This window comes from Rhodococcus sp. IEGM 1341, assembly GCF_030056895.1.
GTDB lineage: Bacteria > Actinomycetota > Actinomycetes > Mycobacteriales > Mycobacteriaceae > Rhodococcoides.
Genome location: NZ_JASHKV010000001.1, coordinates 1325688 through 1441030, shown reverse-complemented (window position 1 = coordinate 1441030; position 115343 = coordinate 1325688). Strand labels below are relative to the sequence as shown.

108 protein-coding genes, 2 tRNA genes and 1 pseudogene (2 of these 111 cut by a window edge) are annotated in these 115343 nt (G+C 63.8%); 55 read left to right on the top strand and 56 right to left on the bottom strand.

Features of this window, described 5'->3' with window-relative positions:
* Together pnuC and QM615_RS06430 are read right to left on the bottom strand one after the other, a co-directional pair.
* A protein-coding gene (pnuC, locus tag QM615_RS06435; RefSeq protein ID WP_149405167.1) for a nicotinamide riboside transporter PnuC crosses the window boundary here: on the bottom strand, positions 1 to 101 show its 5' end (the start). The gene continues 553 nt to the left of window position 1, outside the view; the window shows 101 of its 654 coding nt (coding positions 1-101); its start codon is at positions 99 to 101; its stop codon lies off the left edge, out of view.
* A 6-nt stretch (positions 102 to 107) separates the two neighbouring features.
* Positions 108 to 1802 (bottom strand): peptide chain release factor 3, encoded by a 1695-nt coding sequence (locus tag QM615_RS06430; RefSeq protein WP_037192020.1) that lies wholly within the window; start codon positions 1800 to 1802, stop codon positions 108 to 110.
* Positions 1803 to 1948: 146 nt separating this feature from the next.
* Here QM615_RS06430 and QM615_RS06425 point away from each other — a divergent pair, with 146 nt between their 5' ends.
* A complete protein-coding gene (locus tag QM615_RS06425) occupies positions 1949 to 3583 on the top strand; it encodes a fatty acyl-AMP ligase (protein WP_149405168.1) in 1635 nt (544 codons plus the stop codon).
* Between the two features lie 94 nt (positions 3584 to 3677).
* On the opposite strand, the gene pth is transcribed toward QM615_RS06425, so the two are convergent.
* The 3 genes from pth to QM615_RS06410 all read right to left on the bottom strand — a co-directional run bounded on the left by pth (position 3678) and on the right by QM615_RS06410 (position 5869).
* Positions 3678 to 4280 carry an aminoacyl-tRNA hydrolase gene (gene pth, locus QM615_RS06420; RefSeq protein ID WP_262498261.1) on the bottom strand — a complete coding sequence of 201 codons (603 nt, stop codon included), beginning with the start codon at positions 4278 to 4280 and terminating at the stop codon, positions 3678 to 3680.
* A gap of 90 nt (positions 4281 to 4370) precedes the next feature.
* The gene (locus tag QM615_RS06415; RefSeq protein ID WP_149405170.1) at positions 4371 to 5048 is read right to left on the bottom strand and encodes a 50S ribosomal protein L25/general stress protein Ctc; all 678 of its coding nucleotides are present in this window, start codon (positions 5046 to 5048) and stop codon (positions 4371 to 4373) included.
* Between the two features lie 242 nt (positions 5049 to 5290).
* Positions 5291 to 5869, bottom strand: a complete 579-nt coding sequence (locus tag QM615_RS06410) for a TetR/AcrR family transcriptional regulator (protein ID WP_149405171.1) — start codon at positions 5867 to 5869, stop codon at positions 5291 to 5293.
* A gap of 73 nt (positions 5870 to 5942) precedes the next feature.
* Here QM615_RS06410 and QM615_RS06405 point away from each other — a divergent pair, with 73 nt between their 5' ends.
* On the top strand, positions 5943 to 6875 hold the full coding sequence (locus QM615_RS06405; RefSeq protein WP_149405172.1) for a DMT family transporter: 933 nt from the start codon (positions 5943 to 5945) through the stop codon (positions 6873 to 6875).
* Here QM615_RS06405 and QM615_RS06400 read toward each other — a convergent pair.
* Positions 6811 to 8022: an aminotransferase class V-fold PLP-dependent enzyme gene (locus QM615_RS06400; protein WP_149405173.1), complete on the bottom strand. Its 1212-nt coding sequence runs from the start codon at positions 8020 to 8022 to the stop codon at positions 6811 to 6813. The two genes, QM615_RS06405 and QM615_RS06400, sit on opposite strands and share 65 nt — an antisense overlap.
* Before the next feature lie 147 nt (positions 8023 to 8169).
* On the opposite strand from QM615_RS06400, the gene egtA reads away from it, so the two are divergent.
* From egtA to egtD, 4 genes are read left to right on the top strand one after another with little or no spacing between them, the layout of a single operon-like run.
* On the top strand, positions 8170 to 9426 hold the full coding sequence (egtA, locus tag QM615_RS06395) for an ergothioneine biosynthesis glutamate--cysteine ligase EgtA (protein WP_149405174.1): 1257 nt from the start codon (positions 8170 to 8172) through the stop codon (positions 9424 to 9426).
* Positions 9423 to 10727, top strand: a complete 1305-nt coding sequence (gene egtB / locus QM615_RS06390) for an ergothioneine biosynthesis protein EgtB (protein ID WP_283347122.1) — start codon at positions 9423 to 9425, stop codon at positions 10725 to 10727. The genes egtA and egtB overlap by 4 nt, the downstream gene beginning before the upstream one ends.
* Positions 10728 to 11468: an ergothioneine biosynthesis protein EgtC gene (gene egtC, locus QM615_RS06385; RefSeq protein ID WP_094639575.1), complete on the top strand. Its 741-nt coding sequence runs from the start codon at positions 10728 to 10730 to the stop codon at positions 11466 to 11468. It abuts the gene before it with no gap.
* A gap of 9 nt (positions 11469 to 11477) precedes the next feature.
* Entirely contained in the window at positions 11478 to 12446 is a 969-nt protein-coding gene (gene egtD / locus QM615_RS06380; RefSeq protein ID WP_094639576.1) for an L-histidine N(alpha)-methyltransferase, read from the top strand.
* Between the two features lie 104 nt (positions 12447 to 12550).
* Here the strand turns inward: egtD and QM615_RS06375 are convergent, their stop codons facing one another.
* The 9 genes from QM615_RS06375 to QM615_RS06335 form a co-directional block, all read right to left on the bottom strand.
* Positions 12551 to 13408 carry a DUF559 domain-containing protein gene (locus QM615_RS06375; protein ID WP_149405176.1) on the bottom strand — a complete coding sequence of 286 codons (858 nt, stop codon included), beginning with the start codon at positions 13406 to 13408 and terminating at the stop codon, positions 12551 to 12553.
* A gap of 204 nt (positions 13409 to 13612) precedes the next feature.
* A complete protein-coding gene (locus QM615_RS06370) occupies positions 13613 to 14992 on the bottom strand; it encodes an ABC transporter permease (protein ID WP_149405177.1) in 1380 nt (459 codons plus the stop codon).
* Complete coding sequence (locus tag QM615_RS06365) at positions 14989 to 15741, bottom strand: ABC transporter ATP-binding protein (protein ID WP_094670511.1); 753 nt, start codon at positions 15739 to 15741, stop codon at positions 14989 to 14991. The genes QM615_RS06370 and QM615_RS06365 overlap by 4 nt, the downstream gene beginning before the upstream one ends.
* 96 nt (positions 15742 to 15837) lie before the next feature.
* The gene (locus QM615_RS06360; protein WP_149405178.1) at positions 15838 to 16497 is read right to left on the bottom strand and encodes a response regulator; all 660 of its coding nucleotides are present in this window, start codon (positions 16495 to 16497) and stop codon (positions 15838 to 15840) included.
* Entirely contained in the window at positions 16497 to 17693 is a 1197-nt protein-coding gene (locus QM615_RS06355) for a sensor histidine kinase (protein ID WP_149405179.1), read from the bottom strand. Before QM615_RS06355 ends, QM615_RS06360 begins: the two co-directional genes overlap by 1 nt.
* An 18-nt stretch (positions 17694 to 17711) precedes the next feature.
* The gene (locus tag QM615_RS06350) at positions 17712 to 18341 is read right to left on the bottom strand and encodes a hypothetical protein (RefSeq protein WP_231893907.1); all 630 of its coding nucleotides are present in this window, start codon (positions 18339 to 18341) and stop codon (positions 17712 to 17714) included.
* A 172-nt stretch (positions 18342 to 18513) separates the two neighbouring features.
* Positions 18514 to 19497, bottom strand: a complete 984-nt coding sequence (locus QM615_RS06345) for a ribose-phosphate diphosphokinase (protein WP_082898903.1) — start codon at positions 19495 to 19497, stop codon at positions 18514 to 18516.
* Positions 19494 to 20966 (bottom strand): bifunctional UDP-N-acetylglucosamine diphosphorylase/glucosamine-1-phosphate N-acetyltransferase GlmU, encoded by a 1473-nt coding sequence (gene glmU / locus QM615_RS06340; RefSeq protein WP_149405180.1) that lies wholly within the window; start codon positions 20964 to 20966, stop codon positions 19494 to 19496. The genes QM615_RS06345 and glmU overlap by 4 nt, the downstream gene beginning before the upstream one ends.
* 52 nt (positions 20967 to 21018) lie before the next feature.
* A tRNA-Gln gene (locus tag QM615_RS06335) sits at positions 21019 to 21089 on the bottom strand.
* Between the two features lie 287 nt (positions 21090 to 21376).
* Here QM615_RS06335 and QM615_RS06330 point away from each other — a divergent pair.
* Both QM615_RS06330 and QM615_RS06325 read left to right on the top strand, forming a co-directional pair.
* The gene (locus tag QM615_RS06330; protein WP_068049842.1) at positions 21377 to 22015 is read left to right on the top strand and encodes a TetR/AcrR family transcriptional regulator; all 639 of its coding nucleotides are present in this window, start codon (positions 21377 to 21379) and stop codon (positions 22013 to 22015) included.
* Between the two features lie 189 nt (positions 22016 to 22204).
* Positions 22205 to 22849 (top strand): ScbR family autoregulator-binding transcription factor, encoded by a 645-nt coding sequence (locus QM615_RS06325; protein WP_149405181.1) that lies wholly within the window; start codon positions 22205 to 22207, stop codon positions 22847 to 22849.
* A 1-nt stretch (position 22850) separates the two neighbouring features.
* Here QM615_RS06325 and QM615_RS06320 read toward each other — a convergent pair whose 3' ends face one another.
* Positions 22851 to 23015: a hypothetical protein gene (locus QM615_RS06320; protein WP_176460590.1), complete on the bottom strand. Its 165-nt coding sequence runs from the start codon at positions 23013 to 23015 to the stop codon at positions 22851 to 22853.
* Positions 23016 to 23176: 161 nt separating this feature from the next.
* Between QM615_RS06320 and mfd the strand changes: the two genes are divergently transcribed.
* Both mfd and QM615_RS06310 read left to right on the top strand, forming a co-directional pair.
* The gene (mfd, locus tag QM615_RS06315; protein WP_256989505.1) at positions 23177 to 26755 is read left to right on the top strand and encodes a transcription-repair coupling factor; all 3579 of its coding nucleotides are present in this window, start codon (positions 23177 to 23179) and stop codon (positions 26753 to 26755) included.
* A gap of 2 nt (positions 26756 to 26757) precedes the next feature.
* Complete coding sequence (locus QM615_RS06310; protein ID WP_094670507.1) at positions 26758 to 27672, top strand: nucleoside triphosphate pyrophosphohydrolase; 915 nt, start codon at positions 26758 to 26760, stop codon at positions 27670 to 27672.
* A gap of 104 nt (positions 27673 to 27776) precedes the next feature.
* Here the strand turns inward: QM615_RS06310 and QM615_RS06305 are convergent, their stop codons facing one another.
* The 4 genes from QM615_RS06305 to efeU all read right to left on the bottom strand — a co-directional run bounded on the left by QM615_RS06305 (position 27777) and on the right by efeU (position 31895).
* Positions 27777 to 28418 (bottom strand): dihydrofolate reductase family protein, encoded by a 642-nt coding sequence (locus QM615_RS06305; protein ID WP_149405182.1) that lies wholly within the window; start codon positions 28416 to 28418, stop codon positions 27777 to 27779.
* A 210-nt stretch (positions 28419 to 28628) separates the two neighbouring features.
* Positions 28629 to 29879, bottom strand: a complete 1251-nt coding sequence (gene efeB / locus QM615_RS06300; protein WP_149405183.1) for an iron uptake transporter deferrochelatase/peroxidase subunit — start codon at positions 29877 to 29879, stop codon at positions 28629 to 28631.
* Complete coding sequence (efeO, locus tag QM615_RS06295; protein ID WP_149405184.1) at positions 29860 to 30999, bottom strand: iron uptake system protein EfeO; 1140 nt, start codon at positions 30997 to 30999, stop codon at positions 29860 to 29862. The genes efeB and efeO overlap by 20 nt, the downstream gene beginning before the upstream one ends.
* Positions 31000 to 31013: 14 nt before the next feature.
* Positions 31014 to 31895: an iron uptake transporter permease EfeU gene (gene efeU, locus QM615_RS06290; RefSeq protein WP_149405185.1), complete on the bottom strand. Its 882-nt coding sequence runs from the start codon at positions 31893 to 31895 to the stop codon at positions 31014 to 31016.
* A 177-nt stretch (positions 31896 to 32072) separates the two neighbouring features.
* On the opposite strand from efeU, the gene QM615_RS06285 reads away from it, so the two are divergent.
* From QM615_RS06285 to QM615_RS22435, 8 genes and pseudogenes are all read left to right on the top strand, one after another.
* Positions 32073 to 32795 (top strand): lytic transglycosylase domain-containing protein, encoded by a 723-nt coding sequence (locus tag QM615_RS06285; RefSeq protein WP_094639811.1) that lies wholly within the window; start codon positions 32073 to 32075, stop codon positions 32793 to 32795.
* Between the two features lie 88 nt (positions 32796 to 32883).
* The gene (gene eno / locus QM615_RS06280) at positions 32884 to 34170 is read left to right on the top strand and encodes a phosphopyruvate hydratase (RefSeq protein ID WP_149405186.1); all 1287 of its coding nucleotides are present in this window, start codon (positions 32884 to 32886) and stop codon (positions 34168 to 34170) included.
* Between the two features lie 194 nt (positions 34171 to 34364).
* Positions 34365 to 34919 (top strand): FtsB family cell division protein, encoded by a 555-nt coding sequence (locus QM615_RS06275; protein ID WP_262498262.1) that lies wholly within the window; start codon positions 34365 to 34367, stop codon positions 34917 to 34919.
* Complete coding sequence (locus tag QM615_RS06270; RefSeq protein WP_032404265.1) at positions 34916 to 35446, top strand: DUF501 domain-containing protein; 531 nt, start codon at positions 34916 to 34918, stop codon at positions 35444 to 35446. The genes QM615_RS06275 and QM615_RS06270 overlap by 4 nt, the downstream gene beginning before the upstream one ends.
* Positions 35443 to 36387 (top strand): Ppx/GppA phosphatase family protein, encoded by a 945-nt coding sequence (locus QM615_RS06265; RefSeq protein ID WP_149405187.1) that lies wholly within the window; start codon positions 35443 to 35445, stop codon positions 36385 to 36387. Before QM615_RS06270 ends, QM615_RS06265 begins: the two co-directional genes overlap by 4 nt.
* Before the next feature lie 116 nt (positions 36388 to 36503).
* Positions 36504 to 37955: a short-chain fatty acid transporter gene (locus tag QM615_RS06260; RefSeq protein ID WP_149405188.1), complete on the top strand. Its 1452-nt coding sequence runs from the start codon at positions 36504 to 36506 to the stop codon at positions 37953 to 37955.
* A 44-nt stretch (positions 37956 to 37999) separates the two neighbouring features.
* Positions 38000 to 38073 (top strand) — tRNA-Leu (locus QM615_RS06255).
* A 301-nt stretch (positions 38074 to 38374) separates the two neighbouring features.
* Positions 38375 to 39032: pseudogene (locus QM615_RS22435) on the top strand (site-specific integrase); the annotation flags it as partial.
* A 180-nt stretch (positions 39033 to 39212) separates the two neighbouring features.
* On the opposite strand, the gene QM615_RS06245 reads toward QM615_RS22435, so the two are convergent.
* A complete protein-coding gene (locus QM615_RS06245) occupies positions 39213 to 41024 on the bottom strand; it encodes a hypothetical protein (protein WP_262498263.1) in 1812 nt (603 codons plus the stop codon).
* Positions 41025 to 41555: 531 nt separating this feature from the next.
* Here QM615_RS06245 and QM615_RS06240 point away from each other — a divergent pair.
* The 3 genes from QM615_RS06240 (at position 41556) to QM615_RS06230 (ending at position 46470) form a co-directional block, all read left to right on the top strand.
* Complete coding sequence (locus QM615_RS06240) at positions 41556 to 42788, top strand: ApeA N-terminal domain 1-containing protein (RefSeq protein WP_149405189.1); 1233 nt, start codon at positions 41556 to 41558, stop codon at positions 42786 to 42788.
* 854 nt (positions 42789 to 43642) lie between these two features.
* Positions 43643 to 45979, top strand: coding sequence for a hypothetical protein (locus tag QM615_RS06235; protein WP_283347121.1), 2337 nt, complete (start codon positions 43643 to 43645; stop codon positions 45977 to 45979).
* A 239-nt stretch (positions 45980 to 46218) separates the two neighbouring features.
* Positions 46219 to 46470: a GIY-YIG nuclease family protein gene (locus QM615_RS06230; protein ID WP_283347120.1), complete on the top strand. Its 252-nt coding sequence runs from the start codon at positions 46219 to 46221 to the stop codon at positions 46468 to 46470.
* Between the two features lie 493 nt (positions 46471 to 46963).
* Here QM615_RS06230 and QM615_RS06225 read toward each other — a convergent pair whose 3' ends face one another.
* Positions 46964 to 48145, bottom strand: a complete 1182-nt coding sequence (locus tag QM615_RS06225) for a lipase family protein (RefSeq protein ID WP_149405191.1) — start codon at positions 48143 to 48145, stop codon at positions 46964 to 46966.
* Between the two features lie 247 nt (positions 48146 to 48392).
* Positions 48393 to 49250 carry an alpha/beta fold hydrolase gene (locus QM615_RS06220; RefSeq protein ID WP_262498264.1) on the bottom strand — a complete coding sequence of 286 codons (858 nt, stop codon included), beginning with the start codon at positions 49248 to 49250 and terminating at the stop codon, positions 48393 to 48395.
* Between the two features lie 295 nt (positions 49251 to 49545).
* Between QM615_RS06220 and QM615_RS06215 the strand changes: the two genes are divergently transcribed.
* Entirely contained in the window at positions 49546 to 51039 is a 1494-nt protein-coding gene (locus QM615_RS06215) for an MFS transporter (RefSeq protein WP_149405192.1), read from the top strand.
* A gap of 35 nt (positions 51040 to 51074) precedes the next feature.
* Here QM615_RS06215 and QM615_RS06210 read toward each other — a convergent pair whose 3' ends face one another.
* From QM615_RS06210 to QM615_RS06200, 3 genes are all read right to left on the bottom strand, one after another.
* On the bottom strand, positions 51075 to 52259 hold the full coding sequence (locus QM615_RS06210) for a PrsW family intramembrane metalloprotease (RefSeq protein WP_149405193.1): 1185 nt from the start codon (positions 52257 to 52259) through the stop codon (positions 51075 to 51077).
* Positions 52256 to 52882 (bottom strand): hypothetical protein, encoded by a 627-nt coding sequence (locus tag QM615_RS06205; protein ID WP_149405194.1) that lies wholly within the window; start codon positions 52880 to 52882, stop codon positions 52256 to 52258. Before QM615_RS06205 ends, QM615_RS06210 begins: the two co-directional genes overlap by 4 nt.
* A gap of 586 nt (positions 52883 to 53468) precedes the next feature.
* Positions 53469 to 53747: a hypothetical protein gene (locus QM615_RS06200; protein WP_149405195.1), complete on the bottom strand. Its 279-nt coding sequence runs from the start codon at positions 53745 to 53747 to the stop codon at positions 53469 to 53471.
* A 178-nt stretch (positions 53748 to 53925) separates the two neighbouring features.
* Here QM615_RS06200 and QM615_RS06195 point away from each other — a divergent pair, with 178 nt between their 5' ends.
* Entirely contained in the window at positions 53926 to 56379 is a 2454-nt protein-coding gene (locus QM615_RS06195; protein ID WP_149405196.1) for an excinuclease ABC subunit UvrA, read from the top strand.
* A gap of 35 nt (positions 56380 to 56414) precedes the next feature.
* Here the strand turns inward: QM615_RS06195 and QM615_RS06190 are convergent, their stop codons facing one another.
* The gene (locus QM615_RS06190) at positions 56415 to 57728 is read right to left on the bottom strand and encodes a lipase family protein (protein WP_283347119.1); all 1314 of its coding nucleotides are present in this window, start codon (positions 57726 to 57728) and stop codon (positions 56415 to 56417) included.
* A complete protein-coding gene (locus QM615_RS06185; RefSeq protein ID WP_188078545.1) occupies positions 57725 to 58288 on the bottom strand; it encodes a TetR/AcrR family transcriptional regulator in 564 nt (187 codons plus the stop codon). The genes QM615_RS06190 and QM615_RS06185 overlap by 4 nt, the downstream gene beginning before the upstream one ends.
* A 77-nt stretch (positions 58289 to 58365) precedes the next feature.
* Between QM615_RS06185 and QM615_RS06180 the strand changes: the two genes are divergently transcribed.
* From QM615_RS06180 to QM615_RS22430, 3 genes are read left to right on the top strand one after another with little or no spacing between them, the layout of a single operon-like run.
* On the top strand, positions 58366 to 59163 hold the full coding sequence (locus QM615_RS06180) for an SDR family NAD(P)-dependent oxidoreductase (RefSeq protein WP_149405198.1): 798 nt from the start codon (positions 58366 to 58368) through the stop codon (positions 59161 to 59163).
* A gap of 41 nt (positions 59164 to 59204) precedes the next feature.
* Positions 59205 to 60155 (top strand): alpha/beta hydrolase, encoded by a 951-nt coding sequence (locus tag QM615_RS06175; RefSeq protein WP_149405199.1) that lies wholly within the window; start codon positions 59205 to 59207, stop codon positions 60153 to 60155.
* 42 nt (positions 60156 to 60197) lie between these two features.
* Positions 60198 to 60743, top strand: a complete 546-nt coding sequence (locus QM615_RS22430) for a DUF6924 domain-containing protein (RefSeq protein ID WP_394855260.1) — start codon at positions 60198 to 60200, stop codon at positions 60741 to 60743.
* A gap of 235 nt (positions 60744 to 60978) precedes the next feature.
* On the opposite strand, the gene QM615_RS06170 is transcribed toward QM615_RS22430, so the two are convergent.
* The 3 genes from QM615_RS06170 to QM615_RS06160 all read right to left on the bottom strand — a co-directional run bounded on the left by QM615_RS06170 (position 60979) and on the right by QM615_RS06160 (position 64113).
* Positions 60979 to 62295 carry a PQQ-binding-like beta-propeller repeat protein gene (locus QM615_RS06170; protein WP_262498265.1) on the bottom strand — a complete coding sequence of 439 codons (1317 nt, stop codon included), beginning with the start codon at positions 62293 to 62295 and terminating at the stop codon, positions 60979 to 60981.
* Complete coding sequence (locus tag QM615_RS06165; RefSeq protein WP_149405200.1) at positions 62292 to 63671, bottom strand: hypothetical protein; 1380 nt, start codon at positions 63669 to 63671, stop codon at positions 62292 to 62294. The genes QM615_RS06170 and QM615_RS06165 overlap by 4 nt, the downstream gene beginning before the upstream one ends.
* A gap of 103 nt (positions 63672 to 63774) precedes the next feature.
* The gene (locus tag QM615_RS06160) at positions 63775 to 64113 is read right to left on the bottom strand and encodes a hypothetical protein (protein WP_149405201.1); all 339 of its coding nucleotides are present in this window, start codon (positions 64111 to 64113) and stop codon (positions 63775 to 63777) included.
* Positions 64114 to 64182: 69 nt separating this feature from the next.
* Between QM615_RS06160 and QM615_RS06155 the strand changes: the two genes are divergently transcribed.
* Positions 64183 to 65412 (top strand): hypothetical protein, encoded by a 1230-nt coding sequence (locus QM615_RS06155; RefSeq protein WP_149405202.1) that lies wholly within the window; start codon positions 64183 to 64185, stop codon positions 65410 to 65412.
* Positions 65413 to 65500: 88 nt separating this feature from the next.
* On the opposite strand, the gene QM615_RS06150 is transcribed toward QM615_RS06155, so the two are convergent.
* Positions 65501 to 65779, bottom strand: a complete 279-nt coding sequence (locus QM615_RS06150) for a hypothetical protein (protein ID WP_068046628.1) — start codon at positions 65777 to 65779, stop codon at positions 65501 to 65503.
* Positions 65780 to 66157: 378 nt separating this feature from the next.
* Between QM615_RS06150 and QM615_RS22425 the strand changes: the two genes are divergently transcribed.
* The 5 genes from QM615_RS22425 (at position 66158) to QM615_RS06125 (ending at position 71470) form a co-directional block, all read left to right on the top strand.
* Positions 66158 to 66946, top strand: a complete 789-nt coding sequence (locus tag QM615_RS22425; RefSeq protein ID WP_366236172.1) for a GGDEF domain-containing protein — start codon at positions 66158 to 66160, stop codon at positions 66944 to 66946.
* Positions 66947 to 66968: 22 nt separating this feature from the next.
* The gene (locus QM615_RS06140; protein WP_188078547.1) at positions 66969 to 68282 is read left to right on the top strand and encodes a sensor domain-containing phosphodiesterase; all 1314 of its coding nucleotides are present in this window, start codon (positions 66969 to 66971) and stop codon (positions 68280 to 68282) included.
* A 151-nt stretch (positions 68283 to 68433) separates the two neighbouring features.
* The gene (locus tag QM615_RS06135; protein WP_262498267.1) at positions 68434 to 69942 is read left to right on the top strand and encodes a TLP1 C-terminal extension domain-containing protein; all 1509 of its coding nucleotides are present in this window, start codon (positions 68434 to 68436) and stop codon (positions 69940 to 69942) included.
* 40 nt (positions 69943 to 69982) lie between these two features.
* Positions 69983 to 70582: a TetR/AcrR family transcriptional regulator gene (locus tag QM615_RS06130; RefSeq protein WP_149405205.1), complete on the top strand. Its 600-nt coding sequence runs from the start codon at positions 69983 to 69985 to the stop codon at positions 70580 to 70582.
* A gap of 96 nt (positions 70583 to 70678) precedes the next feature.
* On the top strand, positions 70679 to 71470 hold the full coding sequence (locus QM615_RS06125) for an enoyl-CoA hydratase-related protein (RefSeq protein ID WP_149405206.1): 792 nt from the start codon (positions 70679 to 70681) through the stop codon (positions 71468 to 71470).
* Between the two features lie 110 nt (positions 71471 to 71580).
* On the opposite strand, the gene QM615_RS06120 is transcribed toward QM615_RS06125, so the two are convergent.
* Both QM615_RS06120 and QM615_RS06115 read right to left on the bottom strand, forming a co-directional pair.
* Complete coding sequence (locus QM615_RS06120) at positions 71581 to 72399, bottom strand: alpha/beta hydrolase (RefSeq protein ID WP_149405207.1); 819 nt, start codon at positions 72397 to 72399, stop codon at positions 71581 to 71583.
* A gap of 1 nt (position 72400) precedes the next feature.
* Positions 72401 to 72928 carry a phenolic acid decarboxylase gene (locus QM615_RS06115; protein WP_149405208.1) on the bottom strand — a complete coding sequence of 176 codons (528 nt, stop codon included), beginning with the start codon at positions 72926 to 72928 and terminating at the stop codon, positions 72401 to 72403.
* 65 nt (positions 72929 to 72993) lie between these two features.
* Between QM615_RS06115 and QM615_RS06110 the strand changes: the two genes are divergently transcribed.
* From QM615_RS06110 to QM615_RS06090, 5 genes are all read left to right on the top strand, one after another.
* Positions 72994 to 73467 (top strand): MarR family winged helix-turn-helix transcriptional regulator, encoded by a 474-nt coding sequence (locus QM615_RS06110; RefSeq protein ID WP_149405209.1) that lies wholly within the window; start codon positions 72994 to 72996, stop codon positions 73465 to 73467.
* Between the two features lie 263 nt (positions 73468 to 73730).
* On the top strand, positions 73731 to 74552 hold the full coding sequence (locus QM615_RS06105) for a mycofactocin-coupled SDR family oxidoreductase (RefSeq protein WP_149405210.1): 822 nt from the start codon (positions 73731 to 73733) through the stop codon (positions 74550 to 74552).
* A gap of 9 nt (positions 74553 to 74561) precedes the next feature.
* Entirely contained in the window at positions 74562 to 75395 is an 834-nt protein-coding gene (locus QM615_RS06100; protein ID WP_094639745.1) for a mycofactocin-coupled SDR family oxidoreductase, read from the top strand.
* Complete coding sequence (locus QM615_RS06095) at positions 75392 to 76327, top strand: AAA family ATPase (RefSeq protein WP_149405211.1); 936 nt, start codon at positions 75392 to 75394, stop codon at positions 76325 to 76327. Before QM615_RS06100 ends, QM615_RS06095 begins: the two co-directional genes overlap by 4 nt.
* Before the next feature lie 69 nt (positions 76328 to 76396).
* Positions 76397 to 77320 carry a vWA domain-containing protein gene (locus QM615_RS06090; protein ID WP_149405212.1) on the top strand — a complete coding sequence of 308 codons (924 nt, stop codon included), beginning with the start codon at positions 76397 to 76399 and terminating at the stop codon, positions 77318 to 77320.
* 73 nt (positions 77321 to 77393) lie between these two features.
* Here QM615_RS06090 and QM615_RS06085 read toward each other — a convergent pair whose 3' ends face one another.
* A complete protein-coding gene (locus QM615_RS06085; RefSeq protein ID WP_149405213.1) occupies positions 77394 to 77969 on the bottom strand; it encodes a GNAT family N-acetyltransferase in 576 nt (191 codons plus the stop codon).
* 107 nt (positions 77970 to 78076) lie between these two features.
* Between QM615_RS06085 and QM615_RS06080 the strand changes: the two genes are divergently transcribed.
* Both QM615_RS06080 and QM615_RS06075 read left to right on the top strand, forming a co-directional pair.
* Positions 78077 to 78565, top strand: a complete 489-nt coding sequence (locus QM615_RS06080; RefSeq protein ID WP_149405214.1) for a nucleoside deaminase — start codon at positions 78077 to 78079, stop codon at positions 78563 to 78565.
* Between the two features lie 47 nt (positions 78566 to 78612).
* The gene (locus QM615_RS06075) at positions 78613 to 79947 is read left to right on the top strand and encodes an alpha/beta hydrolase (protein ID WP_188078548.1); all 1335 of its coding nucleotides are present in this window, start codon (positions 78613 to 78615) and stop codon (positions 79945 to 79947) included.
* Between the two features lie 11 nt (positions 79948 to 79958).
* Here the strand turns inward: QM615_RS06075 and QM615_RS06070 are convergent, their stop codons facing one another.
* The 6 genes from QM615_RS06070 to QM615_RS06045 form a co-directional block, all read right to left on the bottom strand.
* Positions 79959 to 80711 (bottom strand): ferredoxin reductase, encoded by a 753-nt coding sequence (locus QM615_RS06070; protein ID WP_149405216.1) that lies wholly within the window; start codon positions 80709 to 80711, stop codon positions 79959 to 79961.
* Position 80712: 1 nt separating this feature from the next.
* The gene (locus QM615_RS06065; protein ID WP_149405217.1) at positions 80713 to 81312 is read right to left on the bottom strand and encodes a sulfite oxidase-like oxidoreductase; all 600 of its coding nucleotides are present in this window, start codon (positions 81310 to 81312) and stop codon (positions 80713 to 80715) included.
* Positions 81303 to 81602, bottom strand: coding sequence for a hypothetical protein (locus QM615_RS06060; RefSeq protein ID WP_262498268.1), 300 nt, complete (start codon positions 81600 to 81602; stop codon positions 81303 to 81305). Before QM615_RS06060 ends, QM615_RS06065 begins: the two co-directional genes overlap by 10 nt.
* Before the next feature lie 24 nt (positions 81603 to 81626).
* Positions 81627 to 82049, bottom strand: coding sequence for a YqhA family protein (locus QM615_RS06055; RefSeq protein ID WP_188078549.1), 423 nt, complete (start codon positions 82047 to 82049; stop codon positions 81627 to 81629).
* Between the two features lie 129 nt (positions 82050 to 82178).
* Complete coding sequence (locus tag QM615_RS06050) at positions 82179 to 83462, bottom strand: competence/damage-inducible protein A (protein WP_149405219.1); 1284 nt, start codon at positions 83460 to 83462, stop codon at positions 82179 to 82181.
* Positions 83463 to 83838: 376 nt separating this feature from the next.
* Positions 83839 to 83994, bottom strand: a complete 156-nt coding sequence (locus tag QM615_RS06045; protein ID WP_188078550.1) for a hypothetical protein — start codon at positions 83992 to 83994, stop codon at positions 83839 to 83841.
* Positions 83995 to 84125: 131 nt separating this feature from the next.
* On the opposite strand from QM615_RS06045, the gene QM615_RS06040 reads away from it, so the two are divergent.
* The 5 genes from QM615_RS06040 to QM615_RS06020 all read left to right on the top strand — a co-directional run bounded on the left by QM615_RS06040 (position 84126) and on the right by QM615_RS06020 (position 89420).
* Entirely contained in the window at positions 84126 to 84773 is a 648-nt protein-coding gene (locus QM615_RS06040) for a hypothetical protein (RefSeq protein ID WP_149405220.1), read from the top strand.
* A 132-nt stretch (positions 84774 to 84905) separates the two neighbouring features.
* Positions 84906 to 85565: a response regulator transcription factor gene (locus QM615_RS06035; protein ID WP_149405221.1), complete on the top strand. Its 660-nt coding sequence runs from the start codon at positions 84906 to 84908 to the stop codon at positions 85563 to 85565.
* A 1-nt stretch (position 85566) separates the two neighbouring features.
* On the top strand, positions 85567 to 86967 hold the full coding sequence (locus QM615_RS06030) for a sensor histidine kinase (protein WP_262498269.1): 1401 nt from the start codon (positions 85567 to 85569) through the stop codon (positions 86965 to 86967).
* Positions 86968 to 87091: 124 nt separating this feature from the next.
* A complete protein-coding gene (locus tag QM615_RS06025; protein ID WP_149405222.1) occupies positions 87092 to 88456 on the top strand; it encodes an MFS transporter in 1365 nt (454 codons plus the stop codon).
* A gap of 25 nt (positions 88457 to 88481) precedes the next feature.
* Entirely contained in the window at positions 88482 to 89420 is a 939-nt protein-coding gene (locus QM615_RS06020) for a TAXI family TRAP transporter solute-binding subunit (RefSeq protein WP_149405223.1), read from the top strand.
* Positions 89421 to 89442: 22 nt separating this feature from the next.
* Here the strand turns inward: QM615_RS06020 and araA are convergent, their stop codons facing one another.
* From araA to araB, 3 genes are read right to left on the bottom strand one after another with little or no spacing between them, the layout of a single operon-like run.
* Entirely contained in the window at positions 89443 to 90927 is a 1485-nt protein-coding gene (gene araA, locus QM615_RS06015; RefSeq protein WP_149405224.1) for an L-arabinose isomerase, read from the bottom strand.
* Positions 90928 to 90964: 37 nt separating this feature from the next.
* Positions 90965 to 91642 carry an L-ribulose-5-phosphate 4-epimerase gene (locus tag QM615_RS06010; RefSeq protein ID WP_149405225.1) on the bottom strand — a complete coding sequence of 226 codons (678 nt, stop codon included), beginning with the start codon at positions 91640 to 91642 and terminating at the stop codon, positions 90965 to 90967.
* Complete coding sequence (gene araB / locus QM615_RS06005; RefSeq protein ID WP_149405226.1) at positions 91639 to 93312, bottom strand: ribulokinase; 1674 nt, start codon at positions 93310 to 93312, stop codon at positions 91639 to 91641. Before araB ends, QM615_RS06010 begins: the two co-directional genes overlap by 4 nt.
* Before the next feature lie 255 nt (positions 93313 to 93567).
* On the opposite strand from araB, the gene fdhA reads away from it, so the two are divergent.
* On the top strand, positions 93568 to 94785 hold the full coding sequence (gene fdhA, locus QM615_RS06000) for a formaldehyde dehydrogenase, glutathione-independent (protein ID WP_068046827.1): 1218 nt from the start codon (positions 93568 to 93570) through the stop codon (positions 94783 to 94785).
* 27 nt (positions 94786 to 94812) lie between these two features.
* Positions 94813 to 95016, top strand: coding sequence for a zinc-ribbon domain-containing protein (locus QM615_RS05995; protein ID WP_068046830.1), 204 nt, complete (start codon positions 94813 to 94815; stop codon positions 95014 to 95016).
* 60 nt (positions 95017 to 95076) lie between these two features.
* On the opposite strand, the gene QM615_RS05990 is transcribed toward QM615_RS05995, so the two are convergent.
* Complete coding sequence (locus tag QM615_RS05990) at positions 95077 to 96234, bottom strand: beta-ketoacyl synthase N-terminal-like domain-containing protein (RefSeq protein ID WP_223145632.1); 1158 nt, start codon at positions 96232 to 96234, stop codon at positions 95077 to 95079.
* A gap of 191 nt (positions 96235 to 96425) precedes the next feature.
* On the opposite strand from QM615_RS05990, the gene QM615_RS05985 reads away from it, so the two are divergent.
* Positions 96426 to 98033 (top strand): sensor domain-containing protein, encoded by a 1608-nt coding sequence (locus QM615_RS05985; RefSeq protein WP_188078551.1) that lies wholly within the window; start codon positions 96426 to 96428, stop codon positions 98031 to 98033.
* 113 nt (positions 98034 to 98146) lie between these two features.
* Positions 98147 to 99079 carry a glycoside hydrolase family protein gene (locus QM615_RS05980; RefSeq protein WP_149405609.1) on the top strand — a complete coding sequence of 311 codons (933 nt, stop codon included), beginning with the start codon at positions 98147 to 98149 and terminating at the stop codon, positions 99077 to 99079.
* Positions 99080 to 99094: 15 nt separating this feature from the next.
* Here QM615_RS05980 and QM615_RS05975 read toward each other — a convergent pair whose 3' ends face one another.
* The 3 genes from QM615_RS05975 to QM615_RS05965 all read right to left on the bottom strand — a co-directional run bounded on the left by QM615_RS05975 (position 99095) and on the right by QM615_RS05965 (position 102037).
* Positions 99095 to 100120: a phosphotransferase family protein gene (locus tag QM615_RS05975; protein ID WP_149405228.1), complete on the bottom strand. Its 1026-nt coding sequence runs from the start codon at positions 100118 to 100120 to the stop codon at positions 99095 to 99097.
* The gene (locus QM615_RS05970; RefSeq protein ID WP_149405229.1) at positions 100117 to 101328 is read right to left on the bottom strand and encodes an acyl-CoA dehydrogenase family protein; all 1212 of its coding nucleotides are present in this window, start codon (positions 101326 to 101328) and stop codon (positions 100117 to 100119) included. Before QM615_RS05970 ends, QM615_RS05975 begins: the two co-directional genes overlap by 4 nt.
* Before the next feature lie 91 nt (positions 101329 to 101419).
* Positions 101420 to 102037 carry a TetR/AcrR family transcriptional regulator gene (locus QM615_RS05965; protein WP_149405230.1) on the bottom strand — a complete coding sequence of 206 codons (618 nt, stop codon included), beginning with the start codon at positions 102035 to 102037 and terminating at the stop codon, positions 101420 to 101422.
* 153 nt (positions 102038 to 102190) lie between these two features.
* Here QM615_RS05965 and QM615_RS05960 point away from each other — a divergent pair, with 153 nt between their 5' ends.
* From QM615_RS05960 to QM615_RS05950, 3 genes are read left to right on the top strand one after another with little or no spacing between them, the layout of a single operon-like run.
* Positions 102191 to 103828 (top strand): class I adenylate-forming enzyme family protein, encoded by a 1638-nt coding sequence (locus QM615_RS05960; RefSeq protein ID WP_149405231.1) that lies wholly within the window; start codon positions 102191 to 102193, stop codon positions 103826 to 103828.
* Positions 103825 to 105117: an MFS transporter gene (locus QM615_RS05955; RefSeq protein ID WP_068046850.1), complete on the top strand. Its 1293-nt coding sequence runs from the start codon at positions 103825 to 103827 to the stop codon at positions 105115 to 105117. The genes QM615_RS05960 and QM615_RS05955 overlap by 4 nt, the downstream gene beginning before the upstream one ends.
* 54 nt (positions 105118 to 105171) lie before the next feature.
* Positions 105172 to 105960, top strand: coding sequence for a MerR family transcriptional regulator (locus QM615_RS05950; protein WP_149405232.1), 789 nt, complete (start codon positions 105172 to 105174; stop codon positions 105958 to 105960).
* On the opposite strand, the gene QM615_RS05945 is transcribed toward QM615_RS05950, so the two are convergent.
* Positions 105961 to 106527: a TetR/AcrR family transcriptional regulator gene (locus QM615_RS05945; RefSeq protein WP_149405233.1), complete on the bottom strand. Its 567-nt coding sequence runs from the start codon at positions 106525 to 106527 to the stop codon at positions 105961 to 105963.
* Positions 106528 to 106595: 68 nt separating this feature from the next.
* On the opposite strand from QM615_RS05945, the gene QM615_RS05940 reads away from it, so the two are divergent.
* On the top strand, positions 106596 to 106973 hold the full coding sequence (locus tag QM615_RS05940; protein WP_149405234.1) for a hypothetical protein: 378 nt from the start codon (positions 106596 to 106598) through the stop codon (positions 106971 to 106973).
* Between the two features lie 110 nt (positions 106974 to 107083).
* Positions 107084 to 107908 carry a dienelactone hydrolase family protein gene (locus tag QM615_RS05935; protein WP_149405235.1) on the top strand — a complete coding sequence of 275 codons (825 nt, stop codon included), beginning with the start codon at positions 107084 to 107086 and terminating at the stop codon, positions 107906 to 107908.
* A gap of 41 nt (positions 107909 to 107949) precedes the next feature.
* Here the strand turns inward: QM615_RS05935 and QM615_RS05930 are convergent, their stop codons facing one another.
* Positions 107950 to 108315 (bottom strand): DUF1330 domain-containing protein, encoded by a 366-nt coding sequence (locus QM615_RS05930; protein WP_149405236.1) that lies wholly within the window; start codon positions 108313 to 108315, stop codon positions 107950 to 107952.
* 159 nt (positions 108316 to 108474) lie between these two features.
* On the opposite strand from QM615_RS05930, the gene QM615_RS05925 reads away from it, so the two are divergent.
* Positions 108475 to 109374 (top strand): 3-hydroxyacyl-CoA dehydrogenase, encoded by a 900-nt coding sequence (locus QM615_RS05925; RefSeq protein ID WP_149405237.1) that lies wholly within the window; start codon positions 108475 to 108477, stop codon positions 109372 to 109374.
* Between the two features lie 98 nt (positions 109375 to 109472).
* On the opposite strand, the gene QM615_RS05920 is transcribed toward QM615_RS05925, so the two are convergent.
* Positions 109473 to 110675 (bottom strand): RsbRD N-terminal domain-containing protein, encoded by a 1203-nt coding sequence (locus tag QM615_RS05920; RefSeq protein ID WP_149405238.1) that lies wholly within the window; start codon positions 110673 to 110675, stop codon positions 109473 to 109475.
* A gap of 98 nt (positions 110676 to 110773) precedes the next feature.
* Between QM615_RS05920 and QM615_RS05915 the strand changes: the two genes are divergently transcribed.
* Entirely contained in the window at positions 110774 to 112438 is a 1665-nt protein-coding gene (locus tag QM615_RS05915) for an FAD-binding dehydrogenase (RefSeq protein WP_149405239.1), read from the top strand.
* 79 nt (positions 112439 to 112517) lie between these two features.
* Here the strand turns inward: QM615_RS05915 and QM615_RS05910 are convergent, their stop codons facing one another.
* The 5 genes from QM615_RS05910 to QM615_RS05890 form a co-directional block, all read right to left on the bottom strand.
* Complete coding sequence (locus QM615_RS05910) at positions 112518 to 113777, bottom strand: PP2C family protein-serine/threonine phosphatase (RefSeq protein ID WP_149405240.1); 1260 nt, start codon at positions 113775 to 113777, stop codon at positions 112518 to 112520.
* A 15-nt stretch (positions 113778 to 113792) separates the two neighbouring features.
* Positions 113793 to 114236, bottom strand: coding sequence for an ATP-binding protein (locus QM615_RS05905; protein WP_149405241.1), 444 nt, complete (start codon positions 114234 to 114236; stop codon positions 113793 to 113795).
* Positions 114237 to 114264: 28 nt separating this feature from the next.
* Entirely contained in the window at positions 114265 to 114654 is a 390-nt protein-coding gene (locus QM615_RS05900; RefSeq protein ID WP_149405242.1) for an anti-sigma factor antagonist, read from the bottom strand.
* 31 nt (positions 114655 to 114685) lie between these two features.
* The gene (locus tag QM615_RS05895) at positions 114686 to 115042 is read right to left on the bottom strand and encodes an STAS domain-containing protein (protein ID WP_149405243.1); all 357 of its coding nucleotides are present in this window, start codon (positions 115040 to 115042) and stop codon (positions 114686 to 114688) included.
* A 157-nt stretch (positions 115043 to 115199) separates the two neighbouring features.
* A protein-coding gene (locus QM615_RS05890; protein WP_149405244.1) for a phytoene desaturase family protein crosses the window boundary here: on the bottom strand, positions 115200 to 115343 show its final stretch. 1449 nt of this gene lie beyond the right edge of the window; the window shows 144 of its 1593 coding nt (coding positions 1450-1593); the start codon falls outside the window, past its right edge; the stop codon is at positions 115200 to 115202.

The following is a 115343-nucleotide window of genomic DNA, read 5'->3' as shown; positions in this document are numbered from 1 at the left end:
CCGATCGCCGAGAGCAAGCCGAAACCGTTGCCGACCACCTCACGCCACAGAATCGGGTGCCCCAGAACGGAGAATTCTGCGTCGAGCAGATCGATCAGCACGGGTTGCTACTGATCACCCGCGGCGACGAGAGGTTCGAGGGTGAGCTCGGGCATTTCCTTCTGGATGTACTGCAGACGCCACTTGTCGCTCACCAGTGCCAACAGCGCGCCGTCGGTGCGAGTGAAGACCTCGACACCGCGTTGGCGACCCAGTTCGACGGCCGAGGCTGCATCGGTGCGTCGAGCAAGGGAGTATCCGAGCGGTTCCATTCGAGCGTCGACGCCGAACTCGGTCTTCATGCGTGCGGTGACCACCTCGAACTGCATGGGTCCTACGGCGGCGAGCACGGGGGACGCGTCGCCGCGAATGTCGTTGCGCAGCACCTGAACGACGCCCTCGGAATCGAGTTGCTCGACGGCGCGGCGGAACTTCTTGTACTTGTCGGCGCTGTCGACGCGCAGTGCCGAGAAGTGCTCGGGTGCGAACGACGGAATGGGCGGGAACTCGACCTTCTTGTCGGTGTAGAGCGTGTGCCCCGGGGCGAGCGCGGTCGCGTTGACGAGGCCGACGATGTCTCCCGGGTAGGCGTTCTCGACGGTCGTACGATCGCGACCGAACACCGTCAACGCGTACTTGGTGGTGAACGGCTTCTTGGTTTGCGAGTGGGTGACGACCATGCCGCGCTCGAACACTCCGGACACCACGCGCATGAATGCCAGTCGGTCGCGGTGCGCGGTGTCCATGCCCGCCTGCACCTTGAACACGACGGCGCTGAACGGGTCGGTGACCTCGCGTACGCCGCCGGAGACGTCGTCACGCGGGCCGGGTGACGGCGCGAGGGCCACGAGAGTGTCGAGAATCTGCCGAACGCCGAAGTTGAGCATCGCGGAGCCGAAGATCACCGGCGACGTCTGGCCGGCCAGGAACATCTCCTGATCGTGCTGTTGACCGCTCGAGATCAGCAGATCGCTCTCCTCGACGGCGGTGTCCCAGTCGACGCCCTCACGTTCGGCCGCGGCCTCGGCCGTCATGAATTCCTCGGGAGCGATGGTCGCGCCACCAGCGGTGCGGGTGAATCGGATGTAGCTGCCGTCCTGCACGTCGAGCAGGCCGCGGAAATCACCGGCGATCCCGACTGGCCAGTAGAGAGGCGTCGGCGTCAGGCCGATTCGCGACTCGATCTCGTCGAGCAGCTCGAGCGGCGACTGGCCCGGGCGGTCCCACTTGTTGATGACGGTGATGACCGGGATGCCGAACTGCCGGCACACCTGGAAAAGCTTGAGGGTCTGCGGTTCGAGTCCCTTGGCGGCGTCGATGAGCATCACGGCCGCGTCGACGGCGGTCAGTACGCGGTAGGTGTCCTCGGAGAAGTCGGCGTGGCCGGGAGTGTCGACGAGGTTGATGACGTTGGTGATCTCGGCGTCGGGGGAGGTCTGGTAATTGAACTGCAGCGCAGTCGAACTCACCGAGATCCCGCGGGCCTTCTCCATCTCCATCCAGTCGGAGACGGTGGAGCGGCGGCCGGCCTTGCCGTGGATGGCACCGGCCTCGGAGATGACACGGGCATGCAGGGCCAGGGCCTCGGTGAGCGTCGACTTACCGGCGTCGGGGTGCGAGATCACCGCGAATGTTCGACGCCTCGCGACCTCAGTCTCGAGCTCCTTGGCCTGGCCTCGGGTGGTTCCGGACTCGTCGAGCGCAGCCGGTCCGGACCCTTCGAGCGTTGCGTCGACGTCGGGGGTGCTGGACGGGGTACTCACGAAGACCTCATTCTCGTAGCAAGGGCGGCACCGAAAGAGTGGCCGGGGCAAAATCAAAGGATACGCGGCCCGTTGTTCCCCTCGGTCGGGGCGGGAGTGCCTACTGTGAACGGTAGGCCGGGAGATCCCTCACGAGGAGACGTGCGTTGAGCAAGTTCACCGAAGAGATGTTCGAGACCGCGAGCACCAGCAAGCACGGTCTGGTGACCGGCGAGCCCGACGAGGCGCTTCGGCAGTCCTGGGGTGAGATCCACGAGCAGGCGCGGCGAATGGCCGGGGCTCTGGCCGACGCAGGCGTCGAACACGGGGACGCGATCGGGATTCTGGCCGGTCAGCCGGTGGACATAGCGCCGGCGTGCCAGGCGACGTGGATGCGCGGGGGATCGGTGACGATGCTGCACCAGCCCACTCCGCGGACCGACCTGGCCGTCTGGGGCGAGGACACCGAGACCGTCGTGCGGATGATCGAGGCCAAGGCCGTGATTCTCGGGGCACCGTTCGACATCGCCGCACCCGTGCTCGAAGAGCGCGGCATCACCGTGCTGAAGATCGAGGACATGAAGACCGGTCGCGATATCGATCCGGTGCCGACGGCCGAGTCCGACATCGCGCTGCAGCAACTGACGTCCGGCTCGACCGGTTCGCCGAAGGCCGTGCGGATCACGCACGAGAACTTCTACGTCAATGCCTACGCCATGATCGATCGCATCGAATTCGATGTCGATTCCGATGTGATGGTCAGCTGGTTGCCACTGTTCCACGACATGGGGATGGTGGGCTTTCTGTCGGTGCCGATGCAGGTCGGCGCCGAGGTCGTCAGCATCACTCCACTGGACTTCCTGCGCTCGCCGCTGTTGTGGGCCAAGCTGATTCACAAGTACCGCGGAACCGTCACCGCAGCACCGAACTTCGCGTACTCGCTGCTGGCCCGGCGGCTGCGTCAGGCCGAGGACGATCTGGATCTCGATCTGTCCACTCTGCGCTATGCCTGGAACGGAGCCGAGCCGGTCGACCCGGACACCATGATCGCGCTCGCCGAGGCCGGGGCCCCGTACAAGCTCAACCCACTCGCTCTGGCTCCGGTCTACGGAATGGCGGAAACGACTCTCGCAGTGTCGATTCCGGATCCCGATCAGGGACAGGTGATCGATGTGGTCGACGCGGACCTGCTCGAGACCCTCGGTCGCGCCGTCCCGTCGACCCGCGGCAACACCCGTTCTCTCGCGACGCTCGGCAAGTTCGTTCCCGGATTGGAGGGACGCGTCGTCGACAAAGAGGGACAGGTGCTCACCGCCCGCGGCGTGGGCATCATCGAGGTGCGGGGCAAGGCCGTCACCCCCGGCTACATCACCGTCGAAGGACCGGTGTCGACGCTCGACGCGGACGGCTGGCTCGATACCGGAGACGTCGGCTACATCACCGAGGACGAACTGGTGGTCGTCTGCGGACGTATCAAGGACGTCATCATCATGGGTGGGCGCAACATCTATCCCACCGACATCGAACGGGCTGCGGGCACCGTTGCGGGTGTGCGGCCGGGCAATGCCGTCGCCATCCGGCTCGATGCCGGTGAGAAGCGCGAAAGCTTCGCTGTGGCAGTGGAAACCAACGACATCGACAAGCCGGACGAGGTCAAACGCATCGAACGGGAAGTGATCCACGCGGTGCACTCGGAGGTGGGTGTGCGACCGCGAACCGTTGCGGTGTTGGGGCCGGGCAGTATTCCGAAGACGTCGAGCGGCAAACTGCGACGGGCGAATTCGGCGTCGCTACTGAACTGACACGAACGGCGGGGACCTCACACCCTTTCTGTGGGGTGCGCGCGTGTGCTCGGACGCGAGAACAGGCGCGCGCCTCACAACAGGGGTGTGAGGTTCAGCGCGGGTGCACCCGGTTCTGTGCCGCTTCCAGTCCGGCAGAGAGCAGCAACTCCGCGGCGTCCGCGGCTTCCTCGACGACGACGCCGAGATCCTTGCGCTCGGCTGCCGAGAACGGCTTGAGCACGAACGACGCCGGATCCATTCGGCCCGGTGGTCTCCCGACGCCGACGCGAACCCGCAGGTACTCCTTGGTGCTCAGGTGCTGGGAGATCGAGCGGAGTCCGTTGTGGCCGCCCTCGCCGCCGCCGAGTTTGAGTCGCAGAGCACCGAAGTCGATGTCCAGCTCGTCGTGCACCACCACGATGTTCGCCGGTTCGATCGAGAAGAATCGCGCCAACGCAGCCACCGGCTGGCCCGAGAGATTCATGAACGTCCGCGGCTTGGCGATGATCACCGAGCGAGAACCGAGGCGGGCCTGGACGACGTCGGAGTTGGACTTCTTGTGCGAGGAGAACGCCCCGCCGATGCGTCCGGCGAGGGCGTCGGCGACCATGAAACCGACGTTGTGGCGTGTCTTTTCGTACTGCGGGCCGGGATTGCCGAGGCCGACGATCAGGGCAGGCGCTGTACTTTCGGCACTCACTGGGTCAACACTCACGCTCGTCATTGTCGCATCACGCCTTCGAAACGAACGACGCGCTGTTCCCGGTGTGGGAGCAGCGCGTCGTACGCGGTCGGTGGAGAGAGATCAGCTGTCGCTGTCCTTGCTCTCTTCGTCGTCCGAATCCTCGTGGCTCTCGGCCTCTTCCTGAGTTTCGGCCTCGCCCTCTTCGGTGATCGGCTCGGTGCCTTCGCCGTCTGCCTCGAGCTCTTCCTCGGACGGTGCCTCGACGACGTTGACGAGCAGCTGCTCGGGGTCGGACATCAGGGTGACGCCCTCGGGCAGCTCGACGTCCTTTGCGTAGTACTGGGTGTCGATCTGGTTGTCCTCGACGGAGATGACGAAGTTCTCCGGGATCTCCAGGGCGTCGGCCTCGATCTCGATGTACGTGGAGTCGGTGACGACCAGGGTGCCGGGCGCTGCATCGCCTTCGACGATGACGTTGACCTCGACGGTGACGCGCTCGCCCTTCTTCAGGACGAGGAGGTCGGCGTGCTCGATGCTGCGACGGATCGGGTGCACGACGATCGACTTGGTCAGCGCCAGCTGCGACTTGCCGTCGATGTCGAGGGTCAGCACGGCGTTGGTGCCGTCGTTACGCAGCACGGCTGCGAACGCGCGAGCGTCCAGAGCGAGGTGCTGGGGATCGGTGGCGTGCCCGTACAGAACGGCGGGAACGAGGCCGTCGCGACGGGTGCGGCGGGCAGCGCCCTTGCCGAATTCGGTGCGGACGAGCGCGGTGAGATTGTTTACCTTCGATGCCATGGTGCTGGATGCTCCTGATAAATGTGGTTCGTGCGGCGTACTTCGTCGGGCGGTCAAGCTCGTCGGGGCGGACACGAACGAGCGCGGCCAACGGGGCCGAGCCGCGTCGATAACGGTGGATCCGGAACTATTCGGATCTACCCTCGCCGAGACAACCTGGGAAACAATACACGACCACGTCACGGGCGTGGAAGCTCGACCCCTGCTACGAGCACGGAGTGGAGCCGGCGTAACGACCGCAGTTACTGCCGTGCACCTGCGAGCGCAGCGAGCAGATCCGACGCAATGCCCCGCGCGACCACGATGGCGTCATCGCGAGCCCCTGCCGTCCCCATGACCACCGCGCCCTCGTGCAGCACCGACAGTCGGGTTCCCAGCTGTTCGGCATCGGGGTATCCGGCTTCGGTGGCCAGTCGCGCGAACAACGATCTGGTCCAGGCTTTCTCGGACTCGATGATCGCGAGCACCGGGCTGTCGGTGCCACCGAACTCGGCGAAGGCGTTGACGAATCCGCAGCCGCGATGGTTGTCGCGCATCCAGAGGTCCAGGGCGTCGTACACCCCGAGGATGCGGGCGTCGCCGGGTTCGAGGGCATCGACGAATTCCGTCACGTGATCGCACCACAGAGCGTATCGACGGGTGAGATATCGCTGCACCAGGCCGTCCTTGGAGCCGAATCGGTCGTACAGGGTCTTCTTCGTGGTGCCGGCCTCCTCCGCGATCAGGTCGACTCCGACGGCTCGGATGCCGCGGGCGTAGAACAGCTCGCTGGCGACGGCGAGGATGCGTTCTCCGGCGGGGGTGAGGGGCTTGTCGAGCATGGTTGCCTTCCGAAAGCGCTGGTGAGCAGCAGGTGCACTGTAAGTATACAGACCTGTATGTTTACATCGCAGCATGAAAGCGAATGTCGACGCCGTCGCAGGTACGGCCCTGGTGGTGCTGTGGAGTTCGGGCTTCATCGGAGCCGAACTCGGTACAGCCGAAGCCCCCGCGCACACTCTGCTGGCCTGGCGTTATGTCGCGGCCGCGGTGCTACTGATCGCTTGGTGCCGGTACCGGCGGCTGACCCCCACCTGGCATGCCATCCGAATCCACGCGGTCCTCGGCCTTTTCTGTCAGTTCCTCTACCTCGGTGCCACGATCACCGGGATCGGTATGGGTGTGCCACCGGGAGTCGCCGCATTGATCGCCGCACTTCAGCCGCTGGTCGTCGCGACGGCATCGAGTCGGATCTTCGGCGAACGAGTCGGAGGGCGGCAGAGTCTGGGGCTCGTCGTCGGCATCGCGGGTGTCTCGCTGGTGGTGCTGGGGGATATGTCCGGTGCCGACCTCGCCTGGCCCGTCTACCTACTACCGGCGGCCGGGATGCTGGCTCTGTCGATGGGCACGATCGGTCAGCGAGTGCTGGCACCGAAGGAGCCGATCGCGCTGGCGATGGCCATCCAATGTTCTATCAGCGCAGCCGGTTTCATGACATGGAGCGCGTTGGCCGGTGATGTCGCACCGCCCATGACGACGGGCTTCTGGGCAGCTGTCGCGTGGACGGTCGTGCTCTCGACTTTCGGTGCGTACGGCGCGTACCTGTTCGTGGTGCGTCGCAACGGGCCCACCCGCGCCAGTGTGTTGCTCTACCTGACCCCGCCGACGACGATGCTGTGGGCCTGGATCATGTTCGGCGACGCGATCACCTGGCTCGGACTCGGTGGGCTGGTGATCTCCGCAGTCGGTGTGGCCGCCTATGTGAGCGGAACGTCAACCCCTGCTACGAGCCCGGAATGGAGCCTGCGGAACGACCAAAAACCGGTCGCGCACCTGCGAGCGCAGTGAGCATCGTGTCCAATTCGGCGAATGTGACGAAATAGTGGGGAGATGCACGAACGACCGCGTCGAGCCCCCGGCCGGTCATGTCCAGGCGGGTCGAGCTGCGGTGGCTGACGGTCACGGTCACCCCGCGCTCCCCGAGTCGGTCGCGCACGGCCACGGGATCTTCGCCGTCCACGGTGAACGAGACGATGCCGTTCTTGCGGTCGCCGAGGTCGTGCACGGTCACTCCGGGGATCTTCCGGAGCCCGGCCCGCAGGTATTCGGCACGTTCGACAACGGCCTCCTCGACCTGGTCGACGCCGAGCTCGAGGAGATAGTCGACGGCCGCCCCGAGCGCGAGCCTGGCCGCGATGTCGCATTCCCAGAACTCGAATCGCGTGGCATCGTCGGCCATTCGGTACGTCTGTCGGTCGACCCATTGAGCGCTGTGCAGGTCGAGGGCCGGCGGATGCAGTGTCGACGCCAATCCCGGTCGCAGGTAGAGGAAGCCGGTTCCGCGGGGGCCGCGCAGCCATTTGCGGCCGGTCGCCGAGAGAGCATCGACTCCCAATTCCTCGACGTCGATGCGCATCTGCCCGATGGACTGGCAGGCGTCGAGCAGGACCAGTGCGCCGTGGCGGTGCGCGAGATCGGCGACAGCACGGGCAGGATTGATCAGACCGCCGTTGGTGGGGGCGTGCACCACCGAGACCAGTTTCACCCGGTCGTCGAGCATCGATTCGAGTGCGTGCACGTCGATGCGTCCCGATTCGTCACTCGGGACGATCTCCACCGTTGCGCCGGTGACCTCGGCGCGGTGGAGGGCGGAGATCGCGTTGCTGGCGTACTCGGCCTCGCCCAGCAGTATTCGATCACCGGGGGACAGCGGCACCGAGTAGAAGAAGTCTGTCCAGGCCCGGGTCGCAGAATCGCTCAGTGCGATGCTCGCTGCCGGGGCTCCGATCAAGGTTCCGATCGAGGTCTTGACCGCGGCGAGATCGTCGAGTCGTTCGTTCGCGGCCCGGTACCCACCGATTTCCGCTTCCCGGCGCAGGTGTTCGATCGCGGTATCGAGGACGACGGTCGGAGGTAGAGACGATCCGGCGCTGTCGAGAAAGACCCGGCCCGACGCACCGGGGGTGTCGCGTCGAATGCGGTCGTGATCGAGCATCGGTCGTCCTTTCGGTAGCGAACTCTCGGGCACCAGAGTTCCACAATCGGTAGCCTCGATCAGACGAGGGATCGCGGCGTTTTCGATCCCCGCGGCTGGGTACGTACTCCGAGCGGAGAACGTGTTGAGTGCGGAAAGAAGGAATGAGTGTCGTCCAACGAGAAGTCTCTCGGGCTGAGCTCGCGCCCAGCAGCAGAGGCATATGTATCGAAGGTGTGTTTCAAGCTGGGGCCACCGGCTCTCATCGGTGCCGAACTCGAGTGGCTCACCGCCCTCGACGACGGAACGCGTCCGACCCTCCCAGCTCTGGCCGCTGCGCTCGGTGTTCACTCCCCGCGCAGTATCGATCCCGAGTCACCCGCCCTGTCGTTGCCGGGCGGCAGCATCGTCACCGTCGAACCCGGCGGTCAGGTCGAATTGTCCAGTTCGCCTTATCTATCCGTTTCCCAACTCGCACCGATGCTCGACGCCGATGCGCGGTTGCTACGGGACATTCTCGGTAAGGCCGGCATCGATATCGCGTCCGTTCCGGCCGATACTGCTCGGGCACCCGAACGTCTCCTCGTGCTACCGCGGTACTGCGCGATGGAGAATCGGTTCACCACCATCGGTCCCTTCGGAAAGCTGATGATGTGCAACACCGCAGCGGCTCAAGTGAGCGTCGACGCGGGTCGTGATCGTGCCGAGGTCGCCGCGCGCTGGCACATGCTCCACGTCATCGGTCCTGCCTTCGTGGCTGCGTTCGCTCGATCTCCCGAACTTTCCGGTGCACCCGCGGGACGCTGGGCATCCCAGCGGATGCGGACCTGGCTCGAACTCGATTCCAGCAGAACGGATTCGAGCAGAACGTTGGCGCCCAACACCGGCGACCCGATCACCGACTACGCACGGTGGGCGCTGGACGTTCCGTTGCTCTGCATCCAGGGCGTCACGCAGAACTGGGAAGCGCCGCCCGGCACCACGTTCGCGCAATGGGTGGACGATCCCGGCATCGTCGGACGCCCGCCGACCTACAGCGATCTGGACTATCACCTGACCACCCTGTTCCCTCAGGTGCGCGCCTGCGGGCACTTCGAGATTCGCTATCTCGACGCGCAGCCGGACGGGCAATGGGTGGTTCCGGCGGCGGCGTTCGAGGCGCTGCTGTCCACACCCGAACTGGTGGCCCGAGCCACCGAGATCGGCGGCGGTACGGCGGGACGGTGGCTCGACGCGGCCCGCGTCGGGCTGGCAGATCGCGAGCTCCGCACAGCCGCAACCGAATTGCTCGACCTCGCAGCGGAGGTCGGTGGCGAGTTCTCCGACCATCTGTCGGCGGCGTCTCGCCGGTGCAGTGCCGGCGAGCCGCCCAGCGCACTCGACACGGCGGCACGGGAACTTCGGACTCGAAAGGAATCGGTGTGAGCGCCGAACAACTCAGGAGCAGGATAGAAACGGTCCTCACGCGCAGCCGAGCCCGCAGTGCGGCGCTCACCGATTGCGTGGACGAAACCGAACTGATGTCGCAGCATTCGCCGTTGATGAGCCCGCTGGTCTGGGATCTCGCCCACATCGGTAGCCAGGAAGAGCTCTGGCTCGTTCGCGATGTCGGTGGTCGCGATCCCGTGCGTCCCGACATCGACGAGCTGTACGACGCCTTCAAACACCCGCGTTCCTCGCGTACGTCGCTTCCATTGCTCACTCCGGACGAGGCACGCGTCTACGTCCAGACCGTCCGCGACAAGGCCTGGGATGTGCTCGATCACAGCACTTTCGAGGGTAGGCCGGTCGAGAAACATGGCTTCGCATTCGGCATGATCGCCCAGCACGAGCAGCAACACGACGAGACCATGCTCGCGACCCATCAACTGCGTTCAGGACCTGCGGTTCTGACCGCTCCTGCGCCTCCCACGTCGGCCACACCGGTGTCGGGTGAGGCCGTCATCGCCGGTGGATCGTTCTCGATGGGGACCTCGCTCGATCCGTGGGCTCTCGACAACGAGCGACCGGCCCACACGGTGCACGTGCCGACGTTCGCCATCGACCGAGCCCCGATCACCAACGCGCAGTTCATGGACTTCATTGCCGACGGCGGTTACGAACGCCGCGAGCTGTGGACCGACAAGGGGTGGCAGCATCGCGTCGACGCGAACCTGACCGCGCCGCAGTTCTGGGAGTCCGACTCCGACGGCACCTGGTGGCGTCGGAGTTTCGGAGTGCGCCGTCCGGTGCGCCCGGATCAGCCCGTCGTGCACGTGTGCTGGTTCGAAGCCGACGCCTACGCGCGGTGGGCAGGCAAGCGTCTGCCGACGGAGGCGGAGTGGGAGAAAGCTGCGCGATTCGACGCCGAGACCCGCACCAGCAACGCCTACCCGTGGGGCGACGCCGAACCCACTGCGGTACATGCCAATTTGAATCAACGGCATCTGGAACCGGCAGACGTCGGCGCGTATCCCGACGGTGCCTCTGCAGCAGGCGTGCACCAACTCATCGGTGACGTGTGGGAGTGGACCTCCTCCGATTTCGAGCCGTACCCCGGCTTCGAGGCCTTCCCGTACGCCGAGTACTCCGAGGTGTTTCTCCGTGGCGACTACAAGGTGTTGCGCGGCGGGTCGTTCGGCACCGACGAGGTGGCGTGCCGGGGCACGTTCCGTAACTGGGACCACCCGATCCGCCGCCAGATCTTCAGTGGGTTCCGGTTGGCCCGAGACGTCGAGCCCAGCTGAATGTGCCGTCATCTCGGGTATCTCGGCCCCCGCACGTCCGTCGGGGGAGTGCTCACAGACGGTGAGCACAGTCTGCGTGTGCAGGCGTATGCCCCCAGCGACATGCGCGGCGGCGGCACCATCAATGCCGACGGATTCGGTGTCGCGTGGTGGGACGGCGACGCAGCCGCGCACAGCTACCGCAATCCCATGCCCATCTGGACCGATCCGGCGGTGGACGATGTTCTGCCGCAGATCGATTCGACGTCGGTGATCGCGGCGGTGCGATCGGGGACCGTGGGAATGCCGGTGGAGCGCACCGCCTGCGCCCCCTTCACCGACGGCCGTTGGGCGTTCAGCCACAACGGTGTGGTGTTCGGTTGGCCGCAGTCGATGGCCGACCTGTGGTCGGAGGTGCCGCCCGTCGACGCGCTCGCATTACCTGCGCCGACCGATGCCGCCGCTCTGTGGGTCGTGCTGCAGAACCTGCTGCGCACCCACGATCCCGAGTCGGCACTGCGCATGCTGGTCCGCAGGGTTCTCGCAACCTCGTCCAAGGCGCGCTTGAATTTTCTGCTGTCGGACGGCCAGAGCATGTACGCCACGGCGGTGCATCATTCGCTGTCGGTTCTGCGGACCGAGGATTCGGTGACGATCGCCTCCGAACCCCTCGACGATCGACCCGACTGGATTTTCATCGACGACCGACGCATGGTCGTCGCCACGACAACCGATCTCACCATTTCCAGCCTGGAATCATAAAGGAGCGTCATGAGCACGGTGGACGTACATCTGGCCGACACAGCATTGCTCGACGAGTTGCGTAAGGACGTGCGGGACGGTCTCACTGCCGACCCGAAGTGGCTCTCGCCCAAGTACTTCTACGACGCGCTGGGCAGCGAGCTCTTCGAGCAGATCACGGTGCTGCCGGAGTACTACCCGACGCGTACCGAGCGCGCCCTCCTCGAGGAGCACGCCCTGGACGTCGCCGAAGCAACCGGATCGACGATGTTGATCGAGCTGGGCTCCGGCTCGTCGGAGAAAACGAAAATCCTGCTCTCCGCCGGGGTGAAGCATGGATCGCTCGAAACCTATGTACCGCAGGATGTATCCGTCACGGCCCTCGAGGGTGCCATCGAGCAGATCTCGCACGAGTTCCCGGCGCTCGAGGTGCGCGGCATCGTCAGCGATTTCACCGACACGCTGCACAATCTGCCCAGCGGCCAGGCACGGACGATCGCATTCCTGGGCGGAACGCTCGGCAACCTGATCCCCGAGGAACGCCGGGAGTTTCTCGGAGCCATCGCCGACGCCCTGGATCCGGGCGAGTATCTGTTGCTCGGTGTCGGTCTGGTGATCGATCCGAAGGTTCTCGTTCCGGCCTACGACGACGCCGCTGGAGTGACTGCGAAGTTCAACCGAAACGTGTTGTCGGTGATCAACTCTCGCCTGGGCGGCAACTTCGATCCCGATGCCTTCGAGCATGTCGCGCTGTGGAATGCCGAGCAGGAGTGGATCGAGATGCGGCTACGCGCAAACGCGCCGCAGGAGGTGTACCTCGCCGACCTCGATCTGCAGGTGCACTTCGACGCCGGTGAGGACCTCCGCACCGAGATCTCGGCGAAATTCCGGCCGGAGGGCATCACCGAGGAACTCGCGGCGGCGGGATTCGGCGTCGACCATCTCTGGTCCGACGCCGATTCCCGCTTCGCACTCATTCTTGCGCGGAAGGACGGGTAGCGGATCCACCGGAGTGGGCACCAGTGCACACAACAACCGCCGATCGACGGAATCCCGTCGATCGGCGTCTTTAGTGTGCAACCCTGCCCGCTGCAGCCGCGTATTCACGGGAGTCGACGGTCCGTTGCTGCGATCGACTTCCGGCGACGCCGCACGACGGCGATGATTTCGTCCACGACTCGATCGAGGTCGGCAAGCGCCGTGGCCGCCGAGTAGCGCAGCACCAACCATCCATCGAGCACCAACTCGTTCTGGCGTCGACGATCGTTGTTGAACGTGGCGGGATCCGTGTGGAACTCTCGGCCATCGATTTCGACGATGACTCGTGCGGAAAAGTCGACCAAGTCGCCGTAGAACTTCCCGACGCGCGCATTGATCTCCATCGTGAAGTTGCGGGCTGTCAACGCCCGCGCTACTACGCGCTCCGGCTCTGATCGTGTTCTCGGGCAGCACGTTCGAAGCTGCTTCCGGACGGAAGCCATCCCGTGCATTCCCTTCGACGTGTCACACAGTGCGGCAACCCGTCGCCACGGCAGATGATGGTCGATGGCGTCGTCGAAGAATTTCTCGAGATCGGGCGTCGACAACGAGGTCGCGACGTCGACGAATGTCTGCTCCAGCGACACCACTCGCAGGCCTCGGTGGAGCTGGACCTCGACGAGGCGTCGGCGATGAACTCGAACCCACGGCACCGATCTCGACTGGACGTTCGGGGCCACCGTGACGGAGACGAGTCGCGGTTCGTAGTCGATCAGTCCCCACAACCAGGCCGCACTGTCGTGGCCTAGCACGGCGTCCGGTTTCCACGGAAGCGCACCGGTGCACAGTCCGAGGTAGTCCGGTTTCTCCGTCGCGTAGACCTTCGGCAGTAGGCACACGAGCTCTCCCGACTGCGATCGTCTCGAAATGCCGCTCGTACTGAGTCCTTGCGCCATCAATTGCTGCACTGTGTAAACCCCCATGGCTACACCGTTGCGGCTGAGGAGCCTCTGCAACAGTGGCAATCTCGCAATTGTGGATAACTCGATGACGTTATCCACAGGCAGTGCCCGGCAGAGTGGGCACCAGTGCACACAACGATCGCCGATCGACGGAATCCCGTCGATCGGCGTCGATAGTGCGCAACCCTGCCCGGCCAGCATCACCCAGCACTGTCGAACACGAGGCTAGGCATCCGCCAACGCGACCACCGGCGAGATTCGATTCGCCCGTCGTGCCGGAGTCAGTGATGCCCCGAGTGCGAGGAGGCCACCGCACAACACGGTTCCAGCGATCACAGCCCACGGCAGAGTGGGAGCCGTGAGTCCGCGTGAATCCAGTGAGCCGAGCAGCGATTGTGCTGCGGCCCAGCCGTATCCGATGCCGAGGATCAGCCCGAAGCCCATCGAGGCGACCACCATCTGGCTGCTCTCCGAGACGATCATCGACCGAATCTGCTTGCGGGTGAATCCGAGTGCACGCAACAGACCGATCTCTCGGGTGCGCTGCAGAATGCTCAGCAGCAGGTTGTTCACCATCCCGACTGCCGCGATCACAGCCGAGAAGCCGATGAGTCCGGTCATGATTCCCACTGTCACGGTGAGGACCTGGTCGACGGAGGCTTCGTCGAACTCGTTGACGAGCATCGCCCGGTAGCTGTACATCGCGACCGCGAACGTGGTCACCAGCGTCACCCCGATCAGCAATCCCACCGCGGTGCGGGTGCTGCGATCCGGATAGCGAATTGCGTTGGCCGAGGCCAATTTTGCTGCAGGTCCGCGTCCGAACAGTTTCCCGACCAGCCTCAGCGTCGCGGGCAGAATTCGATAGGCGCCGACCATGATGCCGGTGAACGAGGCGACACCGCCGAGGAACGCGACCAGCACACCCGTCGGGTTCACCATCCCGATCAGGATTCCGAGGCCGAGCAGTGCCACTCCGCCGGCGATCAGCACGATCGACATGCCCGTCCTGATTCGACGCGACCGCGGAGCCTCCACTCCCGTGTCCACGGCACCCCCGGTTGCCTGAACAGGAGTCACGTCCAGCACTTTTCGAGACCCGACGTAGGACGCGAGAGTCGTCGTCAGCACCACGATGACCACCGGCAGGATCACCAGCGGTTGGACGGACGTGTACTCCACGTCCGGCAGCTGACCGGCCGAGACCGCAACGGCTCGCGCGGAATGACTGGCTCCGACACCGAGAACCGAACCGAGTGCACCACCGAACAATCCGACGAGGAAGCCTTCCCTGGCCACCGATCGACGCAGGTCACGCGCCCGGGCACCCAGTAGGCGCAGAAGGGCGATGGTGCGGGTGCGGCCCGCGACGATCGTCGCGAACGTGTTCGAGGTGACCACCGCCGCGACATACAGGGCGAGACCGATGAACACGAGCGCCACGCTGTACAGCGCGGTGATGGCAGCACCCTCCATCTCGCCGAAGATGTCGACCAGAAAGGCCGTCGCCTGAATCAACACCACACCGAAGAACGACGCGAGCGAGGTCACCAGCAGACTGGCACCGTGCTCCTTCGACGCCTGAGCCGACGTCAACCCACTCATCGGACGCTCTCCATTCCCAGCATGTAGCTCGAAACCTGTTCCGCACTCGAACGCCCCAGTTCGTTGACGATGTGACCGTCGGCGAGGAAGACGATGCGATCGGCGTAGCTCGCCGCGATGGGGTCGTGGGTGACCATCACGATCGACTGGCCGTACTCGCGCACCGCCGCAGCGAGAAGGCCGAGAACCTCACGGCCGGTGCGGGAATCGAGATTGCCGGTGGGTTCGTCGGCGAAGATCAGATGTGGACGGGTCCCCAGCGCGCGGGCGATCGCGACGCGCTGCTGCTGCCCACCCGAGAGCTGATGCGGCCGGTGGTTCACCCGCGCCTGCAACCCCAGAGTGTCGATGAGCTGCTCGATCCAGGCCGCCTCCTCGGCGGTGGGTGCGCGGCCGTCGAGCTCGAACGGCAGCAGGATGTTGCCCCGAACATCGAGGGTGGGAACGAGATTGAAGGACTGGAAGATGAAGCCGACCTGCTTGCGCCGCAGCGTGGTCAGTGCGTCGTCGTTGGCCGAGGTGATGTCTGCACCGGCCAGCATCAGATGACCCGAGCTGGCGTTGTCCAATCCCGCCATCACATGCATCAGGGTCGATTTGCCGGAACCGGACGGTCCCATGATGGCGGTGAACTGGCCGCCGTGAATGTCGAGAGAGACGTTGTCGAGGGCGCTCACCGGATTGGTCGAGTCGCCGAAATGTTTGCTGACTTGGAATGCCCGGGCAACAGGGCCTGCTGTGATCGTCATGCCCACAACGCTATGAACTCAGCGGCCCCGAGTAATCAGGCGCGAGTCTCTGCGTCGTACATCTACAGGATGACTTCGGTGTCAGTCCCAAGCAGGTCAAGGCGAGTTGAGTCCGTGCTCGAATGCGTAGACCACCAACTGCACTCTGTCACGCAGGTGCAGCTTGGCGAAGATGCGACTGATGTGCGTTTTCACCGTCGCCTCGCTGAGGAATTCCATCTCGGCGATCTCGGAGTTGCTCAGCCCGCGGGCGGTCAGTCGGAAGAGTTCCTTCTCCCGCGCCGTGAGGGTGGCGAACTCGGCCGGCACCTTCGGCACCAACGGTGTCGGCGTGAAATGCGCCAGCAGACCCGTCGTCGCCGACGCGGCGATCACCGAGTTGCCTGCATGAACCGTCCGGATCGCAGCCAGCAGAAATTCCGGGTCCGCATCCTTGAGTACGAATCCACTTGCGCCCGAACGAATCGCTCGCGCCGCACTCTCGTCGAGGTCGAACGTCGTCAGGACCAGAATCCGCGGGGGAGTATCGGATCCGGCCACGATCTGCTCGGTCGCGGCGATACCGTCGAGCACGGGCATCCGGACGTCCATGAGCATCACGTCGGGACGTGCCGACGCGGCGAGCTCGACGGCTTCCTTCCCGTTGCCCGCCTCACCGACGAACTCCAGATCGGGCTGCGAGGAGATGAGCATGCGAATGCCCGCGCGGAACAACTGCTGATCGTCGACCAGCGCTACCTTGATTCGATCGGACATCAGCTGATTCCCTTCGTGGACGAGCCGGCCGCAGGAAGCCAGGCTGTCACGGTCCACGACGATCCGTCGCCGGACGCGGTGCACATGCCACCGGCGAGGCTGGCGCGTTCTTTCATACCGGCGATTCCGTGGCCGCCCGATTCCGACGCCGAACGCGCCGAGGGCACACTGTTGCGCACCGTCAGTTCGATGCCGGCAGAGTCGGATTCGATGGTGACGGTCACCGGCTTGTCGGGGTCGCCGTGACGTAGGGCATTGGTCAGCGATTCCTGCGCGATCCGATAGAGCGCCAGGTGCGCACCGGCACCCAACGACACCGAATCGGTGTCGATCGACGAGTCGATGGTCAGGCCGGTCGCACGCACTTGGTCGAACAGACGCTCGAGATCGTCGGGGGTGGGGTTCGGGAGATCGCCCTGACTGTGGCGCAGCTGTCCGAGCAACACCCGAACGTCGGACAGTGCTTCGCGCGCGGTGTCGGAGATGGTCGTCAGGGCAGTGTCGACGGCAGCGGGGTCGACGGCGCGGACATAGCGTGCGCCGTCGGCCTGCGCGATCACCACGGCGAGCGAATGCGCCACGATGTCGTGCATGTCGCGGGCAATTCTGTTGCGCTCCTGCTCGATTGCCACTTCGTGTTCGGCGCGGGCCTGATGTACTTCCGCGAGCTCACGCGCGTGTGCGGATTCGATGGCGGTGCGCCGGGCATAGGCCAAGCGACCCAGGGCCCAGGACAACCCGAGCATCGCCCACAGGCCGACGAGGAGGAAGGCGAACTGTAGGAGTCGGGGTTCCTGGTAGCCCTCCTCCGTGGCCGGGCCGAACGGATTGCCGTCCACGAACGCCAGGTACAGAGCCGCTATCACGCCACCGGCGACGGCCGAAGCGAGCCCGAGGCGTCGAAGCACGTTGTCGCCGTACGCGGCCGAGCAGTACAGAATCGCGAAGATTGCGATGTCCGCCGAGAGGGGGAGTACCCCGCTGATCATCTGCACGACGGCCAGCACCCACGCCAGTGCCAACGACAGTCGCGGTGACCGTCGCCGAACCGCCAGCGCGACGCCGAAACCGACCAGGACGCCGAAGCCGGCGGAACCGTAGGGACCGTACAGCGTGGACGACGTCATGAGCAGAACGAAGACGACGGCGTAGGCGACGTCGAGCACCTGCCGTGAGATCGAACGCTTGCGCAGCACTCGATCAGACTACGTGGATCAGTTGGTGCGGCGACGAGCCTTCTCGAGCGCGGCCAGAGTCGACAGGACCGTGGTGCGCTGCCGTTCGAGATCCTTCATGCGCGCACGTGCCGGCAGGCCCTGCACGCCGTCGAGCGCGCTGATCTGCTCGTCGACGGAGGTGAGCTGGCCGAGCAACTTCTGCACACGGGACTGCAGTTCGATCGCATCGATCCCGGTGACGCCGGCCTGCGACTTCTTCGTCGGTGCCTTCGCAGGCGTTCCGGACGTCGTGGAGGCCGGTGCGTTGCCCGCGGCAGCGGCCCTGGGGCGCAAGGCTTTGCGGACGGCGGCCGGATCGGGCAGCTTCTCGAGCCGAATGCGGTTGAGCACCTCACGCGCATCCCGAGCGGTGACGCGGTACTCGCGCTCCTCCTCGTCCTCGGACGCCAGCGTCCCGCCCAGGGGCCGCAGGCCGTACATCCCGATGAAGTGCTTGGCCTCGTCGATGACGGCTTCCTTCTCGCGGCACAGACCACAGCGCGGCTCGTTTCGGAAGTCCTCGACGCTGTCGGTGCTGCCGCACCAGACGCACCCGCCCGGCGTCCACCGGGCAATTCTGACCGTAGTAGTTCCAGCCGGGCCGTGGGGAGAGTCTGCGTCGATCACGACGAGTCATCTTAGGTGACAACGAAACCCGCCCCGCACACCCCCGTCTCGCGAGCTGCAGGTTCCGGTCACGGACGTGACGTAGTTCATGCAGAGCGGACGGAGAGCGGGCGGGGCGGGGTGAAACAGACCTGAAGGTCGGGAGTGGAGCCTGCGGAGTGACCCGAAAAGGCTATGCGCTGCCGTTGAACAAGCTTGTGACGGAGCCGTTTTCGAAGACCTCGCGGATGGTGCGAGCCAGCAGCGGCGCGATCGAGAGCTCGGTCAGCGTTTCGAAGCGCTTCTCGTCACTGATCGGCAGGGTGTTGGTGACGACGACTTCCTTGGCACCGCAGTTCGCGAGCCGCTCGGCGGCCGGGTGGGACAGAACTCCGTGGGTGGCGGCGATGACGACGTCACCGGCTCCGGCTTCTTTGAGCACCTTCACGGCACCGGCGATGGTGCCGCCGGTGTCGATCATGTCGTCGATGAGGATGCAGGTGCGGCCTTCGACGTCGCCGACGACGCGGTTGGACTTGACCTGGTTGGGCACCAACGGGTCACGCGTCTTGTGGATGAACGCCAGCGGCGCACCGTCGAACGAGTCGGCCCACTTCTCGGCGACGCGTACGCGGCCGGAGTCGGGGGAGACCACGGTGATGTGCTCGAGGCTGTAGGTCGCCCGGATGTGATCGGCGAGCTGGCTGTGTGCGTGCATGTGATCGACGGGTCCGTCGAAGAAGCCCTGGATCTGATCGGTGTGCAGGTCGACGGTGATGATGCGGTCGGCACCGGCGGTCTTGAGCAGGTCAGCGACCAGACGAGCGGAGATGGGCTCGCGTCCCCGGTGCTTCTTGTCCTGACGCGCGTACGGGTAGAACGGCAGGATCGCGGTGATGCGCTTGGCCGATCCGCGCTTGAGCGCGTCGATCATGATGAGCTGTTCCATCAGCCACGTGTTGAGCGGGAACGGATGCGACTGCAGCACGAAGGCGTCCGATCCGCGGACCGACTCCTCGAAGCGAACGAAGATCTCGCCGTTGGCGAAGTCACGCGCGGTCTGCGGGGTGACGTCGATCCCGAGTTCCTTGGCGACCTGCTCGGCCAACTCCGGATGTGCTCGACCAGAAAACAACATCAGGTTCTTCTGGTTGTCGATCCAATTAGGGGTGGTCACTGCTCTTCGCCGTCCTTTTGTTCTTGCCGATCACGATCTGCGAGCGCCGCTGCTTTCGCAGCTTCGGTTCCGGGCCTGTTGTCGATGACCCAGCCTTCGATATTGCGTTGCTTGCCACCGGAGACGGCCAGCGCGCCGGGAGGAACATCGTCCCGAACCACTGTTCCTGCACCGGTGTAAGCGCCGTCGCCCACATGAACGGGAGCGACGAACGTCGAGTCGGAACCGGTCCGCACATGGGATCCGATTTCCGTGCGGCTCTTGTTGACGCCGTCGTAGTTGGCGAAGACGTTGGAGCAACCGATGTTGCTGTGGTCGCCGATCGTGGCATCGCCGACGTAGGTCAGGTGCGGGACCTTCGTGTTGCGGCCGATCGTCGCGTTCTTGGTCTCGACGTAGGCACCGAGTTTGCCGCTCTCGCCCAGGACCGTGCCGGGACGCAGGTAGGTGAACGGTCCGACGGTGGCATCCGGTCCGATCACGGCCTGCTCGGCGTGGGTGCGCACGACCGACGCGCGCTCGCCGATCTCGACGTCACGCAGGGTCGAGTCCGGTCCGACGACCGCGTCGTCGGCGATGTGGGTCTTGCCGTGGAGCTGGACGCCGGGTTCGATGCGGACGTCCGCGCCGAGGGTGACGTCGATGTCGATCCAGGTGGTCGATGGATCGACGACGGTGACGCCGGCCCGCATGTGTCGTTCGACGATGTGACGGTTCAACACGGAGGTGACGTGCGCCAGCTGGACGCGGTCGTTGACGCCCACCACCAGATCGGGATCGGCGAGCTGGGTGCCGTAGACGGCTTTGCCGTCGGCCTTGCTGATCTTGACGACGTCGGTCAGATACAGCTCGTGCTGGGCGTTCGCGGTGCTGAGTTTGCCCAGGGCGGTACGCAGCGCCACGGCGTCGAACGCGTAGACGCCGGAGTTGACCTCACCGATCAGCACCTGGGCCGGGGTGGCGTCGGCGTGCTCGACGATCTCGGCCACCTCCCCGTCGTCGGTGCGGACGATACGGCCGTAGCCGTTCGCATCGTCCGGGACGAAGGTCAGCACCGTGGCGGCAGCGGGCCTGGGGGCGCTCAGGTGCTCGTCGAGCAAAGCTTTGAGAGTGTGGCCGTCGAGCAGGGGCACGTCGGCGGCGGTGACGAGGATCGTGCCCTCGAAATCGTCGGGCAATGCGGCCAGGCCGCACTGCACGGCATGTCCGGTGCCGAGCTGGCGATCCTGGACTGCGGTGTGAATCGTGCGCCCGAAGGTGGCCGCGAGGTCCTGGACGGCCTCGGTCACTCGTTCGCGATCATGTCCGACGACGGTCACCAGGTTGTCGGGACCCAGGTCGGCGGCCGCGTGGAGGGCATGCGCGAGCATGGTGCGGCCGGCGAGGGGATGCAGAACCTTTGGAGTCTTCGACCGCATTCGGGTACCTGCACCCGCAGCGAGAACGACCACGGCGGTCTGCACAGGCATTGAGCTCCTCAGGCGGTAACGCGAAGACGGTATGCACGAATGATGTTGCTCGCTCCGCCGCCAGGACTCGAACCTGAACTATCTGAACCAAAATCAGAGGTGCTGCCATTACACCACGGCGGATAAACGGCCAGCGGTTTCGCCAGTGGCCGACGAATCGAACGACTCATTCGTTTGCCGCTGCGCTCCCACTGAGCGCAACGATCCTCGCACGCGAGGTGGTGGTGAGTCGAACCGCGATGAAGATTCCGCCCTCCGGGTCGTTCCTGCAGGCTCCACTCCCGCCCTCCGGGTCGTTCCTGCAGGCTCCACTCCCGCAGGGCCAAACGGATGGATCGGACATCGTTAGTGTGGGGGAGGCGTCGAGTCCGGCGTCGAAAATGCAGGGTCGGTAACGGGAGCGGTTTTCGATGACAGGCGCAGCCTCGGAGCAGGAACGCACACCTCGAGTCCGAATGACAGGAACGCAACGGCGCGAGCAGTTGATCGAGGTGGGGCGCACGCTGTTCGCCGAACGCGGGTACGAGGCCGCGTCGGTCGAGGAGATCGCCGGGCGCGCGAACGTGTCCAAGCCGGTCGTCTACGAGCACTTCGGCGGTAAGGAAGGTCTCTACGCCGTCATCGTCGATCGGGAGATGTCGACGCTTCTCGGCATGATCACCAAATCACTCGACCTCAATCGCTCGCGGATTCGCGTCGAACGTGTCGCACTTGCACTACTCACCTACATCGAGGACCGCACCGACGGTTTCCGCATTCTCGTGCGCGATTCCCCTGCGGCTGCCGAGGACGGCAAGTACTCGTCGTTGCTCAACGAGGCCATCGGTCGCGTCGGGCACATGCTGGCCGGGGATTTCTCACGCCGCGGACTCGATCCCGAGTTCGCGCCGATGTACGCCCAGGCGCTGGTCGGAATGGTGTCGATGACGGCACAGTGGTGGCTCGACGTGCGAACACCGTCGAAAGAAGTGGTTGCGGCGCATGTGGTCAACCTGTGCTGGAACGGGCTGACGAATCTGGAGGCCGACCCTCGATTGACCGAGGAATGAGAACTCGGTTTCGTCTCTTCGCGGTTAAAGAGGGGGTATCGTCCCCTTTGTCGGCCATGAGAGCTGTGTCACAGACGGCGTAAGGCTCGATCGGACCGATGCATGTTGGCACGAGACGTAAAGCAAGTCAGTGGTACCGTTCGGGCGTAATTTGCGCAGTGGCAGTTCAGAATTGCGAAGGCGGATCCCATGGTCAGGCAGGCCCGCGCTGAAATAACCCGCGACACCGTGCTCGCGGGCGCAGCGAACGTATTTCTGCGCCTGGGGTACGCGAACGCGAGTCTCAGCGAAATCATCTCTCAGTCCCAGGTCACCAAAGGCGCTCTGTACTTCCACTTCGGTTCCAAGGAAGAGCTCGCACGTGCGGTCATCGACGAGGGCAACGCTCGGCTGACCACTGCGTGCATGCAGTTCAACGACGGTCGCATCCCCGCACTCGAGGCGGCAATCGGCATCTCCTACATCGTCGTCGACCTTTCGGTCAGCGACCCCATGGTCTCGGCCATGCTCCGGCTGAGCCATCAGATCGGCGATTACCGCGGCACCGAAGGCAACGTCATGGCCGGGTGGAGCGAGTCGTTCGACAAGCTCGCCGCCAAGGCCATCGCGCAGGGCGACATCGACCCCAACTCGGACTCGCGCACCATCGGTTCGCTCGTACTCGAGATCCTGGCCGGCGTGCACATGGTTGCGGTTGCCACCTCCACCACCGAGGAACTGCCGTCGCGCATGGAGCGTCTCTGGTACTACCTCCTGCCGGCTCTGGTTCCCGCCAACAAGTTGGACTACTTCCGCGAATTCGCGGCGCGTCGAGTCATCCGCTTCGGCCCGTAACTCACGAGTTCTTCGCAACGAAAGCCGCTACGTCGTCGCACAGTCGATCCGGGTATTCACCGTTGATCGCATGTGAGGCGTCGGGATAGAGGTAGGGCCTTGCCGTCGACGAGCCCGGCGTCTCCCGCCTGCCGAGCTGTCGGTGTGCTCCCATAGACTCGGTCACGACTGTGCGTATGCAGCCGTCGCCTCGAATCGCTTCTAGGAGCATTGCTGTTGTCTTCCGATTCTCTGCCTGCCATTTCTCCATCCGGGCCGGCCCCGATCGTTCCCGACGCGGCGCTGCAACTCTCGGGTCTGGCCAGCGTCGCGCTGACGGATTCGTCCATGGTGGCCGTCGCCGATGCGATCGGAACCGCCGAGCACACGCTCATCGGACCGCACTCGGTTCGCCCGTTCGTCGCCGCCGCGATCGCTCAGCACACGCAGTTGTTGATCGTCACCGCCACCGGGCGTGAAGCGGACGATCTCACCGACGAACTGCGTCAGATCCTCGGCGGCGGAGTTGTCATGTTCCCGTCGTGGGAGACGCTTCCGCACGAGCGACTCTCACCGAGCGCCGACACGGTCGGCAAGCGACTGGACGTACTCCGCCGGCTGGCCCGCCCCGGCGACACCGATTACGGCGATCCTCTGCGCGTCATCGTCACCACCGTCCGTTCGCTGGTGCAGCCCATGGCACCCGGTCTCGGCGAGATCGAACCCATCACCCTGAAGGTCGGGCTGGACATCGACTTCGACGGCTTGATCCACCGACTCGTCGAGTTCGGCTACCTACGCGTGGACATGGTCGGCAAGCGCGGCGAGTTCGCCGTCCGCGGCGGCATCCTCGACCTCTTCTCGCCGACGGCAGATCACCCGGTGCGCGTGGAATTCTGGGGCGACGAGATCACCGAGCTCCGAGCGTTCGCGGTCTCCGATCAGCGTTCGTTGCCCGATCACGAGGTCGATCTCGTCATCGCTCCGCCGTGCCGCGAACTGCTCCTCACCCAGGAAGTTCGCGACCGTGCCGCGGTTCTCGCAGCCGACAATGCCGGCGACACCGCGTTGGTCGAGATGCTCGACAAGCTGTCCGCCGGCGTCCCGGTCGAGGGCATGGAGGCGTTGCTGCCGCTGCTGCAGCCGGGTGAATTGCAGTTGCTGGCCGATACCCTCCCCGCGGGAACACACGTACTGCTCTGCGACCCCGAGCGAATCCGCACGCGCGCAACCGATCTGGTGCGCACGGGCCAGGAGTTCCTCGAAGCATCCTGGACGGCAGCATCGATCGGTGGAGCCGCGCCGCTCGATACCTCCACCCTCGACACCTCCAGCCTCGAAGGGGCATCACTGGATCTCGGCGCCTCGGCCTACCGTTCGCTTCGACAGGTTCGCGAGTCCGCGCAGGTGCACGGCCGGCCGTGGTGGACCATCAGCCCGCTGGCGTCCGGCAACGGCGAAGAAGTCGAACTCGCCGTCGACTCGGTCCCTGAGGTCCGTGGGTCCGAGGAAGCGCTGACGGCCCTGTTCGCCACCCTGCGAGCGCATATCGCCACGGGTGGTCGTGCGGTCATCTCCGTTGCGGGCGCAGGTACTGCCACCCGCATCATCGAACGCCTCGCCGAGGCCGAAGTGCCTGCAGCGCACCTCGATTCCGGTGCGGTCCCGGTCGCCGACGTCGTGAACGTCCTGTGCGGATCGTTGCACGACGGTCTGGTGTTTCCCGACGCGAAACTCGTGGTCGTCACCGAGAGCGACCTGACCGGCAACCGCGTGGCCGCAGCGGGCGAGGGACGCAAGCTCCCGGCGAAGCGTCGTAATCAGGTCGATCCGCTCGCCCTCGTCGCCGGCGACAGTGTCGTGCACGATCAGCACGGCATCGGCCGATTCGTCGAGATGGTCGAACGCACCATCGGTGGTGCCCGACGCGAATACCTGGTCGTCGAGTACGCACCCAGCAAGCGCGGCCATCCCGGAGACCGACTCTTCGTCCCGATGGACTCGCTCGATCAGCTCTCGCGTTACGTCGGCGGCGAGCTCCCGTCTCTGAGCAAGCTCGGTGGATCCGACTGGGCCAACACCAAACGCAAGGCGCGCAAGGCAGTTCGCGAGATCGCCGGCGAGCTGGTGCAGCTGTACGCGGCTCGTCAGGCCGCTCCCGGGCACGCCTTCGGACCCGACACCCCGTGGCAGCTCGAGATGGAAGATGCGTTCGGATTCACCGAGACGGTCGACCAGATGACGGCCATCACCGACGTCAAGGCCGACATGGAGAAGGCGGTTCCGATGGACCGCGTCATTCTCGGTGACGTCGGCTACGGCAAGACCGAGATCGCGGTTCGCGCCGCATTCAAGGCGGTGCAGGACGGGAAGCAGGTCGCCGTGCTGGTGCCGACAACGCTTCTGGCGCAACAGCATCTGCAGACTTTCACTGCCCGTATGGCGTCGTTCCCGGTGACCGTCAAGGGGCTCTCGCGCTTCACTCACGGTTCCGAATCCAAAGAGGTCATGGCCGGGCTGGCCGACGGTACGGTCGACATCGTCGTCGGTACGCACCGGTTGTTGCAGACCGGTGTCGCTTGGAAGGACCTCGGATTGGTCATCGTCGACGAGGAGCAGCGCTTCGGCGTCGAGCACAAGGAGCACATCAAGTCGCTTCGAACCCACGTCGACGTCCTGACGATGTCTGCGACTCCGATCCCGCGAACGCTCGAGATGAGCCTGGCCGGCATCCGCGAGATGTCGACCATTCTCACTCCGCCCGAGGAGCGGCACCCGGTGCTCACCTACGTGGGTGCGTACAACGACAAGCAGGTCGCCGCGGCCATCAGGCGTGAGCTGCTGCGTGACGGCCAGGTGTTCTTCGTGCACAACCGAGTCAGCTCGATCGACAAGGCCGCCAAGAAGATTCGCGATCTGGTGCCGGAGGCCAGGGTGGCGACGGCGCACGGTCAGATGAACGAGGAAACACTCGAGCGCACCGTGCAAGGGTTCTGGCAGCGCGAGACCGACGTCCTGGTGTGTACCACCATCATCGAGACGGGCCTCGACATCTCCAACGCCAACACCCTGATCGTGGAGCGGTCCGATTCGCTCGGCCTGTCGCAGTTGCACCAGCTGCGTGGCCGAGTGGGCCGTAGCCGCGAGCGTGGTTACGCGTACTTCCTGTACCCGCCCGAGAAGCCGCTCACCGAAACCGCATACGACCGACTTGCGACCATCTCGCAGAACTCCGACCTCGGAGCCGGTATGGCCGTGGCGATGAAGGACCTCGAAATCCGCGGTGCCGGAAACGTTCTGGGAGCCGAGCAGTCCGGCCACGTCGCAGGCGTCGGATTCGACCTGTACGTGCGGCTCGTCGGTGAAGCAGTCGAGGCGTACCGCGCGGCCGCCGACGGAAAGCCCATCACCACCGACGAAGCTCCCAAGGAAGTGCGCATCGACCTGCCCGTCGACGCCAACATTCCACCCGACTACGTCACCAGCGATCGGTTGCGCCTCGAGGGTTACCGAAAGCTCGCTGCGGCAGCCGATTCCGAGGGCATCGACGCGGTCATCGAAGAACTCGTCGACCGGTACGGTCCGCTGCCCGAGGAGGTGGGTCGACTGGTCTCCATCGCCAAGCTGCGGCTGATCGCCAAGGAATACGGCCTGACCGACGTCAATGTTGCCGGAACGCAGGTGAAGCTGGCTCCGATGGACCTACCCGATTCCAAGCAGATCCGCCTCAAGCGGCTCTACCCGAGCGCTGCCTACCGGGCGACGACCGGTGTGGTGCAGTTGCCGCTGCCGCGCGTCGAAGGCGGCGGAGTGGGGGCGGCGCGCGTACGCGACGTCGAATTGGTGCAGTTCATCGCCGATCTCATCCTATCCTTGGACGGTAAGCCATCTCGGTCGGTGTTGTTGGAGCAAACAGTGGGGGTGTAGCGGTGACGGTAGTTCTGCTCGACCCTGTTCGGCCCACGCAAGTGCCGGTTGATGCTGTCGAATTCCTCGGCGGTGCAGTGCAATTCACCGAAGAAGTGCCGGTGCGAGTGCGGTGGCTCTTCTCGGGAACCGCTGCGCCCGACGCCGTCGACGCGGTGCTGGTGAGTACCGATCCCGCCAACCCCGACGTCCAGGAACGGATTGCACGCGGAGAACGGGTCATCGCCGCCGAGAAGCTGCCCGGTGACGACCTCATCGCAGCGGTCCGGCTGATGGATCGGCTCCGCACCCTCGGCGGATGGGAAGCGCAGCAGACCCACGAGTCGTTGCGCGGCTACCTGCTGGAAGAAACCTACGAGCTGCTCGACGCCATCGCCGCGGGCAATTTGGTGGATCTGCGCGAGGAACTCGGAGACCTGTTGCTGCAGGTGCTGTTCCATTCCAGAATTGCTCAGGATGCCGCCGAGAACGCGTTCGATGTCGACGACGTCGCCGCAGGACTGGTCGCCAAGCTCACCCACCGCAGCCCGCATCTCGGTCGAACGGGCAACGGCCCCATCGACATCGCCGAACAAGAGCGAGCCTGGGAAGAGAAGAAGGCGTCGGAGAAGGCACGCGGATCCTGCGTCGACGGAATCGCCCTTTCTCAGCCGTCACTCGCCCTGGCGCAGAAAGTGATCGGACGGGCCACCAAGGCAGGCCTGCCCGACGAGCTGATCCCCGACGGCCTACGCGTCGTGCACATCGGGATCGACCACTCACACGGAGGAGACAGTGCCGAGGACCTGCTGAGGCGTCGGGTACTGGATTTCGCTGCGTTGATCCGTAATGCCGAAGCCTCGGCCCGCAACGCAGGCATCGGGCCGGGGGAGATGTCCGCACTCGACTGGATCGAACACTGGGGTCTGCGAGGCTGACTGCCCCGCCGCCCGCCCTCTCTCGGTACCCTCGTCCCTCGGGTTGGGATCAATGTGGGGTTCAGTCGGTCAGAGTGCAACAAAGTCGCATTGATCCGGACCGGCTACTTGCGCCAGAACAAGTGATGAGTGATGCCGCTGCTACTGGGTACGACCTCGTGCTCGAATCTGTCGTTCAACTCGTCGGGTGAATCCCACAGCTTCAGGCCCGAGCCGAATTCGATGGGCGAGACGACGATGTGCATGGTGTCGACGAGATCGGCGTCGAGGAATTCCCGAATACTGGTGACGCCGCCGCCGAGTCGCACGTCCCTACCGTCGGCCGCCTCCTTTGCTTGCTTCAGTACTTTGGAGGGCTCCCCGTCGACAAAGTGAAACGTTGTGTCGGAGAGCGTGATCGAGGGTCGCTCGTGGTGGGTGAGCACAAAGACTGGAGTGTGGAACGGCGGCTCGTCACCCCACCAGCCCTGCCATTCGTGGTCGGTCCACGGTCCGCGTTGGGGTCCGAACTTGTGCCGGCCCATGATCTCGGCACCGATGTTGTTCGCGAAGTCGCGGGCGAAGTAGTCGTCGAGTCCGCGACTACCACCCGAACCGGCGTTTCCAGGGAAGCTGGCGGTGCCGAAGTACCACCCCATCAGGGCCAGATGGTCGAGTCCGAACGGGCTCTCGAAGCTCTGGTCGACCCCCGCAGCGATTCCGTCGCTCGACACGGTGAAGTTCTGTACCCGAACAAGCTGTCCCATGTGTGCTCCCGAAGTCGATGATAGAACGTACGACGTATGGACCGAGCCGACTGTACAAACTCACCGCTCGACCGCGTCAATGGACCACTGCAGCGCCCAGACGTATGCAGTGTGCCATCCACGTGGACCGGGTTTTCGCGTGAATGAACCCTTGCAGAGGTCAGACGTATGCAAGGGTCCATTGACGCGGACGGGGGTGGCGGGGCCCGCCTACTCGAACAGCGTCGAACCCCAGTACTCGGATTCTTCGACGCCGGGTGGGCAGGCGAATACCGCAGACCCAACGTGTTGGATGTATTCGTTCAGTGCGTCCTTGCGCGAGAGTGCCAGTTGCATCGGGACGAATTGGGTCAGTGGGTCGCGGCAGTAGGCGATGAAGAACAGTCCGGCGTCGAGGTGGCCGAAGCCGTCGGATCCGTCGGTGAAGTTGTATCCCCGACGCAGGAGTTGGACGCCACCGAGGTTTTCCTTCGACGCCAAGCGCACGTGGGCGGTCTTGTCGATGAAGGTGCCCTCGGGACCCTGGGAATCGAAGTCGAGGGCGTCGAATTCGTCCTTCTGTCCCAGCGGCGCGCCGGTGCCCTTGCTGCGTCCGATCACTCGCTCTTGTTCTTTCAGGGTGGTGCGATCCCAGGATTCGATGAGCATGCGGATTCGACGCGCCACGAGGTAGGAGCCGCCGGCCATCCATTCCTGATCGTCGTCGGCAGCAACCCACACGTTGTCGTTCAGCAGTGTCGGGTCCTCGGCCTTGAGGTTGGCCGTTCCGTCTTTGAAGCCGAACAGGTTTCGCGGCGTCGCCTGGGTGGTCGAGGTGGACGACGTGCGACCGAACCCGAGTTGCGACCACTTGACCGACACGGTGCCGAAGCCGACGCGAGCGAGGTTGCGGATGGCGTGGACGGCCACCTGGGGGTCGTCGGCGCAGGCCTGGATGCACAGGTCTCCACCCGAGCGTGCCGGATCGAGGTTGTCGGCGGGGAAGTGCTGTAGATCGGCCAGGGACGCAGGTCTTTTCGACGCCAGGTCGAAGCGATCGAACATGCTCGGACCGAACCCGATGGTCAACGTCAGCGACGACGCCGTCAGACCGAGAGCTTCGCCCGTATCGGTGGGCGGGTTGTACTGCCCGCCGTCGACCGCGCCGCCGTCGAACGTCTCCTCTCCGCGAATGAGACGCTCGGCCATCAGCGTCCACTTCTTCAGCAGCGCAACGAATTCGTCGCGAGAGTCGGTGGTGATGTCGAAGGCGACGAAGTGCATGCGATCCTGCGCCGGGGTGACGATTCCGGCCTGGTGCTCTCCGCGGAATTCGACCACATCCGATGTCGGCACCTCGGCACCCGACGCCGTCGCATGTCCCGCCATTGCCCCGACTCCGACGAGGGCAGCACCGGTCCCGACGGCACCGAAGAGGCGTCGCCGGGAGAACTGGCCGGTCTTATTGTCCTGCAACGACACCCTGCACCTGGCTCACTTCGGCGGACAATGCGTCGATCTTGTTGGACAGTTCTTGGCGCTGCGGCTCGGTCACGGTGTCGTAGAAGACGAAGCCGTCACCGTTGCGGTACTTGGCGAGTTCGGCATCGAGTTCGGCGAAGCGTGTGTCGATCGCGGTGCCCAGCTCGGCGTTGCGCTCGTCGAGGATGGGGCGGACGGCGGCGATGGCGGCCTGCGAGCCGTCGACGTTGGCCTGGAAGTCCCACAGGTCGGTGTGCGAGAAGAAGTCCTCTTCGCCGCTGATCTTGGTCTTGGCGACCTCGTCGAGCAATCCCTGTGCGCCGCCTGCCACCTGGATCGGGTCGATGGTGAAGTCTTCGGCCTTGATCTTGTCTGCCAGTTCGGTGATGTCTGCCTGCAATTGATCGGCCATCGCGTTGGTGTCGGGCTGCAGACCCTGCGTCCACAGGTCCTTCTCGATGCGGTGGAAGCCGGTCCATTCGGCCCCTGGCTCCACGTCGGGCTCACGCAGATCGATGCGGGGGTCGAGGTCGTCGGGGAAGCTCTCGGCGACGGGCTCGATGCGCTCGTAATAGCTACGCGTGATGGGGAATTGAGCCTTGGCCGCGTCGACGTCTCCGCTCTTGACGGCGGTGACGAACGAGGCGGTGGTCTCCTGCAAGGCATCGATCTGGCTGACGACGTACCGCTTGTACCCGGCTGCGGCCTCGGTGAGGAGTCCGTCCTCGCCTGCGGTGCGGACCGAGTCGCCGGTGACGACGTAGTCGGCGCGGATACCGTCGCCCACCATGCCTGCCTTGCAGGCGGTTTGGTACGTGCCGGGATCGGGCAGGGCGACGATGAGCTGACGCGTCAGGCCGGGTCCGATGTTCTCCACCTCGCCCATGACGCGGTCGCCTTCGCCGTAGACGTAGAACTCGGTGACCTTGCTGCCGTTGTTGGTGATCTGGAACGTCGAGTTCCCGGTGGTGCCCTCGGAAGCGCCGACGTCGCAGGAGGAGTCGGTCGCGGTGACGGCGATATCGCCCGACGCGGCCTCGGTGGAGGACTTCTCGGTGCAGCCGGCCAGAGCCATCGGCAGAACCGCGACGGCGGCCAGAGCGTAGGTGGTACGACGCATGGTGGTGGTGCCTTTCAGGAGGATTGCAGAGCAGGCTCGGGTGTCGCGGGAACACGGACCGGGCGGAGGAAGAGGTAGAGGACGATCACGATGTAGAGCACCCACGCGATCGCTTGGAACACAGTGGGTTCGGGCCGGAAGTTGAAGATGCCGGCGAGCACGGTTCCGTACCAGCTCGAGGCGTCGAAGTGTGCGGTGATGTCGAAGGCGACGGCGCTGCCGCCGGGGAGGACTCCACCGATCTGCAGTGCGCGGATGCCGTAGGCGAGGATCCCGGCGGCGACGACGATCAGGAAGATGCCGGTGTACTTGAAGAACACCGCGAAGTTGACGCGCACGGCACCGAAGTAGAGGAATACCGTCAGGACAGCGGCGACGACGATTCCGAGCAGCAGTCCCAGCAGTGGCCACAGGCTGCCGTTGGTGTTCTCGGCGTAGCCGACCATGAGCAACGCAGTTTCGACGCCTTCGCGGCCGACCGCGAAGAAGGCCAGCGTCAGCACTGCGGCGGGCCCGACGGTCAGCGCTTTCTCCATGTTCGCCCGCAGTTCTCCGGAGATGTTCTTCGCGGCGGTGCGCATCCAGAGCACCATCGCCGTCACGATCACCACAGCAACGAGTGACGCCGCTCCGGCGATGATCTCGGCGGTCAACCCGGTGACGGTGGACGTGCCGTAATGGATCACGAAGAAGATGGCGGCGACCATGGCGACGGCAAGGCCTACTCCCAGCCAGACCCACTTGAGCGCGTCGCGGCGATCGGCTTTGACGAGGAACGCGACGAGGATCATCACGACGATGCCGGTCTCGAGCCCTTCACGCAGGCCGATCAAGCCACTGCCGAACATTTGGGTGGCGATCGACGGCGCTGAGCCTGCGGCGGCGAGAACTGGCATGAATCAGGCTCCTGCGGTGCGTCGAACATTGGTACGCCTTCCCTCGCAAAGGGTAGGCGACCCTCATGCGTGAGGGCTGACCAGAACATACACCCTGCAACCCGGCTCGAATACGCGTTGACCAGGGGTTATCTCCGTCTTTAGCTTTCTATTACCTTGCGTGTGCAGGATGGAGTGGTGATCTCCCGTATCTGCGTGCTCGCCACAGCGTCGGTCCTTCTCGCGTTGACGGCGTGCGGCACCGGCGAACCCGAGCGCGAGATTCCCGAGGGCATCCCGCCCGGACCCGGCACCGAAGTGCCGGCCATCGATTTCAACGCGCCCGGGCGGACGGCCGATCTGTTGCTCGCCTGGGCCGAACCACAGACCGAAGCGTTGGGCATTTCGGTGACCGCGTTGGCCTCGTACGGGCACGCGGCCGCGATCATGACCGAGACAGATGCCGATTGCGGAATCGCATGGACGACGCTCGCCGGAATCGGCTACATCGAAAGTCGGCACGGCACCTACCAGGGTTCGTCGGTCGCGCCCGACGGTCTCGTCGCACCGCCGATCCGCGGGATTCCTCTCGACGGCGGACCGGGCGTCGCCGAGATTCCGGACACCGACGGCGGCGTCATGGACGGTGACACCGAGTTCGACCGGGCCATGGGCCCCATGCAGTTCATTCCCGAGACGTGGAAGAAGTGGGGTGTCGACGCCAACGGCGATGGCGTCGCCGATCCCGACAACATCGACGACGCCGCGCTGACCGCTGCTCGATACCTGTGTGCGCGCGGCGGTGATCTGCGAACCGCGCAGGGCTGGGAGACGGCGTTGATGGCCTACAACCTGTCGGGTCAGTATCTGCGGGATGTGCGCGATCGTGCGGCCGCGTACTCGGTGGGCACCAGGCCGTAGGACCTCCATGCATCGCGGACATCACAGGGGAGCGGTTAGTCTTGCACCCGGCACAGTCCGTCGGTACCCGTTTATAGGAGAAGCATTCGTGGCCATCATTGAGCAGGTCGGAGCGCGCGAAATCCTCGATTCTCGTGGCAACCCCACGATCGAGGTCGAGGTCGCATTGGACGACGGGACGCTGAGTCGCGCCGCCGTTCCCTCCGGTGCATCCACCGGTGAGCACGAGGCCGTCGAGCTTCGTGACGGCGGAGACCGCTACGGCGGCAAGGGTGTCGAGAAGGCCGTCAATGCAGTGCTGGACGAGATCGCTCCCGCCGTCATCGGCCTGGACGCCATCGAGCAGCGCACCGTCGACCAGGCTCTGTTGGATCTGGACGGCACGCCCGACAAGTCTCGCCTAGGCGCAAACGCCCTGCTCGGTGTCTCGCTCGCGGTCGCGAAGTCCGCTGCCGAGTCCACCGGACTCGAACTCTTCCGTTACCTCGGTGGCCCCAACGCGCACATCCTCCCCGTTCCGATGATGAACATCATCAACGGTGGCGCGCACGCAGACAGTGGCGTCGACGTGCAGGAATTCATGATCGCCCCCATAGGCGCGCCGACCTTCAAGGAGTCGCTGCGCTGGGGTGCGGAGGTCTACCACGCACTCAAGGCCGTGCTCAAGGCCAAGGGCCTGGGCACCGGCCTCGGCGACGAGGGCGGCTTCGCTCCCGACCTCGCCGGCACCAAGGCTGCCCTCGACCTCATCCTCGAGGCCATCGGCAAGACCGGCCTCAAGCCCGGTCAGGACGTTGCGCTCGCTCTCGACGTGGCGGCCACCGAGTTCTACACCGCAGGCACGGGCTACGCCTTCGAGCGTGAGACCAAGTCAGCCGAGGAGATGTCGGCGTTCTACGGCGAGCTCGTCGACGCCTACCCGCTGGTCTCCATCGAGGATCCGCTCGACGAGAACGACTGGGACGGCTGGGTTGCGCTGACCGAGGCCATCGGCGACAAGGTGCAGATCGTCGGCGACGATCTCTTCGTCACCAACCCCGAGCGTCTCGAAGACGGCATCGTCAAGGGTGCGGCCAACGCACTGCTGGTCAAGGTCAATCAGATCGGCACACTCACCGAGACCCTCGACGCAGTCGATCTCGCGCACCGCAACGGCTACAAGACGATGATGAGCCACCGGTCCGGCGAGACCGAGGACACCACCATCGCTGACCTGGCAGTTGCCGTCGGCAGCGGCCAGATCAAGACCGGTGCTCCGGCTCGAAGCGAGCGCGTCGCCAAGTACAACCAGTTGCTGCGTATCGAAGAAGCTCTGGGCGACGCGGCGCGTTACGCCGGCGAGTTGTCTTTCCCCCGGTTCAATTACGAGGGATAGCGAACAGGCTCGTATGACACGAAGTGGAGAGGTCAATGATGGCACGGCGCGGCAGGTCCGGGACCAGTCCAGGTGGACGTGATCCCCGACCCCGCGGCCGTTCCTCCTCTTCGAGTCGGTCCAAGGCCGGGGGCGTCTCGCGTGACGCGAACGCCTCCGGCCGACAGGCCACCCCACCGGAACCCTCCGAGCAGGTGCGCGACGCGGTGGTCGGCGGCAAGGCTGCGCCTCGACGCGTCGGTGTTCGCCGGCCCAAGATGCCCGAGCGGACGTTCTTCGGACTGTCCACCGGACGAGCCGTCATTCTCGGTGTCGTGGTGTGTGCGCTGGCGTTGACGCTGGCCGTGCCGCTGCGCACCTACTTCTCGCAACGCAGTGAGCTCGAATCCGTGCTGGCCGAACGGCAGGCGCTGCAAGACGACGTGAACCGCCTGCAGGTTCAGAAGTCTCAACTCGACGAGCCGTCCCGCATCGCGGCCGACGCTCGCGAACGTCTGCGGTTCGTCATGCCGGGGGAGACGCCCTATCAGGTCCAGCTGCCCGGCGACTACTCGCCGAGCTCCGAGGACCTCGCAGTGGACAACACTCCGAAGGGACCGTGGTACACCGAATTGTGGAACACCGCGGTCCAGCCACAGGGATCGGACGAGCCCCCGGAGCCGACGTCTGCACCGATGCCTGTCGTACAGCCAGAACCCGCACCGGCCGTGCCGCCGGTGCCAGAACCAGAAGGAGGACCGGTCGGGTGAATTCCTCGGCAGTCTCGCAGGAAGATCTCGATGCGGTCGCATCGCAACTCGGACGTGAACCGCGTGGCGTACTCGAGATCGCGTACAGATCGCCGGACGGCAGGCCGGGTGTGGTCAAAACCGCCCCGAAGCTGCCCGACGGCACGCCTTTTCCCACCCTGTTCTACTTGACGGACCCCCGGCTGACGGCCGAGGCGAGCCGGCAGGAATCGGCCGGCGTGATGCGCGAGATGACCGAACGTCTCGGTACCGACCCGGAATTGGCTGCGGCATACCTGCGCGCCCATCAGTCCTATCTGGCCGAGCGTGACGAGATCGAATCTCTCGGAACCGATTTCACCGGTGGCGGCATGCCCGATCGGGTCAAGTGCCTCCATGTGCTGATCGCGCACTCGTTGGCCAAGGGTCCGGGCGTCAACCCGCTGGGTGATGAGTCGGTTGCGTTGGCCGCCGAGAACTCGTTGCGCGGCAAAGCTATTCCGGCCGACTGGCCGACCATCGAAGAACTACGTGCGGAGAAATCATGACCAGGGTTGCAGCAATAGATTGCGGCACCAACTCGATCCGCCTGCTCGTCGCCGACAACAACGGCAAATCCCTCGCCGACGTCGCTCGTGAGATGCGGATCGTGCGACTCGGCCAGGGAGTCGACGCCACCGGAGCATTCGTACCCGAGGCCATCGAGCGCACCCGGGTGGCGCTGGTCGAATACGCCGAGATCATCCGCAAGACCGGGGCCACCGCAGTGCGCATGGTCGCCACCTCGGCCACACGTGATGCGTCCAATCGCGAGGACTTCTTCTCGATGGTGCGCGAGGTACTCGGCAAAGTCATCCCCGGTGCCGAGGCCGAGGTGATCACCGGCGACGAGGAGGCTCGGTTGTCCTTCGCCGGCGCTGTCGGTGAACTCGACTCTGCTGCAGGACCTTTCCTGGTTGTCGATCTGGGCGGCGGTTCGACCGAGCTCGTGCTGGGCGACGCCAAAGGAGTGAAGGCCGCGTTCTCGGCCAACATCGGGTGTGTGCGCCTGACCGAGCGTTTCCTGCATTCGGATCCTCCCACCGCGGACGAGATCAACGGTGCGCGTGAGTACGCCCGCGAGAAGTTGGCGGAGGCGTTCGAGGAAGTGTCGATCGGCGACGCGTCGAGCTGGGTGGGGGTTGCCGGCACGATGACCACCATCGCCGCCATCGCCAAGGAACTGCCCGAGTACGACGCCGACGCCGTGCACCTCTCGCGAGTGCCGTTCGATCAGCTCTTCGAGGTGTGCGAGCGACTGATCGGCATGACTCATACGCAACGAAGTGCGTTGGGCCCCATGCATCCCGGACGGGTCGACGTCATCGGCGGCGGCGCAATTGTGTGCAGCGTGCTGGCCGAGGAATTCGAGCGGCGGGGTGCTGTGAGCTCGTTGACGGTGAGTGAACACGACATCCTCGACGGCATCGCGATGTCCATCAGGATCTGATCTGCAATTCTGCAGATGCGGTCTGCGGCGATGTAGGTTGCATCACTGCATGATTCGGTGAAGCCTTACAGGTGCTGTGGCCCACGTCACGGCTCCCTTCGAGGTGAGGACCACCGATGACGTCACCCGCCGAGCAGATTCCGGCCGACCAGGCGCCGGCCGAGAAAGGTTTGGCGCGCGTCGCGCAGATGCTCGCCAGGGGAACCGAGAAGTGGTTTCCCGACGCCTACATCTTCGCTCTCGTCGGCGTGGTGGTCGTGGCTGTCGCTGCTTTCGCCAACGGGTCGTCTCCGCAGAATGTGGTCGACGCCTTCGGAAACGGCTTCTGGGACCTGACCGCCTTCACCCTGCAGATGGCGATGGTCGTTCTCACCGGTTACGTCGTGGCCACCTCTCCACCGGTCGCTCGGCTCATCACTCGATTGGCGCAGGTGCCCAAGAGCTCCAGTAGCGCAGTGAGTTTCGTGGCGCTGCTGTCCTGCTCGGTGTCGTTCCTCAACTGGGGGCTATCGCTGGTTTTCGCGGGACTGTTGGCCCGTGCCATCGCGCGGCGTGACGATCTCCGCGTGGACTACCGGGCCTTGGGTGCCGCTGCGTTCATGGGACTCGGTGCGGTGTGGGCGCTGGGAATGTCGTCCTCGGCTGCGCAGCTACAGGCGACGGCCAGTTCGCTTCCGGCAACGCTGCTTTCGGTCACCGGTGTACTCGACTTCGGCACCACCATCTTCACGTGGCAGTCGCTGTTGATGTGCGTGATCATCATCGTTCTGACGGTCGTCATCGCGCATGTGTCGGCTCCCAAGGGTGCCGCGATCAAGACTGCCGCAGACATGGAGGTCGATCTCGACGACACGGTGTCGGAGCCTGCTCCGCGCAGTCGACCGGGGGAGTGGCTCGAGTACAGCCGAATTCTTCCGCTCTTCGTTGGTGCGATGACGCTGGGATGGCTTGTCTCCCAATTGTTGACGCTGCCGGTGCTGTCGGTGGTCAGCAGCCTCAACGGGTACCTCTTGGTGTTCCTGATGCTCGGGTTGGTGCTGCACGGCACCCCGCGGCGCTTCCTCGATTCCGTCAGCAAGGCGGTGCCCGCTACTGCCGGGATCCTGGTGCAGTTCCCGCTCTACGCCGCGATGGCAGCCATGCTCACCGAGGCGGAGGGCCGGGGAGGCATCACGATTTCCGAGCATCTGGCGACCTTCTTCACCGAGATCGGGTCAGGTGGAGGCTTCGCGGTGGTCATCGCGATCTACACCGTTGTACTCGGACTCTTCGTTCCCTCGGGCGGTGGCAAGTGGCTCGTCGAAGCGCCGTACGTGATGCAGTCGGCCACCGATGTGCAGATGAATCTGGGCTGGACCGTCCAGATCTACAACGTCGCCGAGGCGTTGCCGAACCTGATCAACCCGTTCTTCATGCTGCCCTTGCTGGCCGTACTGGGTCTGCGAGCGCGCGATCTGATCGGATTCACGTTCCTGCAGTTCATCTTTCACTTCCCGGTAGTCCTGCTGCTCGTATGGCTACTCGGCATGACCTTCGAGTTCGTGCCGCCGGTCATCCCGGCGCAGTAGCAGCCCGATATGATCGTCACCGCCGGAGCGAACCTCCGGCGGTGGCCCCTATAGCCCAATTGGCAGAGGCAGCGGACTTAAAATCCGCACAGTGTCGGTTCGAGTCCGACTGGGGGCACCGGAGTCCATATGGATCCAGATTTCTGGACTAGGACAGTGCTTTTCGGGTGGTAGCGTGGACTTCGGCGGTCTACCACGGATTTGAGTGGACAACCGAGACAGCGGATTTCAGATCCGCGGTAATCGACATTTCCGCAGGTCAAAAATTTCGTTTCCGCAGGTCAGAGGCTTCGAGCTCTGTGGCGTTCGGTCTCGGTGTCACAACGTTGTCACAACTGCCTCGTGAGCATCCAGATGGTCGTGAATCGACGTGCGTGGACTTGCCAGACCTTCGATTCGTTCACATCGGATCGCTACATGCCGACGATGTCCTCGAACGCCGCGACTCGGCGATTCTGCTACGGAGTTTGCTGGGTCCTTCCGGCGCAGCGAGCTCTCGGAACTTTCATGCGGGGACGTGACCGTGCATCGGCACGACGGCTTGCACATGCAGCTACGAAAGTCGAAGGCCGACCAAGAAGGCAGGGAAGCGGTCAAGGCGCTGCCGTTCACCGACTCCCACGAGACCTTCCCGCCCTGCGCGTATGTCCGGTGTTCGGTGTACACAGATCTTCGCCGCGTTCGACACCGGTGGCCGCCCCTCGATCACCCGGCCGCTACGGAAGCCGGCACCGTTCACCGACCGCGTCTGCCATGGGAATTCCCCGGACCGCCGCCCGCGCACCGCTGCTGAGGGCGATCGCGAAGAACGGCAACCTCGGCGCCACAGTGCTGTGCGGGGCGGCGATCCACCGAACCATCCGACGCCGCGCCGAGCACGCGGGCTATGACCACGCCTGGCCAAACTCGGCGGACACTCTTTACGAGCTGGTTTCGTCGCCCAAGGCACCCGCAACGGCGCTGGCGGTCCAGCCATCGCCCGCCAAACCGGACACGCCAGCCTCGACTCCGGTGGAGGTCTACCGTCGCGAACATGCACCCCGCGTCGGGAACGCCGTCAACGAAATCGGTCTGTAGACCAGGAGTCGGTTTGAGGACGTCTACGTCTTCGGGTTCGCCCGCTACCTGCGAAGCGGTTCCTAGCTTCTTCGAGCACGCTAAGTGGTTTGGCACCAGAATAATGGTGCCTGCCTGTGCGTCTACAGCCTTTGCATAAGCATCGATCGCGCAATCGTCGGGTACTTGCCCATCGGTCGATCAACACCAGAAATATCGAGGAAGGTTTGAGGCCGAACTGGCATCCCCCCCAGTGCACATCAGACGCCAGCGTGCGAGGATTTCGACGAATAGCTGCGGCCCGCGATGTTCGCACACTCCCTCGAAGACTTGAAGTTCGCTGTAAGTCAAGATTCCAGGCGATGTTACGAACCTGCCGAGCTCCCCGAGGACGGAGTGTGACCGCAGCTTGAGGTCAACATCAGAGAGCACATTCGGCGGAATACCTCCGTTCGGCACAACGACCATGGGTACGAATACCGTCTGCTCGTCGAAGGTGCGGCCCTCCCAGCCATGCTGAGCAAGCAGCTCGATTGTTGACCTCAGCTGTAGAAACTTCCTCCTGACGAATGTGTCTTCGAGATCCGCGGTGTAGTCCTCGGCATCAGCAAAGCCCTGCGCTGCTTTCTCGTCCAGCCAGTGATTGGTGGCGTCGACCAAGAGGCAGTACTTGCCGGAAGCCAGTACCCAGTCGCAGACGGACGGCTTGTCGCCCCTCTGTTTCCATGCTTGCTGCATCTCCCGCTCGGTAATCAGTTTGATCGTCGGCCGAGCTCTTCGAGTCGCTCGACGAAGAAGGTATCCGATGGTGTCTTCAAAGACATAGTTCGAGGCCAGGCTGAACTGCTCGCCACGCGGATCCTTCTCGGTGCCGAAAGCAAAGAAGGTTTGCCAGTACAGCTGCGAGCCACAAAGGCGATCAAGCACCCAAACAGGTCGCAAAGCAACATACTCATCATCCCCAAACCGGATAAGGGGCCGCTCGGCGAACGTATAGCGGCGGTGCGCAAGCAACCCCTTCTTACGCTCGGCCTTGAGCCGTTTTCGATACTCCTGCACAGTGAGAGAAGCCGCAGTTTTCATCAAGGTGACAGCCTGCGAATCAGCCCACTGGGCAAAATCAATGGCGTTGAGCGTCACGGCACCAGTCTTGGTTCGTGTCCAAAGCTGGAGTCCGAGTTTAATGAATTCGGTCAGCGAAACCCCAGTGGCCTGTTCGAATGCCTCGATAGCGGTGTCGCCGATCAGGTCGTGCGGGGCCAACTCTGGCCACTTCTTGAACCAGGTATCGTAGGCGTCGCCAAGTAGGACATCTGGCACTGTGGTGGCGTTCGCTTGCATCCGGGCTAGATCTGAAAGCATTTGCCGCTGAGCCTCGTCGCGAACCATGTCATCGTCGACTGCCATCGCCGCGTTGTATCGCTCCAGGTCGTCCTGCGTGGGAGGCCAAGTCCGAAAGAAGTCGGGGAGGTCTTGGCGTTCCTGATCGCCGTTGATCGACAGCATCAACAGCACGAAGTCGTCGATTCCGAAGATAGGGATTGTATTGCCGGTTCCCGTGGTTGCAGCGTCGGTGATGGAGCACCATTCAATGGCCTCACGAATTAGTTGAGTTACTGCGGCAGGTGGTAACAGTACGTTTCCCTTACTCACAGATTCGATGACCTTGGACGAGAACTCCCCGGTCAGCATGCTGACGAGGGTTTTTTCCCAGGCATTAGTCCGCGAGTTTAGGGCAGCGTCATCAAGCTGCGCGAACATCCTGCTGACAAATTCGAGGGTGCTCTGTAGTGCATAGCCGCCGAGCAAGGTTCTGCGCCCGTTCTCGTCGAGATGGTCGACGTCGATACTGGTCGAAGTTATGGATTGTGGGCCTAAATCCATCTTGGTCGTTTTCAGAAAAGCTTCGTAATCTCGGTCAGAGCTGAACCACGCTGGCCTCTCCGGCGGGGGCCCGCCCGGTGCACTGGTGCCGCCTCCAAAGGAATTACTCAATCTCGATCCAAAGACCATTTCGACCACCCCTAGCTGAAGTCCGCTCTAAACGGCCTCCGCTCCAAACGGACGCCCCAGCGGCGGCCGCGCCGTCACGCTACCGCCGCGCTACGACAAAAGGGCAGAAGACGTACCAGCAGATGTTCGTGGTCAAGAAGAAGGTGACGTTTCCGACCACGCCACACATCCCAGTGCTGTCGTCAGGATGTCTTGCCGGTGCGGTAGCTGTCGTATTCGACCTGATCGGTGGCTGTCGGCCAAGGACAGCGCAGTTTGTCCCGGCCTTGAGCAGGGCGAGAAAGAGGTTTCCGCATTCGTCACACCGGAACGCTGCTGGCCTGATGCTCGTCGACAACTCTCACGCGCCAAAGGCATCGCACAAGTCATCATGTAGGGACGACCGAGAGCGGCGACGGTCTGCGGTTGAGGATTCTCTGGATTTGGATCATGAATGCAGAGTCGTTGCCACTTAGGTGGCATGCTATCGAGCTGGGTGAGCGGCGAAGTCCGTCCGGGCTGAGCGATTAGACCTATGGCGGAGGTGGACCTGTGATCGTGGACAACGGGCAGTGGTGGATGCCATCCGATAGCGACCACACCGGCGCTGGCGATCTCACGACCGTTCACGACGGTTCTTTGCGCTTAAAGCTCGGTTGCCGTGTCGTCCCTAAGACCGATAGCAACCACATAACTGTGTGGGGTGTAACCGACGACGCCACGCCAGTAACTCTACTGGGCTGTCTGGTCCTGTCCGCTGAGGAGTCGACCCAGGAGGTGTACGTGCATGCTGCGCTAATTGGCGCTCACATCGCTTCCGGCGACGATCAGATCTTTCGTCGGGTGTCAGTAAGCCTGTCCAACCTGACCGACTGGGCAACCCGCGGACACGATCGACCGCCGCTGCCCGATCACATTAACAACCCCCAGTGTCCTGGTGAGCAGCTCAGCTTGCGTCGAGTGGGTAGCGAGGTCCAGCTGGTTATTGAGTCCGATGAACCCCGTAGGTGGATGGATTTCGACACCACTATCCGGGCGTTCGAAGACCTCCTTACATTGGCGGGCAGTGCAGACTGCCGGGTCGAGTCCGCTGTCCTATCCACCAGCGAAGGCATACGTGTCCAGTTACGGATGAAGGCTGAGCACGTGATCGAGCGTCGTTGGCATCCGGTATTCGTGCTCGGCACTGTCCCGGACCGGTTCATTTCCGACTGGCTCACGCTGCGCGCGCAGTTGGGGATGTCGGGTTCGGTGCTTTTCAGCGTCGACTACGGTGGCCCCGGGTACTTTCAGAACAAGCTGTTTAACGTTGCATCTGCTGCCGAGGGTATCCATCAAATTCTGTGTCCGACTACAACCGGCATCTCTGACCAGGAACACCACGAACTCAAGGCCTACATCAAAGCCTTGCCCGAGGGCCCGGTGCGGAGATGGGCACTCTCAGCAACTCAACGCAACCAGCCGGGCTTCGCGGCGCGAATGCGCGAGCTAGCCTCGATCCCCGACAGCGAGGCCGTTGCTACAGTACTCCATAACAAGGCCATGTGGGTTACCTGGATGGTCAATGCGCGCAACGCGATTGGGCATTCATCATGGGACGGTATGGAGAAAATCCCACGTGAGGTCAGACCTGCGTTGACCTACGTAACGAAAACTCTGCTGCACCTGGTGATGCTGGAAAGGCTCGGGCTCTCCCCTGAGCAGCAGCGCAACGCGGCCCCGGCGACCTACTACAATTTGCGGCAACGCTATGAGGACTACTTTGACTCAGCACCAGTGAACTAAGCTGCACGACCGAGCGTAGTCACTCTTTCGAATCGACGCGACGCTCGTTTTTCTCGCCGAGCCGTGGGTGTGGGAGGACGGCACGCCCGATTTTATGGATCTACAAACGTAAATTCGCAGCCGCCGGCGTGGACGCCTCCGGCGAAATGTCGATGATAGTGCCCCGTGGGGCACTATCTCTGGCCGTGCTACTCGTCTGCATTGCGCGCCATCGGCGGTGTTACGCAGTGTGCGTGTCGGTTACGCGTGACAACTCGCATCAGTTACGCACGACTGCAAACGGTTTCAGAAACTCTGTCCTTTGCATTGGCGTGTTGCTGACGCTAGCCCTCGTGTACAGACGAAAGTTTGAGCGTCTCGAAGAAGTGGAGAGCGCATGAACGTGGTCCTCTGTCCCGGAGGGCTATGACGATTTCGTCGAACAGCTCTAGCTCTGGCCCGTATCGACTAAAACAGGCAGTCCGCGGCTTGAAGCGCGGTAGTCCGTTTATACAGGGGGCGCAGGCCACGAGTTGGTAGGCATCACCGGTCATGTCGACTGCGACCGGCCGATCCGAGAACTCGGTCGAGCATCGTTTCGTCGACGCCGTCTATTCTTGGCGCTCGAAGCTACGTTCCATTGTTCCGGCGGAACAACGTAAGTGCGCGACAGCACACGGCTTAGAAGGGTAAGTTGCTTTATGGCAAACCATGGTGGGTCAGGTTCCGCCACGCTTGAACACCGGACTGTATCCACAGGCTTGAGGGCGCCCCGCGTCGCGATAGTCATCCCCGGTGGCCCAGATTGGCACTTTTGGGCACGAACAGCCATGCACACGGCATGTGTGACATGGGGTGGTCGTGGATTCATCCTCGTGCCGACCGAAGAGGATGTCGTCAGCCCCGTCATGGTGGCAGCGGTAGTAGCGTACGACCCTGACTACGTCGTCACCTTAGGGGTGACGTACCAAACTCTCGAGCGATTGCAACCGGGCCACATCCGCGAGACCCTCGAAAAATCTAGGATAGCCAGTGAAGATTTTGATCGTCTCGGCGCTGAGCTTGCCGAACGAGTTGTGATGTTCGAGAATCTCGAAACTGCGAGAAAGCTCCTCGTCGACCAAGTCGGTTCGTACCGCCTCATCACACCTGCTACTGGTGGGCGGACACCAACTGAGGAGATCACTCACGAGCGCGTGCGGACCATTCACGAATCCTCTGACCGAGGCCCGCTGATCGGACTCCGCTCAGTGCTAGCAACATCGGACCCGTCTGTGTTCGGAGTATCCGAGCACCTCGACGGAACGCTCGGCGTCGCGGCGACCGCACGCATCGGCCTGGTGAACGCGCCCTCACAGCCTGGCTGTGAACTGAATGGCGACGAAAAGTCGGATGTAGTCAGGTGGCTCGTGAGAACTCCCGGGTCGTATCCCATCGCTCCGCCGGCGCGCATCCTCGACACGTCCCGCACCTTGGGTGCCACGAACGGACCCAGCGCATGGGACATGTCAGTGACCGAGTTAGTAAATGTGTCAGCCGGTGACACAATACGAAACAACGGACTTCTGGTCGTGGGCGATAGCCCCGAGGACTTCTGTCTTGCTATGGCATGGGACCGAACTTACGGAGCGGGTCTCTGGATCGCAGAAGAGTGGTGGGCAGGTGGCGTTAGTGACACGTCGGCGACTCTTTTGGAAGGTCTGCACGATCTCCTCAAACTGGATCGCCGCACGGATTTGCAAGACTGGATTGTCACCTCGGTGTCGCTCGACGAAGAGCGTGTCGCGGACTTTCGTGATGCGGTCGTCACCAGCGCTTCACAGTTCAGTTCGAGTAGCGACAAGGGTCTTTCTCATGCTGATCTATCGGTTTGTGGTTTGGATGTCGACCTGATTTTCCCAAATTCAGGCAAGTATCACTTTGCGGTCGTGGACCAATATAGCAAGAGCACGACTATGCCCGTGCTGGTTGATTCTCAAGGGTCGGTAACACTCGCTGCAGCACCCAACCCGCCTCTGTTGTTGAATAATAGGCTGGCCGAAATTCGCGAGTTTTCTTGGCACGTGGATATCGATATCGCGGCGACTCTGAATCCGTCGTGCAGGTATACGCCTGCTGAATCCCTGCTCAGTCGCGACGAGCCGTCACTTCATACGTGGATTCGGACGGGCCGCCGGGGGCTGTCATACGAAGCCCCGTCGTACGGATTCGTTCCAGCAGGGGCAGCACCGGAGGATCGGTTGAGTCGGCCAAAAGTCCGAAAGCCTAGCTTATTCGCCTGGGCCGAGTCTAAAGCTGCAGGAAATGGATATACTGTCTCGTCGTCCGGTGCCGGTTTGCACGGTGAACTGCTCTCGACGATGCTCGGGTCACGCGAAGGCATCGTAGACACGATGAGTGGACAGATGAGGGCCACGCTACGCTCGTTTATCGCGGACGCGAAGAACGCGCGAAAAGAGTTTTCAGACGGAGGCGGTTGCATCGTCCGAGATAGTGTGTTCCTTACGTTCAGGGAGATGACGCGACGCTTCCCAGGTGAAACTGAAGAACTACGAGAAATACTTGACGAACACTTGTCGAAGGGATTACTGAGACGAGGGCTAGTTCTCGGCTGTGCGTTATGCAATCACGTGGTGTTCCAGCCAGTTGACAAACTTGCAAGTATAAACGAGTGTCCCAGGTGTGGTAACAGAAATGCGCTGCAGCAACCGCGTTGGCGCATACCGCATGATGAGCCGGAGTGGTTTTACGACCTGCATCCCACAGCCGTGCTCCTTATGCGACAAAACGGTGATATCCCAATGCTACTCTCCAAACATCTTCGATCCCGAACATCGCGCCAGTTCGCCTACGTGGACACTTCTGAGTTTGAGTTGAAAAAAGCTGGTAAATCCATTGCGGAGCTCGATCTATTGGCTTTGTCTGAAGGTGATGTATTTGTCGCCGAAGTCAAAATATCAAACGACATTGATTCGAAGTCAAATCGCCTCAGGACAGCACGTAAGAAGGTCTTACTTGCTGAAATCTTTGATGCGAGCCAGATTATTTTGGCCACAACTCAACGCCGCTGGGGTGAGGCGTCGGTGGCAGCGATGAACACTGCGCTCAGAGAGCTGAATCAGCGTAGATACCGTAATGTCCAGCTAAGACTCATCACAGGACTGGGTACGGAGCACGTAGAGGACCAATTTTATAGAGATTGTGCTATTTGAGCTCTAAATACTAACTTGCCTAACCAGTGCAGGACACGCGGAGTCACTAACTCGGTCGATGGCGTAGTCGCTCGTATCGTGCATACCTCGTCGGGCGTGTCGATTCGGTAGGCTGGCATTAGTCGTTAATGCGGTGGGAGCGCGGCGTCCGCAGCCCGATCACAGGAACTTAGTCGCTGCGCCCGTGATTGCGCCGGCTGAAGCCGATGGACTGGGTGTGTAAGCTTTAAGATGCGTTGGTGCCGTTCCGATTCGATGTGCACGCACTGTTCTTCGCGGACGAAGCGGTTTCGGTGGAAGCGAAATTGCGCCGACTCTTTGCGGCCCGGCTAGTGAATCAGGTCAATCAACGACGCGAGTTGTTCTCTGCGACTCCGTCCGAGGTGCTTGAGGCTTTGCGTCGCGATGTCGGTGAAGTCATTTCGTTCACCGAAGCGCCGGAAGCCGAGGAGTGCTTGGTGAGTATCGGGAGGAGATCAGCGTGTTTATGAATTGCCAGGGAAGCCACGGCTTTCCTATCGTTCGAATTCGAAGGAGAAGAGCGGGAGGTTGCCGATGATGGCTCCCAGAACGACGGCTAACAGCGTTCAGACCAGGGTGCAGATTACGAGGCTCGTGCTGTAGTTGGCGGAACAGAAGAGGCGATGGTGTTGGCTGTCGGTGTCACAGGATCCGCTGCCACTCTCCTTGGTAGCTCGACCGTTTGTCCGTCGCATTCCACAGCGGTCCGTGTTCGTTTGGCGCGGTCCGAGGCGCTCGCAGTGTGCAGAGTTCGGTATCACGAGGGTGTCACAAGTGGGTACATTCGTCCCTGGACTGTGTTGGTCGAAGATGAACGAAAAGCGTTGCAATACAATGAAAAAGGCGTCCATGTGGGTCCGCCTGAATCCACTTCTAGGGACTTAAAATCCGCACAGTGTCGGTTCGAGTCCGACTGGGGGCACCATATTCTCCCTGCTCGCAGCGCTATGTCGCTTCGGCGAGCTAACCCGAACCACTGACCGCGAATTGCTTTGCAGTCCAACGCAACGCGAATGGCAGACCGGTCATGGCACCGATGAAGTGGTCGCCTGCCACGGGCTCGTAGTGCACGTCGGCACCCTTGCTGCGCCACTGCTCGATCAGGGTAGTCACGCCGGCCTCGGGGATGAAGCGATCGCCGATCCACTTGCTCGCGGAACCGTGGAAGAACGCGACCGGCGCCGACGGCGCGTCTGCGCCCGGACGGTTCGCGGCGATCACCCGCCGCGCGATGTCGGAGTCGAACGGGTCGGGCTCGGACGCCAAGTCCTCGATTCGCATGCGTACCAAACCACCCAAGGCCAGGGGGAGCACGGACATGTCCTTCACCCACGAGGCCAACAGCAGCCCCTTCGGGCCGAACAACTCCACCATCTCGGGGTGCTCACGCGCGAGACCCATGCTCGCCGCACCCAGCAGGCCGGCCGCGACGGTGCCGTTCATGGTGTCCAGCAGCATCGAGAAGTCGGTGGGCGTTCCACCGGCGACGGCGCCCACCAACCTCACGTCCGGCGCGTACCTCGGCTGCAGTTGCGCCGTCCACGTGGTGGCGATCGCGCCGCCGCTGTAGCCGTAGGCCACAACGGGGCTGTCGGCGAGCTCCGGGGCGACGACCGTCATCCCGCGTAGCGAGTCCAGGACGGCATGCCCGGCCATCGTGCCTTCGGAGTACGACATCCGCGGGCCTTGGTGATCGGCGACGAGGACGGCGTATCCGCGGGCGAGCCAGAGCGGCATCACCGGCGGGAGGTCGGCACCGACGCCGTGCACGAGCCGGTACGACGGCGTGCTCTTGGCTCCGAGGGAATCGATGGCCACGTTGTGGGCAACGACGGGCCGCGGTCCGCGCCCGGTCCACGGCCGCTTCGGAATCAGCAGCGAGGCGGTGACGCCGGCGGGCAGACCTCGCGCGTCGGTAGATCGCACCATGAACTGATGCAGGGCGGTTCGCGGCCGGGGCACCAGACCGCGGGTCGTGCGCTGCCGAATCACCGCACCGGGTGCGAGGTCCTCGATGCCGGGAGGGGTGAGGAAGAAGGCGTCGTTGCCGATCGGGGTTGGAAGGATCGCGGCGTGGGGATCGTCCGGAGGCTCCAGGGGCAGTCGTTTGGTCAATACGCGATCGAGCACACCGAACAGAGTCATGATCCCCCGACATTCTTCTTTAGCCGTACCGATCCCCGCGGTCACCGTACAGTGCGAGGCGGTCGGTGAACGCAAAATGGAGAAGTCCCCGCGGCCCTTGGCTCCCTCGAAATCTGCACAGTGTCGTTTCGAGACCGACTGGGAGCACGGGAGTTCGTATGAATCCAGCGTTGTGAACGAGAACGGCGGGTTCCCGCCCTCTCTATCGCTGCTTCGGATACAGCTGGCGGTGACCAGACAACAGGTGTCAGTGCAGGGCGCTCAGTAGCACGGCATCGAGTTCCCCGGCGGGCAGCATCGGCAACATGTGGTGGCTGCAGCCGGGCAGGACAACGGTATGTGCGTTCGGGAGAACCTTCCCGACTGCGTCGGCAGCACGAGAACTGTTGTGCACCTTGCTCTCGCCGGCAAAGACGACGGTGACGTCCGCGGAGAGCGTCGCCCATCGATCTCCCTTGGGGCGCCGTGGGACCACTGGTTTCGCCGACGGGAAGTCGGTGCCTCGCTCGGTGAGATCGAGCCAGTCGGTGTCGACCGGCGCGTTCTGCGTTTCCCACCGGATCAGAGAACGCATACGTTCGCGAGTCGGTCGCACCAGAAGTGGCACCGCGTGCAGAAGGTACGCCAGGCGCATGCCGGCGAAACACGAAGGGGGATCCAGCAGGACGAGTGCGCCGACGCGCTCCGGTCGGTGCAGCGCGTACGCGAGCGCCACCGTTGCCCCGTACCCATGTCCGACCACCGAAGTTCGCGGGGCATCGAGCGTTTCGAGAACGTGATCGAGCCAGGACATCAGGTCATCGACCGTGCGGATCGGTGTCTCACCGACCACGCTTCGTCCGGGATCACCCATCGGGTCGATTGCGAAGACCCGGTTCTCTCGGGCCAGGGCCGCGATGTTGGCGAACCAGACGGTCGAGGTTGCTCCGCCACCGGGCAGCAGCACCACCGGAGGTCCGTCGACGGGTCCGGAGGCGTTGACTCGGGTTGTGCCGTAGTCGGATTCGACGTCGATGGCGTCGATGGGCGGCGGCCATTTCGCCAGAACACGGTCGTAAGCCGAAAAGAATCCCTCGGCTGCGGGGCTATCACTGAACCGACTCACTGAACCTCCCAAATACCTCGACGATCAAGATATTAGATCATCGTAATAAATTGGGCAACACTCCTCCGGGGGTCTGTGATCCGGAAGAGCTTGCGGTGTAGATGATTTCGCTGTTTGAACCGCAATGGCGAGTAGGCGCGGCACTAGCCGCCGATCAGCAGTCCAGCAACGAAGTCGGGTTCCTTTTGCCTGTTGCTGGCTGTTAGAGTCGGATCACCGGAAGTAAAAGCGAGGGCTTCAGCCCCGTTCATACGCCGCTCACCGAGCTGCCACTTCTCCTTGGATGGAGACGTGTATGCGCCTGAAAAATGAGCGACCAGCCAACACAGACGAGGCGCAGACCTCTTCGACGCGGCACCGTCCGCAGACGCTGAAAGCCGCCGCGGTGGCACTGGCCGGCCTTTCTGCAGTGTTTCTTTTCGAGATGCTCGACAACTCGATCCTCAACGTTGCCCTACCAACCATCGGGCGTGAACTCGGTGCATCGACCACCGCGTTGCAGTGGGTCTCCGGTGTGTACGCGGTCGTTTTCGGGGGACTGATGCTGCTGTTCAGCGCCATCGCAGACCGATTCGGCCGGCGCCGAGTAATGCTGGTCGGCCTGACATTGCTGGCGCTCGCCAGCGCGGCTACCGCCCTCGTCGAGACTCCCGAGCAGCTCATCACCGTCCGCGCCGCGATGGGCGTCGCCGCAGCCATGACCACCCCCGGCTCTATGGCGCTCGCGTTTCGGCTCTTCGATCAGGAGTCCTTACGCGTTCGAGCCCTCACCCTGATTTCGACAGTCGGCCTGGTCGGGTTGGCGATCGGACCGACGGCAGGAGGCTTCGTTCTCGCCTTCGCGCCCTGGCAGGTCCTGCTCCTGATCAACGTACCCATCGCGATTCTCGCGTTCGTCGGAATCCGCATGGGCGTCGCGAAAGACCTCCCAGAGGAGTTGCACCGCGACCCCCTCGATGTCGCTGGGGCGGTGCTCGGCACAGCCACCATCGTCCTGGCACTCCTCGCGCCGACCCTGTTCGTCGAGGTGGGTCCCGCTTCATGGACGCCGTGGGCAGCAACTGTCGGAACCCTTTCCGCAGCAGCAGTCTTCGTCGTCCGCGCTCGCACGGCGAGGTACCCGCTCCTGGACCTCGAACTCGTTGCGCTGCCCCTCGTGTCCAGCGGTCTTGCCTACAAAGCCGCGTCCGGGCTCGCCGTTGCCGGCCTCGGCTACATGGTCACACTGCAGCTGCAGTTCGTATGGAGATGGTCGCCTGCCCTCGCATCGATAGGGATGCTCCCTCAGGTCGTCGTGCTGCTCTTCAGCGGCCGCCTCGTCGCGCCGTTCCTGCGACGAGTGGGGATGAACCACGCCGCCTGGATGAGTGCGGCGGCGGTAGTGCTCGGGTTGGCGGTCTTCGCCGTAGGTAGCCGATTCGGCTATGTCTGGGTCGCTCTTGCCCTCGTCCTCGTCGCGGTAGGTATGCGCATAGTCGGTGTCGTCGCAGGTACCAACGTCATGACCGGTCTCCCCGAGAGCCGCACCACCATCGGGGCCGCCATGGTCGACACGTCGAGTCAGGTCGCCACCGGCGTCGGGATCACCGTCACCGGCACCATCATCGCGGCGCTCTTCACGGGCAACATCTCGAGTGCCACGTGGAGCGCCGAGCAAGCGGCCTCGTTCCAAACCGGAGTCACAGTGGCGGGGTTCGCCATCACGGCTGCGGCGGCAGCACTGGTGTTGCTTGGGATGAGCCGGGCGAGGGCAAGTCGTGGCGCACCAGTAGCACCGGGGGCACCGTGACGACCTGCATGCCCTGGTTCCGGTCCGGTTGTCGGTCAGCCGGCCTTGACGCGCAGACGCTCGACCTCGGAGCGAGAGTGACGCACGGCTTCGGTGTCGGCTCCGTTGTCGTTTGCAAGGTCGTGGGCGAGGTCGAGAATTGCCCGACGTAGGTGCTTGCGTGCTCGGCGCGACTTGTGGTGGGGCGCGGACTTGATGAATGCCTTTCGCGCTTTCTTGTCCAGGATGCCGTCGACCTCGGCGTCCGTCACGGTTCCTGCTTCGACCTCGGGGGCGAGGATGTCGCGGACGAACTGGTACTCGCGCGGCGCTGCTCGCCGGAACGCGATCGTCAAGACCGTGAACCCGAGCACGATGGAGCCGAGCATGACGGGGAAGGTCAGGATGCCACCTCGGCCGAGACCGCCGGCGTCGTCCCAGGTGAAGTGCAGAAACATTCCGACCAACACGAACGCCACACCGCGGCCGATCCGGCGTGGCTGGGCCGCCGTGCCGAGGATGTAGATGACACCGGTGCAGACGAGGGCACTGAACAGCGGGTGAGAGACGAAGCTGACCGCTATGCGCGTGAACGACATCTGCACGGCGTGGTCGACCGGATCGGTACCGAACGCCTGAGCTGTGGAGTTGGCGGCGTAGAGGAAGTCCTCGAAGATCGCGAACCCGAGCCCGATGAACGCGCCGACGATCAGCCCGTCGTTCGCGGTCCGAATCAATCGCGGGGCAAGGCTCATGAGGAGTATGAATCCGCAGAGCTTCGCGGCCTCTTCGGTGATCGGTGCGGTGGCTCCGGCTGCCCAGTTGGCACTCCACACTTGACCGAAAAGCTTGTTGTAAATGCTGATCATTGCGTTGTTCGCGGTGAGGGCGAATGCGAAGGTGGCCGGAATTGCGCCCCACACGAGCGCGGCGAGGATGAGTCGGCCCGGTTGGCGTTCCCATCGGTCGATATGACGGAACCAGGCGAACCACGCCAGCCCGCACAATCCGCACAGCACTGCCGAGATCGCGAAGGCGTCGGCGTACAACCCGGCCTTTGGCGCGAAGTACGCCCATACCTGGAACGCGCCGATTCCGGTCAGCACGACGAACACCCAGAAGGACAGATTGTGGGGTTTCACGAAGTGGAAGCGCTCACCCCACCCGGAGACCTCCATTGCTCTGGCCTGCCGTTGCCGGGCCCCGGAGCTGCTAGTGGTGTCGGTGCCGGTCTCGGTCATGGGTTGTTCCCGTCGACGGTGCGGATACTGGCGATCATGGTCTGGATGTTGTCGACGGCCGCGGTCATCTGAGCGGGAGGACCGTAGGCGGTGATCTTCAGACCCCTGCCGGCGATGACGAATGCTGCGACCACACCGTCGCCGGTCACGCTGCTGTAGGGCTGTGCGACACCGCTCTCGCCTGACGTCGTGGTGAGAGTGGTCCTGTCGCCGTCGACCCTGAAGGTCGGGTCGTCGGTGCGGGATGTGACCTTCTCCACTTGGTCCAACAATTCGTCCGGAGTGCCCTCGAACGTGTCCGACGAGACCTGGAAGGTGACGCCCTTCCCAGCGACGGTGGCGTCACCGGAACGACGGCTTTCGTCGTCGACACGAAAGCCGGCCTCGACATCCCAGCCGGTAGTCGGCGTGAAGACGACGGAGTCCGTGAGCGCGAGTTGCTCACCGGCGAGAACGGGGTCATCCCAGCCGATGGCCGCGTCGACACGTGGGAGGATCACGGTCCAGACGAGAAAGATCGCGACGACGAAGAGTGCCGGTGGAAACGTGCGTCGGTCGAGACCGAGCACACGATGCTCCGCCGGCACCCGATGTTTGTGTGTCGCAGCATGTATCTGTGTCACGGGTACTCCTCGGTGCTGAGTGTCGTTCGTACCCGCCCACGGACCTCATGATCGGTGCAGTCCAGCAGAGGTGGAATGAGCAGGGTGGTGCTTGCTGTTCGGTGTGAACAAGAAAATTTCGATCGGTTTGCAGCAACGAAGCTGCGGTCCCTCATTGCCAGATTCATTGATATCAAGGCAAGTGAAAATCCGTTGTGGCTCTGCTCGAAAAAAACCGAAAGTACATTTACTTCGAGCAAATCGGAAGTTCGACGCGTCGAAATACGGCAATAGCATGCCGTGTTCTGCCATCGATTTCCGCGAAGGATTCGGGAGCCACCGTAATTCTTTGTAGGTGAACCGTACGAAAGGGTCGGCGGATATTCGATCCAGCATTGTTCACGGGATGCAGCCAGGGCGGGAGCGTAGGCGGCCGTCGGTGATGATCCGATCCTCGATGTGGCCCTTGCGAAGGCTGACTACTCGGGTGCCTGCGTCCGTGCGTCGTTCGATGGCCGGCAGGTGGATGGACGACGTCGGTTGGCGAGAGGTATTGCATAGCAACCGATAACAAAGGTTTTCGTGGCACTGCTCACTCTGTCATCGTTCACACGATGGTGGCCGCGTACGCCACGAACACCACGAACATGGCCGCGCCGCCGAGGGCTGCGCTGATCATGGCCTCGCGGCCATTTGTCGCGAGGCCCTTCTCGTCCCGGCTCACCCCGACCCACCCGCACACCACAGCGGCGACACCGGTCGGGACAGCTACGAAATCTCCGATGAAGGGTACGAACGCGCAGATCAGAGCGATGATGCCCAGGATCACCGCGGCACTGCCGGCACCGTTGCGAAACAGCGGCCGTGTGCTGTACTCCTCGGCCATGCCGTCTCCTTCTTCACGGTCCTGATGCAGTGGTTGGATGCCCGTTCGTCGCTCGCGGCACGACGAGCAGACCCACCCGAAAACATACCCTCGATCTCCTCGTGGGCGCGATGGCACCGATGCATCGCATCTCGCACTTCTGGGCCCTCGGTTCGAGGATGCCAGCTAGGCTCGTTCGGTGACGGACTCAACGTGGGACGGGTACGTCCGTGTGCGCGGCGCTACCGAGCACAACCTGGCAGCTGTCGATGTCGACATACCCCGCAATGCATTCGTCGCGTTCACCGGAGTGTCGGGGTCCGGAAAGTCGTCACTGGCTTTCAGCACCTTGTACGCCGAAGCGCAGCGACGCTACTTCGAATCGGTCGCCCCCTACGCGCGTCGACTGCTTCAGCAAGTGGGCGCACCCCACGTTGCCTCCATCACCGGCCTTCCCCCAGCCGTTGCCCTGCAGCAACGCCGGGGTTCGCCCAGCTCGCGCTCCAGCGTCGGCACCATCACCACCATGTCGAACCTGCTCCGCATGCTCTACTCCCGGGCCGGTACCTATCCCGACGGTGCGCCGCTGCTGTCGGCGGAAGCGTTTTCACCCAACACTGTCGCCGGGGCCTGCCCGCGATGCGGCGGTTTGGGCGAGTTCCATGATGTGACAACGGAATTGCTCGTTCCCGATACGTCGCTGAGCATTCGTGAGGGCGCGATCGCGGCGTGGCCGGGTGCCTGGCAGGGCGCGAACCTGCGCAGCATCGTCAGCGGCATGGGTATCGACATCGACGTACCGTGGCGCACGCTGAAGAAGAAGGACCGAGAGTGGCTTCTCTTCACCGACGAGCACCCCAAGGTGTGGATAGAACCGGAAGAGGGCCGAGTCGACCACAGTTACGAAGGCAAGTTCTGGAGTGCCCGCAGCCATGTCATGCATGTTCTGTCCGACTCGAACAGCGAGCGCATGCGAGAACGCGCCCTGCAATTCACCGAGACCGTCCGCTGCCCTATGTGCTCCGGCAGCGGACTGCGCGCCGACGCGCTGGCCGTCACCATCGCGGGCCGCTCGATCGCCGAGATCAATGCGCTCTCACTGACAGAACTTGCCGCCGTACTGCGCCCGATAGCCGAACAGTCGGGGGAGACCACGGAGGTGGCGGTACGCATCACCGCCGACCTGCTGGCCAGGATCGACGTGTTGCTCGAGTTGGGCCTGGGATATCTGGCGCTCGGCCGTAGCTCGACGACGCTGTCGCCCGGCGAGACGCAGCGGTTGCGGATCGCCACTCAGCTCCGTTCGGGTCTGTTCGGGGTGGTGTACGTGTTGGACGAACCCTCCGCAGGACTGCATCCCGCCGATGCCGAGCCACTGCTCGACGTCCTGGACCAGCTGAAGGCGTCGGGAAACTCCTTGTTCGTCGTCGAACACGACATGGACGTGGTGCGCCGCGCCGACTGGGTGGTCGACATCGGACCCGCAGCGGGTGAGGGCGGCGGACGGGTGCTGTACAGCGGTCCCGTCGCGGGTTTGGAGGAGATCGAGGAGTCGGTCACCAGTAGGCACCTCTTCGGTCGAGCGGAATCCGTGCAGCGGGAGGCGCGCCCCACCCAGGGCTGGCTCACTCTGGCCGGGGTCACCCGGCACAATCTGCGGGAGTTGACGGCGGACTTCCCGCACGCGGTCCTGACGGCAGTAACGGGTGTGTCGGGCTCCGGCAAGTCGACACTCGTCAGCCAGGTCTTGTTCGAGGTGGCGCGCCACCGACTCGAGACCGCGGCAGACGAGGACGACGGCATGCAGATCGAGGTCGACGTGGCCGAGGTCTCCGGAATCGAGACGTTCACCCGCCTGGTCCGGGTGGATCAACGGCCCATCGGCCGAACACCCCGATCGACGCTGGCCACCTACGTCGGAATGTTCGACATCGTCCGCAAACTGTTTGCCGCCACCGATGAGGCGAAGGCCCGCGGATGGGCACCTGGACGGTTCTCCTTCAATGTCGCGGACGGACGATGCCCCACCTGCCAGGGCGACGGTTTCGTCGAGGTGGAGCTGCTGTTCCTCCCCGGCACCTATGGTCCCTGCCCCACCTGCCACGGTGACCGGTACAAACCGGAGACTCTCGAAATAACGTGGCGTGACAGGACAATTGCCGAGGTACTGCACATGTCGGTGGACGAGGCTGCGATGTTCTTCGCCGACATCACGGGAGCATCCCGCAGTCTGGAGACGTTGCGCGACATCGGGCTCGGTTACCTTCGACTCGGTCAACCCGCCACCGAGCTGAGCGGCGGTGAAGCGCAGCGCATCAAGATTGCCACCGAATTGCAGCGCACCCGACGCGGCACTGCCCTGTATCTTCTGGACGAACCGACCGCAGGGCTGCATCCCGCCGACGTCGCACTACTCATGCGCCAGCTGCACCTGCTTGTCGACGCCGGCAACACCGTGGTGATGGTGGAGCACGACCTGGATGCCATAGCCTCCGCAGACTGGGTCATCGATCTCGGTCCCGGTGGTGGCGACAACGGGGGCTCCGTGGTATCAACCGGGACGCCTGCCGAAGTCGCGGTGTCCCCGAACAGCATCACGGGACCGTATCTGGCTCGACGGCTCCGATCCTCGACTGCCGCTTCGTCCAATTGAGCTTCAGCATCTCCGGGTCTCGATGTGGTTGTGTATCAACCGATTCGGCCGGCGAATGCGCGTCCGGTGGACACGGCGAGTCCGAGCAATCCGCGCAACCCCGGCAAAGATCCGGCCAGTGACCACACGGTGATCGTCGACGATTCGTCGGTCGGCTTGCCCGCGAAGCGATCCGAGAGCCAATCCAGAGTGACGGGGGCTGCTATCGGGTGCAGCGACAGGTGTTCGCTGAGACGATCGCGGATGTAGGTGACGTTCGCTCCCGCAGCGCGATACCGGCGTACTTGCCCGTCCACGTCGTCGACGTCGATCATCGGATCATGCACCGCCTGCACCACGAGAAGCGGAAACTCGGGTGCCGACTTGCCGGGCTGGATATCCTGAAAAATCTGCACCATCTCGGGTGTCGCCAAGAGGTCTGCCATCGGCATATCGAGGTGCCGCTCCAGATCGTGCATCACCATGGACGCGACGGCGTGCACTGTCGTCTTGCGGTGCAGGGATGAGAGGGTCTCGAGCCCGGCAGCAGCGACGTGTTCGCGAACGAGGCGGTCGAGTACGGGGTAGGTGCGACGGAGGCCTTCCACCACCATCGCGGGCAGCGCCGCGAAGATCGTGCCGTTGAGGCGGGAGAATGCAGATCCGGGGTCGCCGACGGGCGATCCGAGTGCTGCGCCGACGATGTCGAGTTCAGGGACGTAGCCGGCCGCAGCCTCGGCGGCCCATGACGTCGCCAATCCGCCGCCCGAGTACCCCCACAGCGCGACAGGGGTGGTGGCTGTGAGGTCGAGCGGCTCGAAAGACAGTGCCGCGCGGACGCCGTCGAGTGTGCAGTAACCGGGCTCGATCGGTGCTCCCCACAGCCCGTCCATGCCCTCGTGATCGGGAAGGGACAGAACCCATCCGCGGCGCAGTGCGTACAGGATGATCATGAACTCGAACTGCGGTACGGAGCCGACGGCTCGAGCGCCCGCCCGCAGAACGTAGGACGGGAAACACCGATCCGACACGGCGTCGATCGCGCACTGATAGGACAGCAGTGCTCGCTCCGGTCGCGCTCGGCCCCCGACGGGAAGAACCACCGTCGTGACCGCGACACGCGCTGCCCCGTCGAGGCTGGTGGTCCGGTACAGAAGTTGCCACGCCGACACCTTCTGCCGAATGACACCGAACAACGCGAGGGTCACCGCGCGGGACCGCAATACGGTCCCCGGCTCCGCATACTCGAAACCGGCAGGTGCCCGATAGAACGGGTCCATGCTGGGAATTGCGATGATCGATTCCGAGTCGGCGTGGTCGGCCGCGGCTCGCGGACGACCGGTCGACGCGGTATCGGGTTCGGTACTCATAGTGGATTACTTCCTGATGAGGGTGCGATGGTGTCGACGAGTTGCTCGATGACTGCTCGGGAGACTTCTGGCGACGCCGCGTGAGTCAGCAATCCCTCGACGACGAACGTACCGATACGGAGCATGGCATCGGCCGCCTTTCCGGGCAGTCCTGCAGCCGCGATATCGGCGGCAAACAGCGATTCCGCGAAGGCATGAAACCCGTTGTGCCACTGATCGATGGCCTCGGACTCGGTCACCCGATCGTGCACGGTGGAGACCAGTGGGCCGACTCTGCGGAGCCGCTCCACCAGCCAGAACAGCCGGTCGACAAGTGGTAGATCGACGATCTGGAGATAGTCCGTGGCGTCCTCGGCGGCGATTGCCGTCAGAACAGCGACCAGGATGTCGTCCTTGTCTCCGAAGTACCAATACAGCGTGTTCGCAGTGACGCCTGCTGCTTTCGCCAGACGACTGATCGAGGTGCGATCGAAGCCGTCGGACACGAACATTTCGCGGGCGGCGACCACGATGTCCTCGCGCTTGCTCTCCCGGTCGTGAAGTCCGCGATTCCTGGGCATACGACCAACCATATCTTGAATGGTCTTCAAGACCCTGCTACCTTCCTTGAATACCGTTCAAGAGTGGAGGCCCGTCGATGGCGAAGACCGGAAGAACCGCGCTGATCACCGGAGCATCAGCGGGCATAGGCGCGGCATTTGCTCGACACCTCGCCGCCGAAGGGCACAACCTCGTGCTCGTCGCGCGACGCGAGGACCGGCTCACCGCCCTGGCGGACGAGCTGTCGTCTCGGCACGATGTGCGATGCGACGTCGTGCCCGCGGATCTCGCCGATCCCGCTGCGCCCCGGGCCATCGTCGAAGAAACGAAATCCCTCGGCGTCGACGTCGACATCCTTGTCAACAACGCGGGCATGTCGGGGAACTCCACCTTCGCAGATGCGCCGTTCGACGCACTCGCCGCGGAGATACAGGTGATGATCACTGCCGTCACCGAACTCTCTCATCTCACGGTGCCCGGCATGAAAGAACGCGGATACGGCCGAATCGTGAATCTGTCGTCGTTGGCGGCATTGCTTCCCCCTGGTGCAAGTCTGCTGTACACCGGAATCAAGTCCTATGTGCTCGACATCTCGCAAGCACTCGACATGGAGTTGCGGCCGCATGGCATCCACGTGACTGCGCTCTGCCCCGGCTTCACCCACAGTGAGTTCCACGACGTGATGGGAACCCGAGATGCAGCGACCTCCAAGCTGCCAGCTCTTCTGTGGCAGAGCCCCGAGGACGTCGTCCGAGAAGGTTGGCAGGCCGTGAACAACGGCACGCCGGTGTGCGTGCCCGGGATGGTCAACAAGGTGACTGCTGCTGCCGCGAAGCCGATTCCGACTCGCATCGGCTACTACCTCGGCAAGACCCTCAATCCTTTCAAGCTGTGAGATCCGATCACCACCCTGCTGTAGAACAGAGAGACGAACGCATGACCACCGACGAACATTCCGGCTTCACCCGTACCGAAACGTCGTTTGTGTCGGACGGAGTTCGTTGCGCGGCAACGGTCTTTCGTCCCGCGGTGTCCGCCGCCGTGCCACTACCGGCAATCGTGATGGCGCACGGATTCGGCTCACCTCGGGCGATGCGCCTGTACGCCTACGCCGAGCGTTTCGTCGAGGCCGGCTACGTGGTCTGCGTCTTCGACTATCGGTACTTCGGGGACAGTGAGGGCGAACCGCGCCAGTTGTTGGAAGTGGATGCTCAGCTTGCCGATTGGCGAAACGCAGTCGACTTCGCTCGCTCTCTCGACGGCGTCGACGAGAACCGAATCGTCGGGTGGGGCACGTCCTTCGCCGGCGGCCACGTACTCACGTTGGCGGGCAACGGCGTTCGGTTCACAGCGGTCATCGCACAGGTGCCCCACATCGACGGTATCGCCGCCGTTCGCGCAACCGGGTTCAGGCAGGCACTGCGGCTGGCACCGGCCGCCATCACCGACAGCGTCCGCGCCGCCCTCGGACGGTCGCCGCACTACGTCGACAGTGTCGGGCTACCTGGCACACGCGCTGTGATGGTCTCACCCGACGCGATGAAAGGGCGTGACCGCCTGGTCCTCGAGTCGGGCCTGACCGACGGCGACTACCCCGAGACCGTGGCGGCGCGGATACTGCTGAAAATCTGGCGGTACTCCCCGGGTCGCACGATGTCGGCAATCGACTGCCCAACGCTGGTGCAGATCGCGTCCGAGGATTCCGTCACCCCGGCGTCCGTCGCGCAACGCGCCGCGGCGAAAGTTCGCAAAGCCAAGGTGCGCACCTATTCGGGCGGTCACTTCGATCCGTACGTCGAACCCCTGTTTTCATCGGTCATCGGTGATCAACTCGCATTCCTCGCCGACAACGTGCCCTTGAAATTGCGTACGGTTCCCTCCATCTGATCGTGCGGTTCGCTGCACCCGTCGTTCTCGGATTGGATCACCATGCCCGACGGTACGAACAACTCTGAACTTTGGCTGTTGCGAACATATTTCGGCGATGGCGACGATCCCGCGTGGACGAGCCTGACGGAGCAGGCCCGCCACACGCGATCTTCGGTGTCAGGTGCCGCGCTGGTCGTTTCCTCGGACCGAACGCAGTGTCAGCAACGTATTCGTCGGGTCCTCACGAGACTGGCCACGCGTGCCGAGGCGAACGACGGCTTGTACGTTGTCATTGCAGACAAGCAGACGTTCGTGCGCCACGATCGAATGCTGCTCACCATCGATTGTTCTGCAGTGACACGAAACGCCGAACGTCTTCCCACCATCCATATGGCCCCGCCCGATGCCTTTCGGTTGGGGATAGATGGCCGATCGCCGAATACCCGGCGCTCGATCGAGCCGGTTCGCCGACCGACAACGGAACTCGAACCTGCACAGATCGATTCCGAGCGAACGGTCGCCGAACTCACGGCAAGCGTAGGCGACGCGATCCGAGCCAGTCTGCGGTGGCGAACGGAGATGACGCGAGACGGTTCCTGTGGGTAGACACCGGGAATCGCCGTCGAGAACCCACGGATATCACCCACCGGTCTTCCCCTCACAGTTGAGCAATGGGCATCCGGCCTGTGCGCATTCTGGACCGAGATGGTCGCCTACGGACGCATCGGCGACTTCCGTGCGCCCTGGGTAGGACGGTGACGAATCTACTAGTTTCCCAAGCGCCGGATCGGATGTCGCAACGATCGCGGTTCGGTCGAAGCAGATCGACCTGAGTCGAGGCTCAACGAAGCAAGTTCATTCGCTTCTCGTTGACTGCCACAACGCCGCCGCCAGTGGCAAGCAGTGCAACCCTCTCGGACCGTCCACCGGTATTGCCGAGCAAATCCTCGATCGCGATTGTTTCGAGGCGAGCGCCGGTTTCGGGCTCGATCGCGAGGATCTCCCGAGAATCGGCTACATAGGCCAGGCCCTCGCGCACAGCGGTAGGCATGAAAGGTAGAGATTCGACGTCGGGACCCCACGCCGGATCCCCGGTGAACAGGTTGCGTGCGAGTGGACCGATACCCAAGACGACATCACCGACAATCGCGATGTCCCCCCCGGTGCCGGCGTCGTCCGAGGTCCACAGTTTCTGCCCCGTCGTAGGGTCGAAGGCGCTGCTGCCCAACACAACCGGATCGTCGGGGTCGTTCGCTGCGTCGACCGTCGTGCGCTGGTAGACCTCTTCGTCGGTGGTCGCGACAACTCGTCCGGTGGAATCGACCAGGTCGGTGCGAAACTCGAACAGGTCAGAGCATCGGCGGCCGGCAAGAACGTAGATCTGATCGCCTCGATCGAACTGGTCGCGCGCGCAGTCGGGGGACGAGATGTTGTCGGTGATGTCACCGGATCTGGAGTCGAACAGTGCTGTGCCCGAGGAGAACCGGGCCACTCCCGCATTGCCTGCGAACGCGAGGATTTCTCGTGAGTTGTACGGGTCGACCCAGGTGTCGTCGAGGGTGAGGGACCACGACGCGTCGGGGTCGTCGATCGTTCCTCGATGGATCCGGACGGTGTACCCGTCATTCTCGCCCTCGACCACGTAGAGGTCTTCGCCGTCGGTGCCGACTGAGAATATGTTCCAGTCGGTATCGTGTCGGGTGGCGGTTCCGGTTGCACTGTCGATCGTCACGATCTGATCGGTGCTCCGGCACAGCAGCAGTGTGTCGAGTACGTGGGACGAACAACTTTCGATCCCGTCGGCGGGTGTTTTCCACCGCACCAGACCGGTTGCCGCATCGAACCCGATCAGTTGGGACTGCTCGAACTCGTCCGTCTCCTGATTGATCAACCCTGCCTTGGCGACAAGAATGTCGTCGGCGTCTATGACGCCGCCCTCGACCTCGCCGAATCGTCCACCCACGGGATCATCGAAGGTGGCGAACGGATTGCCGAGCACGTCGGCGGCGTCGAGCGTCCACACAGCGCCGGGCGACGTCGGAGTCTGTGCTGCAAAGGGTTCGGCGTCATGGGGGCCCGTTGCCACCAGCGCGACGGCCGCGCCGACGCTTACGAAAGCCACCGCAGCGGTGACGGCAAGCCGTCGGTACGGGTTCACAGCACATCCAATCCGTCGGCGGTGGCAATGGTGCGCAATGTGTTTGCGCTCAGTGGTTCGTCCGGACGCTCGGCGTGCGATCGGACTTCGACCTCGGTTCCCGACGGGTAGGTGACGGTCACGGTACGGCGCATCCCGCCGTTCGGTCCCTCGGGCAGTGCAGGCGAGTACGAATAGGGTGCCTCTTCGATCCGCAGCACCGCACCGCCGTCGAGCGTCTCGAAGTCGGTCGGCCGATTCTGGTAGGCGGGGTCGTAAATGTCCGGCATCACGGGGAGTTCCTGTCCGCCTCGTATGGATATGGTCAGGTCGGCACCGGTGCCGACGGCATCGACGTGCGTACACACCACACCGGTCTCGAAGTCGGCGAGCCTGAGCGTGTTCAATCCGGGATCGAACCGCTCACCTGCATCGACGCGCTCCAACGCGGTGTTCAAGTTGGTGGCGAGTTCCGCGTCGATCGCTGTGTCGCCGGAGAAGAGGCCGAAGGAGTCGTCGCATCCTTCGCGAGGTTCGGGTGTGTCGGCGGGGACAGGTGCCGATATCCGCAGCTCCGGTAGTGTCACAAGAGCTTTCAGCTCATCGATGGTGAGAACGATGTCGCGGTCTCCGGTGTTGGTCGACTGAAATCCCTCAGCGTCCGATGCGGTTGCGGTGATGTGCGTGCCGTCGGGTGCGTAGGCGGTGACCGTGCGGTAATTGGTTCTCGTACCGCCGAATTCGGACCACGATACGTTGGTGTCGACCACGGTGCCGTCCGCCGATGTCGTGCGTTCCTGCACTGATCCGGCCCTGCACGGTGGCACACCCGTGTTGTCCTGCGCCACGGATACTGCCAGCAGGCCTAGTGTGTTGCCGCGTCCGAGCTCGGCCGATGCCGTTGCCCAACCGGGTTCCTGAGGCTGGCCTGGTTCGCTGGAGGTTTGGGGGATCGGCTGAAACACCAATGACTCGCGCAGGCTTGCGAACAGAACCTCGACACCATGCGGAAGGGCTTCGGCGACAGCATCGGTCATCATCACCGACCTGGGTCCCGAGTACCACGAGGCCTGAGGGTTGTCGTATGCATCCTCGCTGGTGGTGATCCGTCCCCACACCGATGACGTCCCGTCCGGAGGTTCGACGACGTCGCATCCGGAGATAGCCGTCGGGAATATCGCCTCGGGCGTTCTGTAGGTGGTGTCGACGGGTGCAGAAGGGCCAGGAGTGATGGAGTGTGTGGTGGTCGTGGCTACTGACTCGGCGCGGTTCTCGGGCTGCTCTGGCGGTGCGCCGCGCTCGACGAGCGCTGCTACGCACACCCCGATGGCGACGATGGACACGATCGTGAGCGCATCGGCCCACATCCCGGCACGCTGAGGACCAAGTCTGCTCACCGCGTCAAGATACCTGTCATGTGCATCCGATCCGCGCACGGTTCAAAGCTGACCAAAACCGCAATGATCCCCGGTCTCTCTGCGGGCCAGGGCAACTGAATCATCAGAACAGTTGCTCGAACTGGTACCAGTCGCCGTCGAACTTTTCGTACCCGATATCGCCCTCGTGCTGGGGCTCACCGATATACGGTGCGCCGTCGGGGAAGTGCGCCAGGCCGATGGAGTTCAACAGTCCGCCTTCGATGAAGAACAGGCAACCGCCCTCGACGGGCTGGGTCCGATACACCCGGTAGACACCGAGGGTGGTGCCTTCGAACGACTGCACGCAGTGGTCCGCTGCGGTGCTGAGCGAGCGTTCGACACTGCGAACGCAACCTTCGGCGGCGATGCTCGGTAGGTCGCCATCGCCCAGCGCTCCGTTACACACGCTGAGAACGGTCACATTGTGACAGGGTGGGCGCGTGAGAAACCTGTGGGTGTCGATGCCAGCGGTCATCACTCGGGTGACGCGATGAATACCGCTGCACGACGACTACTTCCCCCCGTCACCGTTCTCGTCGGTGCGTTCACGGCGGTCCTGGCTTTGACGACGCCGGTACCGCGCAATTTTGCGTTCGTTGCTGGCGGCGACAGGCTCGATATCCTGCTCGACAGTAGCGCGTCCGCCTGGTCACTCGGCGCGATCGTTGCCGTCGTCACCGCGGTATTCGCGACGCGGAAGCAATCAGCTCTCATTGTGGCAGCCGTTGGCGTCGCGGCCCTGTCGGTTCTACTGTCGGTGCCGATTCCTGCAGAACTGCAGCTTCGGGCGATCGCAGCCGGTTTGATCCTGGGTGGTGCCGCGGCGGTGACCGCCCTCAGTCGAATCCTGCAGCACGCGTTGCTGTTCGGCGCTATCGGCGGTCTGGCGGCATCGAGTGTGTTGCAGAACGTCCCCAGCCAGTACGTGGACTACGCCGGTTCCGCCTTCCAGCAGGCACCGCAGACGCCAGTGCTGCTCGCCCTGGTCGTCTTCGCGGCGCTGCTGGCGGTGTCGTCGTGGGCGAAAGTGTTCGAGGAAGTATCGCCGGTGCAGTCGCGCGGTCGAGTGCTCGCGGTGGGGATCGTCATTCCTCTCGTGGGTCTGGTCTTGTACTGGCTGTTCGAGCGGTCGGTGAACTCGCTCGGTCCGGGCGGTGCAATGCAGAACCGGTGGTTCTTGGGTCTCGCGGTCATACCGCTACTTGTCGGTGCGGCGTTTGTGCTGCCCGCGGTGACAGGAGCGATCCTGCTTGCGGCACTTGCCTTCCTATCGGCCCCGACAGTGGGATCCCTGACGTGGGGGACAGCTTTGGTGTTCGTCGCGATGTTGGTGCTGGGCGGGGTGGTCGGCCATCGTCGGCCGTCTCCGATGGTGGGGTTCGTAGTACTGGCCGTCGTCGCAGCTACGGGAGTGTTCACCGGCCCACCCTTGGACACCGTCAATATCGTTGCGACCCTCGTGGTTCTGCCGCTCGGAGTGGGCGTGGCGTATGCGTCGTTGTTGCCGACAACCGCCCCTGTTGCGGTGATGTCGGTGACGACGCCCATCGTGGTATCGGTTCCCGTCGTCGCCGAATTCGGTTGGACCGCTTACTCTCCGCTGGTCGAGCTCGAGCCCACGTTCTCGCCGAGCACGTGGGTGTGGGTGTCGACGGGCATCTCTGTGGTGTCGGTTCTGGTGGCGGGTGCGGCTCTGGTCGTGTTGAGGCGAAGGGAATAGTCCGACCGGAGATGCCGATTCTGCGCAATCGTGCGAGAGGTATTGCACAGCAATCGATGCATGAGATTTTCGTATTACTGCTCATCGTTCACACAACGGTGGCCGCATATGCCACGAACACCACGAACATGGCCGCGCCGCCGAGAGCTGCGCCGATCATGGCCTCGCGGCCATTGGTCGCGTGGCCCTGTTCGTCCCGACCGACGCCGACCCACCCGCACACCACCGCGGCGACACCCGTGGGGATAGCGACGAAATCCCCGATGAAGGGTACGAACGCGCAGACCAGAGCGATGATGCCCAGGATCAGTGCGGCGCTGCCGGCGCCGTTGCGAAAAAGCGGCCGTGTGGAATGTTCCTCGGCCATGCCGCCTCCCTCTTCGCGGTCCTGATGCAGCGACTCGATGCCCGTTGGTCTCACGCGACACGGCGAGCTCATACACCAAAACATACCCTCGCGATGCTCGCAGGCGCGACGACACCGATGCACTGCATCTTGCCGCCCACGTGCCATCGAGGGGTATCTCTCGCCGGTCTGGATCTTGTCGGCGAGGTCGGTGTCCGTACATAGCACGGGACCGATTCGGCCCGACGGCTTCGACCCTGAACTGGGCTGTCGGTCAGCGCGGCGTAGTTTCTCGCCGTAGGCTTCAGTAACGGCTCGGGGGCCCGTGTGCGCCTACTTCCGCGACAGTCGTTCACTGCGTGCGAGGTGTCGAATTGTCAGGAGTTGCTTGTGCCTCGGATGTGCAGCCATTCGCCCCCGTGCGTTCGGCCCGTGCCGGATGCCGGTGACGATCGTGACGTCGCGGCAGCGGCTCGCGACGCCGTAGCCGATCGAGCCGACCGTGCTGCTGATGCCCGTGATGCGGTGGCCCTGAGCTTGGATTGTGACGACCGATCACACGATCAGTGCCACGGGCGGGGCCGAGCGTATCGGCTCACCGCGGCCGGTGACCGTGCCCGGGCCGGCGCGGATAGGTCCGCGTCGCGCCAGGATCGGATCGCAGCAGCGCATGATCGCCGTACTTCGGCCACCCATGACCTGACCTCTGCATACCGCCGGGACGCGGGGATCGGTCAACTCGAACGCAGCCTCGGTATCGCCCGCGACTCGGGTACCGCCATGGTCGTTTGTTTTGTCGATGTGGACGGCCTCAAGACCATCAACGACACCGACGGACATCCGGCCGGTGATCGCATACTCCGACGGGTCGCCGAGGTCATCGATGATCATTTGGACTGCGACGACACCCTGTTGAGGTACGGGGGTGACGAGTTCATCTTCTCCGTGCTCGGTCCGGCTGCTCTCGACATCGACGACACCACCGATGCAATCGAAGCGAGACTTCGCGAAAGCGATGACATAGCGATCACATGTGGCATCGCGTTCGCGCGCGAGAGGGACACAGTCGCCGATGTGATCGAAAATGCAGACAGGGAGCTGTACCGCCAGCGCCGTGCCTCCCGGACCACAGTTGCTCCACCTACGGCCGCAGACGCGATTCCTGGTCACCGACCGGCCCGATCATGATGAAGAGGAGCACGAGGAAACCTTGACTTCCAGCGCCGTTCGCAGCATCCTCGCGGATCCTCGGTCCGTTCGTCCGCACTACCAACCGATCGTCGAACTCGACAGTGGCAAGGTAGTCGGCTACGAAGCTCTTGCACGGTGGCCGGGCCACCCGTCGGTGGACCCCGGTGCTGTGTTCGCGAGTGCTGCCGAATGCGGAGTGATCGACGAGGTCGATTGGGCTTGCCGGTGCGCTGCGATGACCGGCGCACTCGATGCCGGTATGCCAGAGAATGTTTCGCTGTTCATCAATATCGAGCCGCAATCCTCGCGCATCGTTCCCGCGTACGCGCGCGAGATCATCGGTATGGCTGCGAACCGGTTGAATGTCGTAGTCGAGCTCACCGAGCGCTCACTGTTGGCCAACCCTGCAGAGCTACTCGAAACGGTGGCGCGTGCACGAAAGAGCGGTTGTCTGATTGCCCTGGACGATGTCGGATCGCATCCCGACTCGCTCGCTCTGCTGGAATTCGTTGCCCCGGACATCATCAAGCTCGATTACACTCTCTCGCAGTCGGATCCATCGCCGCAGCAGGCTGCAGTCGTCCTCGCCGTCGCTGCGTACGTGGAGTCGAGTGGGGCGCGGATAGTTGCGGAAGGCATCGAAACAGACGCCCACCTTGACCGTGCGACCGCGCTCGGAGCCACTTTCGGACAAGGCTGGATGCTCGGCCGTCCCGCGCCGCTTCCGACCCTCGGAAACCGGCAGCACTCGGGTGCCATCTCCGCCCGGCCCATCCTGTCGGTGAAATCAGGTGCGCACGCGCGAGCGGACACAGCGGTGCCCTCGGTTCCGTCGGACCTCCTGACGACTTCATCGGCGCAGGTGGGTAGTAAATCGTTGCTACTGGCGTTGACCCGGCAACTCGAAGATCACGCGCGCCACATGCCCGATCCGCTCACCATTCAGGCTGCGTTTCAAGACTCGGCGTGGTTCACGCAGTCGGTGGCCGACCGCTATGCGAGGCTGGCCGCCGTCAACCCGTTCGTGGCGGCCTTGGGAGTCGGGATGGACACCGAACCCGCAGCAGGTGTGCGTGGTGCGGAACTTCATCCCGATGAGCGTTTCGTCGGCGAGTGGACCATCACGATCGTCGGATCTCACTACTGCGCTGCGCTCATAGCCCGCGATCTCGGCGACGACGGTCTCGATCACGACCGTCGGTTTGCGTTCCTACTGACACACGACCGGTTGACCGTCGTCGCTGCGGCACGTTCCATCATGCGCCGGGTCCTGCCGAAATACTCTGTCGCGGAAACAGATCGCGACATCGAGGCCGGTGGCACTGCTCTGTGAGTACTGAGTCACGCGTTACCGGACAGTCAGTCGGTCGATACACAACGCGTCCGGTCTAAGCAGCCCTGCGGCGCGTTGCATAGCCGTTCCGTCTATGGCCGAGTGAATTGCGCAGCATTGCGGACATTTTCTGTCTGTATATGCTGTGTGCATGTCCATCAATGCGGAACGAGTCCCGGTTATCGTGGGCGTGGGTGACCTGAAGTTCACAGGAGACGGCACTCCGCAGAGCACCATCGAACCGCTCGATCTCGTGCTGCGCGCTGTGGATGCAGCGATCGAGGACGCAGGAGCGCCCGGTCTGAGCGCGCAGGTCGATGCGATACACGCAGTTCGCACCACCAGCTGGAACTACGCCGATCTCCCGTCTCTGGTCGCCGAGAGGTTGGGCGTCACCCTCACATCCAGCTTCTCGAGCACGATCGGTGGACATCACCCCGCGCGCCTACTCGACCAGGTCGGTCGAGATATCGCCGAAGGACGCACTACTGCAGCGCTGGTGGTGGGCGGCGAGGCGCAGGCCTCCGTCCGAGCCCTGATGAAAGCGGGTAAGGACCCCGGTGAATCGGGTTGGACCACCGCGCCGGGAGGCCCTCCGTCGTTCTCGCCCGAGGACCTCGGCAGCGCCGAAATGCAGCGAGCAGGAATCCTGGCACCGGTACAGATCTACCCGCTCTTCGAGAACGCTCGTGCCCACAGCCGTGGACTGAACCCCGACCAGGGCCTGCGCGAATCGGCCGACATGTACTCCCGCTTCTCGGCAATTGCGGCCGAACATCCCGTTGCCTGGAGCCCTGTTGCACGCACCTCGGAAAACATCGGCACCGTCAGTTCATCGAATCGTTCTGTGTCCGATTGCTATCCGCTATCGATGAACGCAATGCCCTTCGTCGATCAAGCAGCTGCGGTCATGGTCTGTTCCTTGGCGACCGCCCGCGAGGCCGGTGTGGCAGAGGACCGAATCGTGTACCTGTGGGGTGGCGCGGGTGCAGTCGACAATCCGGATGTGTTGGCGCGCCCGGTGTTCGACGACGGACCAGCTCTTCGTGCGGCTGTGCGGCGGGCACTGTCGAGGGCCGAGGTGGCCAGCGAGGACCTGGCATTCATCGATGCATACAGCTGCTTCCCGATCGTACCGAACCTGTTGGCCGACGAGCTCGGCCTGGCCGAGGGGGCGACTCCCACTGTCCTGGGCGGACATTCGTTCTTCGGTGGGCCGTTGAGCAGCTATTCTCTCCATGCCATTGCGGAATCGACGCGACTGCTGCGCAAGAGTTCCGGCGTCGCATTGGTGCATGCAAACGGCGGCTATCTGACGTACCAGCACGTGGTGCTGCTGGCCACGAGAGCTCATCGCGACGGATACATCGGCGACCCGGAGCAGATGAATGTGTCGGGTACGCCGGCACGCGTCGTGCACGGTTACTCGGGAACGGCGACCATCGAGACGGCTACGGTCACATACGACCGTAGCGGTCTGCCGGAGCAAGCGTTTGTCGTGGCTGCCACCGACGATGGGGCGCGGGTAGCGGGCCGAGCTGGACGTGAATTCGCAACGATGCTTCACGACCTCGTGTCCGTGCAGAACGAGTCGGCTGTCGGACGCCGAATAGACCTGGTGGACAACGAGGGAAACCTTGCCGTCGAATTCTGCATGTAGCCGTCGCGTTCGGCCGGCAGACCGGTGAGAGGATGCAGTCATGTCTGAAGATTCTCCCCGCGGACCGGGCAGGCCCCGTGACGCGGACATGGAGGACCGCGTGTACACCGCCGTGCTCGCGGTGTACTGGGAAACCAGTTGGCGCGGATTCACATTCGACGCAGTCGCACGGCAGGCCAAGGTCGGCCGCGCCGCGCTCTACCGCCGCTGGGCCGACAAGGAAGAACTTCTGGTCCAGGCGCTCGAAGCTCGGTCGCCGCTGTCGACGCTTATCGACACCGGATCGGTCCGTGGGGACCTCGTCGAGCTCGCGGAACAATTGGCCGTCGGCTACGGGGAGCTCTCCGGCTTGGTCTCGCTACGGGTGACTCTCGACGCGAGGGTGAATCCGGACCTGTTGTCCCATCTCACCGACACTCTCAACCAGAGCCGTCTCGTCACGGCTCGACGCATCGTCCGCCGGGCTGTCACGCGAGGAGAGCTGCCCGAGGGCACGTCGACGACCTTGCTGCTCGAACTCGTGACGGGAGCGGTGTTGGCGCGTGCGCTCTTCTCGCAGGCGCACTCAGGATCGAGAACCACTGCTGCAGTTGACCACTCGACGGTGGTCGTCGACACCGTTCTGCGAGCGTTGGGCTAGCCGATGAACGATCGCGCCGCAGGCGGAACCATTGCAGACAGTGACTGTCTGAATTAGTGTTGTGAGGTCTCACGGCCCGAAGAAACGAGGATCGACGTGTCCGAAGTGGTACTCACCGAAGTGCGGGGACACACCCTCGTCGTCACCATCGATCGACCGGAGGCAGCCAACAGCATCAACGCCGATGTGCATCGCGGTTTGGGCGCGGCGTGGGAGCTTGCGCAGGAAACCGACGACATTCGAGTTGTGGTGTTGACGGGCGCAGGCGACAAAATCTTCTGCGCCGGAGCAGATTTGAAGGCTCTCGGCACATCCGGACCCGCGGGAGTGACTCCACCCGAGACCGCGCACTGGGGTTTTGCCGGGATCGTCAAACACCACATTGCGAAGCCGGTGATCTCCGCGGTGAACGGCAGCGCCCTGGGCGGTGGGACGGAACTCGCATTGGCCGGTGACCTTGTTGTAGCCGCGGAGAATTCGACCTTCGGACTTCCCGAAGTGAAGCGGGGTCTCATCGCCGGAGCGGGCGGTGTCTTCAGATTGACCACGGCCCTGCCGCGTGCCGTCGCGCTGGAGCTACTGCTGACGGGGGCAGCCATGAGCGCCGAGGACGCGCTCCGGTGGGGATTGGTCAACCGTGTCGTTCCTCAGGCCGAAGTACTGAGCACTGCTCTTGCCCTCGCAGACGTCATATCCGCGAACGCACCGCTCGCTGTTCAGGCGAGCAAGCGCGTCGCTCGCGGCATCAGCGACGGCGAGATCGAGACGGAAGCCCGCAGCTGGGAGCTGAGCGAACAGGCCCTGGAGTCACTGAGCCGGTCGGCCGACACTGTCGAGGGAATCATGGCCTTCATGCAGAAGCGGGATCCGGTGTGGACCGGCAAGTGAGTCCGATCGTGAACGGAATCACCCTGCGCCGGCTGCGTGCAGTCGCCCTTCCGAAGTAGATTCCCCGTCGCTGTGCAGCAGTGCAGAGGGTTCCGCCAGAAGGTAGCTGTTCAATCAGAGGGACCAGAGGACCGCCGTGCTCGGTCGGTTTCCGGTAACCCCAGGAACGACAGCAGACGCCTGAGAAGTTCGCCTCGCCACTCACGCGATGACCAGGTGTGGTCGGCACCGGTGATCGCGGTGAATGTCGCGTGTGGCAACAACTCTGCGTAACGGCGTCCGTACTCGAGTGGCACGATCTGGTCTGCCGTGCCGTGGACGATGTCGACGGGACCGTTGTATCCGGCCGCAGCCTCGTATACATCGAGGCCATTGCGGATGTCGTCGAAAAATGCCGGTCCGAGCCATATGCCGCCGAAGTCGAAGCCGCCGTTCTGTGCGACGGAATCGATGGGCTGGCCCTGGATTTCGTGCTTGACGGTGATGTCGTCGACGACAACGCCTGCAGGTGACCACAGGGTGAGGCTGGCGACACGGTCGGACAGGAGCGTGACCGCCATTGCCGCTTCCACTGCGCCGAGGCTGTGGGCGAGAACGTGCACCGGTGCAGATCGATCGGCAGCGAACTCCCGGATCATGGTCGACACCTGCTCGACCTCGTCGCGCAGGGTGATGTCCTCGAACTCGCCGTCGCTGATGCCTTGGCCGAGTCGGTCGTACGCGCGGACGACTGCTCCCGCCTCGGCGAGGCGTCGAGCGATCTGCACGAAGAGGCGCTGTGGTCCGATGCTGGAGTCGCTGAAGCCGTGCACGATCAGAACGGACGGCGCTGTTCTGTCGGAGTTCGTGGGTCGATACTCGTTGCCGCGGATCACCTGCCCACGGTGGGGGAGCGTGAGCGTGGCCACGCCGGGGTTCTGGAGGTTCACCTCAGTTGCTCCGGTCGGCAAAGCCTGCCGGTAAGTCAGCGGGCGCGGTGTCGATGACGGTGTCGTCGTCGATACCGACGTACTCGAACAAGGTGATGTGCGCGAACTCGGGCACGACGTAGATCGGATAGGTGGGGCCCTGATCGCGGAACTGACGCATCTCGTCGAGGTGGTCGTTCTGGAACAGGACGGTTTTGGACCCGTCGAGTTCCACCCAGTGCGGGAAGAAGATGGTGCCGTGCAGAACGCGGTCCTCGGGAACGACGTTGACGACGACGCTCGTGCCGGTGGGCTCGTTCCACGAGATCTTGTAGACGCCGCGACCGAGTCCGACGAGATCGACTTCTTGCCCCTTGACCCACCGGCCGCCGACCATTCCGGTGTGGATCCGGTAGTCGATGGTGGTGGCGTTCTTGACGTACATCTCGTACTGCCACCCGTTGGCGTAGGTGTAGATGAACCGATGGCCGATGATCGAGTCCAGGGCTTGTTCGGGAGTGGGGTCGGCAACGCTGGTGTGAATGCTCATGACTCCATGATCACCCAGAAATGCGTTTGTTGCAAACCTAAATCGAGGGTGAGTAGTCTGGCGCGGTGGACGATTCCGACAGCGCACCCGGTCTCGCGGATATCGCCCGCCATCTCAGCGAGGAGATAGGCCCCTTCCGGCGCGTGCTGCTCAACGCCTCCCGCTCGCGCGCGGGGCTCAAAGCCCTGCCCGACGCACAGATCGAGATCCTGCGGCGACTCTTTCCGGACAAGTGGGAGGGCCCCACAGTGCTCGGGCGTCAGCTGGGGTTGGCACGCCCCACGATCAGCAACCTCGTCCGAACGATGGAATCGGACGGGCTCGTCGCTCGCCGACCCGACGACTCGGATGCTCGCAGCATGCGCGTCGGCCTCACCGATCTTGCTCGAGAGCAATTGCGCATCTACGACATTGCGGCAGAGGGGCTTCTCGTGAATATCCTCGACGACCTGACGCCGGCCGAGCAACGCACCCTCCGTGACGCCACTGCGCTGCTCGGCCGAATCCGCGAGGCGCTCGAGCACGGCGACGACCTGTAGCGGAGACAGCGTTCGTGAGGGCTCGGCGATCAATTCACCTCGATACTTCACTGCGTGTGCACGTCTGAATCGGTCGTCCTGTTCTCGCGTCCACGGAACGTAAATCAACAACGATTCAAGTAATTCGGCCACATCTGCACTGGGTGTCATATAGCGTCGAATCATGTCCTCGAAACCGGACATACCGCCCGAGCGTACCCGGCCATTCGGCGAACCGTTCTGCGCTCGTACCGTTTTCATCCGACGATCAAGGAAGTTCGATCATGGGAAAGCTCGACGGAAAAGTAGCCTTCATCACCGGTGCCGCACGCGGACAGGGGCGTAGCCACGCTCTCCGGCTCGCGCAAGAAGGTGCCGACATCATCGCGGTCGACATCTGTGCACAGATCGATACGGTCGCCTATCCGATGGCCACATCGGAAGATCTCGCACAGACCGTGAAAGAAGTCGAGGCGCTCGATCGGCGCATCGTCGCCACGGAAGCCGATGTCCGCGATTACGACGCGATGAAAGCGGCAGTGGACTCGGCGGTAGCCGAACTCGGCCCCATCGACATCATTCTGGCGAATGCCGGAATAGCACCCCAGGGTGCCGAAAACCCCGACGAAGTGAAGACCTTCCGTGATGTGGTGGAGGTCAACCTCTTCGGTGTGTGGAACACCGTTCAGGCCGGGGTTCCGAGCATGATCGCCAAGGGTCAGGGCGGGTCGATCGTGTTGACCAGCTCGACTCAGGGCCTGTCCGGTGCGGGCGGTAACGGATCCGGTGCCGGAGACGGCTACGCGGCCAGTAAGCACGCGGTCGTGGGGTTGATGCGCACGTTCACCAATTGGCTTGCGCAGTACTCCATACGCGTCAACACCGTGCACCCGACCGGGGTGAACACGCCGATGGTCGTCAACGACGTCATGCAGAAGTTCCTCACCGAAAACCCCGACGCCACAGCCATGCTCGGCAATTTGCTACCGGTGCCGATGCTCGAAGCGATCGATATCAGCAACGCCATCGCGTGGCTGGTGTCCGACGATGCGCGGTACGTCACCGGCGTCACCTTGCCCGTCGACGCCGGCTTCCTGGCCAAGTAGGAGACGGACATGGGCAAGTTGGAAGGCAAAGTCGCATTCATCACCGGGGCCGCTCGCAGTCAGGGGCGAAGTCACGCAATACGTCTCGCACAGGAGGGCGCGGACATCATCGCTGTAGACCTGTGCGGACCGGTCGACACCATCGAGATGTATCCGCCGTCGACCGAAGCGGACCTCGCGGAGACGGTGAAGCAGGTCGAAGCGCTCGACCGGCGGATCGTGGCCACCAAGGCCGACGTGCGTGATTCGGCCGCACTGAGAAAGGCCGTCGACGACGGCGTCGCAGAGCTCGGTCGCCTCGACATCGTCCTGGGCAATGCGGGAGTGTTCGAGATCGCGCCGGCCCTCGATATCACCGACGACGCGTGGCAGAACATGATCGACGTCAACCTCACGGGCGTCTGGAACACCTGCAAAGTTGCTCTGCCGCATCTGATCGCCGGCGGTCGCGGTGGTTCCATCGTGCTGACGAGTTCGACAGCGGGCCTCAAGGGCACACCGAATACGGTGCACTACACCGCGACCAAGCACGGTGTCGTCGGCATCATGCGCACTCTCGCAAACGAATTCGGACAACACAGTATTCGTGTCAACACCGTTCATCCGACCGGTGTGGACACCGTCATGATTCAGAATCCCAAGACGTGGGGGTTGTTCGCTCCCGACGATCCGAACCCGTCGCGAGAGAAGTCGGCACCGATCTTCCAAACCACGAACACGCTGCCGGTGCCGTGGATCGAGGCAATCGACATCTCCAACGCGATAGCGTTCTTGGTCTCCGACGATGCTCGATACATCACGGGTGCAACGCTTCCTGTCGATGCGGGGTACACGGTCAAATGACTGCTACCGCGTCGATCGGTGAGGTGCGCCGGCGGATTGCTGCGCACCTCGTGGGTCGAGACCGTGAACTCGACCTCCTGTTGGCAGCGGTCGCGGCCGGGCGGGACCTGCTCCTCGAGGGCCCGCCCGGCACCAGCAAGAGCACGCTGCTCGGCGCGATCACCTCCGAGTGGTCCATTCCGCTGTTCTTCGTCGAGGGCAACGCCGATCTGACACCGGCCCGAATTGTCGGGCACCACAACCCGGCTCGGGTTCTTCGCGAGGACTACAGCGAGGACAACTTCGTAGCGGGACCGCTGATCGACGCAATGCGCACCGGCGGTTTCCTCTACATCGAAGAGTTCAATCGCGCACCCGAGGACACCCTGAACACGCTGCTCACCGCGATGGCAGAACGACGCATCGTCGTCCCGCGCGTCGGCACTGTGCACGCGTTACCGACGTTCCGCGTAGTGGCATCGATGAATCCCTACGACAACGTCGGTACGACGCGCCTGTCGACCAGCGTCCACGACCGTCTGTGTCGTCTTGCCATCGGCTACCAGGATGCCGAAGCGGAACGCGGCATCGTGGGTCTCCGTAGCGAATCCGACTCCGCGCGACTGATCGCCGACGCCGTGGCCGTCACTCGGTTGACGCGTGAGCACGAGGACATCACCCAGGGCAGCAGTGTGCGCGGGGCAATCGATCTGACCCTCGTCGCTCAGCAATTGGCAGATCTGCGGGAGGTGGCGATTCCGCTCGTCACCGACATCGATCCACCGAGAGGCCTGCCCGAGGACTACCAGCAGGTCATGCTCGACGCGATGTACGTTGCCCTGTCCGGGCGCATTCACATCGACGAGACATCCGACGCACCAGCAGAAATGGTCTTGCACACGATATGGCAGGACCATTTCGTGCTGCGTCCCGCTGCGGCGGCACCTGGTTGAAGAGCCGTCGAGGCCGAATCTCCGATCACACGGCCGGGGACCCGTAAGCCGGCAGGAACTCTGAAGCCGTTGCGCCGCAAACCGAAACAGCTGACGGAGTCACCGTCGCTGTTTCGTCCCGGCGGCGGAAACGGTGCGGTACTGATCGCTCAGGGCCGCAGCAAGCCGGGTAAGGCTTCCGGCGAGAACAATCCGTCGGCACCCGGATTCACCGAGGAATCGGCCGAAGTGATTCCGCTGACCGACGCGACCGAAAGCGAGTCGACTGCCGACGCCGCGACTCGGGCCCGCGCCCGAAAGATCGCGGCTCGTCTGGCAGTTCGGCGTCCACGCATCGACACACGCGCACGGCGTGGCGTCGGGGAGTTGACGTCTCTGCGCTATCGAGGCGGCAGTGACGAGATCGACCTGGACCGCATGCTCGATGTGTTGGCGGCCAATCCGATACCGGAGGACGATGACATCGTTGTCCGAGAACGCTTGCACACCAAGCGATCCATCGTCCTGGTGGTCGACATCTCCGGGTCGATGAAGGGCGAACGGGTGCGCACTGCGGCCGCGACCGTCGGCGCTCTGGCCGGTGAGATGAACCGAGACAACCTCGCGGTCGTCGCCTTCTGGTCCGACGCGGCCGTACTCAGTCGATTCGGCGACTCGCGGACCCCATTGAATATTCTCGACACCGTTCTCCGCATTCCGGCGCGGGGATTGACCAACGTACAGTTCGCGCTCGAGACCGCGGCCGGGCTACTGCGTACGGCGTCCGCTCCCGACCCACGGGTTCTTCTGCTCTCGGACTGCGTCCACAACGCCGGTCCCGATCCACGCCCGACCGCAGCCAGGATCGCGCGCCTCGACGTACTGCTGGACACGTCGGGTGAACATGACGTCGACCTCGGACGGGATCTCGCGCGAACAGGGCACGGTCGTATACGGACCATCAAGACCTACCGCGACGTCGCACCGGCACTGAGTTCACTGTTCGGAGACTGACGTGTGAAGGTCGTGATTCGCGTGTTCTCCCACGACATCGGCATCAGGCACCTCTCGGGTCAGGAGTCGGACGTCACGTACGCAGGTCTTTTCGCACGATGACTCGCGGGATTCCGCCCGATACCGATGTCGTCTCGGCTGCGAATTCGAAGCCTGCCGACTCGAACAGTCCGCGGGTGCCGACGTAGGCCATCGTCAGATCGACCTTCGCACCCTTGTTGTCCACCGGATAGCCCTCGATGGCCGGAGCACCGTGATCGGCCGCGAAGCGAACGGCACCGTCCAAAAGCACGTGCGCGATCCCGCGCTTGCGGTGTCCGGCCTTGACGCGGAAGCACCAGGCCGTCCAGACCGGTAAGTCGTCGACGTGCGGAATCTTGTTCGAGCGCGCGAACGGCAGCTCCGAGCGTAGTGCCACCGCAGCCCAACCGACCACCTCGTCCCCGTCGTAGGCCAGCACACCCGGTGCGACTTTTCGACGGGTCAGCTTCTCGACGTATGCGGCGCGTTCCGGACCGACAAGCGCTCTGTTGGTCGCGGAATCGATTCGATGACTCAGACACCAACAGACCGAGGACGTCGGGTTCTTCGGGCCGAGAATCGTCCGCAGATCTGCGAACGACGTGGCAGGCCGTACCGAGAAGCTCACCCTCCGACCATACCGAGGATCGGTGTCCAATTACCGGTCCGGCAGGCGGTGATTTCGAGGCGGTACGGTCGAGACGTGAACACTTCGACCGTCGCTGCCGGTGCACTGTGAGCATCTCTTCGAGCGACCGTGCATTTCTGGCCCGTGCTGTGGATCTTGCTGCAGAGGCGGCGCGAACGGGCAACGATCCGTTCGGCTCTATTCTGGTGTCGGACAGTGGCCAGTTGCTGGCCGAGGACAGGAACAGGGTCGGCGACCTGAACGATCCCACCCAGCATCCCGAGATCGCACTGTCTCGGTGGGCTGCGACCAACCTGGACGCCGATCAGCGTCGATCCTCTACGGTCTACACCTCCGGTGAGCACTGTGTGATGTGCTCTGCGAGCCACGGCATAGTCGGACTCGGCCGCATCGTCTACGCCACGTCGACGGCTCAATTGCTGACGTGGCTCGAAGAATTCGGTGCTGCACCACTCGCGATCACGCCGTCGCCCATCCAGCAGATCGTGCCCGGCATCGCGGTGGACGGACCGGTCGCCGAGTTCGGCGAGGCCGTTCGCGAACTGCACAGGCAACGCCACACTTCTGCGCAGTGATGGTGCAGGCAGACATCGAAGTCGGAGCAGGGCACCGTACGAGAGCGATGACGACTGCGCTCGCGGTGACCGGCGTCGCCGGCGTCGTACTCGCGTGGCTCGAGTTCGTCCTCATCCGTCAGCAGCTCGCGGTGGGGTTGTGGGTCATCGCCGTGGCAGTGGTCGCGACATGTCTCGTCTTGTCCGATGCCAGAAAGCGTGTAGGCGTGGGGACTTCGCTCGGGTCCGTCGCCGTCGTGACTCAGGTGGCATGGCTGGTGACGGATCTGCACGCCCTGTGGGTCACGGCCTTGGCTGCGTCGATAGTGCTCGGCTTCTATCTGCTCGCGTCGGCATGGGCAGGCCGTTCGAAGACCTCCGCTCGTGGGGTGGCCACCGCCGCCCCAGCGGGCTTCGCCGCAGCGATTGCATTGGTGATTTCCGTCGTGGTCGTCGGCACGGCGGCCAGTCCGGCACCACTGATTCGATCGCTGCATGCGTTGGGGCAGAGCAATTCCTTCGAGCCCGACGCGCAGACGGCCACGGCGGTGGTCGACGGAGCACGCCTCACCAACGACATCGACTACGGCTCGACGCTTCCGAATTCGTTTCTCGACATCTACATCGCCGACGACGATCCATCGATCAGCCGGCCCACGTACGTCGCGATTCACGGTGGTGGTTGGATTGTCGGGGACAAAACCGATGGTGCTCCCAGCGCAGATTCCGGTGGTGCGTCGTGGGCCGGCCCCATGCTCGACGCGGGCTACAACGTGGTGTCGGTGAACTACGCGTTCGCGCCGAGCTACCGATTTCCCACGCAGACAATCCAACTGGGCCAGGCCGTGCAGTTCCTGGAAACGAATGCGGACGGGTACGGACTCGACATGACTCGCGTCGTCCTCGCCGGAACCAGTGCGGGTGGCCACATCGTGGGCAACTACGCTGCCGTGCAGACCAATTCCGATTACGCGCGGGCGCTGGGTATCGAGCCCACCATCGATCGAAGTGCTGTGAAGGCCTTGGTATTCGAGAGTGCTGCCCTTGATGTCGGTAGAGCGGGCGCACCGCAATCACCGAGCCCGTCGAACGGTTTCTTCTTCGACATCGCCGCCCGAAGCTACCTCGACACCACCGACCGAGCGTTGCTGGCGCAGGCGAACGTCATCGACAACGTCACGGCCGACTTTCCGCCGAGTTTCATCTCCGACGGCAACACCGGTACCTTCCCCGACCAGGCAGCCGAACTGAGCGCTGCGCTGGATCGAGTGGGCGTCGACAACCGCCTGAACCTGTACAGCAAGAACGAGGCGAGACTGGACCATTCGTTCATGTCGGTGGATTCGGAATGGACCGACGACTACACCCGACTCAAGATCGAGTTCCTCGGCGACATCGTCTGATCCGCTGCTCCTCAGCTCGGTCCGAAACGCTCCGTTCGGATGTTCGCTGCCGAGTGGCCCCGCTGCACCAGCATGTCGGCCACTGTGTCCACGAAACTCGTGGGGCCACAGATGTAGCAACGCGGCTCGAACTCCGCCGGCCATCCGTGCGCGTCGAGGTCCTCGACCGTGATGCGGCCGAGGGGCCGTGCGTTACCGGCAGGAGCACGCCGCGTATGAATCATGGTGACGTCCACGCCGGCCGGTGGACGAGCCCATTCGTCCGCGAAGTAGACCTCCGCGGGTTCGCGCACGGAGTACAGCACCCGGAACGGCACCCGACCGCCGTCCGCGGACGCCTGCGCACGAACCATCGCGCGGAGCGGGACGATGCCGGAACCGCCGCCCACCAACAGGATCGGTGGAGACGGGGTCTCGGAGGGCCGTGACGGCCGCCAGACGAACCATCGACCCACCGGCCCGCGGATTTCGATGCGGTCGCCGACCTCGACGGCCTCGACCAGGTACGGCGATACCTCGCCGTCCGCGACGTTCTGCACCGTGATCTCGATGCGCGACGTTCCGTCGGGTGCCGACGCCAGGGAGTAGCTTCGCTGTGCGCTGTAGCCGTCCTCGGCGGTGAGCTTGACGTCCACGTGCTGCCCGGCAAGATGGCCGGGCCACCCGTCGACGTCGAGAACGAGGGTGGACGCGGTGGGTGTCTCACGCCGCACGGTCGCCACCGTGGCAACGAGCCAAGGTTTCGCCCCGGCCGCCGATGTCACGTCAGTCGCCCTGGTATCGCTGTTCGCGCCACGGATCTCCGTAGTCGTGGTACCCGCCGCGCTCCCAGAAGCCCTGTTCGTTCTCCACGGTGAGCTCGATGCGTGAGATCCACTTCGCCGATTTCCAGAAATACAGATGCGGGACCAGAAGCCTTGCCGGACCGCCGTGTTCGCGAGTCAGGGGAGCGCCGTCGAACTCGGTGACCAGCCAGGCCTTCCCATCCCTGAGGTCCTCGAGGGGAAGATTGGTGGTGTAGCCGTCGAAGCCGTGCACCACGACGTAGCCGGCATCGCTATCGAGACCGTCCAGCAGAACGTCCAGGCTCACGCCCTTCCAGGTGGTGTCGAGCTTCGACCACTTGGTGACGCAGTGGATGTCGACGGTCGGAGTCTCGTGCGGAAGAGTCGCGAATTCGCTCCAGGTCCAGCTGCGAGTCTCGCCGCGTTCGGTGGTGATCGAGAACGACCACGTGTCGGTCGCGACCACGGGCGCAGGCCCGATCGCGAGGACGGGAAAATCCTTGGTCAGATACTGACCGGGGGGAGTACGCCCGTCGTCGCCGCGTCGACGGCCCACGAAGCCCTTCGAGATCAATGCCATGGTGGCAAATTGTCCTCCCGCGGTCGGGAGTCTGACAAGTCGGACGGTGCGACGATGTCGGAACGGACTGCCCTCGATCGCGGCATGATTCGACTACGGAGAGACAGCACGAATTCGACCGCCTTCCAGTACAGAATCGACAGGGCGAACGCCAACCATGGGTGGTCGTCGCGTAGCGGCAGGTAGACCTGGAAATGGATCAGGTAGATGTACAGCGAGGCGCTCGCCAGCACTCCTGCCACCCGGCTCAGCATCGCGGGGAATGGAATCGACGACAGCCATACCAGCATGCACAGGCCGATAGCGACGATGACTCACGGACTGCGATGCCAGGTTGCGAACACGATCAGTAGACCGCCGACCAACGCGGTGGAAACACTCTGTGCGATGAGCTCATCAGGTTCCGGCCTGGTGATGGACACTTCGAGGAATCGCACGACGAGTACCAGCAGCAGCGTTCCTGCGGTCTGCCTCTTCAACTGACCGAACGAGGTGGTTGTCAGTGAAGGCGGCAGGTCGAGGTCGTGGACGAACAATTCCCACAGACCGAATCCGACGATGAGAAGCACGGTCGCGATCAGGATGGAGTCGATACTTTCGAACAGTTTGACCAGCGCTTTGTCGGAGGAGAGGCCCTCGACGATGAGCAGACGGACGAAGTCCACACCCTTTGCGAAGGCCCACATATAGGTGACGGCCGACAGCAGCAGCGCAGTCGATGCGCCGACGATGCTCATGAAACGGACTTTTTCGACGGCAAGTCGGCGACCCGTTGGCTGCCCGTCCACAGTTGGTTGTGAATGGTGCTCAGAGTGGTCCGTTGGTGATGACATGTGTGGGTCCCTCCTGCGCTGTCTACAAGACCTTCAGCGAGTCTCCAACGCGTCGGCGAGCATATGCATTGCCGCGGTGGTCGACAGTGCACGGACACTTGCCCGGTCCCCGGGGAGATGAAGGGTGTGGGTGACGGTAGGTCGGCCCGTGACGGCGATAGCGAAGCAGACGGTCCCGACCGGTTTGGCCTCGGTGCCACCACCCGGGCCCGCGACGCCACTGGTCGATACCGCGATGTCGACGTTCAGTCGATTCAGTGCGCCTTCGGCCATCAGCGCGGCCACTGGCTCGCTGACCGCTCCGTGTTGGTCGATGACCTCGGCGGGGACGTCGAGCAGGCCCGTTTTCGCCTCGTTGGCGTAGGACACCACCGCGCCGATGACGTACGCCGACGATCCTGCGCGGTCGGTCAGGCGTGCGGCGATCATCCCTCCGGTGCACGATTCTGCCGTGGCGATCCGATGCCCGGACAGACGGTGCGCGACGATGTCGTCGATGGTGGACCCGTCGGTCGAAAAGACTCGTGCACCATGGATTTTCCCGACGAGACGTTCGAGATCCATGTACGCAGGTCTCGCCGATTCGGCGTAACGGGTCACCATTTCGAGCTCGCCGAGACTCAGACAGGTGGTGATCTCGAGATCGTCGAATCCCGTGATCTCGCGCTCTGCCGTTCGCAGCGTTTCGGCGAGGTCGGCCTCGGACAGTCGGTAGCCGCGAATGGTGTCCTGGCGCATCTGCGTGCGGCGGGCGAGGACCTCGGCGACGGGTGCGCTGTCGAGGGCCTCCGGCCACATCGCCTGCAGTTCGCGAGGTGGGCCGGGCAGAATGAGGACGGCGGGCAGTGACCTGGACTCGTCGGACGGTATCGCGACCCCGGGTGCGGTTCCGGTCGGTGAAATGGACTGCGCGCCTTGGGGAACCATCGCCTGCTTCCGAATACCGGCCCGTAGCGGCTCGGAGTCGGCTGCAGAACTCATGCGGCTTCGCCACCGTTGCACGATCGCGTGGATGCGATCTTCGAGCTCGGCATCCAGCGCCAATTCGCGGCCGTACAACGCGGCGACGGTCGGTACGGTGAGGTCGTCCGCGGTCGGACCCAAACCACCGGTGGTGACGATCAAGTCGACACGTTGATCGGCCAGAAACCGCACCTGCGCAGTCAGATCGTCCGGGCGATCACCGCACACGGTGATATGGGCAACGTCTACGCCCATCTCCAGAAGTCGTTGAGCCACCCACGGGCCGTTCCGGTCGGTGACCCGACCGGCCAGAACCTCGGTTCCCGTGACCACCACACCTGCTCGCACAGTCATCCTTAGACCTTACTGACCGAGGTGTGCCGGTGACTTCTGCGGTGGCAAACCTCTGCTGTTCACTGTGGCTGCGGGGCGAACACGTCCGGAACGTCATCCCGCTGCGCCGAACATCGAGTGCGGCGTCCATCAGTGCCGCCGCAAACGCGCGCGCGTTCGCCGGATGCTCGCGGAATAGTGGACGAACTCGCGCGCGTCTGACGGATGCGCGTGCGTTTGCGCGATCTCGTTGTTCACCAATCGAACTCGGGCAAAGATGCTCGCGGGTTCCAGTTACCGAGGAATCAGCACTGACTCGTGGTCAGGCCACCGTAAGGCCGACGTATTCAACGGACGGATTCGTGATCATGTATCGATCATGCCGTCGAACCGCGGTTCAGTTCGGCGCGTTTCCGCTCTCGGGAGGGTGTGGCACGTTTTCCTCGTCCACGTGCGCGCCTTCGACGGCGTCCGTCTCGGGGGTGTGCTCTCGGGGGCCGTCGTTGCTGCCCTGCGAGGGGACTGCATCGCTTGCGTCGGTCGGCATCGTCATGAAATCTCCACGGAGTCGGGGCGACAGGTCGCCGATGGATGTACATCATGGGTGTGCCCCGCTGGGTCCAGAACTACACCCCCGAGATGCCAGAATGACGACACGACCCATCCCGAGACGGCGAGGACTGCATGAATTCGACAGGCGCACAGGGCTCGGTGTGGTCGACGGTTGCGGTGATCGTCGGGATCGTTGCTGCCGGCACAGTTGTCGCCGGCCTGCTGCACGAACCGCAGCCTGACCCAGTCGTCATTCCTGGCTGCGAGGAGGTCGTTCAGCCAGAGGACTTGGTGCGAGTGAACTACGCATTCGTCAGCGAGGGTGACGCCGACATTTCCGAGGTGCCGTGGAGATTCGAGGCCAAAGCACAAGCGATGACCGATGCCCTGATCGCGGCACTACCCACCGGAGCGACCGTCGAACCCGAACCGTTCGCACCGGCCTTCGGCTTCGACGCACTCGCAGTACGGCAGTCACTGGACGGATACGCCGACGCGTTCGGAACCATCACCGTCGGCGATCGGACCGGCACGCTGACAGTCACTGTCTGGCTTTCCTCCGAGCCGGTCGGTCCGTGCTTCGCGGGCGTCGTCGACGAGCGCTCGACGCAGGCCGACGGAACAGTGCTCGACATTCAGGACAGCAAAGACGCGAGTCGCGTCATTGCGCGCGCGACCGACGGCACCCGAATCGATGTGAATGCCAGGGGCGTACTGACGCTCCAGCAGGTCATCGATATCGCACTGGCACCCGGCCTTCGCGCGAGCACCCCAGCCTGACGGGTTCCGTGCTCACACGGGCCGCACCTGAACGTTCACTACCGTCGCCCAACGGCGGTATCCCGCGCATGACACCCGATCGTGAACACTCATGCCCGCGTCCACCCCCGATGGTGGCCTATCTTGAGTTCGATGCGAATTGCTGTGGTGGAAGACGACGACGGACTCGGCGACGCGTTGGTGGACGCGTTGACCGAGGTGGGGCACACGCCTGTCCGTATGCGCCGCGGCGCCGACGCCCTGCTCGGCTACCACGACATGGACGTCGTGCTGCTCGATCTCGGGCTGCCCGACATGGACGGCCTCGAGGTTCTGCGGAAGCTCAGGACGCTGAGTTCGGTTCCGGTGGTGGTACTGACGGCGCGGGACGACGAGCGCTCGGTGGTACGGGCCCTGCGCGGCGGCGCAGACGACTACGTAGTCAAGCCGGCTCGATTGGGTGAATTACACGCCCGACTCGAGGTGGCCGCACATCGTCGAAGTTCGGCGTCGGGACCCGCGGCGGACAGGCTGACGCTCGGGGACGTCGTCGTCGATCTCTCCGGTCGTGCCGTGGAAGTCGGTGGAAGCGCTGTTGCACTGACTACCAAGGAGTTCGACCTGTTGGCGCATCTCGTGACGCGTCGCGGCGAAGCGGTGAGCCGGGAACAGTTGATGGACGCCATCTGGGGCGATGCGTACGTAGCGATCTCGCGGACGCTGGATGTGCACATGACTGCATTGCGTTCCAAGCTCGATCGCCCGGGTGCCATCGTCACCATCCGCGGCTTCGGCTACCGCTGGGACACCTGACGTGCGACGGCGTGTCCTGTTGGTGTTGATGATCTACTCCACCGTCGTCGTGCTTGCGCTGTCGGTTCCTCTCGCGCTCCTGGTCGGTCGCGAACGGGCCCAACGGTTCGGCGAGAACAGGGCCGCGGCAGCATCGTTCTTTGCCGAACTCAGCTCACGAGAAGACGAATCCGGCGTGGCCCGTATCCGAGAATCGGTGCAGCGCTATAACAATCTGTACGAGGAGGGCGTTGCGGTCGTCGACCGCACCGGAGAGGCACGCGCGGTGTCCGGCCTGGACCTGCAGCGCGACGACGTCCAGCAGGCGGTGGCAGGAGCGTTGCGCAATCAGCGTGGTGACCTACCGTCGAGTCTGACGCCGTGGTCGGATTCCTCGGTGTTGATTGCCGCACCGGTCGGTGGGGGCACCCAAGTGGACGGCGCAGTGGTTCTCGAGGCGTCCACCGGTTCTGCGCGTAGGGACGTCGCGATCACCTGGGCGGTCATCGCCCTCGGTGCCATGCTGATTCTCGCAACGGTCGCGGTGATCGCTGTTGCGTTGTCGCGCTGGGTCGTTCGTCCGCTCACCGCACTGTCCTCGCGAGTCCACTCGTTCGGCGACAAGTTCCACGATCAGGCGTCGATCGAAGGTTCGCAACGACTCGAACCGGTGCCCTATGTCGGGCCACCGGAGGTGCGTGAGCTGTCCAGTGCCTTCGAGGCAATGGCCGACGACGTCGAGGCCGCCACCGCTGCGCAACGCCGATTGGTGGCCGATACTGCCCATGCTCTCCGGAACCCACTGGCAGCGTTGCGAATTCGGATGGATGTTCTGGGAATGCGGGTTCCGGATTCGGCAACCGATGCGCACCTGCGGACCACGCTCGAGGTCGATCGTCTGAGCTCCGTTGTGGAAGACCTGCTCGTTCTCGCAGCTGCCGAAACCCCGACGACCACTCGATCCCCAGGGTGTGACCTCGGTGCGGTCGTCGCAGATCGAGTCGGATTCTGGTCGAGCTCGATAGCCGTGGCCGACATGACCGTGCACGTCTCGGAGCCGAAAGCCGACACGGAGTGTCGCGTTGCGATGTCCGAGGACGACCTGACTCGAATTCTCGACGCTCTGCTGAGCAACGCAACCAAGTACGCCGGCTCCGGCACCGGCATCGAGGTCGGCTACCGAACCGGTGACGCGGACGTCACGATGTGGTTGTCCGACAACGGACCCGGCGTGCCTGCAGACGAGCTCGCCAAGGTCGTCGACCGGTTCTATCGAGCGTCGGGTGCGCACGGCGACGGTACCGGTCTCGGTCTGTCGATCGTCCACGCCCTGACCGAGCGAGCCGGTGGATCACTTCGAGTCATGGCGGGTCGACCAGTGGGACTTCGGATCGAGCTGCGGCTTCCGAGGGCCGTTTCCTAAGGGAGTGTTAGGAAATCCGAAACGGCTTGGTTCCAGGCTGTGCTTGCCGTCACAGTAGGGAGGCTTCGGTTGCCGATCGTTGCCCGGCAGCCCAATTGCCCGCTGAATGTGGAAGGACCAAACCATGGCCAACGAGGCCACCTCGCTCACCGGTTCGACGCTCCCGAGTCCACCCGTCTCCTCGCGCGCTGCCACCCGCCGTGCCGTCTTCAACACGTTGCGGGGGTCGTCCGGCAACCTGGTCGAGTGGTACGACGTGTACGTCTACACCGTCTTCGCGACCTATTTCGAGAATCAGTTCTTCGACTCCGCCGACAAGAATTCCACCATCTACGTGTACGGGATCTTTGCGGTCACGTTCTTGATGCGACCGGTCGGGTCGTGGTTCTTCGGCCGCTACGCGGACCGCAACGGGCGCAGGGCAGCGCTGACGTTCAGCGTCTCGATGATGGCGGCGTGCTCGCTGGTCATCGCGCTCACTCCGGGACGAGAGAGCATCGGCGTATGGGCCGCCGTGATCCTGATCCTGTGCCGTCTCGTTCAGGGCTTCGCCACCGGCGGTGAGTACGGTGCGTCGGCGACGTACATGTCCGAGGCCGCCACCCGCGAGCGTCGGGGATTCTTCTCGTCGTTCCAGTACGTCACCCTCGTCGGTGGACACGTGCTCGCACAGGTGACTCTGCTGCTGATGCAGGTGTTCCTCGAGCGCGAGCAGATCGAGGACTTCGGTTGGCGCATAGCTTTCTTCATCGGCGGAGTGGCCGCAGTGGTGGTCTTCTGGCTGCGTCGCAGCATGGACGAATCCTTGACCGAGGATCAACTCGACGCAGTGCGCAGTGGTGCGGACAAAGCCTCCGGCTCCCTGAAGGAATTGGTCGCCAATCACTGGCGGGCGTTGCTGATCTGCTTCATGGTGACGGCCGGCGGCACCATCGCGTTCTACACCTACAGCGTCAATGCACCCTCGATGGTCAAGACCGCATACGAGGACCGGGGGATGACCGGTACCTGGATCAACCTCGCCGGTCTGGTCTTCCTCATGCTGCTGCAGCCCATCGGCGGAATGATCAGCGACAAGGTGGGTCGCAAGCCGCTGCTCGTCTTCTTCGGCATCGGAGGCGTGCTGTACACCTACGTACTCATCACGTACCTTCCGACGGCGACGTCGGTGGTCCAGTCACTTGCACTGGTGTGCGTCGGCTACGTCATCCTCACCGGATACACCTCGATCAATGCGATCGTCAAAGCGGAGCTGTTCCCCTCGCACGTCCGCGCACTCGGCGTCGGCTTGGGGTACGCACTCGCCAACTCGGCCTTCGGCGGCACGGCACCACTGATCTATCAAGCCGCGAAGAACGGTGGGCACGTGGGTTGGTTCATTCTGTACGTGACGGTCGTGATCGCCATCTCGCTGCTGGTGTACATCTTCGTACTGCGCAACAAGTCCGAGACCGTGCTCGACCGAGAGCAGGGCCGAGCGTTCCAGTGACCGGCTACGCCTTACAGTGACTGGCATGGCCGAGCCCGCAGCGTCGTTCTCACGTAGAACGGCGCTGCAGGCCGGTCTGCTGGCCCTGAGCGCTGCCGTCGTGGGTGGCTGCGCCTCGGACCCGCCGATGCAGCTGCGCCTCGCGGCAGGCGAGGTCGGCGGGTTCTTCTGGGAGTTCGCCGGATTGCTGTCCGACGCTGCCGCGAAAACCGATGTCGCCGAGGTCTTTCCACTCACGACGGCCGGCTCCGTCGACAACCTCGAGGCGTTGGGTTCACGGCAGGCCGAGCTGGCCCTGACGCTCATGGACGCCGCCTACAGCCATCCGAGCGGAGAGCTGGCGGCGGTCGGGTGCGTCTACGAGAACTACTTCCAAGTGGCTGTACGAGCGGACTCCGATATCGAGTCCATGGACGGTCTGCGAGGGAGAAAGGTGAGCATCGGTGCCCCGGGATCCGGTGCCACCGAAGTGTCGCAGCGAGTCCTCCGCGCAGCGGGTGTGGCCGAAGGCGGTGCTGTCGATCAGGTTCAGCTGTCGATGAGCTCGGCAGCAGATGCACTGACGGGCAACGAAATCGACGCCGTGATGTGGGCGGGCGGGTTGCCGACTCCGGCATTTGCCCAGCCCCGAGCCGCGATTCGTCTACTCGATCTGGGCACCGTCGTCACTGATCTCAGACGCGAGTTCGGTACCGCGTACGAGGCGGTGCCGGTGCCGCCGAACGTGTACGGCGAGCATCCGGAGGTCACCACCGTCGGTATTCCGAATCTTCTGCTGGCACATCCTGACGTGCCGGACCGCGTGGTCGCTGCACTGGTGAGTGTGCTTCTCGATCAGTCGTCCGCGCTGGTGCCCGGTCAGGCGATCGGCAGCCAATTTCTCGACGCGCGGTCATTGGTCATGACCGGAAGCATCCCCCTCCACCCCGGAGCCGAACAGGAATACCGAAGACGTCACGGGTGAGCCGGCGGCCGGAGCAACGACCTCACAACTTCGCCGCGAGTCGGTGGTATGCCGCGTTCCATCGCAGTGTCTGTTGGAATTGACGTGTGGTGGTTGCGGAGTCGATGGTGAGCAGCTCGACGCCGATCATGTCCGAGAATGCCTCCAGCACAGGCAGGCCGATCGCGGTACTGAGAACCGTGTGGTGGGGTGCCCCTGCGGTCAGCCACGACTCGGCCGATACCGACAGCGAGGGCTGCGGCTCCCACACAGCGCAGGCCACCGGCAGATTCGGTAGCGCCTCGTCGGGCTCGACGACGTCGATCACGTTGGCCGTCAATCGAAATCGTTCACCGACGTCCGAGAGTCCGACGACGATGCCGTGGCCGGGATCGGCGGTGAAGCGCAGGCGCACCGGGTCTTCGCGGCCGCCGATGGAGAGCGGATGGATCTCGAGCGTAGGCCGCGAGGTCGTGATCGACGGGCATACTTCGAGCATGTGTGCGCCCAGGATCTTCTCGGCCCCCGGGACGAGGTTGTAGGTGTAGTCCTCCATGAACGACGTTCCACCGTCGAGTCCCTCGGCCATCACCTTCATGGCGCGCAACAACATCGAGGTCTTCCAGTCGCCCTCACCGCCGAACCCGTACCCGTCGGCCATCAGGCGCTGCACCGCGAGTCCTGGCAACTGGCGAAGCCCACCGAGATCCTCGAAGTTCGTGGTGAAGGCCTTGAATCCACCGTCGGTGAGGAACTTCCGCAGCCCGGCCTCGACCCGGGCACCGTAGCGGAGCGAGTCGTGGCGGTCACCGCCCTTGTCGAGACTCGGTGCGATGTCGTACGACGACCGGTATTCGTCGATCAGGTCGGACACGGCCGATTCGCTCACGCCGTCCACGACCTCGACCAGATCGTTGACGCCGTACGTGTTGACGGAGACTCCGAATCGCAGTTGGGCTTCGACCTTGTCGCCCTCCGTCACTGCGACGTCGCGCATGTTGTCGCCGAAACGTGCCAGGCACAGTGACCTCAACTCCGCGCGGCCGAGAGCTGCTCGCACCCACTGCTCCGCACGCTCGATCACCGCGGGGTTGTCGACGTGACCTGCCACGATCGTGCGCAGAACACCCACCCGAGATTCGACGTGTCCGAATTCGCGGTCCCCGTGGGCGGCCTGATTGAGATTCATGAACTCCATGTCGATCGTCGACCACGGCAACGACATTCCGGCCTGCGTGTGTAGGTGCAGCAGCGGGACATCCAACGCGTCGAGGCCGGCAATCCACATCTTGGCGGGGGAGAAGGTGTGCATCCAGGTCACGACGCCCACACATTCGTCGGCGGCGTTCGCCTCGCGCATACGGCGCAGAATGGACGACGCGTCGAGCAGCACCGGCTTCCAGACCACCGAGACGGGCAGTGCCGCATCGAGTTTGTCTGCGATCTCGCGAGACTGAACTGCTACCTGCTCGAGGGTCTCGGGGCCGTAGAGGCTTTGGCTGCCGGTGAGAAACCATATTTCGGACATGGGGGTACCTCCGGGGAGAGAAGATCGGGCGCGCCGGTCAGCGCTGGCCGTAGACGTTCTGATAGCGGTCGTAGAGTGCGTCGACCTTCGAGCTCGGAATGGGAAGAGGCTGTCCCAGTTGATAAGCCAGGTGTACCGACCTCGCGACGTCCTCGCACATGACCGCGGCTTTCACCGCAGATCGGGCGGATGGGCCGACCGCGAAGACACCGTGGTTCTGCATGAGGATCGCCGGAGATCGACTGTCGGCGAGGGTATCGACGATGCCGCGTCCGATCGAGTCGTCGCCTATCACGGCGAAGGGGCCGACCGGAATGTCTCCGCCGAATTCGTCCGCGCACATGGTGGTGACCACAGGGATGGGTTCTCCTCGGGCCGCCCACGCCACCGCGTAGGGCGAATGTGTGTGCACCACACCGCCGATGTGGTCGAGATGCCGGTACACATAGGCCTGCGCCTCGGTGTCCGAGGAGGGTGCATGGTCACCCTCGACCACCCTGCCGTGCAGATCGCACACCACCATGTTGCCGGGCGTGAGGTCGTCGTAGGAGACTCCGCTGGGCTTGATGACCATGAGGTCCCGGCCGGGGACCCTCGCCGAGACGTTGCCTGCCGTCCAGACCACCAGTCCGTAGCGCACCAACTCGGCGTGCAATCTGCACACGTCACGGCGCACTTCCTCGATGACCTCGCGCACATCGTCGACGACCGTCATGACGCGTCCACCTTTCGCGTCAGTGCGTCACGTCGAAGCGCCCGCAGTCGGCGCATGGTCGGCACGTCTCGGCCGAATCGATCGTGTAACTCCAGATAGATCTCGAACAGGGAATCGTAGGCCGCCGAGCGTGATTCGTCGGGCACGAATGCGCCGCGACGTACCTTGCCCATCGATTTCGCCGCGACGGGTACATCGGGGTAGCACCCGGCTGCCACCGCGGCATGGATGGCCGATCCCAGTGCCGGTCCCTGTGCAGAAGCGATGACCGACAACGGCATTCGCAGCACATCGGCGTATATCTGCATCAGGAGCGGGTTGCGTGCCAACCCTCCCGCCACCACGAACTCCTCGACCGGAACGCCGCTGTCGCGGAACGTCTCGACGATGACTCGGGTTCCGTACGCCGTTGCTTCGAGTAGCGCGCGGTAGGTGTCCTCGGGCCGCGTCGCCAGCGTGGTTCCGATGACCAACCCGGAGAGTTCGTGATCGACCAGGACCGATCGGTTTCCGCTGTGCCAGTCGAGCGCGACGAGCCCGTGCTCACCCACGTCCTGCGTCTGCGCGAGACGCGTCAGGTGCTCGTGTACCGACTCACCCGCCGCTTCCGCCGCCTCGCTGTACGACGCGGGAACCGAGGTCCGTGTGAACCATCCGAAGATGTCGCCGACGCCGCTCTGTCCTGCCTCGTAGCCGAAGGATCCGGCGACGATTCCACCGTCCACCACCCCGCACATTCCGGGAACTTCCTTGAGGACGGTCGAGCTCATCACGTGGCACGTCGAGGTTCCCATGATGGCGACCATCCGGCCCGGTTCCACCGCTCCGGCCGCGGGGGCCGTCACGTGCGCGTCGACGTTGCCGACAGCGACGGCGATGCCCTCGGGCAGCCCGGTCCATCGCGCGGCCTCAGCGGTCAACGTACCTGCGCGAGAACCCAACTCGCCCAGGGGCTGATCGAGTTTGTCGGCGACGAAGGAACCGAAGCCCGGTGCCAACTCTCTGAGAAAGTCCGCGGACGGGTAGTGCCCGTCCTGATAGATCCCCTTGTATCCGGCAGTGCACGCATTGCGCACGTAATGTCCGCAGAGTTGCCAGACGATCCAATCGGCCGCTTCGACCCATCGGTCCATCGCGTCGTAGATCTCGGCGTCTTCCTCATGGATCTGCAGCGCCTTGGCGAATTCCCATTCCGAGGAGATCAGTCCGCCGTAGCGAGGGAGCCAACTCTCACCGCGCTGCTCTGCCAGATCGTTGATGCGGTCCGCCTGCCCCTGTGCTGCATGGTGTTTCCACAATTTCACGTACGAGTGCGGCCGATCGGCGAAGCGCGGATCCTCACACAGCGGAGTGCCGTCGGCGTAGGTGGGCACCATGGTGCACGCGGTGAAGTCGGTACCGATGCCGACGACCTGGTCGGGTTCGATGCCCGCGGCGGCCAGAGCGGCAGGCACCGCGCGGCGCAGGACGTCGCGATAGTCGTCGGGCACCTGCAGTGCCCACGCGTCGGGCAACCGAACCGTGCCGCCGGGCAGCGTCTCCTCGAGCACCGCGTGTCGGTAATCGTGGACTGCCGAGGCAATTTCGGCACCGTCGGACACGCGAACGACGACGGCGCGTCCGGACAGGGTGCCGAAATCGACACCTACCGTGTACTGGTCAACCGGCATGCAAAACTCCTTCGCGGTGCCACTTGCTGTGACGTGTGCAACACAGTGTGAGCGCTAACATCGGTCGAGTCAAGTGCGTGGGATGCATCGGTTCATCGAGTGCGAGGCGAGAGTGTTCACTCGCGCCGATTCGAGTTTCTCGTCAACGCACCTATTCGCAACTGTGCATACTGGTGTGAGGCAGGCCACAGGTGCGATCGGGTCGATGATCTCGGCTCGATGAGCACACAACTCACTCGACGAAGAGGAGAACTCATGGCAGACAACCGCGCAGTGACGTACGCAGGACCGGGCAAGGTGGAGGTCCAGGACATCGCTTTTCCGGGCCTGGAGTTGACCGACGGCCCCGGAGTGAACCCGGCGAACATCGGCCGCAAGTGCGAGCACGGAGTGATCCTCAAGGTTGTCTCGACCAACATCTGCGGCAGTGATCAGCACATGGTTCGCGGGCGAACCACTGCACCCGAGGGGTTGGTGCTCGGTCACGAGATCACCGGTGAGATCGTCGAGGTCGGTAGAGACGTCGAGTTTCTGAAGGTCGGTGACATCTGCTCCGTACCGTTCAACATCGCCTGCGGCCGGTGTCGTAACTGCAAGGAGCGCAAGACCGGAATCTGTCTGAACGTCAACCCCGATCGACCGGGTTCGGCATTCGGCTACGTGGACATGGGCGGTTGGGTCGGCGGCCAAGCCGAATACGTCATGGCACCGTACGCAGATTTCAATCTGCTCAAGTTTCCCGATCGTGACCAGGCCCTGGAGAAGATTCTGGACCTGACCATGCTGTCGGACATCTTTCCCACCGGGTTCCACGGGGCGGTGACCGCAGGGGTGAAACCCGGTGCGACGGTGTACATCGCGGGTGCGGGTCCGGTCGGCCTCGCCGCCGCTGTCGGCGCACAACTATTGGGAGCGTCGGTGGTGATCGTCGGCGACATGAACGCCGACAGGCTCGCCCAAGCGCGAACGTTCGGTTGCGAGACCGTCGACGTGGGCAAGGGAGCTCCGCAGGATCAGATCGAGCAGATCCTCGGAGTCCCCGAGGTCGACGCGGCCGTCGATGCGGTGGGATTCGAAGCCCGCGGACACGGCGGAGATTCGTCTCGTGAAGCGCCTGCGACGGTTCTCAATTCGTTGATGGACATCACCACGGCCGGCGGTGGAATCGGCATCCCGGGGCTGTATGTCACCGGAGACCCCGGTGGCGTGGACGAGGCGGCCCAGCGCGGCGCGTTGTCGTTGAGTCTCGGCACCGGTTGGGCGAAGTCGCTGTCGTTCGCCACCGGTCAGTGCCCGGTGATGAGCTACCACCGTGAATTGATGAATGCGATTCTGAAGGAACGTGTCTCGATCGCCAAGGCCGTGAATGCCACCGTCATCTCGCTCGACGACGCACCACGCGGCTACCGTGAATTCGACAGCGGAGTCGCACAGAAGTTCGTCATCGATCCCCACGGCATGATCGCGAGCTGACTCCGTCCGGACCCCTAGGCTGGTGTCATGTTTCTTCTCTTCGGTTTCGGCAGCAAGCGCAAACACATCGGCCCGGGGGCAACCCGAAACTGTCCGCGGTGCCACAACACCACCCAGTGGGCGCGGATGAAGCAGTACCAGCAATTCACGCTGTTCTTCGTTCCGGTCGCACGCTGGAAGCGCGTCGAGTTCGAGGAATGCGGAATCTGCGGTAACGCAGCGCAGGTCTGAAGTCCGCACGCCGGTCCGGCAGCCCGCGACCACGCGGGCTGCCGGACCGACGAGTGCAGCTCACGCCGGAGCCAACACCACCACCGAGTTGTGTCCGCCCATTCCCAATGACGATTTCACGGTCAATCCTGCCTCGGCGGTGGTGAATCCGTCGAGCAGCAGGGGATGAGCATCAGAGACCTGCGGGGCCGCCGGAACGAGTCCGCGCTCGAATCCCATGACTGCCGATACGGTTTCGATTGCCGAGGCCGCCCCCTGGCAATGTCCCGTCAGTGGCTTCACCGAGTACACCTGTGCGTGGGATCGAAGCACCGTCTCCAACATCGCAGTTTCGGCCGCATCGCACTGTGCGGTGCCGGGACCATGAGCGTTGAGATACCGCACCTGCCGGGCAGTGACGTCGGCGTCGACCAACGCCTGCTCGAAGCAGGCCCGCACCTGGGTGAGCGCAGGGTCGATCGAGGTGGCATGAAACGCGTCGTGTGTCATCGAACCGCCCAGCACCCGCGCGTACGAGGCCGAGCTGCGCGTCGACAGAACGAATGCCGTTGCAGCCTCACCCATTCCGAATCCGCGGCTGCCTTCCTGAAAGGGGCGGCAGCCTTCCTGTGGCTCGACGTCCACGACACCGACGCCGAGCGCGACGAAGTGGTCGATGTTCTCCGGAGTCAGAGACAGATCGGTGGCCACGAACACCACGTCGTCGACGAACCCGGTATCGAGCCACATCTTGGCGGTGAGCAGCCCTGCATTGCCCGACGCGCACATCGCCGAGACATTCATGGCCGGCCCGTGAAAGCCGTATTCCTGCATCAGTAGTGACACCGGAGTCGACGGCATCAGCGTGAGATAGTCACGAACACGGCGCCGGCCGCCGTCGTGCAGATAGAAGTTGCGCCACTCGTCCACTTCACCCAGGACGACGGCGTGGATCAGACCCACTCGCCGACCCGGCTGCCAGCCCCGCGCCATCGCGTCGTCGATGGCCTCCCGCGCTGCCCCGCGAAGTGCCCGCCCGAATCGGCTGGTGCCATCGCTCTGGTCCCCGCCGTCGGGGACTTTCGCCAGCCACACCGGATTCTGCCCCGGTCGGGTGTGGTCGTGGTGCAGCGTGGCCGCCGCCTTGCCCGTGGACAGGCCGTCCCACAGGGCGGATGCGCCCCAGCCGTAGCCGGACAGTGCGCCGATACCGGTGATGTCGATGCCGAGAAAGCTCACGTCGAAATCCGTTTCTTGTCGAGTTACGCGAACCGGATTCGGTTCGCTCCTCGATTTAGCCCCGCAAACAGGCGTCAGGTCCAGCCGAGAAACCGGACATAAAGTTCAAAACAGACATGAGCCGCCAACGGCACGTTCGTAAGTGGTTCAATCGGGTGTTGACCGTCCGTCTACGATCGCGAGGACCGAGCATGGCTCCAGGGGAGCGTGATGGCGTCGGCGACCCCCGATCGAGTCCCGCGTTGCCCGGGCTCGCCGATCGCTACCGGGTTCTCGTCGAGCATTCGCCGGACGCCATCGGGGTCCATCGGCGAGGCATCCTCGTCTACCTCAACCCCGCCGGGATGCGATTTCTGCGTGCCGAGGCAGCAACGGACGTCATCGGGCATCCGATCACGAAGTTCATCGCTGCCGAATCGGTGGGCCCCATGCTCGCGCGGATCGCCGCCCTCGACACACACGGCACCGCCAGCGCCGCGTCGGAAGCGACGGTGCTGGCCCTCGACGGGACGACACTGGCGATGGAAGCGGTATCGGTGCGCACGGTGTGGAACGGTGAGCCGGCGTTTCAGGTCATTCTTCGCGATCTCACCGAACACAAGGCGGCGCAGAAGGCGCTGCAGAAGCAAGCCGCTCTGGTCGAGCACGTCAGCGATGCCATCATCGGTGTGTCCGCGGACGGTCTGGTGTCGAGTTGGAATCCCGCTGCGGAGTCGGTCTACGGTCGACCGGCAGCGGACGTGCTCGGCCGTGACGTTTCGGCGGCCGTCGGGGTGCCCTGCGATCCGGCCGCGATTCTCGCTGTCGGCGGCCGACTGACGGATTCCCATCGACATGCCGAAGGGACGGCGCTTGCGGTGATCGTGTCGGCTGCCCAGATGCCCGACGGTTACGTGTTGGTCTGCGCCGACCAGAGCGCAGTACGCAGAGTCGAGGATCATTTCACCGCGGTCGTGGAATCGCTGGAGGCCGGTGTCGTCGTTCTCGATCACACCGGCCGTATCGAATCGGCGAACCTGGCTGCGAAGACCATTCTCGACATCCAGGTCGGGTTGGCGACCGCAGGACAGGCATCGGTTCTTCCGTTTCGGGTGTACGGCACCGACGAAGAGCCGATTCACCCGTTCGAGCATCCGGTCGCCGTCACCAGGAAAACCGGTGAGCCCTGCCAGGCGGTGATCGGGGTCGAGCGTCGCCGAGACGGTCGGAACTTCTGGTTGTCCTTGACGGCGACGATGCTCACCCCGGTCGACCCGAACCCCTCCGTGGTGGCGACGTTCGTCGACATCACCGACACCTACCGGATGAGCATGAAGCTCGAGCATGCGGCGACGCACGACGACCTGACCGGCCTGCCGAACAGGCCCTTGATTCTGGCTCGCCTGGACGAGCAACTGGCGATGCCTGATCGCGAGGACTCCATGGCCGTGCTGTTCATCGACCTCGACAACTTCAAGACCATCAACGATCTACACGGTCATACTGTCGGCGACGCCGTTCTGGGGGTGGTCGCAGACCGACTGACACGCGCGCTCCCGGCCGATGCCTTCGTGGGTCGTATCGGGGGTGACGAGTTCGTGGCGGTCGTTTCGCGGTGCGTCGGTACCGAGGCCGACGACGTTCGTGCCGAACTGGCCACGCCCATCACCGCCGCGGGACGAGTGTTGACGGTGACGGCGAGCATCGGTGTCGTCACCGTCGACCGCGACGACACCCGAAGTGCACTGGACATACTCGACGATGCCGATCACGAGATGTACCAGGCCAAGCCCGCAACCCAGTACATTTCGCATTCATAACAACATCGGTAACAATCTGTTGTAGCTGTTACCAAAGTTACGCATGGTGCGTACGGGTCGGACATACTTCCTCGGTGACATCCACCGCACGCAGGTTCCTGTTCGTCGTCCCGATGGTGATCCTGGCTGTCGCCGGACTGCTGTTCTCCGCCGCAGGAACAGGTGCCGCTGCACCCTCCGCGTGGCGCTACACGATGGTGGCGTTCAGCAACGACAGCGATCGAGACATGGATGTCTACCAGTCCAGCGACGGCACCGATTTCACAGCACTGCAGACATCGGCGTATCGACCTCCGTCCGGAGTGGTGCGCGACGCGAGCATCTTCCGGCACACCGACGGGATGTACTACGTGACGTACACGACCGGCGGCGGTGCGAACATCGGCTTCGCGCGCAGCAGTGACCGCGTGAACTGGACGTTCCTACAGAACTTCCCGATCCCGTTCTGCTGCGCTTTCCTACCGGGCACCGGAGCCGGAACCGGATCTGCCAGCCCTTCCGGATTCAGTGGATCGGCCGGCTTCTCGGACGGACCGTCCTTGTCTCCGTTCACCACGAAGGCATGGGCACCCGAGTGGTTCGTCGAGGGTGGCCGCGTCAGCATCATCGTCTCGCTGTCGACCGGCGGCGGGTTCGTGCCCTATCTGATGACGGCCATGGATCCAGGCCTGCGGATGTGGAGCTTCCCGGTTCCGTTCGTCGGCATCGGAGCGGACCACATCGACACCACGGTGGTCAAGGTAGGGCCGACCTACCACGCGTTCACCAAGAACGAGACCCACAAGGTCATCGAGCACTGGACGGCACCGTCGTTGATCGGGCCGTACACCGTCGTTCCGACCCGCGATTTCGGACCACTGAAAGAAGGCCCGGCAGTCATCGAGTTGCCCGACGGCACCTGGCGGTTGTACTACGACGACTACACCAACCAAAAGTACTTCTACTCCGACAGTACGGACGGGCTGAACACCTGGTCCGAGCCACAGGAGCTTCCGGGTGTGTCCGGCACCGTCCGTCACGTCGGTGTGATGAGAGAACCTGCCTAGACAGCGAGGTTCGCGTCAGTCGGTGGTTCCGGCGAGTGCACGCAGCCCGGCTGCGATGAACTCCCCGGTGGCCTCGGCGGCCTTGCCTGCACCGGCCCCGGTGTCGGAGCCCGACAGCGCACGGTAGGTGATTCCCTCGCCGATCACTCCGAGCTTGAAATTGGCGAGGGCGAGGTAGAAGCCCCAATCATGAAGTTCCCGACCGGATTCCACTGCGTAGTGTTGCGCGAGGTCTGCCGCGGAGGGGTACCGATCGCTCGTCCAGGCAGCGTCCGCGCCGAGGACTGCATCGAAGACCGGTTTGCGGTAGATGCACATCAGAGCCACGTCGGTGAGCGGATCGCCGAGCGTGGACATCTCCCAGTCCACAACCGCGGCAACGGAACCGACGTCATGGGCGTGGAGAATGGTGTTGTCGACGCGATAGTCGCCGTGCACGATGGACGACGCAGATCCCGCCGGTACTGCTGCTTCCAGCGCACGATGCAATCGTTCGACGTCGGGTAGATCACGAGTCTTGACTCGTTCCCACTGCCGAGCCCACGTCGCGACCTGTCGCGAGACGAACCCGTCGGGACGGCCGAAGCTGCCGAGGCCCACAGAGTCGGGATCGACCGCATGCAGCCTGGCGAGCACTCGGACCAACTCGGCGGCGTTCTCGGTGACCTGCGCATCCGTCAGATCGCGAAGATCCTCGCGGCTACGAACGACTCGGCCGGGTACGAAGTCGACGACGGTCATGGGTGCACCGAGCACCGAGCCGTCTCGATCGAACGCAATGGTCCCGGCGACCGGAACGTCGGTGGATGCAAGCGCTTCCGTGACGGCCCACTCGCGGGCCATGTCGTGCGCCGAGGGGGTGAGCCCACTCGTGGGAGGGCGGCGAACAACCCATGTCGAGGAGTCGTCGAATGCCTTGTAGGTGAGATTGGAGCGACCCCCGCTGATCATCTCGACCGACAGTTCACCGTCGACCTCGATGCCGTTCCCTCGCAGGAACTGCTCGAGCGCATCGCGATTCATGCCCGGAAGTTCGCTCACGACTGTGCCTCCCGCGCTGCGCGCTTGGCTGCACCGATCGTCCGCTTGGCGATGGCCCAGCGGTGTACCTCGGACGGGCCGTCGTACACACGGAACGGACGCACCTCGCGTGAGAGCCTCGCCAGCGGAAGATCGTCCGATACGCCGAGCCCCCCGCACATCTGAATGCTGCGGTCGACGATGCGGAAGATCGCCTCGGCGGCGAACGTCTTGGCAATGGAGGTCTCGTTGCTCGCGTGCCCACCCCGATCCAGCTCGAAGCAGGCCTTGGTCAACAGAGCGCGGGTGGCCGCGATGTCGATCTCGTTGTCCGCGACCATCTTCTGCACCATGCCCAGATCGCCGAGTTTGCCGCCGAAACCCTCGCGCTGCGCAACCTGTGTGACGGCGATGTCGTGGGCTCGCCTCGAGGCCCCGAGCCACCGCATCACGTGAGTCATGCGGGCGGGTCCCAAACGCACCTGGGCGTAGGCGAATCCCTCGTCGACGGCCCCGAGAACGTTGTCGTCGGGCACGAACACGTTCTCGAAGAACACCTCGCAGTGCCCGCCGATCATGGCTTTGTCCAGGGTGCCGATGTGACGGCCGACCGTGATCCCCGCGGTGTCCGCAGGGGCCAGGAACATCGTCGCGCCGCCGCGATCTCCTGGCTTACCGGAGGTGCGGGCCATGATGATGAAGAAACCTGCACCATCGGCACCGGTGATGAACCACTTGTGTCCGTTGATCTTCCAGCCACCGTCGACCCGCTCGGCCGCAGTGGTCAGGGCCGAGGGATCGGAACCGGCACCCGGGGCGGGTTCGGTCATGGCGAATGCCGAGCGCATGTCACCGCGCGCCAGGGGAGCGAGAAACTGCTCCTTCTGCGTCGTCGATGCGATGTGGGCGAGCATGTGCACGTTGCCCTCGTCGGGTGCGCCGAGGTTGAGAGCGATCGGTCCGAACAGTGAGTAACCGGCTTCCTCGAACACCGGAGCGCGGTCACTCATGGACAGACCGTGGCCGCCGTATTCGACGGGGGCATGTGGGGCGAACACGCCGGCATCCTTGGCGGCCGCCTGCATCTCGACGCGAAGTCGATCGCCGCCGGCATCGGCGACGTTCCCCAGAAAGCGGTCCTCGATGGGAAGCACGTGTTCGCGAGTGAACGTGCGCGTCCTCTCGATCAACTTCTCGATGTCGGGGTCGAATGTCAGATCGATGGCCACGATGCGCTCCCATTCCGGTGCCGACCGAACACTCGCTCGGTCACTGGAAGGTTGGCACAATCACTCGATCGGGTCAAGGATTCCGGGGCAGCTACTCCCGCCCGCCGGTCGTAGCTCCGACCGTGCGACGGGCAATGTCGAGATACACCGCCACCAGCTCGCTCGGAGACAGCGGCCCGTCGGGTCGATACCACGTTGCGACGCCGACGCACATCGTCGTGACGGCTCGGCTGGCATCCGCCGGGTGCGGAGTGTCGAAGACGCCGGACTCGACGCCGTCGACGACGATGGCGTCGAGCACTCGTTGCTCCTCGTCCCGCTTCGCGATGTACGCGGCGCGATTCGCGGATTCGAGGCTGCGGATCTCCGTCGAACACACGAAGGCGGCGTCGCGTCGGTGAATGTGGAACAGCAGCAGGGACTCCACGACCGCGTCGAACCGATCGCTCGGCAACGGACCTGCTTCGTTCTCGGCCGATCGAGTCCGATCCAGCAATTCGTCCATCGACGCGTCCATGATGCCGACCAGCAGGGCCTGCTTGGATGGAAAGTGGTGGTACAGGCCGGGAACGGACAGGCCGGCACCTGCCGCGATCTGCCGCACCGATGTGCCGTGGTACCCCTGCTCGACGAACGTGTTCAGCGCCGACGCCAATGCTGGGGAGAGGTTCGATCCCTCGTACGTGCGCCAGATGTGGGTCGCGGTCATGCGCTTACCGTAGAGGTCGACCGGGGTGTCACCGGCCGCTACGCACCGGGTTGACACCGAAGTTGTGATCCGCAACACTGTGAACACCTTCACCGAGCGAGTGTTCGGTCGGTCCTCCTGGGCCGAGATTCCGGTCAACCGAAAGGGCCGTCCATGACCCTCGACAGAGCGATCGGGCCTGCAACCGTCCTCGACGGATGGCGTAGGAGAGTGTCCGATGCCCCGGACCGGCCGGCGCTCGCGTACTTCGACACCGTGCTCACCGCCCGCGAGGCGGACGAGGCATCCGACGCCCTTGCGGCCGCCATGATCGACCGCGGGGTGACGCGCGGCGACCGTGTCGGCATCTATCTGCAGAACATTCCGCAGTACCCCCTGACCTTTCTCGCGCTGTGGAAGATCGGGGCGGTCGCGTTGATCCTCAACCCGATGTACCGCAATCGCGAACTGCGGACGCTGATCGACGACGCAGAACCGATCGCGCTCGTCTGCGACGAACACGATCTCGAAGCCCTCGGTTCGACACTGCGGGGTAGTACGGTTCGGCTGCTCGTGAGCACCAGTGGACTGGACCTGCAGACCCGCAACGACCCGCGCGTCTTCTCCTCGACGTCTCGTGTGACGCCCCGACCCGAGGACGATCTCATGGGCCTGATCGATCTGTACCGTGGCCGGTCCGTTCCCGAATTCGCCCCGCACCCGGACGATCTCGCACTCCTGGCCTACACGTCCGGAACCACGGGGCCGCCGAAGGGTGCGCAGATCTCGCATGCGAACGCATTCGCGACGGCCCTGGATTTCGGGGAACGGGCCGGTCTCGCCGACGGGGACGTCGTGTTCGCCGTCGCGCCGCTGTTTCACATCACCGGCGCGATGCTCGACGCGGCGGTTGCTCTGATACGCGACTGTGTGCTCGTCTTCGCTCACCGTTTCCATGCGGCAATCACTCTCGACGCCTTCGTCGAGCACCGCGTCACGTACACCATCGGGTCGATCACGGTGTTCAACGCGATCTCCGAGACTGCAGGTGCGACGCGTGCCCACTTCGAGTCGGTGAAGGCCTTGTACTCCGGCGGCGCACCCATTCCGCCCGCAACGGTCACCGCTTTCGAGTCCGCATTCGGGTGCTACATCCACAACGCGTACGGCATGACCGAAACGACAGCGGGCGTCATCGCGGTGCCGCCCGGCACCCGAGCGCCGGTGGACTCCGCCAGTGGGTCGCTGTCCGTCGGGCTGCCGTTGCCGCGAGTGACGTTGCGTACGTTGGACTCCTCCGGGGAGCCGACGGCCGCGGGAATCGCGGGGGAACTGGAGATCTCGGGTCCGCAGGTGGTCTCGGGCTACTGGCGCAATCCCGATGCGACCGCGTCGACGATGCCCGGAGATCGCCTTCGTACGGGAGACGTGGCGATCATCGACGACGACGGATGGGTGTATCTCGTCGACCGACTCAAGGATCAGATCAACGTGTCTGGGTACAAGGTCTGGCCCCGAGAAGTCGAGGACACCCTCTACGAACATCCCGCGGTGTTCGAGGCCGCCGTGGTGGGCAGGCCCGACGACTACCAGGGCGAATCGGTGGTGGCCTACGTATCCCTACGCAACGGCACCACGGTGACGCCGGATGCGCTGGTGGATTTCGCGCGCGACCGACTGGCGGCTTACAAGCGCCCGAAGGCCATTCACATCATCGACGAACTTCCCAAGACCCAGACCGGGAAGATTCGGCGTGCAGCACTCAAACCTGTTCCAGTGCAAACTCATTCGACCGAAAGTGACACTCCATGACCGTCGGATCATCACGCGATACCCGCTCGGCACCCGATATCTCCTCGCGGAAGAAATCGCTGTTCGCCAGCACCGTAGGCAACGTTCTCGAATGGTACGAGTGGAGTGCCTACGCGGTGTTCGCTCCGTTCATCGCGGCGGCGATGTTCAGCCAGGCAGATCCGGTCTCGGCACTGCTGTCGACGTTGGCAGTGTTCGCCGTCGGATTCCTGATGCGGCCCCTCGGCGGCATCGTGTTCGGCCGGATCGCGGACAAGAAGGGCCGCAAGTTCGTTCTCGTCACCACGATGCTCATGATGGCGACCGGCAGCCTGCTGATCGGCATCATGCCCACCTACGGTGCGATCGGTGCCTGGGCCTCGGTGCTGCTCTTGCTCGCACGCGTCATGCAGGGGTTCGCGCACGGCGGTGAGTCGGCGACGGCGTACTCCTACGTCGGCGAGATCGCACCGCCGAACCGTCGGGGCATGTGGGGAAGCGTCGCGTTCGTCGCGATCTTCGGCGGGTCGGCCCTGGCGTACACGGTCGGTGGCGTCATCACCTCGACGCTGTCGGAATCGGCTGTCGGCCAGTGGGGTTGGCGTATCCCGTTCCTGCTGGGAGCACTCCTGGCGTTGTTCGCGCTCTACCTGCGCAAGAACATGGACGAGAGCGAGGTCTTCGATTCGGAGCAGAACAAGGTGGAACAGGCGCCGATCGCACGCAAGACCGTCGTCAAGGCGATCGTGTTGATGATCGGAATGACGTCGGGAATCACTGCGGCGCACTACACCTGGACCTCCTACGTCTCGACGTTCGCCATCACACAGCGGGGGATGAACCCGGACACCGCGTACTGGATGCTCGTCGTCGCTCAGTTGATAGCGCTGGTGTCCCTGCCGTTCTTCGGTCGTCTCTCGGATTCGATCGGTCGACGGCCGATGCTGGCCGCCTTCGCCGTGCTGATGTTCGTGCTGCAGATCCCGCTGACGATGATGATCTCGACGCAATGGTGGTCACTGCTGCTCCCGTCGACAGTGGCGCTGCTCGTCATCGCCGTCCCGGCATCCATCCTTTCCTCGACTCTCTCGGAAAGCTTTCCCACCCGACTCCGCACGCAGGCAATCGGATTCGCCTATTCGTTCTCGGTAGCGGTGTTCGGCGGAACTGCGCCGTATCTCAACCAGCTCTTCCTCGGCCTCGACTTGGGCTGGGTGTTCGGTGTGTACATCATGTTCCTGGCCGCTCTGACCGGTGTCGCCTGCTTCTTCATGAAGGAAACCAAGGGAATTCGACTCGAAGACGTGTGATCCGAACCGGCCGAGTTTGCTCCTGACGTGGCGTGAGGTTCTACCGTTGCATGCATGAACAGCAGCGATTCCAGCACATGGGGCATCGGTGACGTGGCCCGTAGAACCGGCGTCACCGAGCGTACGTTGCGCTACTACGAAGAACTCGGTCTGCTCGCTCCCGACCGAGACGGAGGGGGCAGGCGTCGCTACGACGGGGGTGACCTCGACCGGCTGTACCGGATTCGACTGCTCCGAGAACTGGGCACCCCGCTGGGCGATGTGGATCCGGACGCAGCGGATCTCCTGCACCTGAGTCGGCAGCATCTGGCCGACTTGGACCGGCAGATGGCCGAGCTGGCTCGTGTGCGAGAGCGGGTTCGGGCGGTCGAGGACCGGCTACTGCACGGTGCTCTCCTCGGCGACGACGCGTTGTTGGACCTACTCTCGGGCCTGTCGGCCGAGGAGCCGGCAGTCACCAGACGCACCACGTTGCTGGTCTATCGCGACATCGCAGCAGCGCATTCCTACCTCGTCGACGTGTTCGGACTGGCTCCCGGACCCATCGAATACGACGGCGACAGAGCGGTGCACGGTGAAGTGCATGCCGGTGACGGTGTGGTGTGGCTTCACCGCGAGGCCCCCGAACACCGGATGGTGTCGCCGCTGACAACCGGATCGGTCACGGCATCGCTTGCGATCCTCGTCGACGACGTCGAAGCCCACCACGCTCGCGTGGCGGCAACCGGGGCATCGATCGACTACCCGCCCACCGACATGCCCTACGGCGTCCGTGAATACAGCGTGCGCGATCCCGAGGGACATCTGTGGTCGTTCCAGTCGCCGATCGAAGAACAGACGTAGTCATGAACTCGGTCGTTCCTTCGGGGATCCACCGGTGTGCAGCAGAGACGTCGATGCTGTGGCGGCGAGATCGCTGCCTCCCAACAGACGCATGAGCAGCAGGCCGTCGAGCAGTGCCACTGCAGCTGTGGCCTCCATCCGTCGGTAGTCCGGACTACCGACGACAAAGCTGCTGAGCCACTCGATCCAGCCCTCCACCAAGAGTGAGGCCACCGACCGGTAGGGCTCCAGTCCTGCAGTGGCTTGTCCTATCGCCTCGAAATACAGACCGAACAACGGATCGTATTCAGGTTTTGCCACGACCGGCCACGCCGCCGCGACGAGGGAGCGGTGGTCGTTCATCGGCGTCGGGAACGCCGCGGACAGCACGTGCTGCAATCGGTCTCCCACCACCGACAGAACGGACGTCACGAGGTCGTCCTTCGTGGGGAAGTAGTAGACGACCATGCGATCGCTGATCTGCAGACGCGACGCGAGTCGGCCGAAGGTCAAGCGGCTCAGGCCGCCTTCCAGGGCGGCGTCCAATGCGCCGGACAGCATCTCTTCGCGCGAATGTTTGGTGGCCACACCTTGATTGTAGTGGCCACTACAGGTAGCGTCGGTGTAGTAACCACTACAAAACCTGAGGAGACGTTATGCGTTCACAGTCCACCCCGTTGCTCGCACTCTCGGTTCTGCGATCGGCTGCCGGATTGGTGTCGTGGGTGAGCCCTGCGCACTCGTGGCGCGCCTTCGGTCTCGGACCCATGCGCGAACCCGGAAGCGCGGGGGTGGCGACCCGCCTGTTCGGAGTGCGCGATGTGGCACTCGGAATGGCCTTGCATCACCCGTCCTCGGAGGTTCGCAAGGCAGCGGTAGCGGCCGGGGTCGGGATCGATGCCCTCGATGTCGCGGCGAGCGTGCTCGGCCGACGTGCGGGTGCGCCTGCCGCGAGTCTGTTCGGAGTTGCGGCCGGTGCCACGCTTTTCGTCGCGCTAGGTGTGACCATTCTGGCCGACACGGACTCGTGGTGATTGCGCAGGCGACACGTGTTCGATCGACGTCGTGTCGATCCGCGATGATCTAGCTTTGATCGCAAGCGTCGGCTCGGCGCGGTGAACCCTTGGCAGAAGGACGCACTCCCATGACCGATGACACTCTGGCCGACTTCGAGCGAACCGAGTTCACCGCGGACGGGCGGACAGCGCCCGTGTATCGCATCGGAACCGGACCGGCTGTGATCGTGATGTCGGAGATGCCGGGCATCACTCCCAGGGTCGCGGACTTCGCGAGAACCGTCGCCGGAATCGGTTGTACGGCCGTCGTTCCGCACCTGTTCGGAGTCGACGGCAAGGATCCCCTGGCCGCGCCGATGGGAGCGCTCGGCACCGTTGCCACCATGTCCCGCGCCATGGTGCCGGCGTGCATCAGTCGCGAATTCACCATCCTCGCCACCGGCAAGTCGTCGCGCATCGTGGTGTGGTTGCGGGCTCTGGCGGCGCAGGAGCACGAGCGCTGCGGCGGACCGGGCGTCGGTGCCATCGGAATGTGCTTCACCGGCGGATTCGCTCTCGCTATGGCGGCGGACGACCGTCTGATCGCACCGGTGCTCTCGCAGCCGTCGCTTCCGTTCGCGGCATCGAAGTCTCGCGCCCGATCCATCGATATCACCCCGGGCGATCTCGACAAGGTGAAAAGCCGTTGTGCAGCAGGAGAGCTCACGGTCCTGGGGATGCGCTTCGAGGGCGACAAGATGTGCCCGCCTGTGCGATTCCAATGGCTGCGAGAGCAGCTCGGCGACGCATTCGTCTCGGTGGAACTGCCCGACTCCTCGTTCAACCCGGAAGCCTTCGGACCGCCGCATTCCGTTGTCACGGAGGGACTCATCGACGAACCAGGGCAGCCGACACGGCAGGCTTTGGACCAGGTGCTCGACCTGTTCCGCAGTAAGTTGCTCGCAACGCCGTGAGGTCCCTCTTCGCGAACACGATGCGAAGCCGAAGGTCGAATTCACGACCACGGAATGGTGGCCTGCAGAACCGCCTCTTTCAACGCGGCGGTCCGTAACGCCGTCACCGTCTGATATTCGGGATCGGCCACCATCTCGCTGAACGCCTTACGTGACGGGTACTGGACCAGCAGCACTGCATCCCAGTCCTGTCCGTCCTCGGCGGCAAGTGCGGTCGAACCGTCGCCCGCGTACAGCACCGTCGCGCCGTAGCGCGGGAGGAAAGTCTCGTCCAGTGCTTTCGCATATTCCGCGTAGGAGTCGCGACCACCCTCGGCAAACCGAAGCAGGTTGAGCATCACCACCGGACCGCCGGGATCTTCTTCGAGGTAGCGCTTCAGGTCTCTTCCGCGGGGATCGACAGCCATCGTTCGAGTATGCGTGAACCGTCGATCCTGTGGAGTGTAAAGCGCTGTCGTCGGTCGAGTCGGTCCACTGTTGGACCCCACGAGACGATGGCTCCGCGCTCAGCGGTAGAACTTGGAGAGCGGGAAACCAGTGACTCCATAGAGGGAAGTGTGTCGTCCATGACCGAAGTCGATAACGTGACCGTATTCGGAACCGGAGTGCTCGGTTCGCAGATCATGATGCAGGCCGCCTACCACGGAAAAACCGTTGTGGGATACGACATTTCCGACGAACTGCTTGCCAAGCTGCCGGGTCGCTGGGAATGGATGCGCGGATACTACAAGCGTGACCTGAAGACTTTCGACGAGGAGCGATTCGACAAGGCCATCGAATCCATCACGACCACCACCAGCGTCGCCGAGGCCGTTTCGGACGCCGACCTGGTGATCGAAGCAGTTCCGGAGGATCTCGACCTGAAGAAGAAGGTCTGGTCGGCTATCGGCGCGTCCGCTCCGCCGAAAACTATCTTCGTGACCAACTCGTCGTCGCTACTGCCCAGCAGTTTCGCCGAGGCCACCGGGCGGCCGGAAAAGTTTCTTGCATTGCACTTCGCCAATCTCGTGTGGCGGTACAACACCGGTGAGGTGATGGCAACTGCTGCAACAGATCCTGTCTACTTCGATGTCGTATTGAGCTTTGCGGCGGAGATCGGTCTCGTCCCCGTTCCGGTCCGTAAGGAAATTCCGGGATACGTGCTGAACAGTCTTCTGATCCCGCTTCTGCAAGCAGGAGCCAACCTTTACGTCGGCGGGGTTGCCAATCCGGCGGACATCGACAACGTGTGGCGCATAGCCACCGGGGCACCCGCCGGTCCGTTCCAGATATACGACACTGTCGGCTTCAACGTCGCTGCACATATCGCGCGCGCACACGGTGGCGAGGATCAGGTCAAATTTGCCGACATACTGCAAAAGGGTATCGACGCGGGAAAGACCGGTCTCGGGGACGGTGAAGGCTTCTACACGTACGACTCCGACGGCCGGCGACTCGATGCTGTCGAGTCGTGGAACATCAACTGAATCGCTCGACCACCGTCCCATTCAGGTGACGAGACCGCGTATGGGTTCATGCATGGGTGTCCGGGTTTTCGATGTGCCCGGCATTGCCGAAGACCGGATCACCCGAGTTGCCGCAGTTGAATCGCAGTGTCCAACGCGAGGCGATGCCACGCGGATCGGGGATCTCGGCCGGTCAGTTCCTGGGCTCGGCGCAGTCGGTAGCGCAGAGTCTGCGGGTGTACCTGTAGTCGGGTGGCGGCAGCCGTTGCCGTACCGGTGGCGATGAAGGCCGAAAGGCCTTGCAGAATATGTTCGTTCGCCGCCTCGGTCAGCGGACCGAGCACGCTACGTACCACCTCGCTCGTGTCCGCGGTGGGGCGCGCGGTCAGCAGTGCCAGCAGCTGACCGTCACCCTGATCGAGCAGTGCCCGGTCGTCGAACGCGTGATCCGGTGCGGTGTCCAGCGCTTCCGATGCGAGTCGCCACGAACTGCTGATACCGGCAATGGTGGATCTCTCCACGAGGCATCCGCGCAGCATCAGATCTCGACACGCGAGGTCCGCCTCGGCGCGGTGGATCGATGGTGGCAACAACGCGATCGCGCGTTGCTCGCGCCGAGTGCACAAGTGGCTCCGCTGACCCGACGGCGCGGTGCGGTCCGGCGGAACGAGTCCTACTGCGAGGACCAGCGATTCGACGGTGTCGTCGGACATGGGTCGGCCCGGGTCTGTCGATTGCACCACAAGCAGATTCGGGTGCGTGGGCAGCTTCAGGTCGAGTTCGCGAGAACGATCCGACACCGTCCCGGGTGAGTTGTGCCTGGCAGCCAGCAGGTCGTCTAGCAGCGCGGCATGCGCCTGCGCACGGTTGGATGTGAGCTGTTCGCGCGCAATGACGTACGCGCCGATGATTTCCTCGGAGATTGCGTCGATGGCGTCGAGCACGCCGAGGCCGAGTTCGGCAATGTCCGGTGGTTCGAGTACATCGAGATACTCGGTTGTCACGTGCCGAACGAACACGCTCGACGCGACTCGATACGCACGCAGCACATCGGCCAGCGGGCGCCCGTCCGCTGCGCGCGCGGCACCTATCGCGCGGAATCTACTGTGGTCACGGTCGTCGATCGTCCGATCGCCATGCGCCCACAGGGCCATCAACCGCCTCAGCGACCAATATGCGATGGCCTCGACATCGGCCAACTGCGCACCCTGCAGTGATCGGTAGACCGGGATCGCGTCGCGAATCGCGTGTACTGCGGATGCGACGACGGGGCCCAGCTCCGATTCGATCTTCGCGACTACGGCGACCCGCGCTGGGTACATCGACCTACCTCCCCACTATTTGTCAGTCTCTGATAAATCCTATAGTCATTCAAGGCGGTTTCCTTGAGATCCGGCACCGACGACAGCACAGTGGGGCAATGGACGCAGACGTGATCGTGGTGGGTGCAGGCTTGGCCGGACTGGTGGCGACCGCCGAACTGGCCGACGCCGGAAAGCGGGTGCTGCTCCTCGACCAGGAGCCCGAGCAGAACTTGGGCGGCCAAGCGTTCTGGTCATTGGGCGGTCTGTTCATGGTCGACACCCCGGAGCAGCGACGCATGGGCATCAAGGATTCCGCGGAGTTTGCGTGGCAGGACTGGCTCGGAACCGCGACCTTCGACCGCGGCATCGACGATCCCGCGGGCGAGGATTACTGGGGCCATCGGTGGGCGCGCGCGTACCTCGATTTCGCGGCGGGGGAGAAACGGTCCTGGCTGCACGCGCAGGGCGTGCGGTGGGTTCCCATCGTCGGGTGGGCCGAACGTGGTGGCTACCTCGCCGAGGGCCACGGCAATTCGGTTCCGCGATTTCACCTGACCTGGGGTACCGGTCCAGGGGTCGTTGCGCCGTTCGAGCGACGCGTACGTGAGGCCGCTGACAAAGGGTTGGTGCGCTTCGGTTTTCGTCACCGCGTCGACGAGTTCATCGTCAGTGCCGGCACAGTCGAGGGAGTCCGCGGCGCACTTCTCGAACCCAGTGCCGCGGAGCGAGGTTCGGGCAGTAGCCGCGTCGAGGTGGGTGAGTTCGAGTTGCGTGCCGGGGCCGTGCTCGTCACTGCGGGCGGCATCGGAGCCAACCACGACCTGGTGCGGGAGAACTGGCCGGCACGGCTGGGAACGGCTCCGAAGTCCCTGATCTCGGGAGTCCCCGAACACGTCGACGGCCGCATGCTCGGCATCACCGAGAAAGTCGGTGGCCGTCTGGTCAACAAAGACCGCATGTGGCATTACACCGAGGGCATCAAGAACTGGAATCCGATCTGGAAGAACCACGGAATCAGAATCATTCCCGGCCCGTCGTCCATGTGGTTCGACGCGCGTGGGCGACGGTTCCCGGTTCCGAACTTTCCGGGGTTCGATACTCTCGGCACGTTGAAAGCCATTCAGGACAGTGGATTCGAGTACTCCTGGTTCGTTCTGACGCAGAAGATCATCGAGAAGGAGTTTGCACTCTCGGGATCGGAGCAGAACCCGGACATCACCGGAAAGAACCTCAAGCTCGTTCTCGGCCGGGTGTTGCCCGGTGCCAGCGAACCGGTGGAGGCGTTCAAGAAGAACGGAGAGGATTTCGTCGTCGCCGACACCCTCGCCCAACTCGTCCAGGGAATGAACAGGGTCTCCGGCGAGGATCTGATCGACCTCGCCGATCTGAAGCGGCAGATCGAGGCCCGCGACCGTGAGGTCGACAACCCGTTCACCAAGGACCTGCAGATCTCCGCGATCCACAATTCGCGTCGATCGCGCGGAGAGCGCATCGCGCGTACCGCCTCACCGCACAAGATTCTCGATCCCAAATCGGGTCCGTTGATCGCCGTGCGGTTGAACATCATCACGCGAAAAACATTGGGCGGCATTCAAACCGACCTGCAGGGCCGTGTCCTCGACGGCGACGGACAGGCGATAGACGGATTGTGGGCGGCAGGTGAGATCGCCGGTTTCGGTGGCGGCGGTGTGCACGGGTACCGCTCGTTGGAGGGAACGTTCCTGGGTGGGTGCATCTTCGGTGGCCGGCAGGCCGGACGCGCGCTCGCTGCGCAAGCGTGACAGTGGCGCGGAGTCGAATGCGATGCACCGAATACGCGATTTCGCTCGGTGAGCGGACTCGCGTCTCCGGCGTCGATTGCTACGAGTCGGGCTCGGGCCGGGGTACCTCGAAGGCGAGCAGCGCGACGTCGTCCTGCAGGCCGTCCCCGAAGGATGCCAACAGTGAGGTCAGATCGTCGACGATCTTCGGTGCAGTGGTCGGACCCTTTTTGGCAGCGAAGGATTCGAGGCCACCGTCGTCGTCGAAGCGCGTCCGCCCCGGTCCGACGATCGCTTCGGTCAATCCGTCGGTGTAGAACGCCATGACGTCGCCGGGGCGCAGGGTCACCGATGCCGATGCGAAGTGCGGCTCGGCCAACGCCCCGACCAACTGGCCACCTGTGGTGTCGACGAAGTCGACGACGGCGTCGTGCGTGATACGCAGTGCCGGCGGATGTCCGCCGCTGGCGAGGTCAACCTTTGCGCCGTCCGGTCCCGGAGTGATGGTGCCGAAAACCACCGTGCAGAAACGTGGGTCGTCTCCGTGGAACTCGTGGTGCAGAACGGTGTTGAGGTTTTCGAGCACCGAGATCGGGTTGCGGTCGAACACTGCGGCGGCGCGGAGGGTGTACCGGGTCAGTGACGTCACGGCGGCGGCTCCCGCACCCTTACCGCTCACGTCACCGAGGAAGAATCCCCACGTCTGCTTGTCGAGCGGAAACACGTCGTAGAAGTCGCCACCGACCTCGTCGATGGATGCGGGGTGATAGTGCGCTGCCACGTTCATGCCCGTCGGAGCCGACAGGATCGGCGGCAGCAGAGTGCGTTGCAGCGTCGACGCCAGAATCTGCACCTGGGTTCTCTCCGCCTCGGCCTGCTTGCGTGCTTCTTCCGAGGCCCCCAATGCGTCCTGTGATCTGTCCAGTGCGGCCTCGGCATCGTCCTGGGCGGCCTCCGCGTTGTCGCGGGCGTCGACCAGATCCTTCTCGCGCACGTGGCGTTCGGTTTCGTTGTGCAGCGTCATCGTCACCGTCACGGCCCCTTCGGCCGTGCGCAGACTGTTGGCCAGGATCGACACGGCTATCGCGGCGCGTGGATCGGACGCGACGGTCAACTTCGCGTTCGCTCCGACCGGCGAGTCCGATTCCGATGTCGACACAACATTCATCAGGGCCGCCAGGATCGGCTCGAACTCGACCGTGAACAGGTCGCTGACGGACATTCCGACGAGCGTCTCGCGGCTGCGCGCGGTGATCCGAGCGGCGGCCACGTTGGCGTAGAGGATTCGCGAAGTGGCGACGTCGACCGAGAACACGCCGCACGGTGCAGTGTCGAGTAGATCAGCAGCCGTGGCAGACATGGGGACTCCCTTCGGTCATGACGAGCGGGTGGCGGGTTTCGAGTGGTCGGTTGTGATCGGATCGGTCCACACGGCAGTGACCACTGTGCCGAAACCGGGTCGATGGTCGACCAGGAGGTCGTCGGCCACCGCGGCTGCGAGTTGCAGGCCGTGACTTCGATTGGTCGTCGGCGTCGGTGGACGCCACGTCCCGGTGTCGGAGATCGTCACCGTCAGCGTCCGGTGTTCGTAGGCGGCGGTGATCGTCATCGTCCCTGGCTCGGGCACCGAGTGATAGGCGTGTTCGACCACGTTTGCCAGTGCCTCGTAGACCCCGAGGACGATGTCGTCGACAAGATCGCTACTCACGCCGAGTTCGAGAGTCCAGTGATGCAACCGGCGACGAAGTACGGTCGCCACGGCGGGCTCGGCCGGGGCGGTGTGGCTCCAACGACTGGGAGCGAGACTGCTCTCGGTCATCGTCGTCGCCCGACTCGGTATCGGCCGGTCATCGGTCGACCTCCGCGTCGAGAACAGCCGACCGAACGTGGGCAACCGCGTCGGGCACGGTCGTGAAGGTCGCCATCACTCGATCGATTCCGCTGAGCTGCACCGGACGAACCACGACTCCGTCGACCGCTACCAGAGCCATGCGTGAGGCATCGGGTAGCCGATCGCACACTCGCACCAGCACAGTGATCGCGCTCGACGACAGGAAGCTGACGTCGGTCAGATCGACGACGAGACCTCCTGCTGCACTGTCGGCCGCTGGAAACGCGGTGGCGGACAGTTCTGGGATGGTGTCGAGATCCAGCTCGCCTCGAACGGTGAGTACGGTGGCCGAGTCGTGCTCGGCTGCCACGATCTCGAACGGTCCTCCGGTCGGCTCCTCTGACATAACTTGGACGTTACCTGTTGTCGAGTCGGATTCACGACCGAAACGTGTCGACGAACAGGTCACCTGAGCCCAGTACTTCCAGGACCATGCGGACCGAGCGTGCAGGCGCGAATACGGCAATCTTGCCCGGATGTACAAAGGTGAAATCGATGATCGCGTTGGCGACGCCGGAGTACATGAACGAGACCTCCGACAAGTCGACCGTCACCTGCACGGACGCCGATGCCAGGCGGTCGAGGCTGTGCACGAACTCGGCCCGGGTGGACATGTCCAGTTCGCCGAACGCGCGCAGCGTGTTGCGGCGGTCCGGTCGCACGACGGTCTCGAGTCGGAACACGCCTTCGTCGTCGCGAAGGGAGCGTTCCATGGTTGCGGTGCTGGTCAACATGTCTTTACCTCTTCCCCGAAGCGCTCGGACCGGTCGGTCTTCCCGTACGGTGCACGACGCTGAGTTGTTGTGCTTTCAACAATGTCAGTGTCCGATTTCGGTAGACCTCGTCCGAGGTCTCGAACCGGTAACGAAAGATCTCGCTTCGATAACGGCGTCACCGGGTCAACATGTCGATGAGTGAACCGGTGACTTTCTTCTTCACCCAGCCGGTGACACCTCGCTGGCCGAGCGCTGCCCGGGCGGCATTGAGCCCGGCTGCTCCGTGCACTCCGCCACCAGGGTGCGCCGATGCCGAACC

Coding starts and splice junctions, on each gene's coding strand:
- QM615_RS06415 (WP_149405170.1), bottom strand. CDS start 5,048: ATGGCATCGAAGGTAAACAATCTCACCGCGCTCGTCCGCACCGAATTC.
- QM615_RS06410 (WP_149405171.1), bottom strand. CDS start 5,869: ATGCTCGACAAGCCCCTCACCCCCGCCGGAGAACGCATCCTCGCCGTC.
- QM615_RS06405 (WP_149405172.1), top strand. CDS start 5,943: ATGAAAGCGAATGTCGACGCCGTCGCAGGTACGGCCCTGGTGGTGCTG.
- QM615_RS06400 (WP_149405173.1), bottom strand. CDS start 8,022: ATGCTCGATCACGACCGCATTCGACGCGACACCCCCGGTGCGTCGGGC.
- egtC (WP_094639575.1), top strand. CDS start 10,728: ATGTGCCGTCATCTCGGGTATCTCGGCCCCCGCACGTCCGTCGGGGGA.
- egtD (WP_094639576.1), top strand. CDS start 11,478: ATGAGCACGGTGGACGTACATCTGGCCGACACAGCATTGCTCGACGAG.
- QM615_RS06375 (WP_149405176.1), bottom strand. CDS start 13,408: ATGGGGGTTTACACAGTGCAGCAATTGATGGCGCAAGGACTCAGTACG.
- QM615_RS06370 (WP_149405177.1), bottom strand. CDS start 14,992: ATGAGTGGGTTGACGTCGGCTCAGGCGTCGAAGGAGCACGGTGCCAGT.
- QM615_RS06365 (WP_094670511.1), bottom strand. CDS start 15,741: ATGACGATCACAGCAGGCCCTGTTGCCCGGGCATTCCAAGTCAGCAAA.
- QM615_RS06360 (WP_149405178.1), bottom strand. CDS start 16,497: ATGTCCGATCGAATCAAGGTAGCGCTGGTCGACGATCAGCAGTTGTTC.
- glmU (WP_149405180.1), bottom strand. CDS start 20,966: ATGCCTGTGCAGACCGCCGTGGTCGTTCTCGCTGCGGGTGCAGGTACC.
- QM615_RS06330 (WP_068049842.1), top strand. CDS start 21,377: ATGACAGGCGCAGCCTCGGAGCAGGAACGCACACCTCGAGTCCGAATG.
- QM615_RS06325 (WP_149405181.1), top strand. CDS start 22,205: ATGGTCAGGCAGGCCCGCGCTGAAATAACCCGCGACACCGTGCTCGCG.
- mfd (WP_256989505.1), top strand. CDS start 23,177: ATGGTGGCCGTCGCCGATGCGATCGGAACCGCCGAGCACACGCTCATC.
- QM615_RS06305 (WP_149405182.1), bottom strand. CDS start 28,418: ATGGGACAGCTTGTTCGGGTACAGAACTTCACCGTGTCGAGCGACGGA.
- efeO (WP_149405184.1), bottom strand. CDS start 30,999: ATGCGTCGTACCACCTACGCTCTGGCCGCCGTCGCGGTTCTGCCGATG.
- efeU (WP_149405185.1), bottom strand. CDS start 31,895: ATGCCAGTTCTCGCCGCCGCAGGCTCAGCGCCGTCGATCGCCACCCAA.
- QM615_RS06265 (WP_149405187.1), top strand. CDS start 35,443: ATGACCAGGGTTGCAGCAATAGATTGCGGCACCAACTCGATCCGCCTG.
- QM615_RS06260 (WP_149405188.1), top strand. CDS start 36,504: ATGACGTCACCCGCCGAGCAGATTCCGGCCGACCAGGCGCCGGCCGAG.
- QM615_RS06245 (WP_262498263.1), bottom strand. CDS start 41,024: ATGGTCTTTGGATCGAGATTGAGTAATTCCTTTGGAGGCGGCACCAGT.
- QM615_RS06225 (WP_149405191.1), bottom strand. CDS start 48,145: ATGACTCTGTTCGGTGTGCTCGATCGCGTATTGACCAAACGACTGCCC.
- QM615_RS06215 (WP_149405192.1), top strand. CDS start 49,546: ATGCGCCTGAAAAATGAGCGACCAGCCAACACAGACGAGGCGCAGACC.
- QM615_RS06210 (WP_149405193.1), bottom strand. CDS start 52,259: ATGACCGAGACCGGCACCGACACCACTAGCAGCTCCGGGGCCCGGCAA.
- QM615_RS06200 (WP_149405195.1), bottom strand. CDS start 53,747: ATGGCCGAGGAGTACAGCACACGGCCGCTGTTTCGCAACGGTGCCGGC.
- QM615_RS06190 (WP_283347119.1), bottom strand. CDS start 57,728: ATGAGTACCGAACCCGATACCGCGTCGACCGGTCGTCCGCGAGCCGCG.
- QM615_RS06185 (WP_188078545.1), bottom strand. CDS start 58,288: ATGCCCAGGAATCGCGGACTTCACGACCGGGAGAGCAAGCGCGAGGAC.
- QM615_RS06180 (WP_149405198.1), top strand. CDS start 58,366: ATGGCGAAGACCGGAAGAACCGCGCTGATCACCGGAGCATCAGCGGGC.
- QM615_RS06175 (WP_149405199.1), top strand. CDS start 59,205: ATGACCACCGACGAACATTCCGGCTTCACCCGTACCGAAACGTCGTTT.
- QM615_RS22430 (WP_394855260.1), top strand. CDS start 60,198: ATGCCCGACGGTACGAACAACTCTGAACTTTGGCTGTTGCGAACATAT.
- QM615_RS06155 (WP_149405202.1), top strand. CDS start 64,183: ATGAATACCGCTGCACGACGACTACTTCCCCCCGTCACCGTTCTCGTC.
- QM615_RS06150 (WP_068046628.1), bottom strand. CDS start 65,779: ATGGCCGAGGAACATTCCACACGGCCGCTTTTTCGCAACGGCGCCGGC.
- QM615_RS22425 (WP_366236172.1), top strand. CDS start 66,158: ATGTGCAGCCATTCGCCCCCGTGCGTTCGGCCCGTGCCGGATGCCGGT.
- QM615_RS06135 (WP_262498267.1), top strand. CDS start 68,434: ATGTCCATCAATGCGGAACGAGTCCCGGTTATCGTGGGCGTGGGTGAC.
- QM615_RS06130 (WP_149405205.1), top strand. CDS start 69,983: ATGTCTGAAGATTCTCCCCGCGGACCGGGCAGGCCCCGTGACGCGGAC.
- QM615_RS06115 (WP_149405208.1), bottom strand. CDS start 72,928: ATGAGCATTCACACCAGCGTTGCCGACCCCACTCCCGAACAAGCCCTG.
- QM615_RS06105 (WP_149405210.1), top strand. CDS start 73,731: ATGGGAAAGCTCGACGGAAAAGTAGCCTTCATCACCGGTGCCGCACGC.
- QM615_RS06100 (WP_094639745.1), top strand. CDS start 74,562: ATGGGCAAGTTGGAAGGCAAAGTCGCATTCATCACCGGGGCCGCTCGC.
- QM615_RS06095 (WP_149405211.1), top strand. CDS start 75,392: ATGACTGCTACCGCGTCGATCGGTGAGGTGCGCCGGCGGATTGCTGCG.
- QM615_RS06075 (WP_188078548.1), top strand. CDS start 78,613: ATGACGACTGCGCTCGCGGTGACCGGCGTCGCCGGCGTCGTACTCGCG.
- QM615_RS06065 (WP_149405217.1), bottom strand. CDS start 81,312: ATGGCATTGATCTCGAAGGGCTTCGTGGGCCGTCGACGCGGCGACGAC.
- QM615_RS06060 (WP_262498268.1), bottom strand. CDS start 81,602: ATGCTGGTATGGCTGTCGTCGATTCCATTCCCCGCGATGCTGAGCCGG.
- QM615_RS06055 (WP_188078549.1), bottom strand. CDS start 82,049: ATGAGCATCGTCGGCGCATCGACTGCGCTGCTGCTGTCGGCCGTCACC.
- QM615_RS06050 (WP_149405219.1), bottom strand. CDS start 83,462: ATGACTGTGCGAGCAGGTGTGGTGGTCACGGGAACCGAGGTTCTGGCC.
- QM615_RS06045 (WP_188078550.1), bottom strand. CDS start 83,994: ATGACGATGCCGACCGACGCAAGCGATGCAGTCCCCTCGCAGGGCAGC.
- QM615_RS06040 (WP_149405220.1), top strand. CDS start 84,126: ATGAATTCGACAGGCGCACAGGGCTCGGTGTGGTCGACGGTTGCGGTG.
- QM615_RS06035 (WP_149405221.1), top strand. CDS start 84,906: ATGCGAATTGCTGTGGTGGAAGACGACGACGGACTCGGCGACGCGTTG.
- QM615_RS06025 (WP_149405222.1), top strand. CDS start 87,092: ATGGCCAACGAGGCCACCTCGCTCACCGGTTCGACGCTCCCGAGTCCA.
- QM615_RS06020 (WP_149405223.1), top strand. CDS start 88,482: ATGGCCGAGCCCGCAGCGTCGTTCTCACGTAGAACGGCGCTGCAGGCC.
- araA (WP_149405224.1), bottom strand. CDS start 90,927: ATGTCCGAAATATGGTTTCTCACCGGCAGCCAAAGCCTCTACGGCCCC.
- QM615_RS06010 (WP_149405225.1), bottom strand. CDS start 91,642: ATGACGGTCGTCGACGATGTGCGCGAGGTCATCGAGGAAGTGCGCCGT.
- araB (WP_149405226.1), bottom strand. CDS start 93,312: ATGCCGGTTGACCAGTACACGGTAGGTGTCGATTTCGGCACCCTGTCC.
- fdhA (WP_068046827.1), top strand. CDS start 93,568: ATGGCAGACAACCGCGCAGTGACGTACGCAGGACCGGGCAAGGTGGAG.
- QM615_RS05995 (WP_068046830.1), top strand. CDS start 94,813: ATGTTTCTTCTCTTCGGTTTCGGCAGCAAGCGCAAACACATCGGCCCG.
- QM615_RS05985 (WP_188078551.1), top strand. CDS start 96,426: ATGGCTCCAGGGGAGCGTGATGGCGTCGGCGACCCCCGATCGAGTCCC.
- QM615_RS05980 (WP_149405609.1), top strand. CDS start 98,147: ATGGTGATCCTGGCTGTCGCCGGACTGCTGTTCTCCGCCGCAGGAACA.
- QM615_RS05965 (WP_149405230.1), bottom strand. CDS start 102,037: ATGACCGCGACCCACATCTGGCGCACGTACGAGGGATCGAACCTCTCC.
- QM615_RS05960 (WP_149405231.1), top strand. CDS start 102,191: ATGACCCTCGACAGAGCGATCGGGCCTGCAACCGTCCTCGACGGATGG.
- QM615_RS05955 (WP_068046850.1), top strand. CDS start 103,825: ATGACCGTCGGATCATCACGCGATACCCGCTCGGCACCCGATATCTCC.
- QM615_RS05950 (WP_149405232.1), top strand. CDS start 105,172: ATGAACAGCAGCGATTCCAGCACATGGGGCATCGGTGACGTGGCCCGT.
- QM615_RS05940 (WP_149405234.1), top strand. CDS start 106,596: ATGCGTTCACAGTCCACCCCGTTGCTCGCACTCTCGGTTCTGCGATCG.
- QM615_RS05935 (WP_149405235.1), top strand. CDS start 107,084: ATGACCGATGACACTCTGGCCGACTTCGAGCGAACCGAGTTCACCGCG.
- QM615_RS05930 (WP_149405236.1), bottom strand. CDS start 108,315: ATGGCTGTCGATCCCCGCGGAAGAGACCTGAAGCGCTACCTCGAAGAA.
- QM615_RS05925 (WP_149405237.1), top strand. CDS start 108,475: ATGACCGAAGTCGATAACGTGACCGTATTCGGAACCGGAGTGCTCGGT.
- QM615_RS05920 (WP_149405238.1), bottom strand. CDS start 110,675: ATGTACCCAGCGCGGGTCGCCGTAGTCGCGAAGATCGAATCGGAGCTG.
- QM615_RS05915 (WP_149405239.1), top strand. CDS start 110,774: ATGGACGCAGACGTGATCGTGGTGGGTGCAGGCTTGGCCGGACTGGTG.
- QM615_RS05910 (WP_149405240.1), bottom strand. CDS start 113,777: ATGTCTGCCACGGCTGCTGATCTACTCGACACTGCACCGTGCGGCGTG.
- QM615_RS05905 (WP_149405241.1), bottom strand. CDS start 114,236: ATGACCGAGAGCAGTCTCGCTCCCAGTCGTTGGAGCCACACCGCCCCG.
- QM615_RS05900 (WP_149405242.1), bottom strand. CDS start 114,654: ATGTCAGAGGAGCCGACCGGAGGACCGTTCGAGATCGTGGCAGCCGAG.
- QM615_RS05895 (WP_149405243.1), bottom strand. CDS start 115,042: ATGTTGACCAGCACCGCAACCATGGAACGCTCCCTTCGCGACGACGAA.